General features: G+C 58.1%; 78 protein-coding genes and 1 pseudogene. 36 read left to right on the forward strand and 43 right to left on the reverse strand.

Going from position 1 to position 83265, the window contains the following annotated elements:
- Positions 1-286 precede the first annotated feature (286 nt).
- From KMP13_RS03650 to KMP13_RS03660, 3 genes are all read right to left on the reverse strand, one after another.
- Positions 287-1672, reverse strand: coding sequence for a hypothetical protein (locus KMP13_RS03650; RefSeq protein WP_215264204.1), 1386 nt, complete (start codon positions 1670-1672; stop codon positions 287-289).
- A gap of 331 nt (positions 1673-2003) precedes the next feature.
- Positions 2004-2198, reverse strand: coding sequence for a DUF1289 domain-containing protein (locus tag KMP13_RS03655; protein ID WP_215264205.1), 195 nt, complete (start codon positions 2196-2198; stop codon positions 2004-2006).
- A 108-nt stretch (positions 2199-2306) separates the two neighbouring features.
- Entirely contained in the window at positions 2307-3167 is an 861-nt protein-coding gene (locus KMP13_RS03660) for a lytic transglycosylase domain-containing protein (protein ID WP_215264206.1), read from the reverse strand.
- Positions 3168-3529: 362 nt separating this feature from the next.
- Here KMP13_RS03660 and KMP13_RS03665 point away from each other — a divergent pair, with 362 nt between their 5' ends.
- The 15 genes from KMP13_RS03665 (at position 3530) to pdeM (ending at position 19264) form a co-directional block, all read left to right on the forward strand.
- A complete protein-coding gene (locus KMP13_RS03665; RefSeq protein ID WP_215264207.1) occupies positions 3530-3748 on the forward strand; it encodes a hypothetical protein in 219 nt (72 codons plus the stop codon).
- A gap of 135 nt (positions 3749-3883) precedes the next feature.
- Entirely contained in the window at positions 3884-4090 is a 207-nt protein-coding gene (locus tag KMP13_RS03670; protein ID WP_215264208.1) for a Flp family type IVb pilin, read from the forward strand.
- Positions 4091-4224: 134 nt separating this feature from the next.
- Positions 4225-5082 (forward strand): Flp pilus assembly protein CpaB, encoded by an 858-nt coding sequence (cpaB, locus tag KMP13_RS03675; protein ID WP_215264209.1) that lies wholly within the window; start codon positions 4225-4227, stop codon positions 5080-5082.
- A 317-nt stretch (positions 5083-5399) separates the two neighbouring features.
- The gene (locus KMP13_RS03680) at positions 5400-6815 is read left to right on the forward strand and encodes a type II and III secretion system protein family protein (RefSeq protein WP_215264210.1); all 1416 of its coding nucleotides are present in this window, start codon (positions 5400-5402) and stop codon (positions 6813-6815) included.
- A 16-nt stretch (positions 6816-6831) separates the two neighbouring features.
- Positions 6832-7467 (forward strand): OmpA family protein, encoded by a 636-nt coding sequence (locus KMP13_RS03685; protein WP_215264211.1) that lies wholly within the window; start codon positions 6832-6834, stop codon positions 7465-7467.
- Between the two features lie 220 nt (positions 7468-7687).
- Positions 7688-8920, forward strand: coding sequence for an AAA family ATPase (locus KMP13_RS03690; RefSeq protein ID WP_215264212.1), 1233 nt, complete (start codon positions 7688-7690; stop codon positions 8918-8920).
- 19 nt (positions 8921-8939) lie between these two features.
- Entirely contained in the window at positions 8940-10379 is a 1440-nt protein-coding gene (locus KMP13_RS03695) for a CpaF family protein (protein ID WP_215264213.1), read from the forward strand.
- Positions 10379-11347, forward strand: coding sequence for a type II secretion system F family protein (locus KMP13_RS03700; protein WP_215264214.1), 969 nt, complete (start codon positions 10379-10381; stop codon positions 11345-11347). Before KMP13_RS03695 ends, KMP13_RS03700 begins: the two co-directional genes overlap by 1 nt.
- Before the next feature lie 10 nt (positions 11348-11357).
- Positions 11358-12338, forward strand: coding sequence for a type II secretion system F family protein (locus tag KMP13_RS03705; RefSeq protein WP_215264215.1), 981 nt, complete (start codon positions 11358-11360; stop codon positions 12336-12338).
- 145 nt (positions 12339-12483) lie between these two features.
- Positions 12484-13050, forward strand: a complete 567-nt coding sequence (locus tag KMP13_RS03710; RefSeq protein ID WP_215264216.1) for a tetratricopeptide repeat protein — start codon at positions 12484-12486, stop codon at positions 13048-13050.
- A gap of 27 nt (positions 13051-13077) precedes the next feature.
- The gene (locus KMP13_RS03715; protein ID WP_215264217.1) at positions 13078-13926 is read left to right on the forward strand and encodes a tetratricopeptide repeat protein; all 849 of its coding nucleotides are present in this window, start codon (positions 13078-13080) and stop codon (positions 13924-13926) included.
- A gap of 30 nt (positions 13927-13956) precedes the next feature.
- Entirely contained in the window at positions 13957-14454 is a 498-nt protein-coding gene (locus tag KMP13_RS03720) for a prepilin peptidase (RefSeq protein ID WP_215264277.1), read from the forward strand.
- A 150-nt stretch (positions 14455-14604) separates the two neighbouring features.
- Entirely contained in the window at positions 14605-15912 is a 1308-nt protein-coding gene (locus tag KMP13_RS03725) for an ATPase (RefSeq protein ID WP_215264218.1), read from the forward strand.
- Positions 15913-16158: 246 nt separating this feature from the next.
- Positions 16159-18576 carry a ligase-associated DNA damage response DEXH box helicase gene (locus tag KMP13_RS03730; protein ID WP_215264219.1) on the forward strand — a complete coding sequence of 806 codons (2418 nt, stop codon included), beginning with the start codon at positions 16159-16161 and terminating at the stop codon, positions 18574-18576.
- A 37-nt stretch (positions 18577-18613) separates the two neighbouring features.
- Entirely contained in the window at positions 18614-19264 is a 651-nt protein-coding gene (pdeM, locus tag KMP13_RS03735; protein WP_215264220.1) for a ligase-associated DNA damage response endonuclease PdeM, read from the forward strand.
- 98 nt (positions 19265-19362) lie between these two features.
- Here pdeM and folD read toward each other — a convergent pair whose 3' ends face one another.
- From folD to ruvC, 18 genes are all read right to left on the reverse strand, one after another.
- Positions 19363-20265, reverse strand: coding sequence for a bifunctional methylenetetrahydrofolate dehydrogenase/methenyltetrahydrofolate cyclohydrolase FolD (folD, locus tag KMP13_RS03740; protein WP_215264221.1), 903 nt, complete (start codon positions 20263-20265; stop codon positions 19363-19365).
- Positions 20266-20300: 35 nt separating this feature from the next.
- Entirely contained in the window at positions 20301-20606 is a 306-nt protein-coding gene (locus KMP13_RS03745; protein WP_215264222.1) for a chorismate mutase, read from the reverse strand.
- A gap of 69 nt (positions 20607-20675) precedes the next feature.
- A complete protein-coding gene (locus tag KMP13_RS03750; protein WP_215264223.1) occupies positions 20676-22352 on the reverse strand; it encodes a formate--tetrahydrofolate ligase in 1677 nt (558 codons plus the stop codon).
- Between the two features lie 254 nt (positions 22353-22606).
- Positions 22607-24520 carry an ATP-dependent zinc metalloprotease FtsH gene (ftsH, locus tag KMP13_RS03755; protein ID WP_215264224.1) on the reverse strand — a complete coding sequence of 638 codons (1914 nt, stop codon included), beginning with the start codon at positions 24518-24520 and terminating at the stop codon, positions 22607-22609.
- 78 nt (positions 24521-24598) lie between these two features.
- Entirely contained in the window at positions 24599-25825 is a 1227-nt protein-coding gene (gene tilS, locus KMP13_RS03760; protein WP_215264225.1) for a tRNA lysidine(34) synthetase TilS, read from the reverse strand.
- 56 nt (positions 25826-25881) lie between these two features.
- Positions 25882-26703, reverse strand: a complete 822-nt coding sequence (ybgF, locus tag KMP13_RS03765) for a tol-pal system protein YbgF (RefSeq protein WP_215264226.1) — start codon at positions 26701-26703, stop codon at positions 25882-25884.
- Between the two features lie 12 nt (positions 26704-26715).
- Positions 26716-27243, reverse strand: coding sequence for a peptidoglycan-associated lipoprotein Pal (gene pal, locus KMP13_RS03770; RefSeq protein WP_215264278.1), 528 nt, complete (start codon positions 27241-27243; stop codon positions 26716-26718).
- Between the two features lie 118 nt (positions 27244-27361).
- Entirely contained in the window at positions 27362-28687 is a 1326-nt protein-coding gene (gene tolB / locus KMP13_RS03775) for a Tol-Pal system beta propeller repeat protein TolB (protein ID WP_215264227.1), read from the reverse strand.
- Positions 28684-29862 (reverse strand): energy transducer TonB, encoded by a 1179-nt coding sequence (locus KMP13_RS03780; RefSeq protein WP_215264228.1) that lies wholly within the window; start codon positions 29860-29862, stop codon positions 28684-28686. Before KMP13_RS03780 ends, tolB begins: the two co-directional genes overlap by 4 nt.
- 12 nt (positions 29863-29874) lie before the next feature.
- On the reverse strand, positions 29875-30360 hold the full coding sequence (gene tolR / locus KMP13_RS03785; RefSeq protein WP_215264229.1) for a protein TolR: 486 nt from the start codon (positions 30358-30360) through the stop codon (positions 29875-29877).
- 15 nt (positions 30361-30375) lie between these two features.
- A complete protein-coding gene (tolQ, locus tag KMP13_RS03790; protein WP_215264230.1) occupies positions 30376-31068 on the reverse strand; it encodes a protein TolQ in 693 nt (230 codons plus the stop codon).
- A 95-nt stretch (positions 31069-31163) separates the two neighbouring features.
- Positions 31164-31571, reverse strand: a complete 408-nt coding sequence (ybgC, locus tag KMP13_RS03795) for a tol-pal system-associated acyl-CoA thioesterase (protein ID WP_215264231.1) — start codon at positions 31569-31571, stop codon at positions 31164-31166.
- 33 nt (positions 31572-31604) lie between these two features.
- Positions 31605-32150 carry an RNA 2',3'-cyclic phosphodiesterase gene (thpR, locus tag KMP13_RS03800; protein ID WP_215264232.1) on the reverse strand — a complete coding sequence of 182 codons (546 nt, stop codon included), beginning with the start codon at positions 32148-32150 and terminating at the stop codon, positions 31605-31607.
- Positions 32151-32158: 8 nt separating this feature from the next.
- Entirely contained in the window at positions 32159-32851 is a 693-nt protein-coding gene (locus KMP13_RS03805; RefSeq protein WP_215264279.1) for a hypothetical protein, read from the reverse strand.
- Positions 32852-33040: 189 nt separating this feature from the next.
- Positions 33041-33295 carry a MazG nucleotide pyrophosphohydrolase domain-containing protein gene (locus tag KMP13_RS03810; RefSeq protein WP_251363672.1) on the reverse strand — a complete coding sequence of 85 codons (255 nt, stop codon included), beginning with the start codon at positions 33293-33295 and terminating at the stop codon, positions 33041-33043.
- Positions 33296-33388: 93 nt separating this feature from the next.
- Positions 33389-34420: a Holliday junction branch migration DNA helicase RuvB gene (gene ruvB / locus KMP13_RS03815; protein WP_215264233.1), complete on the reverse strand. Its 1032-nt coding sequence runs from the start codon at positions 34418-34420 to the stop codon at positions 33389-33391.
- Positions 34421-34503: 83 nt separating this feature from the next.
- Positions 34504-35190 (reverse strand): Holliday junction branch migration protein RuvA, encoded by a 687-nt coding sequence (ruvA, locus tag KMP13_RS03820; RefSeq protein ID WP_215264234.1) that lies wholly within the window; start codon positions 35188-35190, stop codon positions 34504-34506.
- Positions 35187-35684: a crossover junction endodeoxyribonuclease RuvC gene (gene ruvC / locus KMP13_RS03825; protein ID WP_215264235.1), complete on the reverse strand. Its 498-nt coding sequence runs from the start codon at positions 35682-35684 to the stop codon at positions 35187-35189. The genes ruvA and ruvC overlap by 4 nt, the downstream gene beginning before the upstream one ends.
- A gap of 244 nt (positions 35685-35928) precedes the next feature.
- Between ruvC and KMP13_RS03830 the strand changes: the two genes are divergently transcribed.
- Entirely contained in the window at positions 35929-36147 is a 219-nt protein-coding gene (locus KMP13_RS03830) for a DUF1127 domain-containing protein (protein WP_215264236.1), read from the forward strand.
- Between the two features lie 131 nt (positions 36148-36278).
- Here the strand turns inward: KMP13_RS03830 and KMP13_RS03835 are convergent, their stop codons facing one another.
- The 4 genes from KMP13_RS03835 to KMP13_RS03850 all read right to left on the reverse strand — a co-directional run bounded on the left by KMP13_RS03835 (position 36279) and on the right by KMP13_RS03850 (position 42154).
- Complete coding sequence (locus KMP13_RS03835) at positions 36279-36623, reverse strand: hypothetical protein (RefSeq protein ID WP_215264237.1); 345 nt, start codon at positions 36621-36623, stop codon at positions 36279-36281.
- 108 nt (positions 36624-36731) lie between these two features.
- A complete protein-coding gene (locus tag KMP13_RS03840) occupies positions 36732-37598 on the reverse strand; it encodes a 50S ribosomal protein L11 methyltransferase (protein ID WP_215264238.1) in 867 nt (288 codons plus the stop codon).
- A 67-nt stretch (positions 37599-37665) separates the two neighbouring features.
- A complete protein-coding gene (locus KMP13_RS03845; RefSeq protein WP_215264239.1) occupies positions 37666-38901 on the reverse strand; it encodes an MFS transporter in 1236 nt (411 codons plus the stop codon).
- Positions 38902-39946: 1045 nt separating this feature from the next.
- The gene (locus KMP13_RS03850) at positions 39947-42154 is read right to left on the reverse strand and encodes a primosomal protein N' (RefSeq protein ID WP_215264240.1); all 2208 of its coding nucleotides are present in this window, start codon (positions 42152-42154) and stop codon (positions 39947-39949) included.
- A 132-nt stretch (positions 42155-42286) separates the two neighbouring features.
- Here KMP13_RS03850 and fsa point away from each other — a divergent pair, with 132 nt between their 5' ends.
- From fsa to KMP13_RS03875, 5 genes are all read left to right on the forward strand, one after another.
- Complete coding sequence (gene fsa, locus KMP13_RS03855) at positions 42287-42940, forward strand: fructose-6-phosphate aldolase (RefSeq protein WP_215264241.1); 654 nt, start codon at positions 42287-42289, stop codon at positions 42938-42940.
- Between the two features lie 159 nt (positions 42941-43099).
- A complete protein-coding gene (locus KMP13_RS03860) occupies positions 43100-43807 on the forward strand; it encodes a DUF484 family protein (protein WP_215264242.1) in 708 nt (235 codons plus the stop codon).
- Positions 43804-44724, forward strand: a complete 921-nt coding sequence (locus tag KMP13_RS03865) for a tyrosine recombinase XerC (RefSeq protein WP_215264243.1) — start codon at positions 43804-43806, stop codon at positions 44722-44724. The genes KMP13_RS03860 and KMP13_RS03865 overlap by 4 nt, the downstream gene beginning before the upstream one ends.
- Before the next feature lie 107 nt (positions 44725-44831).
- Complete coding sequence (locus KMP13_RS03870; RefSeq protein ID WP_215264244.1) at positions 44832-45032, forward strand: hypothetical protein; 201 nt, start codon at positions 44832-44834, stop codon at positions 45030-45032.
- A 115-nt stretch (positions 45033-45147) separates the two neighbouring features.
- On the forward strand, positions 45148-45852 hold the full coding sequence (locus KMP13_RS03875) for a CDP-alcohol phosphatidyltransferase family protein (RefSeq protein WP_215264245.1): 705 nt from the start codon (positions 45148-45150) through the stop codon (positions 45850-45852).
- On the opposite strand, the gene KMP13_RS03880 is transcribed toward KMP13_RS03875, so the two are convergent.
- On the reverse strand, positions 45849-46301 hold the full coding sequence (locus tag KMP13_RS03880) for a methylated-DNA--[protein]-cysteine S-methyltransferase (RefSeq protein WP_215264246.1): 453 nt from the start codon (positions 46299-46301) through the stop codon (positions 45849-45851). The genes KMP13_RS03875 and KMP13_RS03880 overlap by 4 nt on opposite strands.
- Positions 46302-46517: 216 nt before the next feature.
- Here KMP13_RS03880 and KMP13_RS03885 point away from each other — a divergent pair, with 216 nt between their 5' ends.
- The gene (locus tag KMP13_RS03885; protein WP_215264247.1) at positions 46518-46850 is read left to right on the forward strand and encodes a hypothetical protein; all 333 of its coding nucleotides are present in this window, start codon (positions 46518-46520) and stop codon (positions 46848-46850) included.
- Between the two features lie 101 nt (positions 46851-46951).
- On the opposite strand, the gene KMP13_RS03890 is transcribed toward KMP13_RS03885, so the two are convergent.
- From KMP13_RS03890 to ileS, 4 genes are all read right to left on the reverse strand, one after another.
- Complete coding sequence (locus KMP13_RS03890) at positions 46952-47977, reverse strand: transporter substrate-binding domain-containing protein (protein WP_215264248.1); 1026 nt, start codon at positions 47975-47977, stop codon at positions 46952-46954.
- 10 nt (positions 47978-47987) lie between these two features.
- The gene (locus KMP13_RS03895) at positions 47988-49067 is read right to left on the reverse strand and encodes a transporter substrate-binding domain-containing protein (protein ID WP_215264249.1); all 1080 of its coding nucleotides are present in this window, start codon (positions 49065-49067) and stop codon (positions 47988-47990) included.
- 118 nt (positions 49068-49185) lie between these two features.
- Positions 49186-50514: a hypothetical protein gene (locus KMP13_RS03900; protein ID WP_215264250.1), complete on the reverse strand. Its 1329-nt coding sequence runs from the start codon at positions 50512-50514 to the stop codon at positions 49186-49188.
- Positions 50515-50861: 347 nt separating this feature from the next.
- Positions 50862-53771 (reverse strand): isoleucine--tRNA ligase, encoded by a 2910-nt coding sequence (gene ileS, locus KMP13_RS03905; RefSeq protein WP_215264251.1) that lies wholly within the window; start codon positions 53769-53771, stop codon positions 50862-50864.
- Between the two features lie 362 nt (positions 53772-54133).
- Between ileS and KMP13_RS03910 the strand changes: the two genes are divergently transcribed.
- A complete protein-coding gene (locus KMP13_RS03910; protein ID WP_215264252.1) occupies positions 54134-54835 on the forward strand; it encodes an FMN-dependent NADH-azoreductase in 702 nt (233 codons plus the stop codon).
- 226 nt (positions 54836-55061) lie between these two features.
- Here the strand turns inward: KMP13_RS03910 and KMP13_RS03915 are convergent, their stop codons facing one another.
- Positions 55062-55508, reverse strand: coding sequence for an ion channel (locus KMP13_RS03915; protein ID WP_251363673.1), 447 nt, complete (start codon positions 55506-55508; stop codon positions 55062-55064).
- 70 nt (positions 55509-55578) lie between these two features.
- Between KMP13_RS03915 and KMP13_RS03920 the strand changes: the two genes are divergently transcribed.
- Together KMP13_RS03920 and KMP13_RS03925 are read left to right on the forward strand one after the other, a co-directional pair.
- Positions 55579-56823, forward strand: coding sequence for an efflux RND transporter periplasmic adaptor subunit (locus KMP13_RS03920; protein ID WP_215264253.1), 1245 nt, complete (start codon positions 55579-55581; stop codon positions 56821-56823).
- Between the two features lie 3 nt (positions 56824-56826).
- Positions 56827-59874: an efflux RND transporter permease subunit gene (locus KMP13_RS03925; protein ID WP_215264254.1), complete on the forward strand. Its 3048-nt coding sequence runs from the start codon at positions 56827-56829 to the stop codon at positions 59872-59874.
- 85 nt (positions 59875-59959) lie between these two features.
- Here KMP13_RS03925 and KMP13_RS03930 read toward each other — a convergent pair whose 3' ends face one another.
- The 8 genes from KMP13_RS03930 to urtA form a co-directional block, all read right to left on the reverse strand.
- A complete protein-coding gene (locus KMP13_RS03930; RefSeq protein ID WP_215264255.1) occupies positions 59960-60586 on the reverse strand; it encodes a hypothetical protein in 627 nt (208 codons plus the stop codon).
- A gap of 198 nt (positions 60587-60784) precedes the next feature.
- A complete protein-coding gene (locus tag KMP13_RS03935; protein WP_215264256.1) occupies positions 60785-61117 on the reverse strand; it encodes an FmdB family zinc ribbon protein in 333 nt (110 codons plus the stop codon).
- A gap of 89 nt (positions 61118-61206) precedes the next feature.
- Complete coding sequence (fmdA, locus tag KMP13_RS03940; RefSeq protein WP_215264257.1) at positions 61207-62463, reverse strand: formamidase; 1257 nt, start codon at positions 62461-62463, stop codon at positions 61207-61209.
- A gap of 26 nt (positions 62464-62489) precedes the next feature.
- Positions 62490-63179, reverse strand: a complete 690-nt coding sequence (gene urtE, locus KMP13_RS03945; protein ID WP_215264258.1) for an urea ABC transporter ATP-binding subunit UrtE — start codon at positions 63177-63179, stop codon at positions 62490-62492.
- A 19-nt stretch (positions 63180-63198) separates the two neighbouring features.
- A complete protein-coding gene (gene urtD, locus KMP13_RS03950) occupies positions 63199-63948 on the reverse strand; it encodes an urea ABC transporter ATP-binding protein UrtD (RefSeq protein WP_215264259.1) in 750 nt (249 codons plus the stop codon).
- A gap of 10 nt (positions 63949-63958) precedes the next feature.
- On the reverse strand, positions 63959-65086 hold the full coding sequence (gene urtC / locus KMP13_RS03955) for an urea ABC transporter permease subunit UrtC (protein ID WP_215264260.1): 1128 nt from the start codon (positions 65084-65086) through the stop codon (positions 63959-63961).
- Between the two features lie 12 nt (positions 65087-65098).
- Complete coding sequence (gene urtB, locus KMP13_RS03960) at positions 65099-66025, reverse strand: urea ABC transporter permease subunit UrtB (RefSeq protein WP_215264261.1); 927 nt, start codon at positions 66023-66025, stop codon at positions 65099-65101.
- Between the two features lie 108 nt (positions 66026-66133).
- On the reverse strand, positions 66134-67405 hold the full coding sequence (urtA, locus tag KMP13_RS03965) for an urea ABC transporter substrate-binding protein (protein WP_215264262.1): 1272 nt from the start codon (positions 67403-67405) through the stop codon (positions 66134-66136).
- 237 nt (positions 67406-67642) lie between these two features.
- Here urtA and KMP13_RS03970 point away from each other — a divergent pair, with 237 nt between their 5' ends.
- On the forward strand, positions 67643-70987 hold the full coding sequence (locus tag KMP13_RS03970) for a hybrid sensor histidine kinase/response regulator (protein ID WP_215264263.1): 3345 nt from the start codon (positions 67643-67645) through the stop codon (positions 70985-70987).
- Positions 70974-71882, forward strand: a complete 909-nt coding sequence (locus KMP13_RS03975) for a response regulator transcription factor (protein WP_215264264.1) — start codon at positions 70974-70976, stop codon at positions 71880-71882. Before KMP13_RS03970 ends, KMP13_RS03975 begins: the two co-directional genes overlap by 14 nt.
- A 6-nt stretch (positions 71883-71888) precedes the next feature.
- Here KMP13_RS03975 and KMP13_RS03980 read toward each other — a convergent pair whose 3' ends face one another.
- Both KMP13_RS03980 and KMP13_RS03985 read right to left on the reverse strand, forming a co-directional pair.
- Positions 71889-72191, reverse strand: coding sequence for a hypothetical protein (locus KMP13_RS03980; protein WP_215264265.1), 303 nt, complete (start codon positions 72189-72191; stop codon positions 71889-71891).
- Positions 72192-72212: 21 nt separating this feature from the next.
- Positions 72213-72386, reverse strand: a complete 174-nt coding sequence (locus tag KMP13_RS03985; protein ID WP_215264266.1) for a hypothetical protein — start codon at positions 72384-72386, stop codon at positions 72213-72215.
- 270 nt (positions 72387-72656) lie between these two features.
- Here KMP13_RS03985 and KMP13_RS03990 point away from each other — a divergent pair, with 270 nt between their 5' ends.
- The 3 genes from KMP13_RS03990 to KMP13_RS04000 all read left to right on the forward strand — a co-directional run bounded on the left by KMP13_RS03990 (position 72657) and on the right by KMP13_RS04000 (position 76565).
- Positions 72657-72995: a DUF779 domain-containing protein gene (locus KMP13_RS03990; RefSeq protein WP_215264267.1), complete on the forward strand. Its 339-nt coding sequence runs from the start codon at positions 72657-72659 to the stop codon at positions 72993-72995.
- A 429-nt stretch (positions 72996-73424) separates the two neighbouring features.
- A complete protein-coding gene (locus KMP13_RS03995; protein ID WP_215264268.1) occupies positions 73425-74600 on the forward strand; it encodes a hypothetical protein in 1176 nt (391 codons plus the stop codon).
- Positions 74601-74852: 252 nt separating this feature from the next.
- Positions 74853-76565 (forward strand): methyl-accepting chemotaxis protein, encoded by a 1713-nt coding sequence (locus KMP13_RS04000; protein WP_353055677.1) that lies wholly within the window; start codon positions 74853-74855, stop codon positions 76563-76565.
- A 23-nt stretch (positions 76566-76588) separates the two neighbouring features.
- Here KMP13_RS04000 and KMP13_RS04005 read toward each other — a convergent pair whose 3' ends face one another.
- Positions 76589-77509, reverse strand: coding sequence for a nucleoside hydrolase (locus KMP13_RS04005; protein ID WP_215264270.1), 921 nt, complete (start codon positions 77507-77509; stop codon positions 76589-76591).
- Between the two features lie 154 nt (positions 77510-77663).
- Positions 77664-78761: a redox-regulated ATPase YchF gene (ychF, locus tag KMP13_RS04010; protein ID WP_215264271.1), complete on the reverse strand. Its 1098-nt coding sequence runs from the start codon at positions 78759-78761 to the stop codon at positions 77664-77666.
- Between the two features lie 191 nt (positions 78762-78952).
- Here ychF and KMP13_RS04015 point away from each other — a divergent pair, with 191 nt between their 5' ends.
- From KMP13_RS04015 to KMP13_RS20390, 6 genes and pseudogenes are all read left to right on the forward strand, one after another.
- The gene (locus KMP13_RS04015) at positions 78953-79441 is read left to right on the forward strand and encodes an acyloxyacyl hydrolase (RefSeq protein WP_215264272.1); all 489 of its coding nucleotides are present in this window, start codon (positions 78953-78955) and stop codon (positions 79439-79441) included.
- 114 nt (positions 79442-79555) lie between these two features.
- Complete coding sequence (trpA, locus tag KMP13_RS04020; protein ID WP_215264273.1) at positions 79556-80347, forward strand: tryptophan synthase subunit alpha; 792 nt, start codon at positions 79556-79558, stop codon at positions 80345-80347.
- 237 nt (positions 80348-80584) lie between these two features.
- Positions 80585-80821: a hypothetical protein gene (locus KMP13_RS04025; RefSeq protein WP_215264274.1), complete on the forward strand. Its 237-nt coding sequence runs from the start codon at positions 80585-80587 to the stop codon at positions 80819-80821.
- A 207-nt stretch (positions 80822-81028) separates the two neighbouring features.
- On the forward strand, positions 81029-81241 hold the full coding sequence (locus tag KMP13_RS04030; RefSeq protein ID WP_215264275.1) for a hypothetical protein: 213 nt from the start codon (positions 81029-81031) through the stop codon (positions 81239-81241).
- 216 nt (positions 81242-81457) lie between these two features.
- On the forward strand, positions 81458-82024 hold the full coding sequence (locus KMP13_RS04035) for a L,D-transpeptidase (RefSeq protein WP_215264276.1): 567 nt from the start codon (positions 81458-81460) through the stop codon (positions 82022-82024).
- A 765-nt stretch (positions 82025-82789) separates the two neighbouring features.
- Positions 82790-83265 (forward strand): annotated as a pseudogene (locus KMP13_RS20390) (hypothetical protein); the annotation flags it as partial.

Raw genomic sequence — 83265 nt, forward strand, 5'->3', positions numbered from 1 at the left:
GGCACCAATCCATGAGAAATGAAGCCGAACAATCTCATCTCGCACTATCCTCGGCTGAATCTGACTAGCGCTTTCCCCAAAGCGCGCGCCCAGACCCCACGGCTTCCTCCTAGTCATGTTTCCCAACGCGGGCCACCGTCGCATCAAGCCGAAATGGAGCGCTCAGGCCCGCATCGAAAAACCTTAAACGTTGTTGCCTTTCGCTGCGGATGCTCCAAGGGCTGCTTTCAGACTGCATGGCAAAAACTGTCGTTTTTCGCAGGGTCAGAAACGTATGCGTTTGTCACTAACACTCGGCGCTCAGCAATTTCAGCTGCCCATTGCTTTCTGCAAACAGGATGGACTTTTTGTCTGGCATGACTCCGTATACTTGAATTGCCGAATGAGATTGAGCGATCAAAGTAGCTTCTCCATTTGGATCAAGTGAATAGATACCTGTTTTCCTTCCCAAAAACCCAATACTGTTCCCTTCGCATTCCAAATCGAACACATAATTGTTTGGTCCAAACCCGACTTTTGACTGCGGGGTCCAAACTTTGGTGAGCGTGTCGTCTTGACCGAAACGGAATAGTCCATTGCTTGCAATAACGTAGAGTGCGGTTTCGCTTGTTAGAAAGTGGGGGAGTTTCCCCACAGTGTCTAACCACTCGGCAGGCAGGGGTGATACCTCGCCACCGGAATAATATGCGAAGCCGTTTCCATGCAAAAAGTAGAGCCGGTCGGTCCCGGGCATTGTCGCGAAACGATACTGATAGCTAATTGAGTTTTCATCATGGATTAGAATCAGCGGCCGCAGATCCGGGAATGTCTGCGGCACATCGGAGTTTGGGGGTATGCTTGTGAATTTGGGCGTGTGCGCTTCGCTCTCTTCATGATCTTGGGCAGCCAATAGAATACGGTGCCAAGCCCCAAGCCAACCCACGATCTCTCCTGAATCACCAACTTGATGCCATTGCCCACGCAACAAAGGCAAAATCTCGATCGGATTGCCATCCGAAACGCGGTATTGCGTGAGGCCAATCCGATTTTCGGAAATGACTTTAAGGAGGGAGCCGTCAGGGCTGAGTGTGTCCCGCGACCCACGTTCGTATAGACCCCAGCTCGGTGCCCATGAATGAGTTTCGCTTTCCTTTACCGGACGCCAGCTTGGATCGCTTGTTCTGTAGAACCAAATGTCTGCAGCGTAAGCCGTAAAGTATCCACCAAGCGCCGTCGAATACCATGGTAAGAACTCGCCTTGTCGTGTGTGTCCTTTTTCAGGAACCGGCGACGGAACGAAACCCTCACCATCAAATACCAAAAGCGCCCCATCCGAAGACTTTTTGGCAAAAATTATGTTGGATCCTTCTACGTGATCGGTCCAATACAAGTCGTCTGCTGCTGGCAAGCGCTCAAAGGAAGCCTGATCATCTCGTTTGAAAAAGCGGAGATGGTTTGCGCTCGGGCCTCCAATCACTGATCCATCTGGAAGACGGACAGTCTCGTTTAGAGAACTTGCTTGAGGAAATTCATTAGTCCACTCACGCAACCGCGCGTTCTCGAGGAACCAGCTTTTCTTTGTCCCATGTATGTATATTAGAGGGACGTTAAGGCCATCAAAAACATGGACGTCCAGGCCGGAAATCCGCTCCCATGCTTGTCCGGGCTGGCGGAGGTCAGGCAGCACGCTCACATCAACTTCCTGTATCGAGAGGTCAGCTCTTGCTGAGACTGCCAAGCTCAACGACACGGATGCGGCGATCCCGAAAACAGGCATAAGGCAACTTTTGAGATGTGGAAAATGGCATTTGTTCATAACGACAATTTGTATTTCCCTAAGTGACCGCATTCAATCCATTCCAAAAACAGACTGCCAGAACCATGCGCCAACAACGATCTTTTTGGGAGGAGAATGCGGACCAGACATTCGTGAACAACGCAGCATTTTTCAAAATGGGCCCGGTTGTGTCCCGGAAGATGTGAAAAGACACAAGAGCAGCGCTTTGCGAGCCCCAGCAATGGCGTTACTGCGGCGTAGGCTGCGTTTGGGCCATTTTAGTCATGCGACGATTTAGTTCCTTCTCAATGAAATTTACTTCGTAAGGTTTCATTTTCTTCCACCTTACACATTCTTCACGGGTGCGGCCGCAACCACGACACCAGCCACTGGGGCCTGTAAATTCACAAAGATCGATGCAGGGACTTTTACGTTTTTTCATGGTTGGGACATCATCGTTTGGGAGCGGGAGGCCAAGAGTGGCAATGACAGCGGTTAATCCAGGAGGCGGTGCTGTGCGCAATGCCAGCCACCGGCGATGCTAGAACAGTCACTTCAAGACATGGAACACGCAGCCATCTGACAGCAGTTCGGGCGGTGTTTTGCACAGGCCTCGCGCCACTTGAAACGCGGCGAGCACTTTGGGCACATAGTCGCGTGTCTCTGGATAGGGCGGCACGCCCTTGTGGTCGCGCACGGCTCCTGCCCCGGCGTTGTAACCTGCAAGGACCAGGATCGGGTCGCCGTCGAAACGCTCCATCAGCCAATCCAGGTATCTCACCCCTCCGGCAATGTTCTGTGCTGCGTCGAACGGGTCTGCGACGCCAAAACGGTCCGCAGTGTCTGGTGTCAGCTGCATCAACCCTTGTGCGCCAGCCGTGCTGGTCGCATCGGTGCGCCCGGCGCTTTCAACGGAAATCACCGCCAAGGCCAGCGCCGGAGAGACGCGCGTATTGACCGTCTCCAGCAGGATCGGCACGCCATGGGCGGCGGCGATGTCCTGCAAGCTTTGCAATCGCGGTGCGACGAGGCCGGGCTGTTTGCTGACCTGAGACAAAGCCGGTCCAAGCCGCCCAGGGCCACTGTCTTCTAACTTGGGTGAGATTGCTTGCCAGAAATCTCCAAAACGCGCCGGGATGGGCGTGCCGGGTTCAACTGCCTCGGGCGCAGGCCCCGCGGTGGGTGCGGACACAGATGGTTCAATCTGAATCGTAATCCGTTTTTGCGCCCCCGGTTTAGGCGGTTTGACCGATTTGGACTGAAACTCAGGGAAAGGTGCCGGGGTTTTGCGAATGGGTTGCGACTCGACCGCCCCTGTTTGCCCGGAATTGCCGCCCTGCCCGGCCGTGTTTTGTGCCCAGACAGGGGAGCCCAGCAAAACACCAAGGATCAAACACCGTGAAAGAAACATAAGCCCGCTCAGATTGCCGTTGATTTTAGTAAATTTTTTACCAATCCGGCGCAAAGTACCAGTTAAACCGGGTGAAATCGGGCAATCTTGCCATATTTGCTGCCGACTGCCGCATCTGAGCCACGTCACTCAATATTCGGTTACTTTTAGTTTCCTTTTCTTTCAGTGACTTAACCTATTCCCTGCTGAAAAGTTAAAATTGGGCGTGTCCATCCGGGTTCTGGCCCAAATCCTGCCATTCTCCGCTGGCTATATATGCCCATACCGCGACGGACAGGGGACACGCTGGTGAGAGAGCAAACCCCCAGCAAGCTTCGAAGCGGTCGTGTTAAACATTATGAGATCCTTTGGAGGGACTAACCATGATCAAATTCTTCAAAAACTTCCGCAAAGACGAATCCGGCGCCGTGACTGTTGACTGGGTTGTTCTGACCGCCGCTGTTGCTGCTCTGGCTGGCGTTGTTTACACCGGCATCTCCGGTTCCGCCGGAACTCTGGTTACCAACACCGGCACCTATTTGACCGACACAGGCACAACCCTGACAGCCACCGGTGGCGCACTCCCTGCCGTTACACCTTAATCCGAACGGATTTGAACCCGCTCGTCTGAGTTTGGTCTAATTACAAATCTGTGATCGCGGCTCCTGAAACTGTCTCTAGTACGATAGAGTTCTTTGCCGCGATCCTTCCTCCCGAAACCCGTTCGGAGTGCCGTGATGAAACATCTTTTTCGCAGATTTCGCGATAGTGAACATGGTGCGGTGACCGTAGATTGGGTCGTGCTTACAGCTGTCATCATGGCCGCCGTAGTGCTCCTTACTGTGCCACTGCGTGATGCCATGAATGGTGTTCTGACATCCGTGTCCGGTTATATGGATGCGACCGGAACTGCGGTTGTCTCTAGAGGGTCTGCTCTGGACTAGAATGGTCCAACACCTTGCGGTCGAGAGGTCCAAGACAATTTGTCCTTATCCCAGTTCGGCGGGCCTTTGTGCCTGCTGCATTTGTTTGACCCGGTCGCTGAGATCCAGCTGACCCATAACCAAAGGAGCACCTAATGCGCGCAGTGTTCGGAATCGTTCTTGTTGTTGGCGTGGCCCTCGCGGGTGGCGCGGTTATGATGGTCAAAAACCGCATTTCTGCCTATCAAAACGCGCTTGCACATGAGCGGGCGACGCGGGTTGAAAATATTCAAACCGTAGAAGTTTTTGTGGCAACTCAACCCCTTAAATATGGTGAACGGCTGCTGCCAGACGCCGTGCGCGCCGTACGCTGGCCGCAGGAAAGCCTGCCCGAAGGCACCTTTCAAACGGTTGAGGCGCTATTTCCCCCCGATCGCCCCGAAGACAAACGTGTTGTCCTGCGCGAAATGGAAATCGGTGAGCCTATTCTGGCGGTTAAAGTCACCAAACCCGGCGAAGAAGCTGGCCTGACGTCGCGCCTGGAGCGTGGCATGCGCGCCTTTGCGATCAAAGTGGACGTGTCTTCCGGGGTCTCTGGCTTTTTGCGCCCAGGCGACCGGGTGGATGTCTATTGGACCGGCGATATGGTGAATTCCCAAGGGGTTCGTCAGGGTGAAGTCACGCGGCTGATCCAAACCAATATCGAACTGATCGCAATTGACCAAAGGGCTGGCAATGTCGATGGCGCGGTTATTGCGCGCACGGTGACCGTTTCCGTCAAACCTGTACAGGTCGCGGCCCTAGCCCAGGCGCAATCCTCTGGTCGTCTGTCGCTGGCCCTTGTCGGCGCCGAAGACGACACCATCGCAGCTGTTGTCGAAGTAGATCAACGCAAGCTGTTGGGTGTCGCCGAATACGAGGCGCCCATCGCCACCAAAGAGGAAAAGGTCTGCACCATTCGCAACCGCCGTGGTGCCGAAGTTGTCGAGATCCCGATCCCCTGCACCAATTGATGCGTTTAACACGCTAAGGTGAAGACCACCCACAAAGCTGCCTGTCACCCGGGCGGCTTTTTTTCTTTTGGACTTGGTATTCGATTTGCCCGGGGTCTGACGACAGCAATGCCTCTGAAACCACGCGCTTTTTGGCCAACCCCGACATTGCCGCGACAGGATCGCCTTTGACTTGAGCGCAAACGCTGTTGCCTCGCCTCAACACACACAGGGCTGCAAACAATGATTCTTGCATTGAAATCACCTTTCGCGCAAACTGCGGTCAAAGACGGGCAAAAAGACCCGACAATAGAGGCGTGATCGGAAAGGCAGGTCACATGTCATTTAGACGTAGTATTGCAGCGGCCCTGACAGGGGTTGCTTTCTTTTGCTTGCCGCTGGCGCAGAGCGCCTCGGCAAATGGTGTGCGTGTCGTGCGCCAAGGTGTGACCGCCACGCTTGAGGTTCCAATGAACCGGGCCGTGGTTGTCGAAAGCGACAACCCGTTTGCGGAAATCACCATCGCAAACCCAAGCATTGCGGATATTTCTTCGCTGTCGGATCGCTCGATCTATGTTCTGGGCAAGACCCCAGGGCTGACAACTCTCACCCTGTTGGATGCAACCGGGCAGTTGATCACCAATGTCGACGTACGCGTCGCGGCCGATGTGAGCGAGTTCAAACAGCGCCTGCGTCAGATCCTTCCCGGTGAAAAGATCGAGGTTCGCACCGCCAATGATGGCGTCGTACTGTCCGGCACGGTGTCCAGCGCGGCCAAGCTACAACGGGCACTTGATCTGGCGGAACGCTATGCGCCGGAACGCGTCTCGAACCTGATGTCCGTCGGCGGCGTGCAGCAAGTGATGTTGCAGGTTCGGTTCGCCGAGATGCAACGTTCCGTTTCCAAGAGCCTGCGCTCCTCGCTGGTCGGTGTGGACGCGGGCAACGGCCGTTTGGGGACAAGCCAGCTCATTCAGGGTGATAACTTCGGCAACCTCCTTGATGGGGATCCCGATACAGTTGTGACTCTGTCCAACGACAGCGCCGGCTTCCTAGCCTTCAACTTTGGCATCGGATCGGTTGAACTGAACCTGCTTCTGGAAGCTTTGGAGACCAAAGGGGTTGTACGGACGCTGGCTGAGCCAAACCTGACTGCTCTTTCCGGTCAAGAAGCGCGTTTCCTTGCCGGTGGTGAGGTGCCAATTCCCGTCGCACAGGAAGATGGCACAGTCACGATCGAACTGGTTGCCTTTGGTATCGAACTTGATTTCATCCCGCGCGTTGTCGATGGCGATCTGATCAATTTGGAGCTGAAAGCCGCTGTGTCAGATATCGACACCACCAACTCCACAATTGCAAACGGTCTGACGGCCACTGGTTTCAGCCGCCGCGAAACAAGCACCACGGTCGAGCTCAGAGACGGCGAAAGCTTTGCCGTGGCTGGGCTGGTCCAAGATGACTTTTCGGACAACATTGAGCAAATTCCGTGGATTGCCGACATTCCAGTCCTTGGCAGCCTGTTCCGCAGCACAGGTTACCAACGTGAACAAACCGAATTGGTCGTAATCATTAGCGCCCACCTTGTGACACCGACACGCGGAGAGGCGCTTGCACTTCCAACAGATCGGATTGCCCCTCCCAGCGAAGCTGAGCTTTTCTTGTTTGGCAAAATATCCAAGAACCAACGTGATGGTGCTGTAGGTGAAGTTGCAAACCAAGATTTCACCGGCTCATACGGGTATGTGTTGGATTGATATGAGGAGCCACACTATGTTGAAAACAACGGCAATGCTGGCCCTCGTCTTAGGGCTCGGTGCTTGTGCCCAAGAGGCCGGTCTAAACTATCAAACACGCGGCACCTTGGGCATTGCGTCGCAAAACAATGCGGCTGTTCACCGGGGTGAGGGTGAATATGTGATCGAATTGGGCAAACGGTTTGCGCGTGAAATCCCAACGACGATCAATTTCGAATTCAATAGCGCCCGGCTCGATGCCTCGGCACGCGCCGTCTTGGATCGTCAGGCCGACTGGATCAAACAATTCCCCGAGGTCCGCTTTACTGTCTACGGTCACACTGATGCGGTCGGCAGCACAGGTTACAATCGCAGTCTAGGCCAGCGCCGCGCGAATACCACTGTGCAATACCTCGTTTCGAAAGGCATCAGCAGACGGCGTTTGCAAGCTGTTGTTTCCTTTGGTGAAACACGTCCGGCAATCGACACCCAAGAACGGGATCGCCGCAATAGACGTACCGTGACCGAGGTGACCGGCTTCCTGAAACGCCACCAGGAGCTGGATGGAAAGTATGCCGCCATCATCTATCGCGACTATGTGGAAAGCGCCGTTGCGCAAACCACATTGACGGAATCAGGCGAGATCCAAAGCAGCATTTCCTCTGGTGAATAGGCCGGGTTCTGGATGACACCTTTGGTAAAAGCGCCCCGCGGGGCGCTTTTTTCGTTTTCCTCAATTCTTAAACAATTCCTCACAATTGGGGCTTTTTAGCCCAAATCTCGCCCTTATTTTCCATGATCCTCTCTCCATAGGGTGAACTGCGTTTGGATGAACCGAACCGGTCAAGTCTGCAGCATAAGCCGGACACACCCGCGAAAGAGGACCAAAGGCAATGAGCAGTGGACTGCCGCAACCAGAGACGAGTTCAATCACCGCCTGTACCATCAGTCGGGATGTGCAGAACTTTGACCTGTTGATCGAGGATATGGAGACCGCTCTGGGCGAAGCCTGGGGGGATCTATCCTTTGACGAAGCCCTGCCGTTCTTTGCCCAGGATGAGGCGCAGTCGTTGGAATTTGTGGCGCTTGCCATGGACTGCGACGACGAAGATGAGCTGGACCGCATGGGCACCATCATCCAAGCCGCCAAAGAAAAAGACATCAAGGTGATCCTGATCGCCGAAGACGTCACCCCTGCCGCGCTTCACACCCTGTTGCGCAAGGGCGCGGATGAATTCATCCCCTACCCTTTGCCCGAAGACGAATTGCAATCCGCCATCGAACGGCTGCGCAGCCAACCGGTTGTGCCGGTCGCCGAGACCAATCCCGCATTGCAGTCCCAAAACCAGCGCGAAGGCGCGGTCATTGCCTGTCACGGTTTGGCCGGCGGCGTTGGTGCCACAACCCTGGCCGTGAACCTGGCTTGGGAAATTGCGGAACGCTGCGAAGGGGATACGCCCTCGGTCTGCATTCTGGATCTTGATCTTCAATTCGGCTCGGTCGCCACCTATCTGGATCTGCCCCGGCGTGAAATCGTGGCGGAACTGCTCAGCGATATGGAAGCGCTGGACGACGAGTCCTTTGGCCAAGCGCTGGTCAACTATGAGGACAAGCTACAGGTCTTCACCGCGCCAACCGAAATGCTGCCGCTTGACTTTATGGCGCCCGAAGATGTCACCCAATTGATCAAGATAGCGCGCAAACATTTTGATTTTGTTGTCATCGACCTGCCGAAATCGCTGGTGCAATGGTCCGAGACCGTTATGAACATGTCGCATCTCTATTTTGCCGTGATCGAGCTGGACATGCGCAGCGCCCAGAATGCGCTGCGGATCAAACGGCTGTTGCAGTCCGAGGATCTCCCCTTTGAAAAGCTGCGGTTTGCATTGAACCGCGCCCCGAAATTTACGGATCTTGGAGGCAAAAGCCGGGTGAAACGCCTGTCTGAATCGCTGGATATCTCCATCGACATCCAACTGCCGGACGGTGGCAAAACGGTCATGCAGTCCTGTGACCATGGTCAGCCGCTGGCGCTGTCCACGCCCAAGAACCCTTTGCGCAAAGAAATCGGCAAGCTCGCACAATCCCTGCATGAGCTTGGCCGCAACGAGGCCGCGGCCGCATGATTATTGTTTAAGGTGACAGATGTTTTCGCGATATAAAAAACAAGCTCCTGCCCAACCGGTCAAGGCCACGCCCAAAGCCGCTGCAGCCCCGGCTGAGGCGCCCAAAGCGGCCTCTATGCGCAAAGCTGCGACCGAGAAAAAAGCCGCCAAACCTGCGCCGCAGGACAAGGAACGCAAGCGCAAGGAGCGGCTTGGCCAGATCAAGGTCGAGCTGCACCGCGAATTGCTGGAAAACCTGAACCTGAGCGCGCTGGAACACGCCAGCGAACAGGATTTGCGTACCGAGATTTCCGCCATCGCCACAGAAATTCTGTCGGAAAAAGGCGTGGTTCTGAACCGCGAAGACCGCCAGACCCTGAACAAGGAACTCTATGACGAGGTCACCGGCCTTGGTCCGCTTGAGACTTTGCTACAGGACGACACGGTCAACGATATTCTGGTCAACGGCCCGCAACAGATCTTTGTTGAACGGGCGGGTAAGCTGGAACTGAGCGACATCACCTTCAAAGACGAACGCCACCTGATGCGGATCATCGACAAGATCGTATCGGCCGTTGGGCGTCGCGTTGATGAATCCAACCCTTATGTGGATGCCCGTCTCAAGGATGGTTCGCGTTTCAACGCCATGGTGCCACCGGTTGCGGTGGACGGCTCGCTGGTCTCCATTCGTAAGTTCAAAAAGGACAAGCTGGGCATCGATGACCTGGTGAATTTTGGGGCCTTTACTGAAGAAATGGCCGCCTATTTGCAGGCCGCTGTGGCGACGCGTCTGAACATCATCGTCTCCGGCGGTACCGGTTCGGGTAAGACTACAACGCTAAACGCACTGTCGTCGTTTATCGACAACTCTGAACGTATCCTGACCATCGAAGACACCGCCGAACTTCAACTGCAACAGACCCATGTGGGTCGGATGGAAAGCCGTCCGCCAAACGTTGAAGGCAAGGGTGAAGTATCGCCCCGCGACTGTCTGAAAAATGCCCTGCGGATGCGGCCTGACCGCATCATCGTGGGTGAGACCCGCGGCGAAGAAGTGATCGACATGCTGCAGGCGATGAACACTGGTCACGATGGATCGATGACCACGATCCACGCCAACTCGGCCCGTGATGGCGTCTCGCGTCTTGAAAACATGATCGCCATGGCCGGGATCGAAATGCCGATCAAAGCGGTGCGCAGTCAGATCTCTTCGGCGGTGAACGTGATTGTGCAGGCCTCACGTCTGCAGGATGGCTCGCGTCGTATGACATCCATCACCGAAATCACCGGCATGGAAGGCGATGTGATCTCGATGCAGGAAATCTTCCGCTACCAGCGTGTCGGCCTGACCCCGGACAACAAGATCATCGGCCACTTCACCGCCAGCGGCGTGCGGTCGAACTTCTCTGAACGGTTCCGTCTGTGGGGTTACAATCTGCCGACCGCCATTTATGAGCCCACCACGATGGAGAGCTTCTGATGCAACTGCCCGTCGAACCCATCCTCTATGGCCTTATTTTCCTTGCGGTTTTAGCGCTGGTCGAAGGCGTATATCTGGTCAGCTTTGGCAAATCCATCAGCCTCACCAGCAAGGTGAACCGCCGTCTTGACATGCTGGAAAAAGGCGGCAACCGCGAACAGGTTCTGGAACAACTCCGCAAGGAGATGAGCCAGCACATGAATTCGAAGTCGATCCCGCTCTATTCGCTTTTGGCGGAAAAAGCCCAGAAGGCGGCGATTGCGTTCAGTCCCAAACAGTTGATGATGATTATGGCGGGCGTCAGCGTTTTGGCCTTCTTGGCCTTGAGCGTTGGGACACAAACCGGGCTAGAGGTGCGTATCCTCGGCTCGATCATCATCGGCGTCGGCGCGGTCTTTTTCTGGGTGAACAAAAAGGCCAAGAAACGGATTGCCATGATCGAAGAGCAACTACCCGATGCGGTTGAACTGATGGTGCGCTCCTTGCGCGTGGGCCACCCGTTCACCTCGGCGGTTCAGATCGTCGCCAAAGAGGTCGAAGATCCGCTGGCCACCGAATTTGGCATCATCGCCGACGAAAGCGCCTATGGCCGCGATGTGGGTGAAGCACTCAAAGATATGGCCGAACGCCTTGGCATTCAGGATATGCGCTTCCTTGCGGTGGCCGTTACCATCCAACAGCAATCTGGTGGTAACCTTGCCGAGGTCCTGGCCGGTCTGGCCAAGGTGATCCGCGCGCGCTTTCGCCTGTTTCGCCGCGTGAAAGCCATCACTGCTGAGGCACAATGGTCGGGACGCTTCCTGTCGTCGTTCCCGCTGCTGGCCCTCCTGGGGATTTTGATCAACGACCCGCATTATTACGACGGCGTTATGGATCACCCTTGGTTTATTCCGGCCTGTTTCATCGTGGGCGGCATGTTGACGGCCAACCTCTTTGTCATGCGCATGCTGACAAACATCGAAGTCTAAGGGGGCGGATGTGCAGTTTTTGAATTCCATTCAGGATTTTCTGATCCAGCGTTTTGGCGAGCTTGGCCCGTTGATCGCGATCGGTGGGCTTGGCCTGGTCTGTGTTCTGGCCGCAGCCTACCTCATGCTGAACGAGCAGGAAGACCCGCTCAAAAAGCTGCAACGCGATATCGCAGAAAAGAACCCAAAGAAGCAGCGCGAAAGCCTGCGCCAGACAGATCGTAACGAACAGCTGCAGAAATTCGCCTCCTTTCTGGAACCGCAGAACGCCGAAGAGCTATCGGCGATGGAGCTGAAACTGCGTCAGGCGGGCTATATCTCGCGCGATGCGGTGCGTATTTTCTTCTTTGCGCAGATGGTGTTGGGTCTGATCGGCCTGTCTATGGGGCTGGCCTATGTCTATGTGCTGAACGGCGATGTGGAATATGACAGCCAGCAGATGGCGATCCGTATTCTGGGCCCCGGTGGCGCCGCCTATTTCCTGCCGAAATACTGGGTGACCCGCCGGGTTGAGGAACGCAAGAAAGAGATCACCAAAGGCTTTCCGGATGCGCTCGACATGATGCTGGTTTGCGTCGAAGCCGGCCAATCCATCGAACAGTCGATCATCCGTGTCTCGGCCGAATTGGCCGCCTCCTACCCTGCCCTGTCGGAGGAATTCCAGATCGTCGCCCAAGAGATGAAGGCCGGCAAAGACAAAGAACGCGTGCTGCGCGATCTCGGCACCCGCTGCGGCGTGCAAGACATCGCCTCTTTCACCACGGTTATGATCCAATCGCAAAGCTTTGGTACCTCCATCGCCGACGCGCTGCGCGTCTATGCTGGCGAGATGCGCGACAAACGGGTGATGCGCGCCGAAGAGGCCGCCAACAAACTGCCGGTGAAAATGACGCTCGCCACCATGATGCTGACGGTTCCGCCGCTGCTGATCATCCTGATCGGCCCATCGATGGAGAACATCTCAAACCTCGGTTCCGGCCCGCCCGGATAAACGCCCATTGGATGTCACTTCGTTTTAGCCCGCGCCACGTCAAACCGGCGCGGGTCTTCTTTTCTCTGCAAGCCCTTTGCAGTTTGCGGCATTTGCGCCTAATCATGAGTGGTATTTCGTCTCCTCCTATTTACGCGCAGGACACATGGCCCGTTTGTTTCCCTGGATCGCCCTTCTCTTGATACCTATCGTCGGAGCCTGCGCGCGTTCGGACTTTACCGAGCTGCCGGATAACCCCTGGGCGCCGGGTATCGACTTTCGCAAAGAAGGCGCCGATCCATTGGACGCAGGCCACCGGTTAATGGCGGCGGGCGAGTTTGAGCTTGCCTATGAAAGCTTCACCCGCGCCGCCGTGGACATGGGATTGACGGCCGAAATCCTGTCGAGCCTTGGGACGGCAAACCTCGGCCTTGGACGGTTGGGGCAGGCCGAAAAACTGATGCGGGAGTCGGTTGAGAAACAGCCGGATTGGCCCGAAAGTCTGAACAACTTGGGCGTTGTCCTGATGGAACGGCAGAAATTCGCCGAAGCGGAGCAGTTTTTGCGCCGGGCCGTGGCCCTGGACAATGGCGAAAGTGACGCAATTCTTCAAAATTTGCGTGTGGCCCTCGCAAAACTTGACGCAACATCGCATAGTGAGCCGCAAGAAAACCAACCATATAATTTGGTGCAGCGCGGTCGGGGCAGTTACCTGCTGCGTAGAACACCATAAGTTTGAGCAGTATAAAGGACGCACCCCATGCGCCAGCATCTCGTGCTATCGGCATCGCTGATTGCAGCAATTGGCCTGTCGGCCTGTGCCCCGCGTGAAAAACTCGATGTGGAAGAAACGCTCGAAGAGCTGAACGTCATCGATGAAACCAACCTCAACGATGTCTATCTGACCGTTGCGGACCCAAATGAGGCCGTCGCGTATTTTGCGCGCGCAACCAGCCAGGCGCCTGACCGGATCGACTTGCATCGTGGTCTTGCCCAATCTCTGATCCGCGCCAAACGCAATGACGAAGGCGCCAACGCCTGGGAACGGGTTGTGGAGATGGACGGCGCCAACAGTCAGGACAAGCTGGCGCTTGCCGATGCGCAGATCCGCACCAACGCCTGGGACGCGGCCAAGCAGACGCTGGATGGCGTCCCCCCAACGATTGAGACCTACCAACGCTACCGTCTCGAGGCGCTGGTGGCCGATGCCAACAAGGACTGGAAGCGCGCCGACAGTTTCTATGAAACCGCCGTTGGGCTGACCACCCGTCCGGGCCGTGTACTGAACAACTGGGGTTACTCCAAATTGACCCGTGGACAGTTTACGGCGGCAGAAAAGCTCTTTACCGACGCGTTGCGTCAGGATCGCAGCCTGTTCACCGCCAAGAACAATCTAGTTCTGGCCCGCGGTGCGCAGCGTAAATACAGCCTGCCCAATGTCCCCATGACACAGACCGAACGGGCGCTGTTGTTGAACACGCTGGGCCTGTCAGCCGTCAAACAGGGCGATGTCGAAACCGGCAAAGGTCTGTTGCGCGAAGCGGTGGCCACCCATCCTCAGCATTTTGAGGAAGCCGCCCGCGCGCTTCAAACTCTCGAAGGCGCCTAAGTCATGACATTCGCCGACCTCGCCCTTCAGATGCGTATCCCAGCCCGCGCCGCGCTGTGGTTTGTCCCCTTTGTGGTGCCCTTGTGCTTTATCGTCGCTCATTCGGATCTGCGCGGCATGCGCATTCCCAATTGGTGCGTGGATCTTTTGGGCGGGACCTATGTGGTGGTCGGCTTGGTTGCGATGCCCACATGGGCTGATTACGGCTGGCAGCTTTTGCATTTGCCAATTGGGGTCGCGATTGGGTTTCTGTTTTACGCAGGCGGTGCCGTGGGTGCGGGGGATGCCAAATTTGCCGGCGCGGCCGCGCCTTTTGTGGCCTTTGGCGATCTGCAACTGATCCTGATCTTGTTTACCGTGAACCTATTGGCGGGCTTTGCCACCCACCGGCTGGCCAAATACACCGCCCTGCGCCGTCTGGCCCCAGACTGGCAAAGCTGGTCTGTCGGATCCAAGTTCCCCATGGGGCTGTGCCTGGGCGGAACATTGGCGATCTATCTGCTGCTCGGCGTGGCCTACGGGCAGTAGGCCCTTCGGATTTTCACGGCCTGACCTCAATTTGCGCCAATAGCGCCGCGCTGTTGCCACAGTCCTGAATAATCTGTTGCCTATGGTTTTGGCCTTTGCGCCAGCGCCAACCTTTGTTCACCGGCCCTAGGCAACAGACAGGTTCGCACAATGAATATGCAGGCTTCGCCCGTCGTGGCTCCTCCCGCGCCAAAAGGTTTGGCGCAGATGAAACTGCCCATCGTCATGATGCGTGACATCATGTTGAAAACCATGTTCCGCAAGAACGTGGATATGGTCAGCGAGGTTGCCGAAGCCATCTGCCTGCCCGCCTCGGTCACGCAAGAGCTGATCGATATGGCCCGCGACCAAAAGCTGCTCGAGGCGACCGGTACCCTGAATGCCAACAATGGCAATGAGATGGGCTATCAGCTGACCGATGCCGGAAAAGCGCGCGCTTTGGATGCGCTCAGCCAGTCCGAATATTTCGGTGCCATGCCGGTGCCGCTTGAGGTCTACCGCGAGCAGGTCGAACGCCAGTCGATCCGCAATATCATGGTGACCCGTCAACAGCTGACCTCGGCCATGGGGCACCTGATCCTGCCGGACATGTTGCTGGACCAATTGGGCCCCGCTGTCAGCGCTGGCCGTTCGATCCTGATGTATGGCCCGCCGGGCAATGGTAAGTCCTCGATCTCAAACGGTATTCGCGACGCGCTCGGCGATCATGTCTTTGTGCCACGCGCGATTGAATACGCCGGTCAGGTGATCACGGTCTATGACCCGATTGTGCACAACGCTATTGATGAAGACCCGGACGATCCGACCCAGCTCCGCCGGATCAAACGGTTTGACAGCCGCTATGTGAAATGCGAACGCCCCACGGTGGTAACCGGTGGTGAGCTGTCACTGTCGATGCTGGACCTGGTCTACAATCCAACCGCACGCACCTATCAGGCGCCGCTGCAGCTGAAATCCACCGGCGGCATTTTCATTGTCGACGACCTTGGCCGCCAAGCCGAACCACCACAAGCCCTGGTGAACCGCTGGATTGTCCCGCTGGAAGAAAGCCGCGATATTCTGGCGCTGCAATCGGGTGAAAAGTTTGAGGTCCCCTTTGACACGCTGGTGATCTTTTCGACCAACTTCCACCCGAATGAAATTTTCGACCAAGCGGCCCTGCGCCGGATCTTCTTCAAGATCAAAATCGATGGGCCAAACCAGGAAAACTTCCTCAAGATCTTTGCACTGGTGGCCCGCAAGAAGGGCATGCCACTGGATGAGGCCGCGCTGGTCCACCTGCTGCGTCACAAATATCCCACCATCGACAATACATATGCAAACTATCAGCCGGTGTTCCTGATCGACCAGATGATCGCGATTTGTGAGTTCGAAGGCATCCCCTATCAGATGACACCAGATCTGATCGATCGCGCCTGGGCAAACATGTTTGTCAATGACGAGACGATCGTGAAGTAACACCGCTCCCCGGCGGCCATTGCTCCCTAAAACGTAACACTCCCGCCCGTCGCCGGATCCCATAAATAGGGTCCGCTCCCGTTGGGCCGGGCACCGCGCATCCGCGCGGTGCAACAGCCTGCACAGCAGGCTGCCACGCCCAAGGCCGCCAAGGTGGCTTTGCCTCAGCAAAGGCACCTGCGGGCGCGGGAGCGCGTGTGGGTATTTGATATTTGCCATGCTCTCCAATTGGACTAAACAGAGAACATGAGCATGCTTCCCGACTCCATCCAAACGTGGTTCACCGCCAAGGGCTGGTCCATCCACCCGCATCAGCACGCTATGCTGGAACGCCGCTCAGATCCGGCGACGTTGCTGATCGCGCCAACCGGCGGCGGCAAAACCATGGCCGGGTTCCTACCAACGTTGGCGGATCTTGCCACCACCCCTCATGACGGGCTGCATACGCTCTACGTCTCACCGCTCAAAGCGTTGGCTGCGGATATCAAACGCAACCTGCGCACACCAGTGGATGAGATCGGCCTGCCCATCCGCATCGAAGACCGCACCGGCGACACTTCCCAGTCGCGCAAGCGGCGCCAACGCGCGGACCCGCCGCACATCCTGCTGACCACGCCCGAAAGCCTGGCTCTGCTGACCTCCTACCCCGATGCCCATCGCACCTTCAAAGGCTTGCAGCGCATCATCGTTGACGAAATCCACGCCCTTGCCGAAAGCAAACGCGGCGATCAGCTGATGCTGGCCCTGTCCCGCCTACAAGATCTCTGCCCGGATATGCTCCGCGTTGGGCTCTCTGCCACAGTGGACGACCCAAACGCCATTGCCCGCACCCTCGCCTGCTATCCCAACCCTTGCGAGATTGTGCTGGCCGATCCCGGCCCCGCCCCGGATATCGCCATGCTGAAAGTCGACCAGCCGCCCCCGTGGGCCGGGGGTGGCGCGGCCTATGCGATCCCCGCAGTTCTGGAACAGATCAAACAGCACAAGACCACGCTGATTTTTCACAACACCCGCGCCCAGGCTGAGATCTTCTTTCACAACCTGTGGCTTGCCAATGACGACTCTTTGCCCATCGCCATCCACCACGGCTCGCTGGACCGTGACCAACGCGAACGGGTCGAGGGCGCCATGGTGTGTGGTGAACTTCGCGCAGTGGTCTGTACCGGATCGCTTGACCTCGGCATCGACTGGGGCGATGTGGATCTGGTGATCCAAATCGGCGCCCCCAAAAACGTCAAACGTCTGGTGCAACGCATCGGCCGCGCCAATCACCGCTACAACGCTCCCTCCAAGGCGCGCCTGGTGCCCGCCAACCGGTTCGAGGTGGTCGAGTGCCGCGCCGCGCTGGAAGCCGTCCAGGCAGGCGATCTGGACGGGGAGACGCCCCGTACTGGCCCGTTGGACGTCCTGTGTCAACATATTCTCATCACCGCCTGTGCGGGCCCCTTTGCGGCCGACGCCCTCTTTGCCCAGGTCACAACTGTTGGCGATTACGCCACCCTCAGCCGCACACAGTTTGACGCCTGCCTCGACTTCTGCGCCACCGGGGGCTACGCGCTGAAGGCCTATGACCAATGGCAACGGCTGGTGCAGCGCCCCGATGGTCTGTGGCAGCTGCGTGACCCGCGCGCGGCGACCCGCATTCGCATGAACTTGGGCACCATTCAGGATGCGGACCTGTTGAAAGTGCGCCTGAAACGCAGCCGCGGCGGCAAACCATTGGGCCAAGTGGAAGAGGCCTTTGCCGCGTCCCTCACCCCCGGTGATACCTTCCTGATCGGTGGCCGTATCGTGCGCTACGAGGGTTTGCGCGAAATGACGGTTGAGGTCAGCCGCAACGCCAACAAGAAACCCAAAGTCGCGGTGTTTTCCGGCACCAAATTTGCCACCTCCACCCAGCTAAGCCAGCGCATCTTGCAGATGTTCAAACAGGACCACTGGCCCGAGCTTCCACCCCATACGGCCGATTGGCTGCACCTGCAGCGCGCGGTCTCGGAACTGCCACGCGCGGGCCATCTGCTGTTCGAAAGCTTTCCCCACGACGGGCGCGCCTATTCCTGCATCTACGGCTTTGCCGGGCGTAATGCACAGCAGACCCTGGGCCTGTTACTGACAAAGCGGATGGAGGAACTGGGCCTCGACCCGCTTGGATTTGTCTCCACCGATTACGCCACGCTGATCTGGGGTTTAGAGCCTGTCATCGACCCAGAGCCGCTGTTTGATCCCTCCGGCCTGCGCGAGGGGCTCGAGGGTTGGCTGGCCGGAAACCTGGTGATGAAACGCAGCTTTCGCGCCGTGGCCACCGTCGCCGGTCTGATCGAACGCAACCAACCCGGCGCACGCAAGAACGGGCGTCAGGCGACGTTTTCCTCGGACATCCTCTATGACACGTTGCGCAAATATGACCCGGACCACCTGCTGCTCAAAGTTACCCGGGATGAGGCGATGCGCGGCCTGGTCGATTTTGGCCGCATCGAAGAGCTGCTGACCCAGATCCAGGGCCGCATCACCCATCGCCAATTGGACCGGATCACCCCGCTGGCGGCACCGCTCTTGTTGGAAATCGGCAAAGTCCCGGTCAAAGGCGCCGGGGAAGAGAAGCTGTTGCAACAAGAAACCGAAGACCTGATGCGCAAATCTGGCCTCTCGGATCTGCCCAGCTGATTGTGCCCGGCCCCATCTCAACCTAAAGACAGACGCCATGACCGGATTTGATTTCTCCTTTGCGGGCACCACATTGACTGCCCTCGGCGCGGGCGCGCTGTGGTGGCCAAACATGCGCATGCTGGTGGTCTCGGACCTGCATTTGGGAAAATCCGAACGCCACGCCAGACGCGGTGGTGGCCCCCTGCCGCCATATGAGACGGCAGATACCTTGCAGCGCCTGTCCCAATTGATTGCACAGTCAGACCCGGCATGCGTCATCTGCCTCGGTGATACATTTGATGACTTGGCCGCAGCGCAGGCGCTGAGCACACAGGAACGCGCGCTCCTGCATGATCTGATTGGCGCCCGGCGCTGGATCTGGATCGAAGGCAACCACGACCCCGCCCCAACCGATTTTGGCGGCGAGCATCATAGCGCTTTGAACATCGGCCCGCTCACCTTCCGCCATATCGCCGATCCGGAAACGCAAGGCGAGGTCTCGGGCCACTACCACCCCAAAGCCCGCGTCCGCAGCACCTCCCGCCCGGCATTCCTGGTGGACCCGGCCCGCGTTATCCTGCCGGCCTTTGGCACCTATACTGGCGGCCTGCGCAGCACAGACCCCGCGCTCACCACATTGATGAGCCCAAACGCCCTGGCCATTCTGACCGGCCCGCGCCCCCTGCCCGTCCCGATGCCACGCTAAAACGCAAATGCGATGACCAAAGGGCGGCCCCAATCGGAACCGCCCTTTCATCTTTTCAAAAATACTTAAATCCAACGCCTGCCACACACGGCAAAGGTTCAGGCTGTCAAACCCTCAGGCTCGGCCAGGTTGTTGGCCCGGCAACACGCGGTCACGGTATTGGCCAGAAGACACGCAATGGTCATCGGACCAACGCCACCGGGCACGGGCGTAATCGCACCCGCGCGCTCGGACGCGCTGGCGAAATCCACGTCACCGACCAGGCGGGTCTTGCCCTCGCCTTTTTCTGGCGCATCAATACGGTTGATGCCCACGTCGATCACGGTGGCACCTTCTTTGATCCACTCACCAGGCACCATCTCGGGACGGCCCACGGCTGCAACCACGATATCAGCGCGCCCGACGACTTCGGGCAGATCTTTGGTGCGCGAATGGGCGATGGTCACCGTGCAGCTATCCCCAAGCAGCAGTTGCGCCATCGGTTTGCCAACGATGTTTGAGCGGCCAATCACAACCGCATTCATCCCCGACAAAGAGCCGTGATAGTCGCGCAGCATCATCAAACAGCCCAACGGCGTGCACGGCACCATGGATTTCTGACCAGTGCCCAGCAGGCCCACGTTGGAGATGTGAAACCCATCCACATCCTTGGCGGGCGCGATGGAATTGATCACCAGATCTTCGTTCAGATGGTCGGGCAACGGCAGCTGTACCAGAATACCATGCACGCTGGCGTCATTGTTCAACTGATCAATAAGCGCCAACAGATCGGCCTCGGACGTGTCCACATCCAGCTTGTGCTCAACTGACTTCATGCCAACTTCGACGGTCTGCTTGCCTTTGGAGCGCACATAGACCTGGCTTGCAGGATCTTCGCCCACCAGAACCACCGCCAGACCCGGCGTGATCTGGTGTTCTTCCTTCAGGCGGGCCACATGTTCCGCCACTTGACCGCGTACCTTTGCCGCAAAGGCTTTGCCGTCGATAAGAGTTGCTGCCATTTCTCGTCCTTTCCTTCGGAACGCCTTTGCGCCCGTCAATCTTCCCGGATCACCTGCGCCTCGCGCTGGATCGACCAGTCTACCAAGTGCCGCCACAGGGCTTTCACCAATTCGGGATCCAGATCCCGCTTGGCGGCCTCGCGGCCCACATTCTCAATCACCTCGTCGACTCGTTCCGGGATGCGCGCAGGCCAGCCATTCTCGCGTTTCAGCTCAATCGCGCGGTCGATATAGCCCGCGCGGGCCACCAGCATGTCCACCAGCTCCTTGTCCAACCTGTCGATCTGCTTGCGCAATTCGGACATGTCAGAGCAATCCTTTGGCGATACAACAGCGGTCATGGCATCTTTCTCCTGCGATTGCGCGAGCCCGATAAAAAACCCGCGTTCGCATCTGACCCAATTTCCCGGTCAGAACAAGCCTTCGATGTCTCCTTTATTGTTCACGTGGATTGATTCCGCCGCCGGGTGGCGTGGAAGCCCCGGCATGGTCATAATCTCACCGCAAATCGCTACCACAAATCCCGCCCCCGCCGACAGGCGCACCTCGCGCAGCGGCACCGAATGTCCCGTGGGTGCGCCGCGCAGTTGCGGGTCTGTTGAAAACGAGTACTGCGTCTTGGCCATGCAAATCGGCAAATCGCCATAACCGGCGGCTTCCCACTCCTTCAGCTGGTTGCGAATCGTGCTGTCCGCGACAACCTCATTCGCGCGATAGATACGTTTGGCGATGATCTCGATCTTCTCAAAGAGCGGCATATCATCGGGATAAAGCGTCGCAAATTGGCTGCTGTCCGCATCCACCAAACCCACCACTTTCTCCGCCAGATCTGCAGCGCCCGCGCCGCCCTGCGCCCAATGGCGAGAGACCACGGCCTCAACCCCGTGGGTCTCAGCATAGGCCTGCACGGCGGCGATTTCCGCGTCAGTGTCGGCGACAAAATGGTTGATGGCGACCACCACCGGCACGCCAAACCCTTTGACGTTGTCGATATGCTGGCCAAGGTTGGCACAGCCGCGCTCCACCGCCGCCACATCTTCCTGCGCCAGATCGCCTTTGTCGACGCCACCGTTCATCTTGAGCGCACGGATGGTGGCCACGATCACCACGGCCGAGGGGGCCAACCCAGCCTTGCGGCATTTGATATTCATAAACTTCTCGGCACCCAGATCAGCGCCAAATCCCGCTTCGGTCACCACGTAATCCGCCAGTTTCAGGGCCGTCGTGGTGGCCATGACCGAGTTGCAGCCATGCGCGATATTGGCAAACGGCCCCCCATGCACAAAGGCTGGGTTGTGCTCCAGGGTCTGCACCAAATTGGGCTGCATCGCGTCTTTCAACAAGACCGCCATCGCGCCTTCAGCCTTGATATCACGCGCATAAACCGCAGTCTTGTCACGCCGGTAGGCCACGATGATCCGCCCCAACCGCTGCTCCAGATCTTCCAGGTCGCGCGCCAGACACAGAACCGCCATCACTTCCGAGGCGACGGTGATGTCATACCCTGTCTCACGCGGGAACCCGTTGGACACGCCCCCAAGCGAGGCGGTGATCTGCCGCAAAGCCCGGTCGTTCATATCCACCACCCGCCGCCAAACAACCCGCCGCGTGTCGATCTCCTGCGCATTGCCCCAATAGATGTGATTGTCGATCATCGCCGACAACAGGGAATGGGCCGAGGTTATGGCGTGAAAGTCACCGGTAAAATGCAGGTTCATATCTTCCATCGGAATGACCTGCGCATAGCCACCGCCTGCAGCACCGCCCTTCATCCCGAAATTCGGCCCCAGCGAGGCTTCGCGGATACAAATCATCGCCTTTTTGCCAATCTGATTCAGCCCATCGCCCAGCCCAACAGTGGTGGTGGTCTTCCCCTCTCCCGCCGGTGTCGGGCTCACAGCAGTGACCAGGATCAGCTTGCCATTCTCACGCCCATTCAAACCTTGAATAAAGTCTTGGCTCACCTTGGCCTTGTCATGCCCATAGGGGATCAGATATTGCGCCGCGATCCCCAATTGATCGGCAACATCTACAATCGGTCTCTTGGCCGCCGCGCGGGCAATTTCAATGTCTGACTTCTGACTCATGACAGTATCCCGGATCAAAGTGTTGTGGTTGTTGTCCCCACAGCATGACCCAGCCTTACGCGAAATCAATAGCTGCAGCCGCAGCATCGCGCATCGCAGTTTCCGTCACGAAAGTCACCGTTCCCGCCATGCGCCGCCCTCGCCACACGCGCCATCGGCGTGTCGTCCCGCATTTCGCGGGCGACATCGCTTAAAACAGCAAACCCCGCGCCGATGGCGCGGGGTTTTCATTCTAACACCAGTCAATGACAGGATTAGCTGCTTGGCTCTGGTTCCATGTCCCCATCAGGAGAGCTTTTCTTGGTCTTCGCCTTCGGGATCGCCGTGACCGAGGTCTTGCCCGTATCCGCGCCGTCATCCTCGTCGTCATCCGCATGCGGCGGCTCGCCGCGCATTACCCGTTTGATCTCTTCACCGGTCAGAGTTTCATATTCCAGCAAGCCTTGCGCCAGACGTTCGAACTCTTCCTTATTTTCCGAGATCACTTTGTAAGCGTGCTCATAGCCCTCTTGGATAAAGCGTTTCACTTCATCCTCGATCATCTCTTTGGTGTTCGCAGAGACCGAGAAGCCGCCGGTATTGCCGGAATATCCCTCATGCGCTTCCGCATAATCGATATTGCCCACTTTGTCGGACATGCCCCAGCGCAGCACCATGGCGCGCGCCAATTGGCTTGCCTGCTGGATATCGCCCGCCGGACCGTTGGACACATGATCTTCGCCAAAGGTGAGGATTTCCGCAGCTTTACCGGCCATGGTCATCGCCAGCTTATGCTCACATTCATCCTTGTGCCAGTTCAGACGGTCCATCTCTGGCAGGCTCATCACCATGCCCAAAGCACCACCACGCGGAATGATCGTCGCTTTATAGACCGGGTCACATTTTGGCAGCATCAGGCCAACCAAGGCGTGACCAGCTTCGTGATAGGCGGTCATTTCCTTCTGCTCCGCAGTCAAAACCATCGATCGACGCTCAGCGCCCATCATGACCTTGTCTTTGGCGCTTTCAAAATCTTCCATGGTCACAAACCGACGCCCCACGCGCGCCGCCATCAAGGCGGCCTCGTTCACCAGGTTCGCCAGATCCGCACCGGAAAAGCCCGGCGTGCCGCGCGCGATGATGCGCAGGTCAACGTCTGGTCCCAGCGGGGTCTTGCGGGCGTGTACGCCCAGGATCTTCTCGCGGCCTTTGATGTCGGGGTTGCCAACGGTCACGTTCCGGTCAAAACGACCAGGACGCAGCAAGGCGGGGTCCAGAACATCGCGACGGTTGGTCGCCGCCAGAATGATCACGCCTTCATTGGCTTCAAAACCGTCCATCTCCACCAGCAGCTGGTTGAGGGTCTGTTCACGCTCATCATTGCCGCCGCCATAACCGGCACCACGATGGCGGCCCACGGCGTCGATCTCATCGATAAAGACGATACAGGGCGCGTTCTTTTTCGCCTGTTCGAACATATCGCGCACACGGGATGCACCAACACCCACGAACATCTCAACAAAGTCAGAGCCAGAGATGGTGAAGAACGGCACACCCGCCTCACCGGCGATGGCACGTGCCAGAAGAGTTTTACCGGTGCCCGGAGGGCCCACCAGCAACGCACCCTTGGGGATCTTGCCGCCAAGGCGCGAGAACTTCTGCGGGTTGCGCAGGAATTCAACGATTTCTTCCAGCTCTTCTTTGGCCTCATCGATGCCAGCGACATCGTCAAAGGTCACACGCCCGTGCTTTTCGGTCAGCATCTTGGCCTTGGACTTGCCAAAGCCCATAGCGCCGCCTTTGCCGCCCCCTTGCATCCGGTTCATGAAATAGACCCAGACACCAATCAACAGCAGGAACGGCAGCAGGGTGATGACAAAACTCTGCAGTCCGGATTGTTGCTGCTTCTCGGCCCGCACCGGAACGCCGGCTGCGATCAGCATCGACGTCACTTCGGCATCAACCGGTTTGATCGTGACATAGTTCTGGCCATCTGTGGTGGTAAAGCGCACTTGCTCACCGTCCAGCGTCGCGGTGGCAACGCCACCATTGTCCACAGCAGCGACAAAATCGCTGTATGTTCGCTCACGGCTTTGCATCGTGCTGCCGGATCCGCTGAACAGGTTGAACAGCGCCATCACCAGCACAAACAAAACAACCCAGAAGGCGATATTTCTTGCATTGCCCAAAGGAAAGATCTCCCAAAATTTCAAAGCACGCGATCGCGGCTCTGCCTTGTCTCTAAAATAGGGATACTGAGCAGAGGTTCAATGCGTTAAAAACGACGTGTATAACGCTTCGTCGGATCTTGTAAGGGTAACCTTCCACCCATTTTCAAATCCAACCGATGGCGCGGCCACCAAATGATCCCCATTCCAGACGGCCGGCGTGCTCTCCAGAACCTCGCGTGGGCAGTGGAAATCACGCCAGTTTGTACAGTGCCGCAGCCCCTCGGGACCCAGCACACGAATGGCGTTGTTGGCAGTGTCGCCGCCATAAACCAGCCAGCGCGCATCCCATTCCTGCCCCGGCGCGACCTCTGATGTGCACAGCGCATTGTGCTCACGAAACACCCAGGCGCGCTCGCCTTTTGCGAGGATCCGACAACCCGCAACCGTATGACTGCCGCCTTGTTTCACCACCTCGCGCGCCTCTGTCATTGCGCGTCGTCGTGGCACGTAAGCTTCACCGGTGAGCCATTGAATGGAGGAGGCCAGCAGGCGATGAGAGATCTCAGTCGGCAACACGCGAAAGGCGCGGCGCGCGATGGAAACCGCACCAAACTGCGCGCACAACACCTCGCGAGCCTCTAGAAAACTGTACCATTCCAAAGCCTTACGCGCCTGCGTCAGGTTGTGCGCCACGGTCGAAAACGCAAGGGGTGAGACGCCCAGATCCTCCAAAACCGCCAAGGCTTTGCGGGTACGCACCCGTTCGAATTTGTCATTGTCGTTGCTGGGATCATCGATCCAATCCAACCCTTCGCCACGCAAAACCGCGCGCAATTCTTCGCGGCGCACAGTCAGAACCGGGCGGATAAACTCCACCCCTCCGTGTACGCGCCGCTCGGGGATTCCTGCCAGACCACTGACGCCAGCCTCGCGCCGCAGACGCATCAAAACCGTCTCAGCCTGATCATCGGCGGTGTGGCCAAGCGCAACCATCGAGATCTTGTTTTGGATCGCCCATTTGCTCAGCAGGTCAAAACGTGCCGCTCGCGCGCGGCCCTGCACATTGCCCTCATCATGGGGCGCGTCCCAATTCAGAACGGTGTGTGAATGGCCAAGGTCGCGACAAAATTTTGCAACGGCTTCCGCTTCATCTGCGGCTTCGGGACGTAAACCATGGTTCACAGTTGCGACAAAAATTTTGACGTCGCGTTCACGAAATGCCGCGCTGAGGCCCAACAGAAGGGCAAGTGAATCACTTCCGCCCGACACAGCCACCCCGATTTGGGCCGGCAAGGTGGGCAGCGCGTCGTGGATTGCGGCCATCAGCTTTTGCTTTGCAGCCTCGGCAGAGGGCTTGTCTGGGCGTGAAGTGCGCGAGCTTAGGGGCACGCGAGCTTCACCCTTTCTGCCTCGGCCTCATTCACCACGGGGGAGACGGGAAAGCGCACGCCAACCTCGCTCAGAGTAATGCAGGCCTGTTCCTGTTGATCCAATCGACCAAGTGCAGACCCCAGTTCAAACAGCGCCTGCGGTGCCTGTGGCCCGGATGCATTGCCGCTGAACGCTGCCAGATAGGCACGTGCCGCTTCGCGGGTATCGCCAAGACCATCCAGCGCTTTGCCACGCTGCAATGCAGCCTCAGCCGCCAGGGGGCTGCCGGGATAGGTTTCATTAAACAGCGCGAATTTTTCCGCCGCCGCTGCAAATTCACCATCGGTCAGCGCCTGTGCGGCGGCTTCGAAATCACTGCGCTCACCAACTGCCAGTTCCTCACCCGTGGTACTGTCTTCTGGGACCACTTCGTCAGGGGCTGTCGCTTCCTCGTCACCGCCAAGGGTTGAGGTCTCCCCCAGCTGGCTGATGTCGCCGCCTTCCAGCTCCACCAGACGGAACTCCAGATCGCCAATCCGATTGGTGCCATCCGCGATCACCCGGTTGACCCGGTGATCCAGCTGTTCGGTCTTGGACGTGATCCGTTGCAGTTCAGCCTCGATCGCGGTGACCCGCTCCAGCACCGTGTCGCCGACCAAATTGGTCGCAGGCGCGCCGGTGGTGGACAGCTCACGTTTGAGCTTTTGGATCTCGACATTCAGGACCGTCAGCTCCTGGCGGATATCTGCAAGTGTCTCAGCATCCTGGGCCTGGGCCGGAACGGCCAGCGCAATACAAACGCTCAGCGCAAGAGAGTGAAAAAGCCGCATCGTTCAGTGCTCCTAGCTGGTGAAACCGCCCGCAATCACAGTAACCGCACGGCGGTTTTGCGCATAACATGCCTCGGCCGAGCAGATCTCAAGCGGGCGTTCCTTGCCAAAGCTGACGGTTTTGATCCGGGTCGGCGACACACCGTTGGCGACCAGATACTCACGCGCAGCATTTGCACGGCGCGCCCCAAGGCCGAGGTTGTATTCGCGCGTGCCCTGCTCGTCCGCGTGGCCCTCGATGGTGATGGTGTATTCCGGATTTGCAGCCAACCAACCGGCCTGCGCGGCCAATGTGGTCTGGGCACCGGCGCCAAGCTCATGCTGGTCCACCGCAAACAACACCCGGTCGCCCACGGTCTGCTGGAAATAGGCCGGGCTGTTGGGTGCCAATGCCCCCGCGCCAAGACCGCCATCTGCACTGGCGCCTGCGCCACCGCTGCCGCTGCCACCAAATCCATCATCGCGCCAACCGGTTGCGTTGCTACACGCCGAAACCGCCAAAGCTGCGACCAGGCAGATTGCCCGCTTCATGCCACTGATCCCCATATGCCTCACCTTTGTGTCTTACTGTTTGCTTTATGGTTGCTACCCTAACACAGCGCGCAACCGTTAACTATCTTCACCGCGCCCCGAATGTCCGGGATCGCGAACTATCGCCTTAATTCTGCAACGGCGACCAGGCCGGATCCGACGCACCATCCGGTGTGCGCACCGGTTTCAGGTTACGCCCCGAAATATCAACCGAATAAAGCGTCGCCCGCCCGCTGGCACCTTGGGTTTCACGGGTGAACATAATCACCCGCCCATTGGGGGCCCAGGTCGGCCCCTCATCCAGGAAGGATGAGGTCAACAGACGCTCTTCGCTGCCATCCGTGCGCATCACACCAATGTGGAAACGGCCCCGGTTCTGTTTGGTAAAGGCCACCAGATCCCCGCGCGGCGACCAGACCGGCGTGCCGTACCGTCCGTTGCCAAAACTGATCCGGCGCGCCTCACCACCGGTTGCGGCCATCACATAGAGCTGCTGGCTGCCAGAGCGGTCGCTTTCAAACACGATCTGGCTTCCATCCGGCGAGAACGACGGCGCGGTCTCAATCGACGGCGCGCTGGTCAGGCGGGACAGGTTACCGCTGGCGATATCCATCCGGTAAATATCTGTGTTGCCGCCCCGGGACTGGGAGAACACAACCGTCTTGCCATCGGGGGCAAAACGCGGCGCAAAGCTCATGATACCGTCATCCGGCGACAGGATCCGACGCTGCACGCGCGCCACGTCCAAGACATGCACCTGCGGGAACCCGCTTTCGTAAGAGGTATACAGCACCTGGTCGCCAGTGGGCGAAAACCGCGGTGCCAGAACGATGGCCGACGAATTGGTCAGATACTGAACATTCGCCCCGTCATAATCCATAATCGCCAGCCGTTTGCGGCGGTCATTCTTAGGCCCGCTTTCGCTGACAAACACCACTCGGCTGTCGAAATAGCCGCTTTCGCCGGTGATCCGGGAATAGATCGCATCGGACACCTTGTGGGCCATACGACGCCAGCCTTCGGTGGTGCCGGAAAACTGCAGCCCCTCACCCAGCATGTCTTCGCTAAAGACGTCATAGCCGCTAAAGCGCACCGTCAGCCGGTTGCCATTAACACTGACACCGCCGGTGATCAGAGCCTGGGCATTGATCGCCTTCCAATCGGCATATTGCACCGGCGCGTCAAAATCGGTGACACGGGAGATATGCGCGCTGGCGGGCACTTCGCGAAACAGTCCGGTGCCTGCAAGATCAGCCGCAACCACGCGCGCGATCTGGGCAGAAAGCTCGCCCGCAGTCCCCGTTTCGGCGACAAAATCCGGCACCGCAAAGGGCAAAGGCTCGATCACACCATCGGTGATTTCAATCCGCAACGGCCCGTCTTGCGCCATCGCAACACCTGCGGGCAGAAGAGCCGCAGCCCCGATCAACAAGCCTGCCAGAAACTGTCTCATCTGATGCGCATCCTTTCTGGATTGAACGTCATTTCTATATCGCGCCATTGCGCGTATTTTTCAGGGGGAAGGTCAAAGCCTTTTGCCCCGCAACGGATGATGGCGCGGCGCGCGGCCTCATAGGCCTGTCTCGCAGCCGCCGCCGACCCATCCGAGCTGGACAACATCTTGATGCTGCCCACATCTGGTTTACCGTCCTGCGACAGGGATACACCAACAATCACCGTTGTTCGCAAGGCCTCGCTAGAAAGTGATCCCACATTCCAGCAACTGGAAACCGCAACCCGCAGCGCGTCCTTTTCACCGGCGCTCAGCGGCGGGCCAGAGGGTTCGGGCGCCTCAACCTCGGCGCCACCTGCCAGCGCTTGGGCCAGCGCATCCCCCACTGCATCCGCACGATCTGCGGGCTGCTCTGGCGCGCTTGGGGCCTCGGGTTCTGGCGTTGGTTCAGGCTCGGGCGTGGCTTCGGCCACCGCGGGTTCGGGCTCTGGCGCGGGGTCCGGCCTGCGCGGACGCGCCTTGGGGCGCACCGACAGGGTTGGCGCGGCACTTGCCGCTGGCGCGTCGCTTTCATTTTCTTCGGTTACAATCCGGTCGCTCGCGGCCTCGGGCGCGGTGGCTTCCTGGACCTCTTGCGGGGTATCGGCCCCTTCGTCAGGAGCAATCTCGGGCTGGGCGACCTCATCCGGTGCAACATCTGGCGGCGGAGGTGCCACCGGCACCGGCGCAACCCGGTCGACCTGTTGGCCCGCATCCGGACGTTCTGCCGGACGGATTGGCGGCGTTGGCAAGTCGGGCACTTCAACCGGCGTGGGTGGCGTGATCTCTGTCAGGGCCTCGGGCTGTTGTTCTGCAATCGGCTCGGGGCGGTCCACCACCTCGGGGTCGGGCTCAACTGCGGAGACCGGATCAGGCGGTGTCACATCTGTCGTCTCGGGCAGAGGCGATGTGACCTCGGGCAAATTGGCCGCATCGGGCACAGCCAAGGTCGCAGGTTGCGCCGACAACTCGGGCGCTGCAACCTCTTGGCTGAGGCGCGCGAACTCTGCCGCGCTGATCAGGCTGACTTCCTGCACTTGGCTCGGCAGTGGCTCCGACGGGAACCACGCGCCAAACACCACCCAGCTCATCAAGAGACTGTGCGCAGCGAGTGAGACTTTGGTTCCGGTCTGCACCCCGTAGCCCCGTTACTGACCCGCCGCGTCGCGGCCGTCCAAAGCAGGGCCGCCGGTGTCGGTCACCAGACCCACATTGGCAAAGCCCCCGGCGTTCAGCGCCCCCATCACCTGCATCACATCCTGATAGGCTATCGCCCCATCCGCGCGCAGGAAAATCCGGTCGCTTTCGCGTTCGGCGGCAATCGCCTGCAGGCGCACAACCAAGTCGTCACGTGCGACGGTGGTGGTCTGGATCTGCACCTCACCGGCGGCTGTCATGGTCACGGTCAGCGGTTCCTCGTCATCACCGGGCAAGGCTCCCGCGGCGGTTTTTGGCAATTCCACCGGCACGCCCACGGTCATCAAGGGTGCCGCCACCATAAAGATGATCAGCAGCACCAGCATCACATCCACAAACGGTGTGACGTTGATTTCAGCCATGGCCTGGGACCGCCGCCGCTTGCGGCCGCGTCGCCGATTGCCATCGTCTGCTTTTGCCTGAACCCCTGCACCCATCGTCAGACCTCCCGATCAACTGTCGAGCTGACGGCTGAGAATGGTGGCAAACTCATCCGCAAAGGCTTCATAGCCACCCACAATCCGGTCACTGTCCGCGCTGAGTTTGTTGTAGAAAATCACCGCAGGGATCGCCGCCAACAGCCCCAGACCCGTGGCCATCAACGCCTCGGCAATACCGGGGGCAACAACGGCCAGGTTGGTGTTTTGCTGCTCTGCAATCTCGATGAACGAAGTCATGATGCCCCAGACGGTACCAAACAGACCGATGAAGGGCGCAGTAGAGCCCACGGTTGCCAGAACTGACAGGCCGCCTTGCAGCTCTTCGACTTCTTTGGCGATGGCCACATCCATCGACCGGTCAATGCGCGCTTGTGCGCCCGCGATCAACCCGCCGTCGTCGCGGTGGCTGCGGTGCCATTCGCTCATCCCGGCGGCAAAGATCCGTTCTGATCGACCCGTTGGGTTCGCGCCCAGGATTTCAAACAACCCGTCCAGCGGCTTGCCCGACCAGAATGCCATATCAAACTGCGCCGCCTCGGACCGGGCCGCGCGATAGGTGATGATTTTCTGAATGATAATGCCCCAGGACCAGACCGATGCGATGATCAGCATCAGCATGACCAGTTTCACCGTCACGGTCGCCCGCGCAAACAGCCCCCACATGGAGAAATCAATCTCCTGTGCCAGCGCCAAAGAATGTTCCATAGACCTGCTCTATCGTTTGGTGGCCCTATTTCGGCCTTATTTGATCCCAAACTAACCCAGTTCAATGACGATTGCTATGCAGAGCAGCCCTGCGCCTAAATTTGTGACCGCAATGCGCGAATCTCTGCCGGAAGCCGCAGGGGACGGCCTGTTTCCACTGCAATCGCCACGATTGTGACCTCTGCCGTGAACAGATCCTGCCCGTCCCGCCTCACCGTTTGTTTCAAAATGAGACGTGCAGGCGTGATCTCTCGGGGCGCAGTTTCGACCACCAGTTCCTGGTCAAACTTGGCCGGGGCCAGAAAATCCGCCGCAACCCGGCGCACCACATAGACCTCACCCGCCGCGCGCATGGCGTTTTGATCAACGCCCAGACTGCGCACCCAATCGCTGCGGGCGCGTTCTATGAAACGCAGGTAATTGGCGTGATAGACGATCCCGCCCATGTCGGTGTCCTCGTAATACACGCGGATCGGGAAATGGTGCAGCGGGGTGTCAGACATCACAAAGGCTCTTTTTGATCGGTTCGAGGCGTCTTAGCCGCCCAGCGGATATTCCGCCAGTGGGATATAGGTCGGCCCTTCGGGAGCCAAGACCGATTGGTAGAGGATAAAGCGTGTCACGGGGGCAAGCTCCAGCCGCGCAGCACCTGAGGCGCCAAGAAATTGCGCCAACGCGTGATGCGCTGCAGGTTCCATCCGGCGGGGAAAGCGCGTCAACGTGATGTGGGGTCGAAACCGTGTACGGGGTAGATCAATCTCAGCCTGCCGCACGGCGGAACGCACCTGGGCATGGAGCGCGGACAGCCCCGGATCATCTGCCACCATCGCACACAACACACGCGGGTTTGCACCGCCCATGACATCCAGATGATCTACCACAAGGGGGAGCGCAGGCAGCGCGATCTGCGCCAAACCCGCGTGCAGAGCTTCAAGCGTTGCCACGTCTTGCTCGTCGAGAAACGCTAGGGTCAGATGCAGATTTTCCGGGACGACAGCCCGCCCGACGCGCACAGCCGCCTGCAGGTCTTCCAACCGGTCGAGATCCGGATCAGACAGGGGCAGTCCGACAAAGGCGCGCATGGCTCTGGCTACTCCGGTTTTGCGTCCCCGCTGCCCGCAGGTGCTTGCAAGCGCGCAAACAGGCGCAGGGCGTGGCTGGCATCATCTGCCGAGGGCGGCATCATTCGATCATAGGCGGCGGCGATGACCCCGGCAATCTCGGGCCGCAAGATCGTCGCACCGGTGTCCGGCAGGACCGCAAGGGGGGAGGTCTCGGCAAAGGCCTGATCGCCCCACAGAACAATGGTCTGCACCGCCTGGGTCAGCGCCAAAGTTTCGGCTGGGATCTTGACCAGATCTCTGTCCATGCAGAGAAAAACAAAAGCCGCCTGGATCGCGCCCTGATCATCAAAGCGGAAGGCACGGTACTGGCTTGCCTGAGCGTTGGATAGCTTGCCCACCAATGTCGCCAGGTCCGGGATCATCCGGTCCAGATCCGGCACGGCCAGCAGCTCAGTCCAGTCCCGAAAGAAAAAGACCATGAGGTTCGCGCCCAGTTCAGGATCGGTTTCCGCCATCTGGTGCCCGGCCAGCGTCGCCACCGCCTCAACGGCGCTTTTGACGGTGATCAAAGTGGCGTCTTCAACACCAAAAACAATCGGCGCAATTGGACGCCCCCAACGCGCAAAGGCATAGGATCCATCGGTGCGGGTGAACAGGCGTTCGATCTGTTCCGGGGTATAGGTCAGGGTCACGGGGCGCGGCTCCTCGATCAGCGGCATCTCTGGGCGCGGTCTATGCACGTTCACGTCCTCCGCGGCAAGGGTTGAGCGGGGTTGCCCCTCTCACAAGCGCTCCCGCCCCTGCACCATGCCCGGCTGCGCCGGACCCGTTGCCGCGTTGGGCCAGGCGCCGCTGACGCGGCGCGGGTGTGGCCCACGTTAGGGGCGGTCTTTGGTCCGCTGCGGTTCTTAGTCGAGGTATTTGCCCCACTTGCGCATCACCGCCTGCGGAATGTCGTTCTCCTGCCAGCGCGCGAACAACAGAAGCTGGGCCAAGACATCGGCGACCTCCTCCTCCAGTGCCTGACGCAGGCTCGCGGCATCGGCCTCGCTCCGCCCTTGGCCATTGAGTTTGAGATAGGCCGCCTGCAACTCACCCTGCTCTTCGCTGAGTTTCAGCCATATGCCAGACAGCGTCCCGTTCGATCCCAAACCGGGCCGCATAAATGTCCGACACGTCTTGTGAGACCTGAGACAACTCATCAACACTGCGCATCACATTACGTCCCCAACGAACAGGCCGCCCTGCGCCTCGACCTACGTGAACAGATCACTCTGCGATTTCGGCGGCGCGATCCCCAGATGCATCCACGCCTTCTGCGCCAGCATGCGCCCACGTGGGGTGCGTTGGATCAGTCCCTGCTGCAACAGATAGGGCTCGATCACCTCCTCCAGCGCATCACGGCTCTCCGACAAGGCCGCCGACAACGTCTCGATCCCCACCGGGCCACCACTGTAGTTCTCGGCAATCAACGTCAGATAGCGCCGATCCGCCCCATCCAGGCCAAGCTGGTCGACCCCCAGTCGCGTCAACGCACCGTCGGCGAGGGCCTTGGTGATGGTGCCATCGCCCTCAACAACCGCAAAGTCCACCACGCGGCGCAAGAGCCGTCCGGCGATCCTTGGGGTGCCCCTTGCGCGTCGCGCAATCTCACGGGCGCCGCCGTCATCAGCGGGTGCGCCCAGCTTGCGTGCATTGCGGCTCACGATCTCAAACAGCTCATCCACCGTGTAAAACTGGAGCCGCGTGGGGATGCCAAATCGGTCCCGCAGAGGCGTGGTCAACAGCCCCATACGTGTGGTCGCCCCCACCAGCGTAAAGGGTTGCAGCTCGATCCGCACCGTGCGCGCAGCCGGGCCTTCGCCAATCACCAGATCCAGCTCGAAATCTTCCATCGCCGGATAAAGCACCTCTTCCACTGCCGGGTTCAGCCGGTGGATCTCATCGATGAACAAGACATCGCGCGCTTCTAGGTTGGTCAGGATCGCCGCCAGATCGCCCGCCTTGGCAAGTACCGGACCGGAGGTCATGCGAAAGTTCACCCCCAATTCACGCGCCACGATCTGTGCCAGCGTTGTTTTGCCGAGACCGGGAGGGCCATGAAACAAGGTATGGTCCATCGCCTCGCCCCGCTGGCGGGCCGATTGGATAAAGACGCGCAGGTTGGCACGTGCCTCAGCCTGACCAATGAACTCACCCAGACCTTGCGGTCGCAGGGCGCGGTCCACCTCGGGCGCGCCATCTTCGGGCAGCGGATCGGGGCGCAATGTGGGATCGAAGTCAATCATGGCAAGCCTCTTTTCGGCACTGAGCCATAGCGATCACACACCGCGACGCACCGTTTTCCTTCTGTTTCACAACCCACATGACATCATTCTTTCGGAGCCAAAAGCTTGAGCGCTGCGCGGATCAGCTCGGGCTCGCCCGCATCCGGGTGTTCACCTGCGGCTTCGGCCACGGCAGCGGCTGCCTCGGACGGTGCATAGCCCAGATTACCAAGGGCTGAGAGCGCACCAGCGGATGCAGCCGCAGCACCTGTTGGCGCTTTGGGCTTGGTCGCTTTGCGTTTGGGGCCCGCAGTAGGTTCGACCACCTCAACCACATCCAGACCGGGGCTATCCATCGCCTCGCTAATGGTGCCGCCCATGGCCATTACGCCCGGTGCCTTGTCCTTGAGGTCCAGCACAATACGCTGCGCGGTCTTGGGGCCCACGCCCTTGGCCGCTTTTACACTGGCCCAATCCCCCAGCGCGATGGCGCGGCTGACGCCGTCTTGCCCCAAGGTGCCCAGGATCGCCAAAGACACCTTGGCCCCAACCCCCTGAACCGAGGTCAACAGGCGGTGCCATTCCTTTTCCACCAGCGAGGGAAAGCCATAAAGCTGCATCAGATCTTCGCGCACCACCATATCGGTATAAAGCGCCACCGCCTCCCCCACGCCGGGCAGCCCAGCAAGGGTACGGTCCGAACAATAGACGATATAGCCCACACCGCGCACATCGATCAGAATGTGATCCAGGGCTTTATACTCCAGCCGGCCTGTCAGCTTGCCGATCATGCGCGCACCTCTTTCAATTGTCGCTGCTTGCTTCCACCGTAATAGGCGTGACAGATCGCAATCGCCAGCGCATCTGCGGCATCCATCCCTTTGGGGGCACAGCCCGGCAGCTGCAACTTGATCATATGCAGCACCTGTTCCTTGGCCGCGTGGCCGACGCCGACGACTGTCTTTTTCACCCGGTTCGGAGCATATTCCCCCACCGGCAGCCCGGCCTTGGCCAAGGTCAACAAGGCCACCCCGCGCGCCTGACCCAGCTTGAGCGTGCCAGCACCGTCTTTGTTCACAAATGTCTGTTCGATGGCGGCCTGATCCGGCGCATAGGCTTCGATCACCTCGGTGACCTGATTGTGCAGCGACAACAGCCGCTCGCCCAGATCATCACCATCCGATTTGCACAACCCGTTGGCCACATGGCTAAGCCGCGTGCCCTGCGCCTCGATCACGCCCCATCCCAGGGTGCGCAACCCCGGATCAATGCCCAATATCCGCATCTTTGCCCGGCCTTTGTTTGTGTTTGTTATTGCGCGCCACGATAAGCACAAAAGGCGAACATGTCCAATTGCTTTTGCCACCGCACCCGCGCAGCCTGCCAGAAGAGCTATGCGTTTTCAGCATAGTAGGATTGCCCAAGCATCGCTTGCAGCCATGCGGCCGAGCCCTTAGATCCCCACGATCTGGATTTGTAACAATTTAAAGACAGCGCGCACCGGGCGCTGCATCATTGAGGACACGGAAATGGCAGCTTTGAATTTCGCCCCCTCCGCCCGTGGCCCGTTGGGCCTTTTGACATCCCTGACCGCTGCCGTGCGCGGCTTTTTGGCCTGGGCAATGGCCAAACGCGAAGACACCCGCACGCGTCACCTGCTGCTGTCCCTGAACGACCGCGAGCTGGCCGATATTGGCCTGACCCGCTGCGACATCGATCGGCTGACCTGCACAGATCGCCAGATCTAACCATAAATGGCCCGACCCCAATCGGGCCGATAAAATACATCGAGCAGAAACGCGAAACGCCGCCCCCGGCTTCTCCGGGTGGCGGCGTTTTCATGTCGGCGCGCATCAAAGTGATGCACGCGGCGTCGTTCTTATTGCAGGACAGATCCCATCTGTTCGGCGACCAGCGTGCTCAGCGGATCAGACTGCATCACAAATGCACCAACCTGTTCTACGCCGGTTCCCTCCTGCAGGCGCGCCACCCGTTCGTCGTAACCGGTTGGCCCCAACGACAGCAGCAGAAACCCTTTGAAGGCCACAAACCCCAGCAGGAACACCGCAATCGGCAACAGCGCCATGCGGCGTTTTGCTTTGCGCGGCGTGATCACGATCAATCCATCCGAGCGCAGCTTGGCGTCATAGCCAGCGCTCATGCCTTTGTACTTACGATCCAGACGGGACAGTCGGGACCGAAACTCGCCAATGTGTTCACCCATAGTTGCCTCCTAACCTGTCGCACATCGAAAGTGAGTGCGGGTTCGCTAACGGTTAAGCAACTATACCAAAGTTTGTTAAAATTCAGAGAGAATTGGCCCAATTCCGCCCTATTTGCGCAAAAGCAGCGTGGTCCATTCACCAATCACATCACGTTTCACAAGATTAATTCCATTCTGAGAATAAACCTCGATCACCTCGTCAGCCTGTTCGTTAAGAATCCCCGACAGAATCGCATGTCCGCCGTCGCGCAGATGGGCTGAGACATCGGGGGACAGGGCCACAAGCGGCCCCTTTAGGATATTGGCAAAGATCAGATCAAACGGCGCTTTGGCGGCCAGATCGGGATGGTCAAAGCCCGCAGCCTCGACGCAATGCACCGCGCCGGCCATGTCATTGGCCTTGAGATTGGCAATCGCCACCTCAACTGCGACCTCATCAATGTCCGAGGCGATGAAATCGCCGTCCCAGACGCGCGCCGCTGCCATGGCCAGAACTGCGGTGCCACAGCCAATGTCGGCAACCTTCTTGCCCACAAAGCCTTCGTTTAGTAGATGATCCAGCGCCAGCAAACAGCCCAGCGTGGTGCCGTGGTGGCCGGTGCCAAACGCCATCGCCGCCTCGATCAACAATGGCACGCTATCGGCGGGCACTTTATCGGCGTCATGGCTGCCATAGACAAAGAAGCGTCCCGCCTCGACCGGCTGCAGCTCACGCTTTACATGGGCAACCCAATCGGTTTCCGGCAATTCCGACACCGCAAAATGCTTGGCACCGTGGATGGTCGCCAACAGCGCCAGCCCGGCCAAGTCAGGTTCTTCGATGAAATAGCCGCCCACTTCCCACAGGCCCGATCCGTCTTCGACCTCGAACACGCCAACGCCGGTGGGCTCCGGGGTCAATGTCTCCATCGCATCCCCCAGCGCTTCGGCCTGGGATTTTCCGGTCAATGTGGTCAGGGCAGTAAAGGTGGGCATGGCGGATCTCCTGAAACTCTGCCTCCGCGCCTAGGGCCCAGTCCGGCAGAGGTCAAGCGGATTTGCCCTATTCGGCCGGTGCCGCGCCCCGCCACAGGGCAAAGATGGTCTCATTGCCCGGCACCGGATGACGCGGGATCATCAGCGCAAGGCTCAGCGAAATAAGCGCCATGCCCGCCGCCAACGTGAACACCGCCCCCGGTGACAAAACCCACAAGATCCCCAAGGGCACCGGCAGGCACACGGCCGCGATATGGTTGATGGTAAAGGCCACGGCAGCGGTGGGGGCAATATCCGCAGGGTCAGCGATCTTTTGGAAATAGGTCTTCAACGCCAGCGCCATGGCAAAGAAGATGTGATCCACCACATAAAGGAACGCCGCAACCATTACGCCCCAGCCGAACCAATAGACACCGCCATAGGCCGCAAACACAATCGCCAGCCCGGCGTATTCCACAATCAACGTGCGCCGTTCGCCAAATTTGGACACCAGTTTGCCCAGCAACGGCGCGGCCACGATATTGATCATCAGGTTGATCAGATACAGGCGGGTGATCTCATGCACCTCAAAGCCGAATTTCTCGACCATCATAAAGCCCGCAAACACCACAAAGATCTGCCGCCGCGCGCCCGCCATGAACTGCAGCGCATAATAGAGCCAGTAGCGTTTGCGCAGGATCAGCTTTTTCACCTGCGGCGTCGGCGCTTCGAACTGTGGAAACGCAAACAGGCAGACCAGCGTCAACAGAACCGAGGCCCCGCCGGCCGTCATATAAACAATGTCATAACTCAGATCAAAAGGCTTCCACAGCCGTTCAATCGCCAGATAGACCACCAGCGTTGCAATGGATCCCGCCGACAACAGCCAGCCCAGAACCTGCGGTGCGCGCTCCTTGCTCAGCCATTGCAGCTGCAGCGATTGGTTCACCGTCTCATAATAATGAAAGCCGATCGACGACAGTAACGTGATCATCAAGATCCCGCCCATCGACGGAAACCACGCCGTCATCGCGGTCGCAACACCCAGCAGCAACAAGGAGACCACGGCCAAGACCTGCTCGCGCACAAACAGGATGATAAAGATCACACCAATCGCCAAAAAGCCGGGGATCTCGCGCACCGTATGCAGCAGGCCAATATCGCGCCCATCAAACTGGGCCATCTCAATCACAAAGTTATTGAGCAGCGCACTCCACGCATTAAACGCCATCGGCATGGCCAAAGCCATCAGGAACAACAGCACCACAGGTTGGCGCCAGCGCGGCAGCTGATCAATATCAGAGAGAGAGACTTGTCTAAACATGCGCTCCCCATACGCGCTTTTTTTCCCTCTGGCGAGAGGGGGCACCTTGCACAGCCCCCTCTGCACAGATGCGCAGAGCGGAGTATTCTTCTGTTTTCAAATGGATTTCACGCGGCGTGCCACAAGGCAATTAACATCGCAAACATTGTACCGATACGCAATCGCCGCAGTTTCTAAGCCCCAAATTGCGGGAAGCGTGTGGTGACCAATTCGACGATTTTCTGGGCCTCTTCCTGCGTCAGACCGCGCCCAAAGCGAAGGGTATTCGGTTGAAGGGCTCCAAGGGTGTTATTGTTAAAAACGATGCAGCCAGATGAAAACACACCCACTTGCCAGATCGCACGTGCAGGCATTTCGCCGGATAGATCAACCCTCAGAACGCTTACATCTAATGCCCGCAACCTGCGCCCCCGCTGCGGTGGTTTTCGGATGGCCTCGTCCAGAACAACTGTTTGCTCTGAAAACCGCGCATATCCGGTCCCACACGTAAGCCACGCAATCCCTCTAACTATAAAAAAGCAAAAAAGTAGGATGTGCGCCGGCCAAACCCAAACAAGGTCTTTTTGCACACCCAACAATACTTGCACTCCAAATCTGATCAAAAGGATTGAATGCGTATAGAGCTCCTAAGCAAACCACCTGAACGTAAATTGGGTTGGGACAAAGATTTCGATGGCATCAGACGTCTCGACCACTTTTGCGCGGCCTATCTGATGCGTTGCGACGGTGTCACTCATGACAGGTCCAATAATTAGCTGCTAAAAATACCAGCCACTTCATGACATTCCACCCGGGCCTACAAGCCACGAAACCGTGAACGACCAAGCATCTGCTGCAGAAAAGGATGCACAGCATACTCACACCTTATCCACAGACCGAATCTGCGTGACTTTGCGACCTCTCAGCAGAATTTTAGTATCTTAAAGTTTCCAAAACTCGACATTTTGATAACTCGCAAAATATTTGCGAGAATTTTTTCAAAATAAAACCAGAATCATAACTCCCCAAGCTAAAGCGCCCGGCAGGAAAAACCTGTCTTTTCTCGTCAAAAGAAGTTCTGCGGGTCGATATCCACGTTCAGACGCAGATCCCCCTTCAGCGGGACCGGTGCCAACCAGCGGGAGATGGCGTCTTGCAGCGCCACGCCCTTGTCCGCCTTGATCAACAACCGCACCCGATGACGGCCACGGATACGCGCAATGGGTGCAGGGGCGGGTCCAAACAACTGCGCGCCGACCTGCACCAGCGCGCCATTGTTGCGCGCCAGATGATTGCCCAGATCAAAAACCTGCGCCAAGTCCGGGCCGGACAAGACAATTCCCGCCATTCGCCCATAGGGCGGCACGCCCGCCACACGGCGCTGTTCGGCTTCGGCCCGCCAGAACTCTTCTTCATCTCCGGACAAGATCGCGCGGATCACCGGGTGTTCGGGCTGAAAGCTCTGCATCAAGGCTTCACCGGGGCGTTCGGCGCGACCCGCCCGGCCAGCCACCTGCCGCATCAGCTGGAACGTCCGCTCCCCGGCTCGTAAATCTGACCCCTGCAGCCCCAGATCCGCATCAATCACCCCGACCAGGGTGAGCAGCGGAAAATTGTGCCCTTTTGCAACCAATTGCGTGCCAAGGATGATGTCGGCTTCCCCGGCTGCGATCTCCTCGATCCGGGATTTCAAGGCGCGCGCCGAGGCAAACAGATCAGAGCTCAACACCGCAATCCGCGCCTCGGGAAACAGGCCAGCGGCTTCTTCGCCCAAACGTTCAATACCGGGGCCCACTGGCGCCATCTTGCCCTCGACCTTGCAGGAAGGGCATTCCGTGGGCACCGGCTTGGTCTCCCCACATTGATGGCACATCAGCCGTTTCAGGAACCGGTGCTCCACCATCCGCGCATCGCAATTGTCACAGGCCACCTGGGTGCCGCAGGCGCGACAGATGGTGACCGGCGCAAAGCCACGGCGGTTCAGGAACAACAGCGATTGTTCGCCGCGTTCCAGCCGCAGCTGCATCGCCTGCCGCAATGTGGGTGATATCCAGGTCCCCGACGGCAGCGCTTCGTTGCGCATATCCACCGCCCGCATCTCGGGCAGAACGGAGGCGCCAAACCGCGACGTCAGATCAAGGCGGCGATACTTCCCGGCCTGCGCATTGGCCCAGCTTTCCAGCGATGGCGTGGCCGAAGCCAAAACCACCTGCGCCGAACACATGGCCGCCCGCAGCACCGCCATGTCGCGGGCATTGTACAAAACACCGTCTTCTTGTTTGTAGGATGTGTCGTGTTCCTCATCGACGATGATTAATCCCAGATCACGATACGGCAGAAACAGGGCCGAGCGCGCGCCAATCACCAACTGCGCCGCACCCTGCCCAACCATGCGCCAGACCCGGCGGCGTTCGGTCATCGTCGCCCCGGAATGCCATTCCGCCGGCGTCGCGCCAAACCGCGCCTCAACCCGTTTCAGGAACTCTGCCGTCAGCGCGATTTCCGGCAACAGGACCAGCGCCTGCCGTCCGGCCCGCAGACAGGCGGCGACCGCCTCCAGATAAACCTCGGTCTTGCCCGACCCGGTGACCCCTTTCAAAAGCGTGGTGCCATAGGCGCCGCTTTTGACAGTTTCGTCCAGCGTGGCCGCGGCCGCAGCTTGGTCGTCGGTCAGGGTCTTGCTGGGCAGTTCGGGGTCCAGATGCGGATAGGGTTGATCGCGCGGTGTCTCCACCTCGATCAGGGCGCCCTGTTTCACCAGCCCCTTGACCACCGATGCGGTCACGCCTGCCATGTCCGACAACTCCTTGGGGGTGAAGGACAGGCCGCCAAACTCCTCCATCACCGCCAAAACCCGCTCACGGGCGTCGGTCATCCGGTCGGGGGTCTGGCTGCCCAATCGCAGCACTTTGCGCATCGACGGCGGATCCGACAGGCCCGGCGCGCGGGTGGCCAGACGCAGCATCGACGACATCGGCGTCAGGGTATAATCAGCCGCTTTGGACAGGAAATTGCGCATCTCATCGCGCATCGGGGCCACATCCAGCACCCGGATCACGGCCCGCAGTTTGGCCAGGTCGAAATCACCCGCCCCCGGCCCCCAAACCACCCCCAGAACCTTGCGCGGGCCTAGCGGCACCTCAACAAATGCACCGCGAAAACAGCCGCCCTCTGGCGCTTTGTAATCCAACAGACGATCCAGCGGCTGGCTGGTCAACACGCCGACACGCGCACCGGCCTGAAAGAACTCTGGATCATCGCTAGGTTCGGGCATGGACAAAATACGGGGACTCTCGCGGCCAACTGTGAATAATAGAGCCCTCTTGGCGAACGGGGTTTTCGCGGGGCTCCCTATCAGGTAAAGCCAAGTTGAACCGAGGCCAAGCCATCAGAAGGACCTGAAGGTATGAAATTCTTTGTAGACACCGCAGAAATCGACGCGATTGCTGAGCTTAACGATCTGGGCATGGTGGATGGTGTGACCACCAACCCCTCGCTGATCAAGAAATCCGGGCGCGACATTATTGAGGTGACCAAGGAGATCTGCGACCTGGTCGACGGTCCCGTCTCCGCCGAGGTGACCGCCGTTGATGCGGAAACAATGATCGCCGAAGGCCGCAAGCTGCTGGAAATCGCCGAAAACATCACCGTAAAAGTACCGCTGACATGGGATGGTCTGAAGGCCTGCAAAACCCTCAGCGACGATGGCCACAAGGTCAATGTGACGCTCTGCTTCTCGGCCAATCAGGCGCTTTTGGCAGCCAAAGCCGGCGCGACCTTTATCTCTCCGTTTGTGGGCCGTCTGGACGACATCAACCTGGACGGGATGGAGCTGATCGAAGACATCCGCATCATCTATGACAACTTCGGGTTCGAAACCGAGATCCTCGCGGCATCAATTCGCTCCGTGAACCATATTCTTGATTCGGCGCGCATCGGTGCCGACGTGATCACCGCACCGCCCGCCGTGATCAAATCCATGGTCAACCACCCGCTGACCGACAAAGGTCTGTCTGTCTTCCTGGCGGATATCAAAGCGGCAGATATCAAGATCCTCTGATCTTTTCCCATCCGGGACCATCAAAATAGCTGGCGCGTACCTGACCGGGTGCGCGCCTTTTTGCTGAAATGCCGCCGCCCCACCGGCGGCGACAGAAACCCTCGCACAGGCACCGCCGCCTGTGATATACCACCTCCAAGATATATAAGAGGCAGACGAATGAGCAGTTCAGCCCAATTGGAAGACCGCCTGCGCGCCGTCATTCTGGAAAAACCGGATGTGGTGCTGGACGATCCCAGCGTGATGGAGGCCCTGGTGGCCGCCAATGATCGCGCATTGGGGGCAAATGTTGTGGATATGCGCGGCATCGCCATGTCGCGGCTTGAGGCACGGCTGGACCGGCTAGAGGACACTCATCGCTCGGTGATTGCTGCCGCCTATGAGAACCTCGCCGGCACCAACCAGATCCACCGCGCGGTGCTGGCCATGCTGGATCCCCAGGACTTCAAAGCCTTCCTCGCCGCCCTTGACGGCCCGGTGGCCGAGGCGCTGAATGTCGACGCGTTGGCCCTCGTGCTCGAAAGCAACGCGGCCGAAGAGTCACAAGATGTCACCCGCGCCTCGGACGTGTTGCGCATCCTGCCGGCCGGGTTCATCCAGAAATACAACGGCGATGGCCGCAGCGCCCCGCCTCCTGTGGTCACCCTGCGCCAACTGCACGAAGGCGAGCCAATGATTCACGGTGAACAGGCGTCTTGGCTGCGTTCCGAGGCGGTGATGACCTTGTATCTCGGCCCCGGCCGCCTGCCTGCGATGCTGGTCTTTGGCTCAGAAGACCCCCATCAATTCACCCCCCAACACGGCACCGATCTACTGACCTTCTTTTCCGGTGTCTTTGAACGCACATTGCGCAACTGGCTGGCATGACCCTGATCTCTCCCGCCTGCCGCGACGCGCTTGAAAACTGGTTAGCCAGTATCAGCGCGCTGCAGGGGGCGTCGGAGAATACGGTCACCGCCTACGCGGGCGATCTGCGCGATTTCCTCGGTTTCATGAGCGCTCATTTCGGCGGCCCACAGGGGTTGGTGGCGCTCTCCGAGATCACCACGGGCGACATGCGCGCCTGGATGGCGGCCACCCGCGCCGACGGAGTCGGTGCCCGGTCGCTGGCGCGCAAGCTGTCCTCGGTCAAAGCTTTCTACCGTTGGCTGGCCGAACGCGAAGGGTTTGAACCCACCGCTGTCCTGTCGGCCCGCGCGCCAAAATTCACCAAGAAACTGCCCCGCCCCCTGTCCGAAGATGCCGCCAAAGCGGTGCTCGATACGGTGGCGCTGCAATCGGAAACGCCTTGGGTCAGCGCCCGGGACGTGGCTGTGGTGACCCTGCTTTATGGCTGCGGGCTGCGCATTTCCGAGGCCCTGTCGCTGCAGGGCCGCGATGTCCCCCTGCCCAATGTACTACGCATTCTCGGCAAGGGTCAAAAAGAGCGGATCGTCCCGGTGCTGCCCATCGCCCGTACCGCGGTTGACGACTACCTGAACCTTTGCCCCTTTGATCCGACCGCCGATGAACCGCTGTTTCGCGGCGTGCGCGGCGGTGCATTGTCGCCCAGTCAGATCCAAAAAGCCGTGGCACGCACCCGCGCCCAATTGGGCCTGCCACCAACGGCGACGCCCCATGCCCTGCGCCACAGTTTTGCAACCCATCTGCTGGAAGCAGGCGGTGATCTGCGCAGCATTCAGGAACTGCTCGGCCATGCGTCGCTCTCGACCACGCAGAACTATACGGCAGTCGACACGGCGCATCTGATGGATGTCTATCGGCGCGCCCACCCCAAGGCCTGAGTAAGATAACCGTTAAAATGCAAGGTAAATTGCGCCAGCATTCTGCGCGCCTCATTAACCTTGCTGGGCCATCTTGGCGGCACCGCTTTCCAGAAAGGAATCACCTGATGCTGCCCTCTGACGTCCCCGCTGCCCTCCTGATCCAAATGGCCGATGGCGCGCCCACATCACCGACCCCGCCGCTGCCAGGCCCCCTGCGCGCGCCCCGTGGCCGCATGATCGAGCTGCCCAGCAACGGCATCCCCTCCCTGTCCTTTACCGCCCTGACCGCCACCGACGGCGCGCCGACAAAACGCCTGCTGCACTAACACGCAAGGTAAAGAGCTGACGCCTGGCTGCCAACCCGCAGCCCGGCGCCAACCATCGCGTGAGGGGGCCGCTTTCACCCTTGAAGCGCTGCTTGAAATTCGTCATCACAGATACATGACACCACAGTTCCGCGCATTATCCGTACATCTCTTAACCGCAACCGGCGCCGTCTTTGCTATGTTGGCCATGCTCGCCGCTGTTGAAGCCAAATGGGACCTGATGTTCCTGTGGCTGGTGGTGGCCTTTGCCGTGGACGGCATCGATGGCCCGCTCGCACGCCACTACAACGTGCGCCGCTTTGCCCCCGAATTTGACGGGGTGCTGCTGGATCTGATCATTGATTACCTGACATATGTTTTCATCCCGGCCTTTGCCCTGTTCAAATCGGGTCTCATGGCGGGCTGGACCGGATGGGCGGCGATCATCGTGATCACCTTTGCCTCCGCCATGTATTTCGCCGATACCCGCATGAAGACCAAGGACAACTCATTCTCCGGCTTTCCCGGATGTTGGAACATGTTGGTGCTGGTGATCTTTGCGATTGAACCCAGCCATTGGACCAGCATGGCCCTGGTGACCCTCTTGGCGTTGGCCATGTTCCTGCCGCTCAAATTCATCCACCCGGTGCGCACGGTGCGTTGGCGGAAATTGTCTTTGCCGATGGCTCTGGCCTGGACCTTCTTTGCGGGTTGGGCGGCCTGGGTCAATTTCCATCCCGAAAGCTGGGCCCATTGGGGACTGGTGATCACCTCGGCCTATTTGCTGGTGGTTGGGATTGTCCAACAAATCATCCCCCAACGGGATGAAAACGCCCCCTAAATCAACAGGCCTGCCGCCCCTTCATGGCGCAGCAGGGCGACTTTGGTCTCGACGCCGCCTGCCCCGGAAAACCCGCCCAGTCCATTGGCCGCCAACACCCGGTGACAGGGGATCAGAACTGGCAACGGGTTCGCGCCACAAGCATTGCCCACCGGCTGCGCTGCACCGCCCAGGTCACGCGCTATATCGCCATACTGTCGCGTCTCACCAAAGGGGATAGCCTGCATCGCGGCACAGACCTTTTGCTGAAACGCGCTGCCTGCGAGCTGCATCGGCAGATCAAATTCCTGCAGACGCCCGGCAAAATAAGCCTCTAGCTGGCGCAGGGCTTCGCTGAGCAGATCCGTCGTCTCGGTCTCGACCCCTTCCCAGGTCAGACGCACCAAATACCCTGCATTTTCGCTCACAAACATCCGTCCAACCGGGGTCAAAAGTGAAGAAGTTCGCATAGATTCCTCTAAAATTTTACGTTGTTTTTAAACGGCTTACGGCATTTATCGCGATCAACGCGCCCGAGACCACCATATCTTGTGTCCCGACATCATAGCAACCTCCCATTGGTTAACGCACTAGCCGAAATTGTTAACCATTCGCCTTAAGTGCGCCCCGCTTTTCCTAAAATTCGCGTAAAACGTATTTAAGAGTTGTTAGGAAAGGTTAAGATAATGGTTGCAGTAAATGGCGTTACAAACACCACCAGCGTCAGCGTTTATCGTCAGATGAACAGCCACCTGAACGGCCACGGCGGAACCAAAGTCATGCCGACCCAGGACACGCCGGATGCCGGTTACCGGAATATGGGGGAAAAAGCGCCCGTTATCACCGACGCCAGCCGCCAATACGCGCAAAAGCTTTATGAAGCGCAGAACGCCCGCTACCTGCCCGGCAATGTCACGATGGAGCAAGCGGTGCAAAACCGTATCAACAACCCGCAAGAACGCTCTGAACACCAAAAGGCCCTGGATGCCGTGCGTGACATCCGCAGCGGCCTTTACTGAGGTCCGCTACCTGCCAGCGCCATGGCGGAAGAACAGCGCCGTTACGTTCTGAAAATGCGCGTGAACGGCTACCTTTAAAGCCATTCACGCCAAAGGACGCCTTACTGGATCTGCGACCAGAACGCTTCCAAATGCCGGGTCATGATCTGTTCGAACCGACCGCTATCCCGCAGTGCTTTTAGGCCCGCATTCACCCGGTACAAATGCGAGGTGCCACGCCAGTGACGTTTGGAAATCACCACGCTCAGATCTTCCTGCGAAATGGGACGCTCCAAAGGCACCACCTGCTCGCGCAGGCCCTCCGCAACGATGGTTTCAACGCCAAGGAACAGGTTCATCGCAACCGCGTCCACATCGCCATCATGCAGCAAGGCAAAACACCCCTGCGGCTGCGGTTGGTTGACAATGGTCACGTCTGCTTCTGTCATCCAGGAACGCTTCGTTTCATCTAGGTTGTGCCCGGAAAACGACACGGGCCGACAGATGGTTTTACCATTCAGGTCCGATGTCTCTGTAAATGCGAACGGCCGCTCTGCATCCACGAACAACATCATCGGCAAGCTCACCACCGGGTCAGAGAAGTGGAACCTCACGCAGCGCTCATGTGCAGGATCCGCTTCACAATCAGGCTTGATCCAAGGAAAGCCCATGTCGAACTGCTTGTCATCCAGCATAGGGAACAAATGCTGGGACCAATCGTCCTCCCAGCTTACCGCATATGACACTGGTGACGGCGCCAACTCCAGCGCGGCATTGACCAGTTCTGTCACCATCCCCTGCCCCGGCAGATCCTGCCCTGAAAACGGGCCAAAGTTACCACCAGTCAGCAAGGTCATCTCAGCGTCGACTTTGCGCAACGGCGTGGCGTCAGGCACGATCTCTTCTTCTGGGCACGGAATAAACAGGGTCCGGCCCGGAATGACCGTCGATGCCGCAAGCAGACGTTGGTTGCGGTAATAGATCAGGCTCCACCGTTCGCGATCGCCATAATGTTCCTCGGCGATAGAAAACAAGTTGTCGCCAGGCTTGGCAACATAGTCGACATTACAGATCGCAAAGGCAGCCGAGGGGGCAAACCCCAAGGCCAACACAACGCGAAGGATCCCAGGAAACAACAGCTTGTGCATGCCCGCCCCCTTAGAACCCGGCCCAGATGCGGGCCATATGCTGTTCGATGATCGCCTGATAGGCGCCAGTATCATGGATTTCACGTAGCCCGTCGTTCACCAAATCTAGAATTTTTTCCGCTTCCGGATGGGTCTTGTGAACAATCACATGCAATGCTTGGATCGCGATAGGTTCCGGGACAACTGTAAACTCGTCAGTTAGGCCTAACTCGGCAATATGAGCGCGACCGGTGAATTCATTCATCACCGTAGCATCCGCCTCACCGGCCAGTACCATTTCATAGCATTCGGTTGGCGTCAGCGGTTGAACCAGTGTGACCTTGCCATCGCGTAATAAGTTGCGACCGTCCTGGTCAAACAAATAGGCTTCATACCCCTGTGGGCGACAGAAGGTCTTACCAAAAAGGTCTTCGTCCTTGGAGAACGTCAGCGGGCGATCTTTGTCGGTAAACATCAAGACCAGCACCTCGAACATCGGGTCCGAGAAATGGAAGTTCACGCACCGCTCAGCCTCTGGGTCGTTCACGCAATCCGGTTTGTACCAAGGAAAACCAGCATCCAAGAGCGCGTTGGACAACAGTGGTTCCTCATGCGAGGTCCACAAATCCACCCAATGGATCGCGTAACCATCTAACGGATCGGCCGCTTTCATCGCTGCTTCCACGATCTCGGTCATCAGGCCGCCGGCGTGCAGTTCCTTGCCGGTAAAAGGTTCAAAATCATCTGCAGTTAGCAGGTTAATCTTGTGCCGCACCGCGGCGTTGCCTTGCGCAATCTCGACGGGTTGTGCTGCAGTTGGCTCTGCATCCGCGATGAGCTTACCACCTTCCAAACCAGTTGGCAGGCCGTCAAGGCAGGGGATGTTCAAATTCATGCCAACCCGGATTGCATTAGGACGAGCTCCAATGGCTTTAATGTTCTGGGTGTGGATCACGCTCCACTTTCCCACGTCTTTGAACAGCCGGTCTGCAATAAGCGACAGGCTGTCGCCGGATTGAACGGTATAGATCCCACCACAGGTCTCAGCAGCGGCGGATTGTGCAGCAAGGGTGCTCAACCCCAAAACAGCGGCAGTAATATAGTTCTTCATGTGTCCCCCTAAAGGCATGGCAGCACGGTGTGCAGACACCGCAAAAGTTATTTTTCTCAGAAGAAGATGCGGCTGGGCCTGCCCCTCGGATCACGCCCAGTCGAAGTTGACTGTCTTATTAGTTCGCAAACAGAGCCAAGATTGTTGGGCTGTCAACGCGCCCATCCGCCAGAACCAGACTGGAAGGAACCGTTACCTGCCCTGCGGCATAAGCCTCATTCAGCGCGGCATCTATTTCATCCTCGCTCAGCCCGTCTGCCAGCGCCTTAACAACCAGATCAAAAATATAGACAGGCTCGGCATCGACTTTCGAAGCAGTCGCCTTGGGGCTTTTCAGCGCCGCGAGTGTCCCGAGGGTCATTTTCTCAACAAGCGCCACATCCCTGTCTTTGGCATCGTCTGGCAGCGACGACAGATTGCTCACCAACAACAGTTTTTGCGCGGTAGAAACATGTGGGCCTGCGCTCTCTTCCGATTCAACCCTAGCTGCGGGCGCAGGCGCGGCCTCTTCAACCTCGGCAATAGCCTGAGCTGCCGGGATTGCAACTGCGGCCTCCACTGGAGCTGACACGACTTCCGCAGGGCTTCCCAACTTGCTCATCGCGGCGGAAATTGCCTCCTGCATCAGATCGCCAGACGCTTCAGTCTGCTCGACGCTCTCTTGTACAACCGCCACCGGCGCCACAATCGCCGCCTTGTCTGGCGCGACACTCGGTGTCACAATCTCGGGCACAGCGTCTTTTGCCACAGTTTCAACCCCTAAGGTCGCCTCTGGCACACTGGTTGTAACACGTGGTTCAAAAACAACTGCGGAAACAGGTTCAAGATTGGTCAACGACGGCTCGGGGGCGGGTACTATTTCTGCCTTGACCGCCAGAACCGGGTCATTGGTTTCGCCAGCAGCAATTTCGACCGACGCGGCGACTGCGAGTGCTTCTACAGCTGCGGGCACGGGCGCGGTCTGTACGGCAATGACCTCCCCCTGCGCAATCGCCTCGGACTTACCGCCTGCAAATTGCAAAACCCCTAACCCTAAGGCAAGAACGCCCAGCGCAGCTGCCGCCAATCCTAATGGCTTGAGCGAAGGCGACCGCCCTGCTTTGCCATCCAACGCAAAAGCCGCATCGCTTTGCGCACTGGCAGAGGCCAAAGATTTCGGCGTCATCCCTGCAGAGGGTTTGCTGATCTTGGCATTGAGCGCTTTTGCCGGACTGGCGTTTACCGCCTTCGCGGGGCTAACTTTTGCAGTCTTATTTTTTGCAACCCTGAGCTGTTCAACACTGGCAGGTGTCGCATCAGCTTTTTTGGTTTTATCTTGCTCGTCTGGCGTGGACTTCAAAGAAATCTTGATGTTCCCAGTCGACGAAACGCTTTTGACCTGAACCTGGCCCGCATCCGCTGCGTTTGCCGCTGGCTTTACTTTGGCATTCTTCAATTGCTCTTGCATGAAATATGCATCCCCCAAAAACTGGCACCCGAATTGCGAGCCACCACCGAAAATCTCCAATTCGTTAAGGGTTTCTTAACCATTCATAGTAAGTGGGTCAACATTTAGTGTCTCTCTCAAATCGACATACACTCAGCTGCGACATGAATAGTCACCCAACACATTCGCCCCATGTTTTACGGGTGATTTTCAGCCGCAAAGGCGCCGCAAAGACCAGCAATTGGACGGGTGCAAAGACTACCAGTGATTGCATTACACCTCCCAAGTGCCGTAGTAGACTAGATGCAAGATCCGACAAAAAAGGGCGCCCAGCGGACGCCCCTCTCACGAGAATATGACCGACGAAATCAGCCCAGCGCGTCGTTACAACGACCACAGACACCGGGATGGGCGAATTTGCCGACGTCTGGCAGGATCTTCCAGCAGCGTTGGCATTTCTCACCGTCGGCCTTTTCAAACACGACCGAGACACCGTCCACTTCGGGCATGCGGAAGGCTTCCGCCGGGCTTGGGTCGATGGTCAGGCTGATGTCCGAGGTAATGCAGACATCGGCAAAATTCACCGACTGCAGCGCCTCCAACACATCCGCCTCGCGCGCATGCACGACAGGCGCGGCTTCCAGAGAGGCCCCGATCACCTTGTCTGTACGTTGCACTTCCAGAGCCGAGGTCACAACGCGGCGCGCCTGACGGATCTTGGTCCATTTGGCGGCCAGAGGCTCGTTCAGCCAATCGCGTGGCGTGTCCGGCATATCGGTCAGATGGATCGAGCTGTCATCGCCTGGATAGCGCTCCAACCAGACCTCTTCCATGGTGAAGACCAGAACCGGTGCCAGCCATGCGGTCAGACGGTGGAACAGCAGATCCAGAACCGAACGCGCAGCCCGTGCATTCAGCGTGTCCCCATCGCAATAGAGCGCATCCTTGCGGATATCGAAGTAAAACGCCGACAGATCCACAGTGGCAAAGTTAAAGATCGCCTGCCACACGCCATTGAAATCAAAGGCTTTGTAGCCCTCGCGCACGGTGTGATCCAGCTCGGCCATCCGGTGCAGCACCCATTGCTCCAACTCGGGCATATCGGCGGGCTGCACACGTTGGTCCTCGGTGAAGTCCCCCAGCGAGCCAAGCATGAACCGCATGGTGTTGCGCAGACGGCGATAGCTGTCGGCGGTGCCCTTCAGGATTTCCGGACCGATCCGCTGATCGGCGGTATAGTCAACTTGCGCCACCCACAGACGCAGAATATCGGCGCCATATTGTTTAACCACGGCCTCGGGCACGATGGTGTTGCCCAGGGATTTGGACATTTTCATGCCCTTCTCATCCAGGGTAAACCCATGCGTCACCACGTTTTTATAAGGCGCGCGCCCCTTGGTGCCACAGGCCTGCAACAGGGACGAATGGAACCAGCCACGGTGTTGGTCGGTGCCTTCCATATAGACATCAGCAATACCGTCCTCGGTCCCGTCTTCACGGTCGCGCAGCACAAAAGCGTGGGTCGAGCCAGAGTCAAACCAGACGTCCAGAACATCAAACACCTGATCATAGGCATCCGGGTCGGCGATCCCGTCCAGCATCTTGGCCTTGAAGCCATCCTCATACCAAACGTCGGCACCGTGCTCCTCGAACGCGGCTTTGATGCGGGCGTTGACCTCATCATTGCGCAGCAGGAAATCCGCATCCGTCGGCAGCGCGCCGGATTTGGTGAAACAAGTCAGCGGCACACCCCAGGCACGTTGACGCGACAGCACCCAGTCGGGGCGGCTTTCGATCATCGAATGCAGGCGGTTGCGGCCGGTTTGCGGTGTCCAGGTCACCAGCTCGTCAATGGAACGCAGCGCGCGTTCGCGGATGGTATCGCCCATCTGCCCCATGCCATCATCCAGTTTGCGATCCACACCGGCAAACCACTGCGGCGTGTTGCGATAGATGATCGGAGCCTTGGAGCGCCAGGAATGCGGGTAGCTGTGTTTGATCTTGCCGCGCGCCATCAAGCCGCCGACTTCGACCAGCTTGTCGATGACGGTCTTGTTGGCATCGCCCTCACCGCCCTTGCGGTTCAGGATGTATTTGCCACCAAAGAACGGCAGATCCGCGCGGAAACCACCATCATCCATGACGTTATAGGTGATGACCTGCTCCAACATGCCCAGATCACGGTAGAGCTCAAACTCTTCCATACCGTGAGACGGCGCGCAGTGCACAAAACCGGTGCCTTCGGTGTCGGTGACAAATTCGGCAGCGCGGAAGTCGCGGATACCGTCCCATTCGCCATTGCCCCCTTCGGCTCCGGCCAACGGGTGGGTCAGACCGATACCCGCCAGATCCTCGGTCGGAACATCGCTGACGCGGGTGTATTGTCCTTCTTCAAGACGGGCGCGTTTGAACACATCCGCCGCCAGATTGTCGGCCAGAACGTATTTGTCGCCCACATTCACCCAGCTCTCATCCGGGGTGCCGGTGACCTCATAGAGACCATAGGCAATGTCTTCGCCGTACACGACCGCTTTGTTTGACGGCATGGTCCAGGGCGTTGTGGTCCAGATCACCACATAGGCACCGGCCAGTTTGTGGTCCGCAGGTTCCGCGACCTTGAACTTCACCCAGATGGTAAAGCTTTCCTTGTCGTGATACTCCACCTCGGCCTCGGCCAGGGCGGTTTTTTCCATGGGCGACCACATCACCGGTTTGGAGCCCTGATACAGTGTGCCGTTCATCAGGAACTTCATGAACTCATCCGCAATCACCGCTTCGGCGTGGTAGTTCATGGTCAGATAGGGATCTTCCCAATTGCCAGTGATGCCAAGACGTTTGAACTCTTCGCGCTGGATCTTTACCCATTCATCGGCAAAGGCGCGGCATTCCTGGCGGAACTCAACAACGGGTACGTTGTCTTTGTTCTTGCCCTTCTTGCGGTATTTCTCTTCGATCTTCCACTCGATCGGCAGGCCGTGACAGTCCCAGCCCGGCACATAACGCGCATCAAACCCCATCATCTGGTGGGAGCGGACGATCATATCCTTGATCGTTTTATTCAGCGCGTGACCAATGTGCAGGTGACCGTTCGCATAAGGCGGGCCATCGTGCAGGGTAAAGGGGGTGCGGCCCTCTTTTTCCCGCAGGCGATCATAAACACCGATTTTCTCCCAACGATCCAACCATGCGGGCTCGCGCTTGGGCAGGCCTGCGCGCATGGGGAAGTCGGTTTTCGGAAGGTTCAGCGTGTCTTTGTATTCGGGCGTGTCGGCGCACATGTGTGGCGTCCTTTGAATGATCTGTCGAAATTTGGATATTCGGAACGGTGCGAAGTCTCAAGCACCTTTGCCCGGCGTCTCGCATGCTCCCGAAAGGGATCAGAGCGCCGGGTTCATAATTCGAATAATGTTGGCCACACGATGGGACATGGCCCGCGTTATAGGCACTGATCCGAGCAGGGTAAAGTACCGACGAATGCTTCAATCCTGTCACGATCATGTAACTTGCAAAGTGGATTTTTAACGGTTATCACAAGTGCAACCATCAAAACTGGCTTTTGACGGTGTTACGGGGCCGCAGTTCACAGCGATTTCAGGGCACCGCTCCCATAGGCCGGACCTATTTGTCGCGGAGATGATTGATGAAATTTTGGAACTTCCTGCTTGGCAAACGCACACCTGTTGCGACACCAGCCACGGCCCCTGCAGCCCAGCCCAAGCGTATTTTGCACATCGTGGCCTCACCACGTGGCGCGGACTCGCAATCGTCGAAACTGGCCAATGCCTATCTCGACACCGTTGAGAAAGAGAACCCAAATGCGGTGATCGACGTCATCGACCTGTGGGACGCGGAGTTGCCTGAATTTGACGGTGACAAAGCTGCGGCCAAGATGACGTTCTTTGGCGTGGGTGAAATGGACGGCCAGCGCCAGACCGCCTGGGATCACGTGGTGGCCATCACCGAACGCTTTACCCAAGCCGATGAATATGTCCTGTCGGTGCCCATGTGGAACGGCGGCATTCCCTATCGTCTGAAGCAATATATCGACATCATCACCCAGCCCGGTCTGACCTTTGGTTTTGGTCCCGAAGAGGGGTATTTCGGCCTGCTCAAAGGCAAAACCGCCCGCGTCTTTTACACCGCTGGCGTTTATGCGCCGGGTGCGGATGCGAAATATGGTGCAGATTATCACTCGGCCTATTTGACCTGGTGGCTGAACACCATTGGCGTAACCGAGATTGAGATGGTGCGCTTCCAGCCGTCGCTTGTGACTGCGGATCAGGAAGGCGACCAAAAGGCCGCCGTTGAACGCTCCACCGCATTGGCACAAGCGGCAAAGTAATCAGACATCCCTCTTTTTGAGGTGTCGTTTTCCGACCCCCGGCCCCCACAGGCCGGGGGTTTTGCGTTCTAGCGGTGACTTACCAGTATTTCGGGTTGTTAACCGCCTTCACCCAGCATGACAGCGCCGCAGCCTCGCAAAAGGGTTAAGGAATGCTTGCAATGTTTCGCACGCGAAACAATTGATCGTACGGTCAAAGCGCAACGGATCGTAAAAAATGCCCCCCTCATCGGGGGCCCGTCGGGATATTGGGGAACAGGCGCACAATCACGCCCAAAAGAAACGCGGTGCTGATGCCGAAACACAAAAGCCCGGTGATTGCCGCAAAGGTTGCAAAGATCCGCACCCCCGGCTCCAATGTGATGTCGCCATATCCAAGGGTCGTATAGGTGACGAGGGCGAAATAAAACGCGGTCTCCAGCCCCTCGATCGCGCCGGTCCAGATGAAGGCCAGCGCCCATATCCAGATCTCAAACGCGTGGGCCAGAACCATGCACAGAACGCCGACCGCAAGGATCGCATTGTCATGCAGCCAGCGCCGGGTTCCGTCCAGCCGCTCCCCCACAAACACCGTGAACCGGATGCTGCCCGCAAGGATCACGACATGGATCAGGGCGCTGACAACCAGCAGTCCGGATCCGTGAAATATTTGCCCAATTAAGGTCATACCCATTAAAACCCACTTCCCAGATTGTGTGCCTGCGTTATGCTCTGATTAAACACGCAGATCTTGGAGCTGTTAAATGTTTAATTTCAAGCCATATTTTATCACCGCCCTTTGCCTGGCCTTGCCAGCGGCACCGGGGTTAGCTCAGGACGTCGCACGACCGGCAAAAGTGTTTACGGTGGAAGAAGATAGCGGCAAGGTCAGCCGCACCTACCCCGCCATTGTGCTGCCATCCGAGGAGGTGGAGCTGTCGTTTCGGGTCAGTGGTCGGGTGTTGGAGCTGCCCATTCGCGGCTCGATGCAGGTGGCTAAGGGCGATGTGATTGCCCAGCTTGATCTGCGTGATTTCCAGACCCAAGTGGCCCAGCTTGAAAGCCAGCGCGACCAGGCGGCGGCTCAGTTGGCGGAATTAAAGGCGGGGCTGTTGCCCGAGGAAATTGCCGCCCTTGAGGCCGCGGTTGCCTCGGCCCAGGCGCAATATGATCAGGCCCTGGAGCAGGCGGAGCGCACACGCCAATTGGTTGAGCGCAACGTTGCCTCGCAAGCCACGCTGGACACGGATGAGGCCAATTTGCGGGTGGCTGACGCCAATCTGGAAGCGCAAAAAGAGCAGCTGGCCCTGGGTCAGCTGGGCGCGCGCGACGAAGAGGTGGCGGCGGGCGAAGCGGCCCTTGGCACAGTCGAGGCGCAGCTGCAGGTGGCGCGCAACAATCTGGCAGATGCCACGCTGGTTGCCCCGTTTGACGGGATGATAGGGCGGCGCGATATTGACAATTTCACCAACATTCAGGCCGGCCAGACCGTGGCGTTGCTGCAAAAACTGGAGCCCTTGCATCTGACCTTTGATGTGCCGGGCCCCGATGTTACGGTGCTGACCGCAGGCGGGGTCGACCAGATCGTCAACACCGCCAGTTTCGACGCCATTGACGGCGATCCGGTGGTGGCCGAAGTGGTGGAATTTGCCCTGCAGGCAGACGCCAGCACCCAGACCTATCGCGGGCGTGTGGCGGTGCCGCAGCCCGAGGATGTGATCTTGTTGCCCGGAATGGCCGGTCAGGTGACCGCCACCGCCGCGGCTGAGGCACAGGCGATGCGCATTCCGATCACCGCACTGGCGGCAACGCCCGACAGCGCCCCCTTTGTCTGGGTTGTGGGGGCCGACAACACCGTCAGCCGCCGTGATGTCACCCTGGGTGAGGCCAAGGGCGACAAGGTGCAGGTGTTGGACGGTTTGCAGCCCGGTGAACAGGTGATTGCCGCCGGGGTCAGCCAGATCCAGGACGGTATGGAGATCCGCCCCTTTACCCGTTTTGGAGGCTAAGACATGGATCTTGCCCGTTTTGCCATTTCCAAACGGCTGATCTCGGCTGTTTGCACATTTCTGATCCTCTATGCCGGGTATTTTGCCTATACCGCCCTGCCCCGGTTTGAGGATCCGGAATTTATCATCCGTCAGGCGCAGATTATAACGCCCTACCCCGGTGCCTCTGCCGAAGAGGTCGCCAATGAAGTCACTGAGGTGATCGAGAACGCGCTGCAACAGCTGCAGGGTGTGGATGAGGTGCGATCTGTTTCATCCCCCGGCCTCAGCACGGTGACAGTGGAGTTCACCATCCAGTCGACGCCGGATTACCCTGACCTGTATGAACGCTTTGCCCAGATGCGGGCCAAGGTGGATGACGCGCAGGCGGATCTGCCGCCCAATGCGCTTGATACGCAGGTCTATGATGATTTTGGCGATGTTTACGCCGTCTATTATGCGGTGATGGGCGACGGCTATACGATGACCGAGCTCTATGAATACGCCAAGGATCTGCAGCGCGAACTGGTAACTGTGCCGGGCGTGTCCAAAGTGATCCTGAACGGGGTGCAGGATGAGGTGATCCATGTGGATTACTCCCCCGCGCGTCTGGTGGGGCTGGGCCTGTCGACCAGCCAGATCGCCAGCGTGTTGGAGGGGCAAAATCTGGTGACACCGGGCGGTTCGATCCAAGCCGGGCGCAGCCGGTTGGATGTACGCGCACGTTCCGGCGTGTCGACGGTGGATGCGATCAGCAACCTGTTGATCACCAATCCGCAAACCGGTGCGTCTTTTCGCCTGTCGGACATTGCAACCGTCAGCCGGGGTTTGAAAGAGCCTGCAACATCGCTGCTTTACCGGGATGGGCGTCCTGCGGTGGGGATCGGGATCTCCAACAATCTGGGCGGCAATGTTGTCAACATGGGCGAGGCCGCCAAGGCCAAGCTGGACTCGCTGATCTCTGAACGTCCCCTCGGGATGGAGGTGGTTGCGATCTCGGACCAGTCGGTCTCGGTCAAACAATCGGTGAACGATTTTGTAATGAATGTGGTGCTGGCGCTGGCCATTGTGGTGGGCACCTTGCTGATTTTCATGGGGTTGCGGTCCGGGATTTTGATGGGTGGCATCCTGATGGTCACCGTGGCGGGAACCTTGATGGGGATGTATCTTTATGGGCTCGACATGCAGCGAATTTCCCTTGGGGCGCTGATCATTGCCTTGGGGATGCTGGTCGACAATGCAATTGTGGTGGTCGAGGGCACATTGGTGCGCGTCCAAAAAGGCGAAGGCGCGGCCGAGGCGTCGATTGCGGTGGTCAACCAGACCAAATGGCCGCTGTTGGGCGGCACCGTGGTCGGTCTGCTGGCGTTCTCACCGGTTGGGTTTTCCCCGGACAACACCGGCGAATATGCGGGCAGCCTGTTCTGGACGATCTCCATCTCGCTGTTGTTCTCATGGTTGGTGGCGATCTGGCTGACGCCCTATTTCTGCACCCTGTTGTTGAAACCGGGAACCGGTACGGGCGAGGTGCAGGAAAACATCGTGCTGCGCCAATATCGTCGCTTCCTCGATCTGGCGATCCGCCTGCGCTATGCGACCGTGGCGCTGGTTGTGGGGCTATTTGCCTCGGCGCTTGTGCTGTTTTCCTTTGTGCCGGCCGGGTTCTTTCCCAGCTCGACCCGACCGCAATTTGTGGTGGATTTCTTCCTGCCGGAGGGCAGCGACATCACCGCAACCCAGGCTGATATCAGCGAGATTGACAGCTATATCCGCACCCTGCCCGGCGTGACCTCGACCAATACATCCGTGGGCAGCGGCCATCTGCGGTTCATGCTGATCTATGAATCCGAGAACCAGAATTCCGCCTATGCGCAGATCCTTATTGATGTGGAGGATTTCAACCAGATCGACGCATTGCAGGGGGATCTGCAGACCTGGGTCAATGCCAACTACCCGGATGCCAATGCCAAGGTCTGGAAGTTCGTGCTGGGCCCCGGTGGCGGCTCCAAGGTTGAGGCGCGGTTTACCGGACCTGAGGCTGCAACCCTGCGCCAATTGGCGGATGCGGCCAAGGTGATCATGAATGATGCCGGCGGTGTCGCGGTCAAGGACGATTGGCGCGAACAGGTGCCGGTGATCCGACCCGTGATCAACACCCAAAACGCCCGACGGCTGGGCCTGACCCAGGGGGAAATTTCCAACGCGCTTTACACCCATTTGAACGGCGCGAGCCTGGGCGTTTACCGCGAGGGGGAGGAGTTCCTGAACATCGTCATGCGCGCAATTGAGGCCGAGCGCAACGATGTAGGCGAGCTGCACAACATCCAAATCTATTCGCAAGTCATCGGCGGCTATATCCCGATGACCCAGGTGGTGGACCGCTTTGATGTGGTGTTTGAGGCCGGAAACCTGCGCCGAATTGACCGAGAGCTGGCAATTCTCGCGCAGGCCGACAATGCGCCGGGTGTCTTGTCCGGCGATCTGTTTGACGCGGTGCGCCCCGCAATCGAGGCGATCGAACTGCCGCCCGGATATGCGCTGGAATGGCGCGGCGAATATGGCAATTCGGCTGACGCCAATGCGGGTCTTGCCGCCACCATGCCGCTGGGATTTGGCGCGATGGTGCTGGTGGTGATCTTCCTGTTTAATGCGGTACGTCAGCCGTTGATCATCTGGCTGACGGTGCCCTTGGCGCTGATCGGTGTGGTCTGGGGGCTGGCGGCGACGCAAACCCCGATGGAGTTCATGGCGATCTTGGGCGTGTTGTCTCTGACGGGGATGTTGATCAAGAACGCCATTGTTTTGATTGACGAAACCGACAGCCAGATCGCCGATGGCAAGGCCCGCATGCAGGCGGTGGTCGACGCCGCCGTCAGCCGGGTGCGGCCCGTGTCGCTGGGGGTTTTGACCACGGTTCTGGGCGTGGTGCCGCTGATCTGGGACCCGTTCTTCAAATCCCTGGCGGTGGTGATCATCTGCGGTTTGAGCTTTGCCACCATCTTGACCCTGATCGTGGTGCCAACACTCTACGCCATTTTCTTCCGTGTTCGTATCGATGAGGTTGAAGGATAAAATATTCCTCTGGCAAGCTGCTGCTTGCCAGAGGACCTAGATGTCCAAAACAAATTCTAAAGCAGTATATGCTATTTGAATTTTTTCAGTCGGATGGTCGTGGTTTCCCCACTAGATCCGGCACAATATCGACCACTTTCTGATACTGCCAACAAAGGTGGCTCATGGAAAATGCCAGGGTACTGTTGTCCGAGAGAACAAGCCTATCGGTCTTTTCACCGCTGCCTTTGATCGTCCCGACCACAGAAACCTGATCATTTGCCTTCAGATCCAAGGTGACGTCACCGGACAAAGTGACCTGTGTACCAGAGGTATACCCCGTGACATAAAACACTGAGTCGATCACACGAAAACTGCGCTTAAATATTGCACTGCCGGCCGGGGCGGCCAAAGCCACGGCATTTAGCTCTTCAATCACTTTGTCCCAATTACTCACGCCCACAAATACCCCTTTGTAGACCTTGGTGGAATCGATTGATGTGTCGGCCGCGACGCCTATGTTCGCTTGTTCGCCTGCCGCCAGAGTAACTTTGGCATTGCCTTTCGCGATTAATGTGCCGTCGATTGTAAATTCGGTTCCGAGGCTGGTACCGTCAGTTTGTGTAGAACCAATATGTCCAAAACCATTGCGATGCAGAGGGCCCAGAACACCTTTTCCTGTAATGCGACCGATCTGCCCCGGCGCTGCCACGTCTTCGGCCCCCTTGGTCATATACCGAGTACCATTATAGACAAACTACTTGCCTTTGCTTCCAATCTCATCCGCCGATACCGGCGCGACTGGCCGAACCAACGGTGCCAAAAATAGCGTCCGCATCACGTACAATCCCTTATAGAATACATTGATAAAATTGCACCTCATGGGTGATTGAGAGTTCATCAAATAGTAGACTTTTAATGTTGACGGGCCTCAATGCGAAATCATCCACGGGCGTTTGGTTGGGAAGCTTTTGGAGCCGTCCGGGCGATAGAGCGTTTTGCTTTTCTTTTTGGTGCCGCCGCCACAACAGCCGCAATTGGGGCCGTGTTGGGTGCTGCGTTTTGGGCTGTCGGCGGCGCGTTCGTTGGTGGCGTGCGCATTGCGGCGATTGCTGTCCATCGTGGCGAGGTTCGGGGCGGTCATCATGACGCGCGGGGCCTCGGTGCCGCATTCGGGACAGCTGCAGGGTTTGTCATAGGCAGAAATTTTGCCCAGCGCTTCGAACGGGCCGCAGTCGTCGCACCAATATTCATAAACTGGCATTTGTAGATCTTCCTTGGGCTGCAAAGAAAGGAGCGTATCCGGGCGGCCTGTGGGTGCCACCCGGCGGTGTGATCTGAAACCATGTGGGATCAGAGGTCGGGTGCCAGCGGCACGTCGATAGAGCCATCGAGATACTTCTGCGGCCCATTGGCGTTTGGCATCATGTCCCATTGGAAGATGTCATTGGGCAGCCAAAGCGTGGCGCAGGCGTTGGGAACATCCACCACGCCCGAGATATGCCCCTGTACCGGCGCAGTCCCAAGGATCGCGTAAGCCTGTGCGCCCGTGTAGCCAAATTTCTTGAGGTATTCGATGGCGTTCAGGCAGGCCTGGCGATAGGCGACATGGACATCCAGGTAATGCTGCGTGCCTTCTTCGTCGACGCTGATGCCTTCGAAAATCAGGTAGTCATCATATTTCGGCGTCATTGGCGAGGGTTTGAAGATCGGGTTTTTGATCCCGTATTTCTCCATACCACCTTTTATCAGCTCGACCTTGATATGCAGCCAGCCGGCCATTTCGATTGCACCACAGAACGTAATCTCGCCGTCACCCTGGCTAAAGTGCAGATCCCCCATTGAGAGGCCCGCGCCATCGACATAGACCGGGAAATAGCAGGTGGAGCCGCGGCTGAGGTCTTTGATATCGCAGTTGCCGCCATGTTCGCGCGGCGGCACGGTGCGGGCACCTTCGGCGGCGGCTTGGTCGCGCGCGTCGCCTTTTAGCGCACCCATATGGGCGCTTTGGGTGTTGGGCAGGCAGGCCAGGGTCGGCACCCGTTCGGGGTCGGTGTTGAACAGGGCGGTTTCGCGGGTGTTCCAGGTGTCCAGCATCTTGCGATCTGGCAGACAGCCGATCAGGCCCGGGTGAATAAGGCCCGCATATTTGACGCCCGGCACGTGGCGCGAGGTGGTGAACATGCCATGAAAGTCCCAGATCGATTTCTGCGCTTCTGGGAAATGTTCGGTCAGAAAACCGCCGCCGTTTTGTTTGGAGAAAAAGCCGTTGAAGCCCCAGTTCATCTCTTCCTTGGCGCCGATATCCAGGATCTCAACCACCAGAAGGTCACCGGGTTCCGCGCCTTTGACGCCGATGGGGCCAGAGAGGTAGTGCACCTGCTCCAGCTCTACATCGCGCACGTCCGAGGCATCGTCGTTGTTTTGGATCTGGCCACCGGTCCAATCGTAGGTCTCGACCTTGAAATCATCGCCGGGATTGACCCAGATGTTGATCGGAATATCCGGGTGCCAGCGGTTGTGGACGTTTTCATTGGTGTGTGGGCTTTCGCTCAGATCGACCGAGATCAACGTGTCCGAAGTGGTTCCAGTATAAAGCGTGTCGGGCATCTTTCATTCTCCCTGTTTTGAATGCGTTAGACCGAGAGGAATTTTGAGACCTTGGCCTCATCAATTCCGTCGCGGGGGCTGTCGTGGACAAATTCGCCGTTCTCGATGACCATCACCCGGTCCGCCACATCGAGGGCAAAGCTGAGGACCTGTTCGGAGACCACAATCGTGAGCCCCTTTTGGTCGCGAATTTTGCGAAGGGTGCGGGCCATTTCGCGGATGATGGACGGCTGGATGCCTTCGGTGGGTTCATCCAGCAGCAAAACCTTGGGGTTGGAGGCCAGCGCGCGGGCGATTGCCAGCTGTTGCTGTTGGCCACCCGACAGGTTGCCGCCGCGCCGGTTCTTCATTTCCAAAAGAACCGGGAACAGTTCATAAATATCGCCGGGCACTTTGCTCTGGCCGGTGACGGTCAGTCCGGTTTCGACGTTTTCCTCTACCGTCATCGCAGAAAAGATCATCCGCCCCTGCGGCACATAGGCGATGCCACTGGCCACCCGTTGGTGGGATTTCATGCCGGTGATGGCGGTGTCACCCACGGTGATTGCACCGGTTTTTTCTGGCACGATCCCCATCAGGGTCTTCATCAGCGTGGTTTTCCCCATGCCGTTGCGCCCCATAATGGCGACGATTTCTCCGGGTTTGACGTCCAGATCCAGACTGTGCAGAACCTCGGATTCGCCATATGCGGCGCGCAGATCGCTGACATTCAGCATTGTAGCTCTCTCCTTTTCGTTAGTGACCGAGGTAGACTTCGACGACTTTTGGATCGTTCTGGACCCGCTGCATGGAGCCTTCGGACAGGGTCTTGCCCTGGTGCAGAACAGTGACGCGGGTGGCGATGTCTTCGACAAAACCCATGTCGTGTTCGATCACGATGACGCTGCGGTCGGCGATAATGCGGTTCAAAAGCTCTGCGGTTTTCTTGCGCTCGGCCACGGACATGCCCGCAACGGGTTCATCCAGCATCAACAGCTCGGGGTCCTGGATCAGCAGCATGCCGATCTCCAGCCATTGTTTTTGTCCATGGCTGAGATAGGCGGCCTTTTCATCCAGTTGATCGTCGAGAAAGATCGTTGTGGCGATTTCCTGAATGCGGGTTTTGACAGTGTCGTCGCGTTTGAACGCCAGCGCGCCAAACACCCCGTGCCCCTTGGGGTAGGAGAGTTCGAGGTTTTCAAACACCGTCAGATCCTCATAGACCGAGGGCGTTTGAAATTTGCGCCCGACGCCCGCATGCACGATCTGGTCCTCGCGCATCTCCAGCAGTTCCTGCCCTTTGAATTTGACCGAGCCTTCGGTGGCTTTGGTGCGGCCACAGATCAGATCCAGCACCGTGGTCTTACCCGCCCCATTGGGGCCGATGATCACCCGGCATTCATTGGGTTCCACATAAAAGCTGAGGTCATTCACCGCCTTGAAGCCATCAAAGCTGACCGTCAGCCCTTCGACCCGGAGCACGTATTTGTCGTTCATCTTGTTCATGAGATGGCTCCTATTCCGCGGGGGTGCTTTGCTGCGCGGGGCTGGCCGGCGCAGGCGATTTCTTGAAGGCTTTCAACAGGCGCGGTTCGATTTTTTCCACCCAGATGCCGGCCAGACCATTGGGGAAGGCCATAACCACCGCGATGAACAACCCGCCCAGGCCAAACAGCCAGAGTTCCGGGAAGCTTTCGGAGAACGTGGTTTTGGCCCAGTTCACCAAAAGCGCGCCGTAGACTGCGCCGAGGATCGACAGGCGTCCGCCGACAGCGCAGAAGATCACCATTTCAATCGAGGGGACGATGCCCACCAGCGTGGGGGACATGAACCCCACCTGGAGGGTGAACATCGCCCCGCCGATACCGGCAAACCCCGCGCCCAGACAGAAGATAAAGATCTTGAAACTGGCCACGTCATAGCCGGAGAAGCGCACTCGGTCTTCTTGGTCGCGCATGGCGATCAGAAGGCGACCGAGCTTGGACCTGCGCACGAATTGCGCTGCAAAGAGCACCGCAAATAGGAGGATGCCATTGACGTAATAAAGCGTTTCCTTGGCCTCATCGGTGCGGATGTCCCAGCCCAGAAGGGTGCGCAGATCGGTGATGCCGTTGACGCCGCCGGTAAAGCCTTGCTGGCCGATGATCAGGATCGTCAGGATCGCGGCAAAGGCCTGGGTGATGATGGCAAAGTAGACTCCGCCCACGCGGCGACGGAACATGGCCACCCCGATGATAAAGGCAAAGACCACCGGCACCGCCACCACAGCAAACAGCGCAAATGTGAGCGAGTGGAAGGGTTCCCACCACCAGGGCAACGCGGTGAGCTGGTTCCAGTCCATGAAATCCGGGATGCCGGGGGTGGATTGGATGGCGGTGTTTTCCGGGGTCGAGGCCTCAAGCTTCAGAAACATCGCCATGCAATAGCCGCCCAGCCCAAAGAACACGCCCTGGCCAAGGCTGAGGATCCCCCCAGCCCCCCAACACAGGGCCAGACCAATGGCGACAAAGGAATAGGTGAGGTATTTGCCAAAGAGGTTCAGACGAAACGTGTCCAAAACGGCTGGCAGCAACAGGAAGATGACGCAGGCCAGGATGGCAAAGCCGATCATCTCGGAGCGGGTGAAGAGTGCGTTCGCTTTCATGGCTGGCTCTCCTTACTTGCGCAGTTTCATGGCAAAGAGACCCTGCGGGCGGATCATCAAGATGCCGACAATGATCAAAAGCGTGAGAACCTTGGCCATGGATCCAGACAGGAAGAATTCCATGATCGATTGCGCCTGGCTGATGGAAAACGCCGAGGCGATGGTGCCCAACAGACTGGCCGCGCCGCCAAAGACCACCACGAGGAAGGTGTCGACGATATAAAGCTGTCCTGCAGTGGGTCCGGTGGAGCCGATCATGGTGAAGGCAGAGCCTGCGACACCCGCAACCCCGCAGCCGATCCCATAGGTCATCCGGTCGGTCCATTCGGTGTTGATGCCAACCGCACCGGCCATCACCCGGTTCTGGTTGATCGCACGCACCTGTTTGCCCCAGCCAGAGCGGAACATCATCACATAAACCGCCAGGGAAATGCCAACCGCCAGCACCATCACAAAAATACCGTTGATCGGTATTTCGATCAGATCGGTCACCGGCATAGACCCCATCATCCAGTCCGGAATGCTGACGCCGACCTCGCGCGCGCCAAAGATCGAGCGGTAGAGCTGTTGCAAAATCAGGCTCAACCCCCAGGTCGCCAGCAGCGTGTCCAGCGGGCGTTTGTACAGGTGCCGGATCATCGCCCATTCCACGAACAGCCCCAACGCCCCGGAGGCGATGAAGGCGAGGATCATGGCGAGGAAGAAATACGCGCTAAAGAGTGCGGGCAGATAGGCGGCAAAGAAATTCGACACCAGATAAGTGACATAGGCCCCAAGGATCATGAATTCACCGTGGGCCATATTGATGACCCCCATCTGGCCAAAAATAATGGCCAGTCCAAGCGCCATAAGCACAAAGACGGAAAACAAGATCAGGCCGGCAAAGCCCTGCATGGCGAAAATCGCGCCAAGCTCGGACATGGAATAGTCGGCAAACATGCAGTTACCCCCGCGTGGATGGAGTTTTTTGATTATCGGAGAAGAAAGCGGGTGGCGGGCCGCAGCCAGCCCGACCACCCTAGGCCCAGAGCGAGATGCTCGTGGGATTTATTGATAACCTTCCGGGAAGGGATCCGGTTCGACCAGATCTGCCGTTTCAAAGACCACATCATATTGTCCATCAGCCTTGGCCAGACCCACACGGGTTTTGGACCACAGATGGTGGTTGTCGTGGACTTTGACGTAGCCTTCGGGCGCGGATGTCAGCTCGATCCCCGGTGTTGCGGCGCGAACTTTGTCGACGTCAAAGCTGCCGGCTTTTTCAACCGCGGCTTTCCACAGCCATGGACCCAGATATGCGGCCTGGGTCACGTCACCGATCACCATGTCATCGCCCCACATTTCCTTGAAGGACTTCACAAAGGCTTCGTTGTTGTCGTTTGTGAGCGACTGGAAGTACTTCATGCAGGCATAGGCACCTTCGATGTTCTCACCGCCGATGCCGCGGATCTCATCCTCGGTCACGGAAATGGTCAGAACCAGCGGGCTTTCCTTGGTCATGTCGATGCCAGCGGCTTTGAGCTGTTTGTAGAAGGCCACGTTCGAGCCGCCCACGACGATGGCGTAAATCACATCCGGCTTTTTCAGGCGGATCTTGTTGATGACCGAGTTGAACTGGGTGTGACCCAGTGGGTAGTACTCTTCCCCCACGACCTTGGCGCCATCGAGGTAGTTTTCGATGTGTTTGCGCGCGATCTTGTTGGAGGTGCGTGGCCAGATGTAGTCAGAGCCGAGGAGGTAGAAGCTTTTTGCGCCCTTTTCCTTGGCAACCCAATCCAGACCCGCGATGATCTGCTGGGTGGCCTCTTGCCCGGTGTAGATCACGTTGGGCGACTGCTCGAGACCTTCATAGAAGGTCGGATAGTAAAGGAAGCCGTTGTACTGTTCAAAGACCGGCAGAACCGCCTTGCGGCTGGCCGAGGTCCAGCAGCCCATGACGCTGGCGACCTTGTCGTTGACCAACAGCTTCTTGGCCTTTTCTGCGAAGGTCGGCCAATCGGATCCGCCGTCTTCCTGAATGTACTCGATCTTGCGACCAAGAATACCGCCCTGGGCGTTGATTTGCTCGATCGCCAGTTTCTCTGCCTGCACCGAGCCGGTCTCGGAAATCGCCATTGTGCCGGTGATAGAATGCAGGATGCCGATGGTTACGGTGTCATCGGTCACCGCAAGGCCGGTGGTGTTGATCTCAGCCGTGGGATATTCCGCAGCCTTAAGTTGCTTGGGTAAAAACAGTGATGCCGTCAGAGCTGTGCCGCCCGCCAGTACCGCACGGCGGTTCACCCCTGAATTTGGTTTTTTTGAAGTTTCGTCCGTCATATCGCCTCCTTGTCAGCGCGTAAGGATTGGGCGTTTCTGTGACGCCCGCTGCTGAAAAGCATGCGTGGAATTGCCACCGTGCAGTATACGTCAATTGACGTATAGGGCTGCGCGTTTTGCGCACTATGGTGATGTGCAGCACAGTAAAGGTGTGGGGGACTGGTCGAATTCTCCGGGTGTTGCGCGGGCAATATCCGGCCCCTTTGCCCTGTTGTGCCTGTTGATCAGGAGGACGAAATGGTTGCCGCCTTACGGGCCACGCGGGAGAAACGGATCTATAATCGTTGGGTTGCCAACGAGACTATGGAAGACTTTGCGCTGCGGTTTACCGCCCATCGTGCGCGCAAGTGGAGCTTTGGCCGGGTGGCCAATACCGCCATCGGGTCTATCTCTTTCCTGGCGTTGGAGGCGATCGGCGGCACCATTACACTGACTTACGGGTTCGACATCGCCATCGCCGCGATCATGCTGGTTGGGCTGTTGCTGTTCCTAACCGGCCTGCCGATTTCATATTATGCGGCGCGTTATGGGCTGGACATAGACCTGCTGACGCGCGGCGCGGGCTTTGGGTATCTGGGCTCCACCATCACCTCTCTCATATACGCGTCGTTCACCTTTATATTCTTTGCGCTGGAGGCCGCGATATTGGCGCTGGCGTTGGAGTTCTGCCTGGGCGTGCCCCTGTTTCTGGGCTACGTCGGAAGCTCGTTGATCGTGATCCCTTTGGTTGTTCACGGGTTTTCCAAGATTTCAGCTTTTCAAACTTGGACGCAGCCCTTGTGGGTGCTTCTACATGTGCTGCCCTTCATTTTGCTGGCCTTTGTGGGCTATGACATCGACGGCTGGACCAGCTTTACCGGCGGCGATGACGCGCGCGACCAATCCACGCTTTTGATGCTGGGCGCGGCCTCGGGAGTGGTGTTTTCGCTGATTGCGCAGATCGGAGAACAGGTGGATTTCCTGCGCTTCCTGCCAGAGCCGAAATCGGCTAAAGACCGGCGCAAATGGTGGCTGACCGTGCTGGCGGCGGGGCCTGGGTGGTCGATCCTGGGCGTGTTGAAAATGCTGGCCGGCTCCTATCTGGCGGTGCTGGCCCTGCAACATACCGTGTCCATCGAAGAGGCCAGCGATCCAACCCGGATGTATTTTGTCGCCTTTGATCTAGTGTTGGACAGCCCGTTTCTGGTGATCGCGCTGACCGGAGTTTTTGTCATCCTGTCGCAGCTCAAGATCAATATCACCAACGCCTATGCGGGCTCGATCGCGTGGTCGAATTTCTTCTCTCGCCTCAGCCGCAGCCATCCGGGCCGGGTGGTGTGGTTGGTGTTCAATGTGGCCATCGCGTTGATGTTGATGGAGCTGGGCGTTTTCAAAGGCTTGGAACATATCCTGGGCCTTTATTCGCATGTGGCGGTGGCCTGGATTGGCGCGTTGGTGGCGGATCTGGTGATCAACAAACCGCTGGGATTAAGCCCCAAAGGGATCGAGTTTCGCCGCTCGCATCTGTATGACGTGAACCCGGTTGGGCTGGGGGCGATGGGTCTGGCCTGTGTGCTGTCGCTGGTGGCCTATGGCGGGGTTTTAGGGTCCCAGATGCAGGCGTTGTCGTCCTTTGTGGCGCTGCTCACCGCCTTTGTCATGGCGCCGGTCATCGCCTATGTCACCGGCGGGCGCTATTATCTGATCACCCCTGCCCCGGCGGAACTGCCACAGGCAGATGGCCATCAATGTTCGGTCTGCGAGTATCAATTTGACCCTGAAGACATGATCAGCTGCCCCTTTCATGAGGCGCCGATCTGTTCGCTGTGCTGCACGCTGGACACCAGTTGCCATGACCTGTGCCGCACCGAAGGCACGTTGGAGCATTGCACCGAACAAGCGCTGGTGCGCTATCTGCCCAAACCGGTTGCGGCTGCCGTGCGTTCGCGTCTGTTTCGGTTCTTTTTTGCCACCGCGCTTCTGTCCGGCTCCTTTGGGGTGTTGTTGCGGATCATTCGAAACATCGAAGGCGCTGCCAATTTCGAGGCGGTGCTGACGGTCATTTTCTGCACCGTTTTAATTGTCATCGGCATCTCGGTCTGGATGTTCATTCTGAGCGGTGAAAGCCAGCGCAATGCCCGTGCCGAAGCGGAGCGACAGACCGAGCGTCTGCTGAAAGAGATCCGCGCCCACGAACGCACCGACCTAGCCTTGCAACAGGCCAAGGAAAAGGCCGAGGCCGCCAATCTGGCCAAAACCCGCTATATGTCGGGTCTCAGCCACGAGCTGCGCACGCCTTTGAATGCGATCTACGGGTTCGCGCAGCTGTTGGAAAAAGATCCCAAGCTGGAACAATGGCGCCACCCGATTTCCAGCATTCGCAGATCCAGCGAACATCTGGCGGGTTTGATCGAAGGTCTGTTGGATATCTCAAGGATTGAGGCCGGGCGGATTGAGATTATGCGCGATCGGATCAACCTGCGCACCTTCCTCAAACAGACCTCAGCCATTTTTGAAAACGAGGCGCAAAACAAAGGCTTGCGCTTTACCATGGCGACCCAGGGGCGGATCCCGAATTTTATTGCCGGGGATGAAAAACGTCTGCGCCAGATCGTGATCAACCTGCTGTCCAATGCGATCCGGTACACGCAAAAAGGCGAGGTCCGCTTTGACCTGACCTATCGCAACGAGGTGGCCATTATCACGGTCACCGACACCGGGCTGGGCATCGCGCGTGAGGAAATGTCGCGCATCTGGCGACCCTTTGAACGCGCCCATGCAGCCGCCGCCCACGGATCGGGCCTGGGGCTGACCATCACCAAATTGCTGGTTGAGATCCTGGGTGGTGAGATTGAGGTCCAAAGCGAAGTCGGCAAAGGCAGCGTCTTTCGCGTGCGGCTGATGTTGCCGACGGTGACGCCCAGCATCTTTGACGACCAGGACATCACCCGCAGTGGCCGCACGTTGGAATTCTCTGGCTACAAGGGGCGGCGCAAGACGGTACTGGTGGTGGATGACGATCTGAACCACCTGTCGCTGGCGGATAACTATCTGAGCGCGCTGGGGTTTGTTGTGGTGGCCGTCTCCTCGGTTGATGCGGCAGAGATGATCCTGGCTGATGTCTCCCCCGATATCTTGTTGTTGGATATCGATATGCCCGAACGCGACGGCTGGTCCTTTGCGCGTGCGCTGCGTGCGGGGCCGATGCGCAATATGCCCATTGTCATCATCTCCGGCCATGCCAAGGACGAGGCCCCGCCGCGTCCGGAACTGGCGGTGCATGACGCGTTCATTGCCAAGCCCTACAATCTGGATGACTTGCTGCTGCAGGTGGCTGAGCTGCTAAAAGTCACGCTGGTCGTCGAAGGCAAGGAGATGGTGGAGCCTACCGGCCACATCGACCTGCCGCAGGATGATCTGCAGGTGCTGCTGGATTACGCACATATCGGCCACGCCAGCGCCATTCGCGCGAAACTCACCGATCTCGAACTCAAACGCAGCTGCCCGCCGGCCCTTTTGGCGCAATTGCGGGCGCGGCTCGACGTCTTTGACATCGAAGGCATCGCCTCCGTTCTGAAGGAGTTTGAACATGAACCACAGTGAAGCAAACGGCCGCAGCATTGCCCTGGTAGTGGATGACAATCCGGAATCCCTTGGCATGGTGTCATCGGCATTGGAACAGGAAGGCATGACGGTATTGGTGGCCCGCGATGGGCCGTCGGCGATCAAACTGACCCACCGGGTGCAGCCGGATGTGATCTTGATGGATGCGGTAATGCCCGAGATGGACGGGTTTGACACCTGCCGCGCCTTGAAAACCGGGGCGAATGCGGTGCTGGCGCCGATTATCTTTATGACCGGGCTGACCGAACAGGAACATATCGTCAAAGGCCTGCGTGCGGGGGGGGTGGATTACATCACCAAACCCGTCATCCTGGATGAGATGCTGGCCCGGATCAGCACCCATGTGGCCAATTTCAAATTGATCCAAGGTGCGCGCGATGCCGTGACCTCCTTTGGCGGGGCTGTCGTGGCCTTTGACAAGGAGGCGCGGGTGCTGTGGGGCGCGCGCAAGGCGCTGACCTTGTTTGAAAATGCGCAGGCCGAATGCAGCGACCCGGATTGCGGCACCGAACCTTTGGCGAATTGGTTACTCCATGCGGCCCAGAACCCGCAGACCGGTGATTTCCGCGCAGGCCCGGTGGAGTTTTCCTTTGTCTGCCTGTCGGCGGCGCAGGAGTATCTGGTGCAGCTGTCCCATACCAATGGCATGGCCAAAGAAGAGGTGCTGATCCGCGCCTTTTCCCTGACCAAACGCGAGGCGGAGATCCTGTTTTGGCTCACTCTGGGCAAGACCAACAAGGATATCAGTGTGATCCTGGAGCTTAGCGCGCGCACCGTGAACAAGCATTTGGAGCAGGTGTTTCAAAAGCTGGGCGTGGACAATCGCACCTCGGCGGCGGTGCTGGCGGATCGCACCCTGTCGCAGCGGAATTAGCCGCGACTAAAACCCAACGGTATAGCGCAGATGCAAGGTCTCGCTGCCAGGGTCATAGTTCTTGAAATCCATATCCAGAATATGGTCCAGCGTCAGGGAAATCCGCCTGCCCTGGTTGATGTGCAAGCCGCCCCCCAGCGAGGTCCGCCCACGGGTGCCATTGTCGCGCATCGCCCGGTGCCCGCATTGGTCAAAATGTCCGACGGCCAGGCTTGCTTGGACAAAGTAGTGGCCCGCGCGGCCAATATCGCTGAGGTTATGGACCCCAAGCCCCGCAAAGACGTCGCCGCGATCATCGGCCTGGACCACCGCCAGAAGCGAGAGGTTGATCTAGGGGCTCTGATAAAACGGATCTGAGTGATATTCGATCAAAACGGACATGCTTTCGCGCCCATGTGCGTCAAACATATCGTCCCACCCGAGCCCAAAGGCAAATTCCTCCCCGCTTGCAGCCGACCCCATCAGCAGGGCTGCAATCATCGTTTTCAAAATGTGGTTTGCCATGCCCTTAGTGTCACCTGACGCTATTTTTCCGTCAATTGATCAAAGGGTTTACGCAGTTCTTCTGCGGCCTTAGCGCGACGTGCGGCACTGTAAACTGACCAAAGGGGGGTATATTCTCTGGTAGGTCCACGGGTTTTCCTTGTTCGGGATGTCAGATTGGCACAGGGACGGCACGTAAACGTGATGCCCGCCCGCTTGTGACTTTGGTCGCGCTTGGTTCACCCCTAGGTACAATTAGGTTTCACACAGAGGAAGAGGGAGGAGACAGCGATGTCAGACACTGTGGAAAAAGTCGTGGTGACCGAGGCTGCGCGGGTATTGTTGGAGGAGCTGCGCACCGAACATGGGCCGGTTGTGTTTCAACTGTCGGCCGGTTGTTGCGATGGCACCGGCGCGATGTGTTTTCGCGAAAGCAGCGCGTTCATCGGCAGCAAAGATATCAAACTGGGTGAGGCTGCGGGGGTCGACTTCTGGGCCTCCCCTTCGATTGCCGGGATCTGGGAGAACTCTCAACTGATCATCGACGCAGGTCCCGGCAGTGGCGATGGCTTTAGCCTCGACAATGGGCGCACGACCCGTTTCCTGACCAAGGCAAAGATCATATCATGACCTGCCGTCCCGTGGGATCGAGGGCTTCACGGGACAAATATACCGCGAATCCCCCCAGTTTCTGGGTGGGCGTTTCCCCCTAGCGAGGGACCAGAATCACCGCCTGCCCAGCTGTCAGTGTCAAACATCTCAAGCTGACCCTACGGCAGGATCTCCGATAAACATTCCACTTATTGAACTTAATGTGAGCCGTGCGTTAGCGGCGTAAATCCCAATTTTCATGCGGTTTTGTGCAGTATATGAACAGTTTTTTTACTGCCATATTTACGCCGTATTTGCGCCTCCTCGCGGAGGACCCACATCAACGTGAAGATGTGCCCATGTTGCCTTAACACAAAATTAACGCCTACAACTCGTAAGTTGTCGCCGTTAGCAATTCAGACGTTAGCCATTGAAAAATAGTACAAAAATATAGAATAGGATTCAGATATGCCCACAATTCTTTCCGGTACCGCATACCGTATTGATGGTGTCGAGCTCGGCTCAAGCGACGTCATCTCCGCAGGCACAAGCTTGACCGCTGTTGAGCTTATGACCGTTGACCAGGACGCAAATGACTTCACCGTCTCCCCGCGTTCGGTTCTGTTTGAAGGCAGCCGCCGCGAGATCGTTCTGAGCGAAGCGGAAGAGATCGACTTTTTTGTCGATGGCGCTCAAATCGCATCGGAATCGCCCTCTTATGAATTCGTGAGCCTGAACACAGACGCAGGTCTGGTCTTTGGCATCACCTTCTCAGCCGGTGGCGACACATACTTCCTGCCGCGCAACGACTTTGCTGTTGATGGCATCACCACCGTGACTGCAGATTCGCAAATCCGCAACAACGGCGTTGCGTTCGACCAGCTCGACTTTGGTCTGACACCTCCCGGTGCGACTTCGTTTGAAGGTCTGGTCTTTGGCCCCGGCGCAATCGACGCACCTGGTCTGGGCACCACCCGCACCGTGATCGACACAGACGACACGCCGTTCAACGCAGGCGAAAGCACCGAGATCAACCCGTTTAACGCGGAAGTTCTGGTGACCGTATCCTTCAGCGATGGGTCCTCCATCTCTGGCGTTCAGGCCTACCAATCCGGCGGCATCGAATTCGTCAACAACCAGAACATCGACACCCGTGCCTATGCTCTGGAAGTTGCCGCCATCGAAGACGCTGGCTACACTCTGGCTGACATTGTTGGCGCAGACTTCGACAGCTTCACCAGCCACGACCTGTCCTATGCTGAAATCGGCTTTGGCGTAGACGGCGTAACACCTGGCGAAGATCCTGCACCAACTCCGGACCCAGAGCCCGTTCCAGAAGTGGAAGAAAATGTAATCCTTGGCACCGGCGGCAACGACCGTCTTTCCGGTACATCCGAAGCAGACACATTTGTCTTTGGCTCCGATGCAGACAATGGCAACCGCGAGCGTGATATCATCACCAACTTTGATGCCAGCGAAGACTCCATCGTCCTGGAAGCAGGTGCGGAAATTCGTCGCGCATTTGAGCGCAACGGCGATCTGCACATCCAGCTGGAAGGTGACCGTGATAAGATCATCATCCGCGACCAAGATGACAGCATCGTAGACGACATCGTATTTGTTACGGATGAATTCCTGGGCTAAGCCCGGATCGCCGGCTCTTGCGGCGGTTTCTTATTTGAAATGAAGCTTCCGGGCGCAGTGTGCATTTGCTATACCGCGCCCGAATTTTGTGAAATCTGGACGTGCAGCGCGCGTTTGCGGATTGTTTACCGTCTTTGCCTAAACTGCCCCTTGGTTGAGGGATTCTGTGCCCCTTTTGTTGGCCAGAGGTGAAGCGCAATGGGATTTTCCGCACGGTCGCTTATGTTTAAGTTTACGGCTCCAATACCAATCATGATCTTTGCTTGCGTTTTGGCGGGGCTCTTTATTGTGCCGTTTATGGTTGAGCGCACGACCCTGCAGCTGAGCACCGAAACAACCCTGCAAAACGCGCGACAAGTGCGTGTCATGCTTGAGGAAAACCCCGGCTTGGACATCTCTGAGACGCGGTTGTTTGACGACAGCCTGCAGATTGCCATTCACGGTGCCCAAACCGTTGAACAAGATCCTGCATTGGCAGATGCATATGCCGCATTGGTGGATGATGGCGCGGGTTTTGTCAGTCACCTTTCAGATACCGCGGGCTCCCATGTTCTGCAGGTCTTGATTGTATCCGGCACGGATGGCGGTGTGATTGAGGTGCGTCATACGATTGACGATGCAATGGACGCTACAGATCAACTCGCCTGGATGTTCCTGGCTGGATTGGCGGCCCTCGGCTGCGTAGGGTTGGGGGTGTCGATCCTGACCGCGCGATCCGTCCTGCGCCCCATCGATACGATCTGCGCCGACGTGGATGAGCTGGCGAGCGGTAAACTGGAGCTCGAAATATCGACCGCCCATCGCGCAGACGAGATTGGCAAAATAGGGCGCGCGCTGACCTCGCTGCAGGCGGATCTGCACAAGGCCCATCTGGCAGATGAAGCCCGCTCCGAGTTTCAGGAGCAACAAGCCTTTGTCGTCAGCCGCCTGCGTGAAGGTCTGAACGCTATGGCCAAGGGTGATCTGACGGTGGTGATTTCGGAGACCTTTCCCGAAGATCACGAGCAGCTGCGGCGCGACTACAACCGCACGGTTGAGACCCTGTCCGAGACGATGCACGAGATTGTGGAGACCTCGAACAACATCCGCAGCGGCGCGTCCGAGATTTCGGCCGCATCCGACGATTTGGCCATGCGCACCGAAAGCCAGGCGGCAACTTTGGAAGAGACCTCTGCCGCGCTGGATGAGCTGACCGGCAGCGTGCGCACCGCCGCAGACGGCGCCCGCGGGGTTGAGACGACGATGGAGGACGCCAAAACCGTAGCACAGGACAGCGACTGCGTTGTCAAACGTGCGGTGGATGCAATGAACGAGATCTCGGAAAGCTCCAACCATATCTCCAAGATCATCACCGTCATTGATGACATTTCGTTCCAGACCAATCTCTTGGCTCTCAATGCCGGGATTGAGGCGGCGCGCGCAGGCGAGGCTGGGCGCGGCTTTGCCGTTGTCGCCGCCGAAGTGCGCGCCTTGGCGCAGCGCTCGTCGGATGCTGCGATGGAGATCAAAGAGCTGATCGGCACCAGTGCCGAACAGGTGGACAATGGCGTACAGCTGGTTGGCGAAAGCGGCGGTGCATTGTCTGCTGTGGTGGGTCAGGTCAGCCATATCTCTGGGCTGATCACTGGCATCGCCCAAGCGGCCGAGCTGCAGTCAACCGGTCTGAATGAAATCAACGTGGGCGTTTTGCAATTGGATCAGGTGACCCAGCAAAACGCGGCCATGGTCGAAGAATCCACAGCTGCCAGTCACTTGCTCAAGAATGAAGCCGCGAAACTCGCGGAGCTGGTTGCTCATTTCGACATTGAGCGTCGCGAAAGCGGTGAGATCTTCTTGTTCGATCTGGATGAACCCGAAGAACCTGAAGCCTCTGACGTGCCGCCGCCACCGCAAACCTCCAGCAGGATTGCTGAGCTGGCAGCGGGTGCCGGAACCGCCGCCGCGCGGGAATGGCAGGACTATTAGACCCTGCCAGTCGACGCGAACGCCTACGGCAACAGAGCCAGCCGTTTCAAAAACTGCGCTTTAACCGTGGCGCTGTCGACCTTCATACAGACCTGAACCGGGGCGCGCCCACTGTCGGGATCTGGCAGGGTCGCGCCAATATCTTCGCCATCACAAGACACGCGCAACGCCACCTTTTGCCGTACAAAATGCTGCGGATCGGTGCAGGCGATCACGGCTGCTGGATCATGCAAAGAGCAGCCCGCAAAATCGCGCATACGCTTGTAAAAGGCGATGTAGAAATGGGACATATCCCGCAGCATGCCCCCCAGTTCCGGAGACTGCGCGGCCATGGCGTCAAAATCCGTGGGGGTGCACAGGATCCGATGGGTGACATCCAACCCGACCAAGGTCACCTTCTCCCCGGCCTGTAGGACGATGTCAGCGGCATGGGGGTCGTGATAGATGTTGGCCTCGGCAAAGGGGGTGATATTGCCACCCTCCTCCAAAGAGCCGCCCATGATGACGATCGCTTTGACATTGTCGGCGAATTTCGGATCGCGCTGCAGGGCCTCGGCGATATTGGTCAAAGGGCCGATGGGGCAAACAACCAGCTCTCCTTTGTGGGCGTGCGCCATGCGGATCAGGAAATCGGCGGCGTCTTCGTCCAGGGGCTGTCCCTTTGGCGTGGCGGCTGGAATGTCGCCAAAGCCTTCGGCGCCATGCACATCTGCCGATGGGGGAAATGGTGGCAAGACCAGCGGTTTCTGCGCGCCCTGCGCAACTGGCACATCCTCGAGCCCGGCGGCCTCCACCAGTCGCAAGGCATTGCGGGTGGCCATTTCGGTGGTCACATTGCCAAAGATGGTGGTCAGCCCGATCAGCTCGATATCCGGCGCGGCGGCCGCATAAAAGATCGCCATCGCGTCATCGACGCCCGGGTCCGTATCAATGATCAGTTTCATCCAGTCTTCCTTTGTCCGCGCCGCGCGCCCCGGTTGAAAACACGCCTCCGGGACGTAGAAGGCTTGCACAGTTTCAGGGCCTGCTTCAATCGCAAAACGGGCGCGTCCCTGCGATCAAGGACGCGCCCGCTGTACCACCAACATGTGGTGTTGATCAGGTATTGAACAGGAAGTGCATGACATCGCCGTCTTGTACGATGTAGCTCTTGCCCTCGGCGCGCATCTTGCCCGCATCTTTGGCACCGGTCTCGCCGTTGCCGTCGATATAGTCGTCATAGGCAATGGTTTCGGCCCGGATAAAGCCCTTCTCGAAATCACCGTGGATGACACCCGCAGCCTGGGGCGCTGCGGTGCCTGCGGTGATGGTCCAGGCGCGTGCCTCTTTTGGACCGACGGTGAAATAGGTTTCCAGCTGCAGCAGCTCGTAGCCCGCGCGGATCAACCGGTCAAGACCTGCTTCGGCGAGGCCCATTTCATCCAGGAACATGGTGGCTTCATCGGGTTCCAGCTGGCTGATCTCTTCCTCGATCTGGGCCGAGATGATCACATGGCTGTTGCCCTGCGCGGCGGCCATTTCGGCCACGCGGTTGGAATGGTCGTTGCCCTCGACGCTTTCGCTTTCGCCGACGTTACAGACATAAAGCACCGGTTTGGTGGTCAGCAGCTGCAATGTGGACCAGGCTTTGGCGTCATCGGCGTCAACCTCGACCAGACGCGCAGGCTTGCCCTCGTCCAGCATCGCTTGCGCTTCGGCCAGCAGGCGGTCTTGCTGCTGGGCTTCTTTGTCGTTGCCCTTGAGCTTGCGCACCAGATTGGCGCGGCGCTTTTCGATGCTTTCCAGATCGGCGAGCATCAGCTCGGTCTCGATGGTGTCCGCATCGGCCACCGGATCCACGCGGTCTTCGACGTGGGTGACGTCCTTGTCCTCGAAACAGCGCAGAACATGGGCGATGGCGTCCACCTCGCGGATGTTGGCCAGGAACTGGTTGCCGAGCCCCTCGCCTTTGGACGCGCCTTTGACAAGGCCTGCGATATCCACAAAGGTCATGCGGGTCGGAATGATCTGGGCCGAGCCTGCAATCGCGGCCAGCTTGTCCAGACGCGCGTCCGGCACGGCCACATCCCCCACGTTGGGTTCAATCGTGCAGAACGGAAAATTAGCTGCCTGCGCCGAGGCAGTTTTGGTCAATGCGTTGAACAGTGTTGACTTACCGACGTTCGGCAAACCCACGATTCCCATTTTAAAGCCCATCTTGGCCTCCTGATGCCACTTGGATGCCGCTTCTAGGCACCTATGTCCCAAGGCGCAAGCGTTGCGCGCGTGCAGGGGCTAATCGTGTGGAAATGGAGACATTTCGTTCACCACATTGTCATCCCCCCTTTTGTCTGGCTGGTTTTCGCCTATATGCTGGCCGACACATAAAAACACGACGAGGACACGGGATGAAATCTTTGCTCACAGCAGCCGCACTGGCCATTTCGGTTGCAGGCGCAGCGCAGGCGCAATCTCTGGTATTTGGTCTGGGCCAATCAGATTTTTCTGAAACAGGATCTGAAGATGGCATTATTTTTGCCGTTGAACTGCACGGTAATTCTTTCTTTGAGCGCGGCAATTTCTCGGCGGGCTGGGGCGGCGTGGCCTCGATCCAGGAGACCGGTGACGCGTTTGTTGGCGCGGGTCTGGTCGGCACGTTCGAGCTACAGAACCGTTGGTTCATTGAAACCAGCGTGATGCCCGGTGCCTATTTCGACAGCGAAGAAGGCAACGACCTCGGCTCGACCTTTGAAATTCGCAGCCTGTTGGGTGTGGGTCGCACCTTGCGCAACGGCAATGCGATTTCCCTTTCGGTGGCCCATAAATCAAATGCCTCGACTGCGGATCGCAATCCCGGCGTCAACAGCGTGACCTTACGCTGGCACAAACCGCTGTGATCCAAGGCGGCGTGAGGGATCGCGCCGCTGAAAGACACAGACATGGGCGGCTGGGATTGATTTCTTGCAAAACTTTCGGCACATCAGTGCGAAACAAGGAATAAAGGCACGCCCATGACCCGCATCGACGCTAAATTCGCCGCGCTGAAGGCCGAAGGCAAAAAAGCATTTGTCACCTATGTGATGGCAGGCGACCCCGATTTTGACACCTCGCTTGAGATCGTCAAAGGGCTGCCGGGTGCGGGCGTTGACATTGTTGAGCTGGGCTTGCCTTTCACCGATCCCATGGCCGATGGCTCCACCATCCAACTGGCCGGGCAGCGCGCACTGAAGGCGGGCATGACGCTTGAGCGGACGCTGGAGCTGGCGCGTGAGTTTCGCAAGTCCGACGACACAACCCCGATTGTGCTGATGGGCTATTACAACCCGATCTACAATCGCGGCGTCGATCAGTTTCTGACCGATGCCAAGGCGGCCGGGATTGACGGCTTGATCGTGGTGGACCTGCCCCCCGAAGAAGACGAAGAACTGTGCATTCCGGCGCAAGCGGCGGGTCTGAACTTTATCCGTCTGGCCACCCCAACCACCGATGATGCGCGCCTGCCACGGGTGATGCAGAACACTTCGGGCTTTGTGTACTACGTCTCGATCACCGGTATTACTGGCGCGGCTGAGGCTCAGGCCGCAGATGTCGCACCAGAAGTTGAGCGGATCAAAGCGGCGGGCGATCTGCCAGTGATCGTCGGCTTTGGCATCAAGACGCCTGACAATGCGCAATCCATCGCCTCCATCGCCGATGGTGCCGTGGTGGGCAGCGCTATCGTCAGCAAGATCGAAGAAGGCAAGCCGGTGGCAGAGGTGCTGGAATTTGTCGGCTCTCTGGCGGATGGCGCGCACCGGGGCTGACCTCTGGTCGGCACGCGAAACGTTAAAACACGAATCTCTTGTCCCGCCGCCTTGGAAACAGGGCGGCGTTTTATTTAGGCGATCAAAAATGGCGCGGTTTTTCCGGCAATTCCTATCCCAAAGGATAGTATCGCCCCTGCCCCCTACCCTTTGGGGTTCGCCAGGATACCAAAGCTACCCGTCATTTTATCGAAAATTAGTCCATACTGAGGTCATCGCAACAGTTGGAGAACTCAGATGGACAAGGTTTGGTTTAGCGCATTGATCGGTGCCGTCACCGGCGGATTTACCTCCTGCACTTGTGTTGTTCTTCTGTCGGTTCCTTTGTGGAGCGTCCTGGTGATCTACCCCGTGATCGGCGCGGTGATCACGGGCATTATCTATTTGGTTTGGACCCGTCTGGACATCACAGAAGACGACAGCAAAGAGGCAATGACGGACATCTTCCTGCGTGCGGATGCATTGGTGAAGTAACGCAAACCTGTTGTGATCGGGGCCGTTGAGGCCCCCATGAATAGAATTTTAACAGAAGTGTAGATAGCTTTAACTTGATGAAGCCTGTCTGCGTGTCATTAGTGGTTTCGGGTGAGTTCCGAAGGTTCAAAGGGTGTGGCCATGGCTTTTTTCGGGTTGGTATGTGGAATGGTTGTTGGGGCATTTGCCTCAGCATTTGGAATTGTAATGTTTGATATCCCCTTGTGGTTCGGTCTGTTGACCTATTCCGCAGCGGGGACTGTGACGATGATCTCGGTGGTGATCGTGACCTATCTGCGTCATAGCGACGATGATGACGGGTCGATGTCCGGATATGATCACGAGGCCTATCTGGACCGTCAATGGATGGAAGCCGCGCGTGGCAAAGCGGCGGAAGAAGCCGGCCGGAAAGTGGCATAAACCTGCTTTCTAGCGAAGTTTTCCAAATAGTTTTAAAGCCGCGCGGTATATGCGCGGCTTTACTCTTTTTTATGGATCGCAATTGTAGCGGCAATTCTCATCCGGTTAAGGTGTTCTCCGAGCCACACTGATTTGCGCTGGCTTTCAAATTCCATTGACCTAATATTATCTTTCAGGAACCATACTTTCGCGAGTTCTTAAGGTACGAGTTGTCCTATGATTTCACGTCGTCGCTTTGTCGAGACTTCCGCGGTCGCCCTTGGTGCTGCGGCTTTTCCACGGGTATTGGAAGCTTCTGAGCCAAAGCCATTTGATCCGATCCCTCAAGAAGTCAAAATCAAAAAGCAGTTCGAACCGGGGCAAATCCTGGTCCTGCCGCGCTCTTATTACCTCTACTATGTGACAGAGCCGCGCCGGGCGATCCGTTATGGCGTCGGCGTCGGCAAAGCCGGGTTGGAATTCACCGGATCCGCCGTGATCGAGCGCAAGCGCGAGTGGCCCAGCTGGCGCCCAACGCCAGAGATGATCAAACGCGACCCCCGCGCCTATTCGAAATTTGTCGACAATGACTACATCCAACCGGGCGGCCCCCAAAACCCATTGGGGGCACGGGCGCTCTATCTCTACCAGAACGGCATCGACACCTATTTCCGCATCCATGGCACCAACCGCCCCGAAACCATCGGCAGCGCGGTCAGCAACGGCTGTATCCGCCTCACCAACGATCATGTTGCGGATCTTTACACCCGGGTGCCTGTTGGGACAGTTGTCAACGTCTTGTGACCCCTCCGCCGACGCGCAGATAGCGCAGATTGTTGCGGGACGTTTTCTCCGCAAGATCATGACTTTTCTCGCCATATCCATCTGCTAGACGCTTCTGTGCGGTCAGGCCCCATAGCTCAACTGGATAGAGCAGCTGACTTCTATTCAGATTATGTGGGTGTTGAATGAGGAAGCCTCGGGGGCAGGTCACATCCGGTGTGCTCAGCGTCGATGTAGCGCTCAATGTCATGTGGCTAGAAGCGACCGGTAAGGTACCCTGCTTCTTGCACGGCAAAATATGGATCTAGCCCATCGAACTTGTTTGCTAGGCGCCTTAAGCAGGCCCGGGCTGAATGTGCACTCACATTGGAAACGCCAAATTTGGTCATAGACCATTTAGCACTGGTTCTTATTTCAATTTCTTGACTTCCTGCATTGACCTGCGATTCCGTTAGTGCGCGCACGTACCCGGCAAGCGTCCTGTTAAACGTCAGAAGTAGGACGCTAACTGGTGTTTCGTCTCCAATTCGGTCCTTTCGCGCACGCATCATACCTGTAAGCGATTTAAGCCGTAGTAGCGTAGTGGTCGTTTTGCCACGACCTGCAGAACCGTGAATTAATTCTGCACCGGTCTGGTTGGCGCTGATCAATTTTAGCTGTTCGGATGACGGTTTGATCTTTCCTAAATGCTTCACGACACTAGCCTTACTATTAGTTGCTCTGCAACTAGGTGTTTGTTTCCATGGTTTGATGGTGCGATCTGTTTTTGGAATCGAAGGAAGCATTATGGGACAAGTGCGTCACGGGAGTGCCACGCACTGTTGCCCGGCAGGCGATTTGCACCGCAAATCTGCCGGGAGGGCACGCACGCGGTCAGAGCAGCAATACAGCGATCGCAAGCTTTGATCGCGGCGCTGAGCACGGAACCCGGGATCACCCCGAAGACGGTTGCCAAGTGGCGAAAGCGCGAGACCGTTGAGGATCGCAAAACAGGCCCGAAAGAGCCGCGCTCAACCACTCTCAGCCAAGCCGAGGAGGCCATGATCGTCGCATTTCGGCGGCATAGGCTGCTGCCGTTGGATGATTGCCTCTATGCGCTCCGGCCCTCGATCCCGCATCTGACGCGGTCAGCGCTGCGTCGGTGTCTTCAGCGGCATAGAATCTCGCGCTTGCCGGATGTCGAGGGCGACAAGCCTAAGCGGCAGCAGCTCAAGCGCCACCCGATCGGATTTTTCATATCGATATTGCCGAGGCGCCAGCTG

This window comes from Epibacterium ulvae, assembly GCF_018678075.1.
Classification (GTDB): domain Bacteria; phylum Pseudomonadota; class Alphaproteobacteria; order Rhodobacterales; family Rhodobacteraceae; genus Epibacterium; species Epibacterium ulvae_A.

Excerpts from the sequence above, each read along its gene's own strand:
- KMP13_RS03845 (WP_215264239.1), bottom strand. The coding sequence starts at position 38,901 with ATGTTTAGACAAGTCTCTCTCTCTGATATTGATCAGCTGCCGCGCTGG.
- KMP13_RS03720 (WP_215264277.1), top strand. The coding sequence starts at position 13,957 with ATGCGTATCCCAGCCCGCGCCGCGCTGTGGTTTGTCCCCTTTGTGGTG.
- KMP13_RS03900 (WP_215264250.1), bottom strand. The coding sequence starts at position 50,514 with ATGCAAGAGCAATTGAAGAATGCCAAAGTAAAGCCAGCGGCAAACGCA.
- tolR (WP_215264229.1), bottom strand. The coding sequence starts at position 30,360 with ATGGGTGCAGGGGTTCAGGCAAAAGCAGACGATGGCAATCGGCGACGC.
- KMP13_RS03930 (WP_215264255.1), bottom strand. The coding sequence starts at position 60,586 with ATGACCAAGGGGGCCGAAGACGTGGCAGCGCCGGGGCAGATCGGTCGC.
- KMP13_RS03805 (WP_215264279.1), bottom strand. The coding sequence starts at position 32,851 with ATGCCGCTGATCGAGGAGCCGCGCCCCGTGACCCTGACCTATACCCCG.
- ileS (WP_215264251.1), bottom strand. The coding sequence starts at position 53,771 with ATGTGCGCCGACACGCCCGAATACAAAGACACGCTGAACCTTCCGAAA.
- KMP13_RS03860 (WP_215264242.1), top strand. The coding sequence starts at position 43,100 with ATGAGCAGTTCAGCCCAATTGGAAGACCGCCTGCGCGCCGTCATTCTG.
- urtA (WP_215264262.1), bottom strand. The coding sequence starts at position 67,405 with ATGACGGACGAAACTTCAAAAAAACCAAATTCAGGGGTGAACCGCCGT.
- KMP13_RS04035 (WP_215264276.1), top strand. The coding sequence starts at position 81,458 with ATGATTTCACGTCGTCGCTTTGTCGAGACTTCCGCGGTCGCCCTTGGT.
- KMP13_RS03990 (WP_215264267.1), top strand. The coding sequence starts at position 72,657 with ATGTCAGACACTGTGGAAAAAGTCGTGGTGACCGAGGCTGCGCGGGTA.
- ruvC (WP_215264235.1), bottom strand. The coding sequence starts at position 35,684 with ATGCGGATATTGGGCATTGATCCGGGGTTGCGCACCCTGGGATGGGGC.
- tilS (WP_215264225.1), bottom strand. The coding sequence starts at position 25,825 with ATGGCCGCAATCCACGACGCGCTGCCCACCTTGCCGGCCCAAATCGGG.
- tolB (WP_215264227.1), bottom strand. The coding sequence starts at position 28,687 with ATGAGACAGTTTCTGGCAGGCTTGTTGATCGGGGCTGCGGCTCTTCTG.
- KMP13_RS03745 (WP_215264222.1), bottom strand. The coding sequence starts at position 20,606 with ATGACCGCTGTTGTATCGCCAAAGGATTGCTCTGACATGTCCGAATTG.
- KMP13_RS03925 (WP_215264254.1), top strand. The coding sequence starts at position 56,827 with ATGGATCTTGCCCGTTTTGCCATTTCCAAACGGCTGATCTCGGCTGTT.
- KMP13_RS03885 (WP_215264247.1), top strand. The coding sequence starts at position 46,518 with ATGGTTGCAGTAAATGGCGTTACAAACACCACCAGCGTCAGCGTTTAT.
- ybgC (WP_215264231.1), bottom strand. The coding sequence starts at position 31,571 with ATGTCTGACACCCCGCTGCACCATTTCCCGATCCGCGTGTATTACGAG.
- KMP13_RS03865 (WP_215264243.1), top strand. The coding sequence starts at position 43,804 with ATGACCCTGATCTCTCCCGCCTGCCGCGACGCGCTTGAAAACTGGTTA.
- thpR (WP_215264232.1), bottom strand. The coding sequence starts at position 32,150 with ATGCGCGCCTTTGTCGGACTGCCCCTGTCTGATCCGGATCTCGACCGG.
- trpA (WP_215264273.1), top strand. The coding sequence starts at position 79,556 with ATGACCCGCATCGACGCTAAATTCGCCGCGCTGAAGGCCGAAGGCAAA.
- KMP13_RS03810 (WP_251363672.1), bottom strand. The coding sequence starts at position 33,295 with ATGCGGCCCGGTTTGGGATCGAACGGGACGCTGTCTGGCATATGGCTG.
- KMP13_RS03975 (WP_215264264.1), top strand. The coding sequence starts at position 70,974 with ATGAACCACAGTGAAGCAAACGGCCGCAGCATTGCCCTGGTAGTGGAT.
- KMP13_RS04000 (WP_353055677.1), top strand. The coding sequence starts at position 74,853 with ATGATCTTTGCTTGCGTTTTGGCGGGGCTCTTTATTGTGCCGTTTATG.
- KMP13_RS03850 (WP_215264240.1), bottom strand. The coding sequence starts at position 42,154 with ATGCCCGAACCTAGCGATGATCCAGAGTTCTTTCAGGCCGGTGCGCGT.
- KMP13_RS03665 (WP_215264207.1), top strand. The coding sequence starts at position 3,530 with ATGATCAAATTCTTCAAAAACTTCCGCAAAGACGAATCCGGCGCCGTG.
- KMP13_RS03695 (WP_215264213.1), top strand. The coding sequence starts at position 8,940 with ATGTTTTCGCGATATAAAAAACAAGCTCCTGCCCAACCGGTCAAGGCC.
- cpaB (WP_215264209.1), top strand. The coding sequence starts at position 4,225 with ATGCGCGCAGTGTTCGGAATCGTTCTTGTTGTTGGCGTGGCCCTCGCG.
- ruvA (WP_215264234.1), bottom strand. The coding sequence starts at position 35,190 with ATGATCGGCAAGCTGACAGGCCGGCTGGAGTATAAAGCCCTGGATCAC.
- KMP13_RS03840 (WP_215264238.1), bottom strand. The coding sequence starts at position 37,598 with ATGCCCACCTTTACTGCCCTGACCACATTGACCGGAAAATCCCAGGCC.
- urtE (WP_215264258.1), bottom strand. The coding sequence starts at position 63,179 with ATGCTGAATGTCAGCGATCTGCGCGCCGCATATGGCGAATCCGAGGTT.
- fsa (WP_215264241.1), top strand. The coding sequence starts at position 42,287 with ATGAAATTCTTTGTAGACACCGCAGAAATCGACGCGATTGCTGAGCTT.
- KMP13_RS03715 (WP_215264217.1), top strand. The coding sequence starts at position 13,078 with ATGCGCCAGCATCTCGTGCTATCGGCATCGCTGATTGCAGCAATTGGC.
- KMP13_RS03870 (WP_215264244.1), top strand. The coding sequence starts at position 44,832 with ATGCTGCCCTCTGACGTCCCCGCTGCCCTCCTGATCCAAATGGCCGAT.
- KMP13_RS03970 (WP_215264263.1), top strand. The coding sequence starts at position 67,643 with ATGGTTGCCGCCTTACGGGCCACGCGGGAGAAACGGATCTATAATCGT.
- ybgF (WP_215264226.1), bottom strand. The coding sequence starts at position 26,703 with ATGCGGCTTTTTCACTCTCTTGCGCTGAGCGTTTGTATTGCGCTGGCC.
- KMP13_RS03835 (WP_215264237.1), bottom strand. The coding sequence starts at position 36,623 with ATGGGTGAACACATTGGCGAGTTTCGGTCCCGACTGTCCCGTCTGGAT.
- ruvB (WP_215264233.1), bottom strand. The coding sequence starts at position 34,420 with ATGATTGACTTCGATCCCACATTGCGCCCCGATCCGCTGCCCGAAGAT.
- KMP13_RS03880 (WP_215264246.1), bottom strand. The coding sequence starts at position 46,301 with ATGCGAACTTCTTCACTTTTGACCCCGGTTGGACGGATGTTTGTGAGC.
- KMP13_RS04015 (WP_215264272.1), top strand. The coding sequence starts at position 78,953 with ATGAAATCTTTGCTCACAGCAGCCGCACTGGCCATTTCGGTTGCAGGC.
- urtD (WP_215264259.1), bottom strand. The coding sequence starts at position 63,948 with ATGAACAAGATGAACGACAAATACGTGCTCCGGGTCGAAGGGCTGACG.
- urtC (WP_215264260.1), bottom strand. The coding sequence starts at position 65,086 with ATGAAAGCGAACGCACTCTTCACCCGCTCCGAGATGATCGGCTTTGCC.
- KMP13_RS03750 (WP_215264223.1), bottom strand. The coding sequence starts at position 22,352 with ATGAGTCAGAAGTCAGACATTGAAATTGCCCGCGCGGCGGCCAAGAGA.
- pdeM (WP_215264220.1), top strand. The coding sequence starts at position 18,614 with ATGACCGGATTTGATTTCTCCTTTGCGGGCACCACATTGACTGCCCTC.
- KMP13_RS03730 (WP_215264219.1), top strand. The coding sequence starts at position 16,159 with ATGAGCATGCTTCCCGACTCCATCCAAACGTGGTTCACCGCCAAGGGC.
- KMP13_RS03680 (WP_215264210.1), top strand. The coding sequence starts at position 5,400 with ATGTCATTTAGACGTAGTATTGCAGCGGCCCTGACAGGGGTTGCTTTC.
- KMP13_RS03915 (WP_251363673.1), bottom strand. The coding sequence starts at position 55,508 with ATGGGTATGACCTTAATTGGGCAAATATTTCACGGATCCGGACTGCTG.
- KMP13_RS03875 (WP_215264245.1), top strand. The coding sequence starts at position 45,148 with ATGACACCACAGTTCCGCGCATTATCCGTACATCTCTTAACCGCAACC.
- KMP13_RS04025 (WP_215264274.1), top strand. The coding sequence starts at position 80,585 with ATGGACAAGGTTTGGTTTAGCGCATTGATCGGTGCCGTCACCGGCGGA.
- KMP13_RS03890 (WP_215264248.1), bottom strand. The coding sequence starts at position 47,977 with ATGCACAAGCTGTTGTTTCCTGGGATCCTTCGCGTTGTGTTGGCCTTG.
- ychF (WP_215264271.1), bottom strand. The coding sequence starts at position 78,761 with ATGGGCTTTAAAATGGGAATCGTGGGTTTGCCGAACGTCGGTAAGTCA.
- KMP13_RS04005 (WP_215264270.1), bottom strand. The coding sequence starts at position 77,509 with ATGAAACTGATCATTGATACGGACCCGGGCGTCGATGACGCGATGGCG.
- KMP13_RS03725 (WP_215264218.1), top strand. The coding sequence starts at position 14,605 with ATGAATATGCAGGCTTCGCCCGTCGTGGCTCCTCCCGCGCCAAAAGGT.
- KMP13_RS03920 (WP_215264253.1), top strand. The coding sequence starts at position 55,579 with ATGTTTAATTTCAAGCCATATTTTATCACCGCCCTTTGCCTGGCCTTG.
- KMP13_RS03685 (WP_215264211.1), top strand. The coding sequence starts at position 6,832 with ATGTTGAAAACAACGGCAATGCTGGCCCTCGTCTTAGGGCTCGGTGCT.
- KMP13_RS03660 (WP_215264206.1), bottom strand. The coding sequence starts at position 3,167 with ATGTTTCTTTCACGGTGTTTGATCCTTGGTGTTTTGCTGGGCTCCCCT.
- folD (WP_215264221.1), bottom strand. The coding sequence starts at position 20,265 with ATGGCAGCAACTCTTATCGACGGCAAAGCCTTTGCGGCAAAGGTACGC.
- KMP13_RS03895 (WP_215264249.1), bottom strand. The coding sequence starts at position 49,067 with ATGAAGAACTATATTACTGCCGCTGTTTTGGGGTTGAGCACCCTTGCT.
- fmdA (WP_215264257.1), bottom strand. The coding sequence starts at position 62,463 with ATGCCCGACACGCTTTATACTGGAACCACTTCGGACACGTTGATCTCG.
- KMP13_RS03830 (WP_215264236.1), top strand. The coding sequence starts at position 35,929 with ATGGCAGCTTTGAATTTCGCCCCCTCCGCCCGTGGCCCGTTGGGCCTT.
- KMP13_RS03985 (WP_215264266.1), bottom strand. The coding sequence starts at position 72,386 with ATGGCAAACCACATTTTGAAAACGATGATTGCAGCCCTGCTGATGGGG.
- KMP13_RS04030 (WP_215264275.1), top strand. The coding sequence starts at position 81,029 with ATGTTTGATATCCCCTTGTGGTTCGGTCTGTTGACCTATTCCGCAGCG.
- KMP13_RS03995 (WP_215264268.1), top strand. The coding sequence starts at position 73,425 with ATGCCCACAATTCTTTCCGGTACCGCATACCGTATTGATGGTGTCGAG.
- KMP13_RS03690 (WP_215264212.1), top strand. The coding sequence starts at position 7,688 with ATGAGCAGTGGACTGCCGCAACCAGAGACGAGTTCAATCACCGCCTGT.
- KMP13_RS03710 (WP_215264216.1), top strand. The coding sequence starts at position 12,484 with ATGGCCCGTTTGTTTCCCTGGATCGCCCTTCTCTTGATACCTATCGTC.
- KMP13_RS03700 (WP_215264214.1), top strand. The coding sequence starts at position 10,379 with ATGCAACTGCCCGTCGAACCCATCCTCTATGGCCTTATTTTCCTTGCG.
- KMP13_RS03670 (WP_215264208.1), top strand. The coding sequence starts at position 3,884 with ATGAAACATCTTTTTCGCAGATTTCGCGATAGTGAACATGGTGCGGTG.
- KMP13_RS03910 (WP_215264252.1), top strand. The coding sequence starts at position 54,134 with ATGAAATTTTGGAACTTCCTGCTTGGCAAACGCACACCTGTTGCGACA.
- KMP13_RS03655 (WP_215264205.1), bottom strand. The coding sequence starts at position 2,198 with ATGAAAAAACGTAAAAGTCCCTGCATCGATCTTTGTGAATTTACAGGC.
- KMP13_RS03935 (WP_215264256.1), bottom strand. The coding sequence starts at position 61,117 with ATGCCAGTTTATGAATATTGGTGCGACGACTGCGGCCCGTTCGAAGCG.
- urtB (WP_215264261.1), bottom strand. The coding sequence starts at position 66,025 with ATGTTTGCCGACTATTCCATGTCCGAGCTTGGCGCGATTTTCGCCATG.
- tolQ (WP_215264230.1), bottom strand. The coding sequence starts at position 31,068 with ATGGAACATTCTTTGGCGCTGGCACAGGAGATTGATTTCTCCATGTGG.